Source organism: Thermoactinomyces intermedius, assembly GCF_013912365.1.
Taxonomy (GTDB): domain Bacteria; phylum Bacillota; class Bacilli; order Thermoactinomycetales; family Thermoactinomycetaceae; genus Thermoactinomyces; species Thermoactinomyces intermedius.
The window spans coordinates 1-85498 of the sequence record NZ_JACETT010000047.1; the positions used below are offsets into that span (position 1 = coordinate 1).

General features: G+C 45.6%; 82 protein-coding genes, 2 pseudogenes and 1 riboswitch. Of the genes and pseudogenes, 16 read left to right on the forward strand and 68 right to left on the reverse strand.

Annotated features, from left to right (window positions below):
* Positions 1–12 precede the first annotated feature (12 nt).
* Positions 13–1440, reverse strand: coding sequence for a sigma-54 interaction domain-containing protein (locus H1R82_RS10745; protein WP_181731881.1), 1428 nt, complete (start codon positions 1438–1440; stop codon positions 13–15).
* A gap of 265 nt (positions 1441–1705) precedes the next feature.
* Between H1R82_RS10745 and H1R82_RS10750 the strand changes: the two genes are divergently transcribed.
* Positions 1706–2908 carry an ornithine--oxo-acid transaminase gene (locus H1R82_RS10750; protein WP_181731882.1) on the forward strand — a complete coding sequence of 401 codons (1203 nt, stop codon included), beginning with the start codon at positions 1706–1708 and terminating at the stop codon, positions 2906–2908.
* Between the two features lie 58 nt (positions 2909–2966).
* On the opposite strand, the gene H1R82_RS10755 is transcribed toward H1R82_RS10750, so the two are convergent.
* The 22 genes and pseudogenes from H1R82_RS10755 to ybiA all read right to left on the reverse strand — a co-directional run bounded on the left by H1R82_RS10755 (position 2967) and on the right by ybiA (position 22487).
* Entirely contained in the window at positions 2967–4652 is a 1686-nt protein-coding gene (locus H1R82_RS10755; protein WP_181731883.1) for a sigma-54 interaction domain-containing protein, read from the reverse strand.
* Between the two features lie 115 nt (positions 4653–4767).
* Positions 4768–5910, reverse strand: a complete 1143-nt coding sequence (locus H1R82_RS10760) for an acyl-CoA dehydrogenase family protein (RefSeq protein ID WP_181732010.1) — start codon at positions 5908–5910, stop codon at positions 4768–4770.
* A gap of 18 nt (positions 5911–5928) precedes the next feature.
* On the reverse strand, positions 5929–7122 hold the full coding sequence (locus H1R82_RS10765; RefSeq protein ID WP_181732011.1) for an acyl-CoA dehydrogenase family protein: 1194 nt from the start codon (positions 7120–7122) through the stop codon (positions 5929–5931).
* Positions 7122–8747 carry a long-chain-fatty-acid--CoA ligase gene (locus tag H1R82_RS10770; RefSeq protein WP_181731884.1) on the reverse strand — a complete coding sequence of 542 codons (1626 nt, stop codon included), beginning with the start codon at positions 8745–8747 and terminating at the stop codon, positions 7122–7124. Before H1R82_RS10770 ends, H1R82_RS10765 begins: the two co-directional genes overlap by 1 nt.
* Before the next feature lie 22 nt (positions 8748–8769).
* Positions 8770–9249, reverse strand: coding sequence for a PaaI family thioesterase (locus tag H1R82_RS10775; protein ID WP_138615058.1), 480 nt, complete (start codon positions 9247–9249; stop codon positions 8770–8772).
* Entirely contained in the window at positions 9250–10002 is a 753-nt protein-coding gene (locus H1R82_RS10780) for an SDR family NAD(P)-dependent oxidoreductase (RefSeq protein WP_181731885.1), read from the reverse strand.
* Between the two features lie 26 nt (positions 10003–10028).
* Positions 10029–10448, reverse strand: a complete 420-nt coding sequence (locus tag H1R82_RS10785; RefSeq protein WP_181731886.1) for a MaoC family dehydratase — start codon at positions 10446–10448, stop codon at positions 10029–10031.
* Positions 10445–10891: a MaoC family dehydratase N-terminal domain-containing protein gene (locus H1R82_RS10790; RefSeq protein WP_181731887.1), complete on the reverse strand. Its 447-nt coding sequence runs from the start codon at positions 10889–10891 to the stop codon at positions 10445–10447. The genes H1R82_RS10785 and H1R82_RS10790 overlap by 4 nt, the downstream gene beginning before the upstream one ends.
* Before the next feature lie 21 nt (positions 10892–10912).
* Positions 10913–12091 carry an acyl-CoA dehydrogenase family protein gene (locus H1R82_RS10795; RefSeq protein ID WP_181732012.1) on the reverse strand — a complete coding sequence of 393 codons (1179 nt, stop codon included), beginning with the start codon at positions 12089–12091 and terminating at the stop codon, positions 10913–10915.
* A 28-nt stretch (positions 12092–12119) separates the two neighbouring features.
* Positions 12120–12863 carry an SDR family NAD(P)-dependent oxidoreductase gene (locus tag H1R82_RS10800; protein ID WP_138615216.1) on the reverse strand — a complete coding sequence of 248 codons (744 nt, stop codon included), beginning with the start codon at positions 12861–12863 and terminating at the stop codon, positions 12120–12122.
* Between the two features lie 247 nt (positions 12864–13110).
* Positions 13111–13536: a DUF2935 domain-containing protein gene (locus tag H1R82_RS10805; protein WP_181731888.1), complete on the reverse strand. Its 426-nt coding sequence runs from the start codon at positions 13534–13536 to the stop codon at positions 13111–13113.
* A gap of 145 nt (positions 13537–13681) precedes the next feature.
* On the reverse strand, positions 13682–14185 hold the full coding sequence (locus H1R82_RS10810; protein WP_181731889.1) for an Imm6 family immunity protein: 504 nt from the start codon (positions 14183–14185) through the stop codon (positions 13682–13684).
* Between the two features lie 216 nt (positions 14186–14401).
* Entirely contained in the window at positions 14402–15640 is a 1239-nt protein-coding gene (locus tag H1R82_RS10815) for an MFS transporter (RefSeq protein ID WP_232333878.1), read from the reverse strand.
* 215 nt (positions 15641–15855) lie between these two features.
* Positions 15856–16035: an Imm6 family immunity protein gene (locus H1R82_RS14700; protein ID WP_181731890.1), complete on the reverse strand. Its 180-nt coding sequence runs from the start codon at positions 16033–16035 to the stop codon at positions 15856–15858.
* 20 nt (positions 16036–16055) lie between these two features.
* Positions 16056–16181: pseudogene (locus H1R82_RS14970) on the reverse strand (Imm6 family immunity protein); the annotation flags it as partial.
* A 289-nt stretch (positions 16182–16470) separates the two neighbouring features.
* Positions 16471–17010, reverse strand: a complete 540-nt coding sequence (locus tag H1R82_RS10825) for an SUKH-4 family immunity protein (RefSeq protein ID WP_181731891.1) — start codon at positions 17008–17010, stop codon at positions 16471–16473.
* 867 nt (positions 17011–17877) lie between these two features.
* Positions 17878–18312, reverse strand: a complete 435-nt coding sequence (locus tag H1R82_RS10830; RefSeq protein WP_181731892.1) for a hypothetical protein — start codon at positions 18310–18312, stop codon at positions 17878–17880.
* Between the two features lie 404 nt (positions 18313–18716).
* The gene (locus tag H1R82_RS10835; RefSeq protein ID WP_181731893.1) at positions 18717–19496 is read right to left on the reverse strand and encodes a CoA-transferase subunit beta; all 780 of its coding nucleotides are present in this window, start codon (positions 19494–19496) and stop codon (positions 18717–18719) included.
* A 21-nt stretch (positions 19497–19517) separates the two neighbouring features.
* Positions 19518–20438 carry a CoA transferase subunit A gene (locus H1R82_RS10840; protein WP_181731894.1) on the reverse strand — a complete coding sequence of 307 codons (921 nt, stop codon included), beginning with the start codon at positions 20436–20438 and terminating at the stop codon, positions 19518–19520.
* Positions 20439–20648: 210 nt separating this feature from the next.
* Positions 20649–21302, reverse strand: coding sequence for a class I SAM-dependent methyltransferase (locus H1R82_RS10845; RefSeq protein WP_049719849.1), 654 nt, complete (start codon positions 21300–21302; stop codon positions 20649–20651).
* Between the two features lie 223 nt (positions 21303–21525).
* Complete coding sequence (locus H1R82_RS10850) at positions 21526–21960, reverse strand: DUF350 domain-containing protein (RefSeq protein ID WP_049719848.1); 435 nt, start codon at positions 21958–21960, stop codon at positions 21526–21528.
* A 65-nt stretch (positions 21961–22025) separates the two neighbouring features.
* Complete coding sequence (gene ybiA / locus H1R82_RS10855; RefSeq protein ID WP_280524680.1) at positions 22026–22487, reverse strand: riboflavin biosynthesis intermediates N-glycosidase; 462 nt, start codon at positions 22485–22487, stop codon at positions 22026–22028.
* Between the two features lie 190 nt (positions 22488–22677).
* Between ybiA and H1R82_RS10860 the strand changes: the two genes are divergently transcribed.
* Together H1R82_RS10860 and def are read left to right on the forward strand one after the other, a co-directional pair.
* Positions 22678–22869, forward strand: coding sequence for a helix-turn-helix transcriptional regulator (locus H1R82_RS10860; RefSeq protein WP_181731895.1), 192 nt, complete (start codon positions 22678–22680; stop codon positions 22867–22869).
* A complete protein-coding gene (gene def, locus H1R82_RS10865) occupies positions 22862–23437 on the forward strand; it encodes a peptide deformylase (RefSeq protein WP_049719846.1) in 576 nt (191 codons plus the stop codon). Before H1R82_RS10860 ends, def begins: the two co-directional genes overlap by 8 nt.
* 50 nt (positions 23438–23487) lie before the next feature.
* Here the strand turns inward: def and cmr6 are convergent, their stop codons facing one another.
* From cmr6 to H1R82_RS10900, 7 genes are all read right to left on the reverse strand, one after another.
* Positions 23488–24069 carry a type III-B CRISPR module RAMP protein Cmr6 gene (gene cmr6, locus H1R82_RS10870; protein ID WP_181731896.1) on the reverse strand — a complete coding sequence of 194 codons (582 nt, stop codon included), beginning with the start codon at positions 24067–24069 and terminating at the stop codon, positions 23488–23490.
* 259 nt (positions 24070–24328) lie between these two features.
* A complete protein-coding gene (gene cmr5 / locus H1R82_RS10875) occupies positions 24329–24754 on the reverse strand; it encodes a type III-B CRISPR module-associated protein Cmr5 (RefSeq protein ID WP_181731897.1) in 426 nt (141 codons plus the stop codon).
* Positions 24747–25598: a type III-B CRISPR module RAMP protein Cmr4 gene (gene cmr4 / locus H1R82_RS10880; protein ID WP_181731898.1), complete on the reverse strand. Its 852-nt coding sequence runs from the start codon at positions 25596–25598 to the stop codon at positions 24747–24749. The genes cmr5 and cmr4 overlap by 8 nt, the downstream gene beginning before the upstream one ends.
* The gene (locus tag H1R82_RS10885; protein ID WP_181731899.1) at positions 25595–26782 is read right to left on the reverse strand and encodes a type III-B CRISPR module-associated Cmr3 family protein; all 1188 of its coding nucleotides are present in this window, start codon (positions 26780–26782) and stop codon (positions 25595–25597) included. Before H1R82_RS10885 ends, cmr4 begins: the two co-directional genes overlap by 4 nt.
* Entirely contained in the window at positions 26775–28721 is a 1947-nt protein-coding gene (gene cas10 / locus H1R82_RS10890; protein ID WP_181731900.1) for a type III-B CRISPR-associated protein Cas10/Cmr2, read from the reverse strand. Before cas10 ends, H1R82_RS10885 begins: the two co-directional genes overlap by 8 nt.
* On the reverse strand, positions 28714–29745 hold the full coding sequence (gene cmr1 / locus H1R82_RS10895; RefSeq protein ID WP_181731901.1) for a type III-B CRISPR module RAMP protein Cmr1: 1032 nt from the start codon (positions 29743–29745) through the stop codon (positions 28714–28716). The genes cas10 and cmr1 overlap by 8 nt, the downstream gene beginning before the upstream one ends.
* A gap of 4 nt (positions 29746–29749) precedes the next feature.
* Positions 29750–30700: a hypothetical protein gene (locus tag H1R82_RS10900; protein ID WP_181731902.1), complete on the reverse strand. Its 951-nt coding sequence runs from the start codon at positions 30698–30700 to the stop codon at positions 29750–29752.
* Between the two features lie 252 nt (positions 30701–30952).
* Between H1R82_RS10900 and H1R82_RS10905 the strand changes: the two genes are divergently transcribed.
* The gene (locus H1R82_RS10905) at positions 30953–31279 is read left to right on the forward strand and encodes a hypothetical protein (RefSeq protein WP_181821664.1); all 327 of its coding nucleotides are present in this window, start codon (positions 30953–30955) and stop codon (positions 31277–31279) included.
* Positions 31280–31373: 94 nt separating this feature from the next.
* A complete protein-coding gene (locus H1R82_RS10910; protein WP_220215014.1) occupies positions 31374–31934 on the forward strand; it encodes a GNAT family N-acetyltransferase in 561 nt (186 codons plus the stop codon).
* 27 nt (positions 31935–31961) lie between these two features.
* On the opposite strand, the gene H1R82_RS10915 is transcribed toward H1R82_RS10910, so the two are convergent.
* The 7 genes from H1R82_RS10915 to H1R82_RS10945 form a co-directional block, all read right to left on the reverse strand.
* Positions 31962–32507, reverse strand: a complete 546-nt coding sequence (locus H1R82_RS10915) for an RNA 2'-phosphotransferase (RefSeq protein WP_374189129.1) — start codon at positions 32505–32507, stop codon at positions 31962–31964.
* 157 nt (positions 32508–32664) lie between these two features.
* Complete coding sequence (locus H1R82_RS10920) at positions 32665–33078, reverse strand: very short patch repair endonuclease (RefSeq protein ID WP_181731905.1); 414 nt, start codon at positions 33076–33078, stop codon at positions 32665–32667.
* A 141-nt stretch (positions 33079–33219) separates the two neighbouring features.
* Positions 33220–34704, reverse strand: a complete 1485-nt coding sequence (locus H1R82_RS10925) for a DNA cytosine methyltransferase (protein WP_232333879.1) — start codon at positions 34702–34704, stop codon at positions 33220–33222.
* The gene (gene drmB, locus H1R82_RS10930) at positions 34676–36523 is read right to left on the reverse strand and encodes an MrfA Zn-binding domain-containing protein (protein ID WP_181731906.1); all 1848 of its coding nucleotides are present in this window, start codon (positions 36521–36523) and stop codon (positions 34676–34678) included. The genes H1R82_RS10925 and drmB overlap by 29 nt, the downstream gene beginning before the upstream one ends.
* Positions 36520–39840 (reverse strand): helicase-related protein, encoded by a 3321-nt coding sequence (locus H1R82_RS10935; RefSeq protein WP_181821666.1) that lies wholly within the window; start codon positions 39838–39840, stop codon positions 36520–36522. Before H1R82_RS10935 ends, drmB begins: the two co-directional genes overlap by 4 nt.
* 86 nt (positions 39841–39926) lie before the next feature.
* Entirely contained in the window at positions 39927–41639 is a 1713-nt protein-coding gene (locus H1R82_RS10940; RefSeq protein ID WP_232333907.1) for a nuclease-related domain-containing DEAD/DEAH box helicase, read from the reverse strand.
* Positions 41636–43987 (reverse strand): DrmE family protein, encoded by a 2352-nt coding sequence (locus H1R82_RS10945; protein WP_181731909.1) that lies wholly within the window; start codon positions 43985–43987, stop codon positions 41636–41638. Before H1R82_RS10945 ends, H1R82_RS10940 begins: the two co-directional genes overlap by 4 nt.
* 474 nt (positions 43988–44461) lie before the next feature.
* Positions 44462–44603: riboswitch (cyclic di-AMP (ydaO/yuaA leader) on the forward strand.
* Positions 44604–44769: 166 nt separating this feature from the next.
* Here H1R82_RS10945 and H1R82_RS10950 point away from each other — a divergent pair.
* Positions 44770–47430, forward strand: a complete 2661-nt coding sequence (locus H1R82_RS10950) for a phosphoenolpyruvate synthase (RefSeq protein WP_181731910.1) — start codon at positions 44770–44772, stop codon at positions 47428–47430.
* 74 nt (positions 47431–47504) lie between these two features.
* On the opposite strand, the gene H1R82_RS10955 is transcribed toward H1R82_RS10950, so the two are convergent.
* The 22 genes and pseudogenes from H1R82_RS10955 to H1R82_RS11045 form a co-directional block, all read right to left on the reverse strand.
* Entirely contained in the window at positions 47505–48017 is a 513-nt protein-coding gene (locus H1R82_RS10955) for an Imm6 family immunity protein (RefSeq protein WP_181731911.1), read from the reverse strand.
* 133 nt (positions 48018–48150) lie between these two features.
* Positions 48151–48606, reverse strand: a complete 456-nt coding sequence (locus tag H1R82_RS10960; RefSeq protein WP_037993717.1) for a hypothetical protein — start codon at positions 48604–48606, stop codon at positions 48151–48153.
* Positions 48607–48618: 12 nt separating this feature from the next.
* A complete protein-coding gene (locus tag H1R82_RS10965; RefSeq protein ID WP_181731912.1) occupies positions 48619–49023 on the reverse strand; it encodes a hypothetical protein in 405 nt (134 codons plus the stop codon).
* Positions 49024–49130: 107 nt separating this feature from the next.
* Positions 49131–49655 (reverse strand): Imm6 family immunity protein, encoded by a 525-nt coding sequence (locus tag H1R82_RS10970; RefSeq protein WP_037993721.1) that lies wholly within the window; start codon positions 49653–49655, stop codon positions 49131–49133.
* 174 nt (positions 49656–49829) lie between these two features.
* A complete protein-coding gene (locus H1R82_RS10975) occupies positions 49830–50393 on the reverse strand; it encodes an Imm6 family immunity protein (protein WP_181731913.1) in 564 nt (187 codons plus the stop codon).
* 152 nt (positions 50394–50545) lie between these two features.
* Positions 50546–50860 carry a hypothetical protein gene (locus H1R82_RS10980; RefSeq protein WP_181731914.1) on the reverse strand — a complete coding sequence of 105 codons (315 nt, stop codon included), beginning with the start codon at positions 50858–50860 and terminating at the stop codon, positions 50546–50548.
* Positions 50861–51562: 702 nt separating this feature from the next.
* A complete protein-coding gene (locus H1R82_RS14705; protein ID WP_232333880.1) occupies positions 51563–51730 on the reverse strand; it encodes an Ish1 domain-containing protein in 168 nt (55 codons plus the stop codon).
* A gap of 47 nt (positions 51731–51777) precedes the next feature.
* A pseudogene (locus H1R82_RS14935) lies at positions 51778–51861 on the reverse strand (hypothetical protein); the annotation flags it as partial.
* 19 nt (positions 51862–51880) lie between these two features.
* The gene (locus tag H1R82_RS14975; RefSeq protein WP_508613969.1) at positions 51881–52024 is read right to left on the reverse strand and encodes an Imm6 family immunity protein; all 144 of its coding nucleotides are present in this window, start codon (positions 52022–52024) and stop codon (positions 51881–51883) included.
* A gap of 176 nt (positions 52025–52200) precedes the next feature.
* A complete protein-coding gene (locus H1R82_RS10990; RefSeq protein WP_181731916.1) occupies positions 52201–52731 on the reverse strand; it encodes an Imm6 family immunity protein in 531 nt (176 codons plus the stop codon).
* A 284-nt stretch (positions 52732–53015) separates the two neighbouring features.
* A complete protein-coding gene (locus tag H1R82_RS10995) occupies positions 53016–53426 on the reverse strand; it encodes a hypothetical protein (RefSeq protein ID WP_181731917.1) in 411 nt (136 codons plus the stop codon).
* A 335-nt stretch (positions 53427–53761) separates the two neighbouring features.
* The gene (locus tag H1R82_RS11000) at positions 53762–54280 is read right to left on the reverse strand and encodes an Imm6 family immunity protein (RefSeq protein ID WP_181731918.1); all 519 of its coding nucleotides are present in this window, start codon (positions 54278–54280) and stop codon (positions 53762–53764) included.
* A gap of 144 nt (positions 54281–54424) precedes the next feature.
* Complete coding sequence (locus H1R82_RS14710; protein ID WP_255517161.1) at positions 54425–54553, reverse strand: hypothetical protein; 129 nt, start codon at positions 54551–54553, stop codon at positions 54425–54427.
* Positions 54554–54738: 185 nt separating this feature from the next.
* Positions 54739–55254: an Imm6 family immunity protein gene (locus H1R82_RS11005; protein ID WP_181731919.1), complete on the reverse strand. Its 516-nt coding sequence runs from the start codon at positions 55252–55254 to the stop codon at positions 54739–54741.
* A 20-nt stretch (positions 55255–55274) separates the two neighbouring features.
* Complete coding sequence (locus H1R82_RS14485; protein ID WP_198058688.1) at positions 55275–56813, reverse strand: hypothetical protein; 1539 nt, start codon at positions 56811–56813, stop codon at positions 55275–55277.
* Between the two features lie 368 nt (positions 56814–57181).
* A complete protein-coding gene (locus H1R82_RS11015) occupies positions 57182–57691 on the reverse strand; it encodes an Imm6 family immunity protein (protein ID WP_181731920.1) in 510 nt (169 codons plus the stop codon).
* 74 nt (positions 57692–57765) lie between these two features.
* Complete coding sequence (locus H1R82_RS11020; protein ID WP_181731921.1) at positions 57766–58287, reverse strand: Imm6 family immunity protein; 522 nt, start codon at positions 58285–58287, stop codon at positions 57766–57768.
* Positions 58288–58315: 28 nt separating this feature from the next.
* A complete protein-coding gene (locus tag H1R82_RS11025) occupies positions 58316–59824 on the reverse strand; it encodes a cobyric acid synthase (protein WP_181731922.1) in 1509 nt (502 codons plus the stop codon).
* 253 nt (positions 59825–60077) lie between these two features.
* A complete protein-coding gene (locus H1R82_RS11030; protein ID WP_181731923.1) occupies positions 60078–61679 on the reverse strand; it encodes a xylulokinase in 1602 nt (533 codons plus the stop codon).
* Between the two features lie 5 nt (positions 61680–61684).
* The gene (locus H1R82_RS11035) at positions 61685–63070 is read right to left on the reverse strand and encodes a sugar porter family MFS transporter (protein ID WP_181731924.1); all 1386 of its coding nucleotides are present in this window, start codon (positions 63068–63070) and stop codon (positions 61685–61687) included.
* A gap of 183 nt (positions 63071–63253) precedes the next feature.
* On the reverse strand, positions 63254–64678 hold the full coding sequence (gene araA, locus H1R82_RS11040; RefSeq protein ID WP_181731925.1) for an L-arabinose isomerase: 1425 nt from the start codon (positions 64676–64678) through the stop codon (positions 63254–63256).
* A gap of 31 nt (positions 64679–64709) precedes the next feature.
* On the reverse strand, positions 64710–65405 hold the full coding sequence (locus tag H1R82_RS11045) for an L-ribulose-5-phosphate 4-epimerase (RefSeq protein WP_181731926.1): 696 nt from the start codon (positions 65403–65405) through the stop codon (positions 64710–64712).
* 322 nt (positions 65406–65727) lie between these two features.
* Between H1R82_RS11045 and H1R82_RS11050 the strand changes: the two genes are divergently transcribed.
* Positions 65728–66825 (forward strand): GntR family transcriptional regulator, encoded by a 1098-nt coding sequence (locus H1R82_RS11050; protein WP_181731927.1) that lies wholly within the window; start codon positions 65728–65730, stop codon positions 66823–66825.
* A 194-nt stretch (positions 66826–67019) separates the two neighbouring features.
* Here the strand turns inward: H1R82_RS11050 and H1R82_RS11055 are convergent, their stop codons facing one another.
* From H1R82_RS11055 to H1R82_RS14715, 5 genes are all read right to left on the reverse strand, one after another.
* Positions 67020–67946 carry a TauD/TfdA dioxygenase family protein gene (locus H1R82_RS11055; protein WP_181731928.1) on the reverse strand — a complete coding sequence of 309 codons (927 nt, stop codon included), beginning with the start codon at positions 67944–67946 and terminating at the stop codon, positions 67020–67022.
* Positions 67947–68173: 227 nt separating this feature from the next.
* A complete protein-coding gene (locus H1R82_RS11060) occupies positions 68174–69571 on the reverse strand; it encodes a cobyrinic acid a,c-diamide synthase CobB (RefSeq protein WP_181731929.1) in 1398 nt (465 codons plus the stop codon).
* Between the two features lie 74 nt (positions 69572–69645).
* Positions 69646–71079, reverse strand: coding sequence for a proline--tRNA ligase (gene proS / locus H1R82_RS11065; protein ID WP_037993756.1), 1434 nt, complete (start codon positions 71077–71079; stop codon positions 69646–69648).
* A 424-nt stretch (positions 71080–71503) separates the two neighbouring features.
* Complete coding sequence (locus tag H1R82_RS11070) at positions 71504–71680, reverse strand: hypothetical protein (protein ID WP_156473312.1); 177 nt, start codon at positions 71678–71680, stop codon at positions 71504–71506.
* Positions 71668–71799: a hypothetical protein gene (locus tag H1R82_RS14715; RefSeq protein WP_258873903.1), complete on the reverse strand. Its 132-nt coding sequence runs from the start codon at positions 71797–71799 to the stop codon at positions 71668–71670. Before H1R82_RS14715 ends, H1R82_RS11070 begins: the two co-directional genes overlap by 13 nt.
* 169 nt (positions 71800–71968) lie before the next feature.
* On the opposite strand from H1R82_RS14715, the gene nfi reads away from it, so the two are divergent.
* Entirely contained in the window at positions 71969–72652 is a 684-nt protein-coding gene (nfi, locus tag H1R82_RS11075; protein ID WP_232333881.1) for a deoxyribonuclease V, read from the forward strand.
* A gap of 226 nt (positions 72653–72878) precedes the next feature.
* On the opposite strand, the gene H1R82_RS11080 is transcribed toward nfi, so the two are convergent.
* Positions 72879–74303, reverse strand: coding sequence for a sigma-54 interaction domain-containing protein (locus tag H1R82_RS11080; protein WP_220215015.1), 1425 nt, complete (start codon positions 74301–74303; stop codon positions 72879–72881).
* A 221-nt stretch (positions 74304–74524) separates the two neighbouring features.
* On the opposite strand from H1R82_RS11080, the gene ahlS reads away from it, so the two are divergent.
* Both ahlS and H1R82_RS11090 read left to right on the forward strand, forming a co-directional pair.
* Positions 74525–75373 carry an AhlS family quorum-quenching N-acyl homoserine lactonase gene (ahlS, locus tag H1R82_RS11085; protein ID WP_037993759.1) on the forward strand — a complete coding sequence of 283 codons (849 nt, stop codon included), beginning with the start codon at positions 74525–74527 and terminating at the stop codon, positions 75371–75373.
* Between the two features lie 42 nt (positions 75374–75415).
* Positions 75416–76540: a zinc-dependent alcohol dehydrogenase family protein gene (locus H1R82_RS11090; RefSeq protein WP_181731930.1), complete on the forward strand. Its 1125-nt coding sequence runs from the start codon at positions 75416–75418 to the stop codon at positions 76538–76540.
* 231 nt (positions 76541–76771) lie between these two features.
* Here the strand turns inward: H1R82_RS11090 and H1R82_RS11095 are convergent, their stop codons facing one another.
* Both H1R82_RS11095 and H1R82_RS11100 read right to left on the reverse strand, forming a co-directional pair.
* The gene (locus tag H1R82_RS11095; protein ID WP_037993760.1) at positions 76772–76990 is read right to left on the reverse strand and encodes a helix-turn-helix domain-containing protein; all 219 of its coding nucleotides are present in this window, start codon (positions 76988–76990) and stop codon (positions 76772–76774) included.
* Positions 76991–77222: 232 nt separating this feature from the next.
* Positions 77223–78419 carry a M24 family metallopeptidase gene (locus tag H1R82_RS11100; protein ID WP_181731931.1) on the reverse strand — a complete coding sequence of 399 codons (1197 nt, stop codon included), beginning with the start codon at positions 78417–78419 and terminating at the stop codon, positions 77223–77225.
* A 155-nt stretch (positions 78420–78574) separates the two neighbouring features.
* On the opposite strand from H1R82_RS11100, the gene H1R82_RS11105 reads away from it, so the two are divergent.
* The 6 genes from H1R82_RS11105 to H1R82_RS11130 all read left to right on the forward strand — a co-directional run bounded on the left by H1R82_RS11105 (position 78575) and on the right by H1R82_RS11130 (position 84567).
* A complete protein-coding gene (locus H1R82_RS11105; RefSeq protein ID WP_181731932.1) occupies positions 78575–80164 on the forward strand; it encodes an alkaline phosphatase family protein in 1590 nt (529 codons plus the stop codon).
* Positions 80165–80237: 73 nt separating this feature from the next.
* Complete coding sequence (locus H1R82_RS11110) at positions 80238–80948, forward strand: hypothetical protein (RefSeq protein ID WP_181731933.1); 711 nt, start codon at positions 80238–80240, stop codon at positions 80946–80948.
* Between the two features lie 85 nt (positions 80949–81033).
* Complete coding sequence (locus H1R82_RS11115) at positions 81034–81351, forward strand: winged helix-turn-helix transcriptional regulator (protein ID WP_037993325.1); 318 nt, start codon at positions 81034–81036, stop codon at positions 81349–81351.
* A 46-nt stretch (positions 81352–81397) separates the two neighbouring features.
* The gene (locus H1R82_RS11120) at positions 81398–81649 is read left to right on the forward strand and encodes a DNA alkylation repair protein (RefSeq protein WP_181731934.1); all 252 of its coding nucleotides are present in this window, start codon (positions 81398–81400) and stop codon (positions 81647–81649) included.
* Positions 81650–81863: 214 nt separating this feature from the next.
* Positions 81864–83396, forward strand: a complete 1533-nt coding sequence (locus tag H1R82_RS11125; protein ID WP_181731935.1) for a fumarate hydratase — start codon at positions 81864–81866, stop codon at positions 83394–83396.
* 259 nt (positions 83397–83655) lie between these two features.
* Complete coding sequence (locus H1R82_RS11130; RefSeq protein WP_181731936.1) at positions 83656–84567, forward strand: DUF1002 domain-containing protein; 912 nt, start codon at positions 83656–83658, stop codon at positions 84565–84567.
* 45 nt (positions 84568–84612) lie between these two features.
* Here the strand turns inward: H1R82_RS11130 and sdhB are convergent, their stop codons facing one another.
* Positions 84613–85365 carry a succinate dehydrogenase iron-sulfur subunit gene (sdhB, locus tag H1R82_RS11135; RefSeq protein WP_181731937.1) on the reverse strand — a complete coding sequence of 251 codons (753 nt, stop codon included), beginning with the start codon at positions 85363–85365 and terminating at the stop codon, positions 84613–84615.
* Positions 85366–85498: the final 133 nt, after the last annotated feature.

Below are 85498 nucleotides of genomic sequence, written 5' to 3' on the forward strand. Positions count from 1 at the left end.
CCGTTTAACGCGTTAAACGGTTGTAAGATGGTACTTTTTCATCCGGTACTGCAAACTCTGCCGGGAGATGCCAAGAGATTTTGCAGTCCGGGTGATATTTCCGTCATTTTCTTTCAGGGCTTCTTGAATCAGCCTTTTTTCCGCCTCTTCCATTTTTTCCTGCAAGGTTTGGCCGCGGAACCACTCCGGAACCCAACCGTGGGAATGTTCCGGAACCGGTCGGTTCGCTTCGGGGACATGCTCGTATTTTTTTCTCAACCGCAACGGAAGATGGCAGACATCCATCACCGTTTCATCCACAATCCGGTTCATCGCTCCTTCAATCACATGTTCCAATTCCCGCACATTTCCCGGCCAGTCATGCTGAACAAAAATCTTCCAGGCTTCCGGGCTGACCGCCCGGACATTTAAATGGAACCATTTATTGTATTTGTCGATAAAATGATGTGCCAACGGTTCCAGGTCTTCTTTTCGTTCACGCAAGGGCGGAATGTACAGCGTCACCACACTGAGACGGTAATACAGGTCTTTTCGCAACCGGTTGTGGTGCACTGCATCGACCGGATCTTCATTGATGGTGGCAAGAATGCGCACATCCACCTTTTTATCCCGGGTATCCCCAACCCTGCGGATCGTTTTTTCCTGTATGGCCCGGAGCAATTTGGCCTGCACCAAAGGATCCAACGCATGGATCTCATCCAGCAGCAGGGTTCCGCCATCGGCCTGTTCAAACAAACCAGGCTGATCCACCGCCCCGGTAAACGCTCCTTTTTTGGTGCCAAACAGGATGCTTTCCGCCAGGCTGTGCGGGATCGCCGCGCAATTTTGTGCAATGAACGGCCCTTTCATGCGAGGACTGCCATTGTGGATGCTTTGCGCAAACAGTTCCTTTCCGGTTCCGGTTTCCCCCGCCAACAGCACCGAAGAAGAAGTGCGGGTCGCCCTTTTGGCTTCTTCGATGACAAAGCGGATAGCTTCGCTTTGGCCGATAATTTGGTCAAACGTGTAGGTGGTGTTTTTGTTTCGCCATGCATTGTCTTTCATGACATGTTCCAGTTTGGTGATGTCTTTGGCCATTTCCACCGCCGCGATGATTTCACCGTCAACCCGGATCGGATACGTATCATTGATAGTGGTGATCTCTTTTCCCTTGTTGTTGTAATATGTCTGTTTCACCCGCCGGGTTTCTTTGCCCGTCCGGACTGCTTCCAGCAAGGTGCTTCCCTGATCACGGGAAAAGGAAAACACCTCCAAAACATTTTTATGGAGAACGTCTCCGCGCTTCATCGATTCAATTTCCGCCATTTTTTGATTGTAAATGATGGTCTTTCCACTGCGGTCGATCACATGAATGCCAATCTCCACGTCATCGATCAATTGCTGAAAGATTGCATCCATCTGTCTGGGAGACAGACCTTTCTTTCCTTGCGAACCGTTCATCTTCCTTGCCTCCCGCATCCGTCGTACTGGAGTATGTACTTTGATTATAAACGGATTTTCGCCAATGCAAAATATCTTGGCGCACTTTGGGGTAAAATGCCTGTCACACGCAAACTTTGTTTGCACCCGATCTTACGGAAAACTGCGGCATCCGGCCGGCGAACTGACTGGCATGAAATTTGCTCTGTTCTCTTACCGAACGTTTTTATCCCATCAAACTTTCCTCACCCATGAAAAATCAAGTCAAAAAACTGGAGGGATCATCATGACCACGACAAACCGGTCCGGTCAAATCATTGACCAAACCAACCGCTATGGAGCACGCAACTATCATCCGCTTCCGGTCGTTGTCTCCGAAGCGGAAGGCGTTTGGGTAAAAGATCCGGATGGAAATAAATATTTGGATATGCTCAGTGCTTACTCCGCCGTCAATCAGGGACACCGGCATCCGAAAATCATTCAGGCTTTGATAGAACAGGCAGACCGGGTTACCCTGACTTCCCGTGCGTTTCACAATGACCAGCTGGGACCGTGGCTGGAAAAAATCTGCAAGCTGACGGGAAAAGACATGGCCCTGCCCATGAACACCGGAGCCGAAGCAGTGGAAACTGCCTTTAAAGCCGCCCGGAGATGGGCTTATGAGAAAAAAGGCGTGGAACCGGACAAAGCGGAAGTGATTGCCTGCACCGGAAACTTCCACGGGCGGACCATGCTCGCCGTTTCGTTGTCCTCCGAAGCGGATTATCAACGTGGTTTCGGCCCGATGTTGCCCGGAATCCGGCTCATCCCCTACGGCGACATCGATGCGTTAAAAGAAGCAATCCATGAAAACACGGCGGCCTTCCTGTTTGAACCGATCCAAGGAGAAGCCGGCATCAACATCCCGCCGGATGGATTTTTAAAGGAAGCGTATGAAGTTTGTAAAGCACATCGTGTTTTATTTATGGCCGATGAAATCCAAACCGGGCTCGGACGGACCGGCAAAATGTTCGCCTGCGATTGGGAAGACGTGGTTCCGGATGTTTACATCCTTGGGAAAGCCTTGGGCGGCGGCGTGATGCCCATTTCTTGCGTGGTTGCCAACGAGGAGATTCTGGGAGTCTTTGAACCGGGTTCGCATGGTTCCACATTTGGCGGAAACCCACTTGCCTGCGCCGTATCGATCGCTTCCCTCAATGTGATCACAGAGGAAAAATTGGCCGATCGTTCATTGGAACTCGGCGACTATTTCCAATCCAAATTAAAAGAAATTGACCATCCGGCGATCAAAGAAGTCCGGGGCAGAGGCCTTTTCATCGGTGTTGAACTGCATGAAGCGGCCCGTCCTTATTGTGAAAAATTAAAAGAAGAAGGATTGCTCTGCAAAGAAACCCATGAAAATGTGATTCGCTTCGCCCCACCGCTGGTGATCAAAAAAGAGGAGCTGGACTGGGCGATCGAAAAAATCAAATCGGTATTTGCCCGCTGATCATTTTTTCCAACACAAAAACTGCATGGAACCGGTTTTCTTCCATGCAGTTTTTTCATTATAAACGTTTCTTCCCGATGTTTTTGTTTTTGCTTCGGATCCCGTATTGGTACGCTTTGCGGATCGCGGTGGACTGGCTGATTTTCAGTGCTTTTGCCACTTCATAAGAACTGTTGTATTTCTGAAAGGCAGAAGAAATGATCTGCCGTTCCATCTGTTTCATGACCTTTTTCAATCCGCCGAGTTTTTCAGCATCCAAGCATTCCACAGCTTCCGCGAACTCGTTTTGGCCCGTCCGCTTGCCGCCGGATGAAAAAGGCAAATGTTCCGGAAGGATCACATCCGATGGTGTGGTCACCAGCAACCGCTCAATCAAATTGGCCAATTCCCGGATATTTCCCGGCCAATGATAATTTTGCAACACTTGCATGGTCTCCCCGGCCATTTGCTTATGGGTTTGGTATTTCCGGTTGTATTTCTCCATGTAAAAACGGATCATCGGCACAATATCCTGCAGCCGTTTCCTGAGCGGCGGAATCTCAATCGGCACCACGCACAAGCGGTAATACAAATCTTCCCGGAATTTCCCCTCTGCCACCATTTTTCTCAAATCACGATTGGTGGCGGCGATGATTCTTGTATTCACTTTGATCGTTTTCAACCCGCCCAGCCGGCGGTATTCCTGATCTTGCAAAACCCGGAGCAGTTTGACCTGCAACCGGACCGGCATTTCCCCGATCTCGTCCAAAAAAAGAGTTCCCTCATGGGCCAGTTCAAACAAACCGGCTTTCCCTTCTTTTTTCGCTCCCGTAAACGCACCGGATTCATAACCGAAAAGCTCCGATTCCAAAAGCTCTTCCGGGATAGCCCCGCAATTGACTTTAATAAACGCGCCTTTTTCATAGCGTTTGCTGTTTTTGTGAATCATGCGGGCGATCACTTCTTTCCCCACGCCGGATTCCCCGAGCAATAACACCGTCGTGTCGGTTTCGGCGACGCGTCCGGCCAGCTCCATCACTTGCTTCATCTCCGGGCTTTCGACGACCACCGGTTCATCGCCGGCGTGAAACTTGCGAAGTCGCGACAACTCTTCTTTCAACCGGTTTAATTCGGAGATATCGCGGAGATTGGTCACCACCCGGATCACTTCGCCTTCCTCATTAAACACCGGGCTTCCGGTCATCAACAACACTTTTCCCGTGGCCGTTTCCTGAACCATGGTGACCGGCTTTTTCTTTTTCATCACCTCAAAGGAAACCGATTTTTTCACAATCCCCCGTTTCTCCAGATAGCGCATATCCTTGCCGATGTAATACTCCTTCGGAATGCCGGTCAACCGTTCGATCGCATCGTTGGTTTTCCGGGTAATGCCGTTGGCATCCACAATATAAATGGCATCATAGGAATTTTGAATCGTGGCATCCAATTCATCCCGCACGGCTTTGGCTTCCTCCAATTGTTCCTCCATCTCTTTGAGCGCAGTCAGATTGACCACAACCAGGATGACCATCCCCCGGCAGGAATACAGATTCATTTGCAAATACCGGTCTTGGTGCTTGATGATCCGGCTGGCGGGCAAAGACGTGTTTTTCCCAAAAACCCATTGTTTCAGCTCCGTTTGTCCGGCCCCCTCCAACCACCGCAAAATCTTTTTGTCCGTATACAAAGCTTTTCCCTCACGGTCAAAGACGGCGATCCCCGTTTCCAACTTCTTCATTCCTTGAATCTCCCCGACTTTTTCCATCTTGACTCCCCTTCCCAAAAAAGGTCATCTATTAATAATTATTTGTTAAATTTGAATATTCCTCTGTAAAAAAGACTTACCGGCCCGAACATCCGGACGGTAAGCCCAAACGAATCTACTTCCCAAGCAGTTGGGAGGCAATAATATTCTTTTGGATTTCATTGGTCCCTTCATAAATTTTGGTGATTCTCGCATCCCGGTAATACCGTTCCACAGCGGTTTCCTTCATGTAACCGGCGCCGCCGAAAATTTGCAGGGCACGATCCGCCACCCGGTTATAGGTCTCGGTGGCATAATACTTGGTCATGGCTGCTTCCTTGATCGCTTTTTCCCCGTTTTCCAGCTTCTTTGCAACGTGGAAGTTGAATGCCCGCCCCACTTCGGTTTCCGTGGCCATTTCGGCCAGCATCCACTGCAGCCCCTGGTTTTCGGCGATGGGCCTGCCGAATTGCACCCTTTGTTTCATATACTCCGTGGCCAACTCAATCAATTTTTGGCAGGAGCCGTAAGCCCGTGCCGCCAAGGTGCACCGCCCTTCCGTCAAAATCTTCAAGGCGGAAACATACCCGGTTCCCACTTCGCCAATCACATTTTCCTCCGGCACCTCACAATCTTCAAAGAAGATTTGTGCCGTGTGCGAACCCCGGAGTCCCATTTTTTTGTCGACTGCTCCGATTTTCAAGCCGGGGAAACTTTTTTCCACCGCAAAAGCGGTAAAACCTCCCTTCACTCCTTTGCCGGGATCGGTCACCGCAATCACCGTGAAAAGATCGGCATCGGGCCCGTTGGTGATAAAATGTTTCATCCCGTTTAAGATCCACCGGTCTCCTTTTTTCTCCGCCCGGGTTTTGATGGCCGCGGCATCCGATCCGGCTTCCGGTTCAGTCAGGGCAAAGGCGGCCAACTTATTACCGGCGGCCAGATCCGGCAAATATTTTTCTTTTAAATACCGGCTGCCCAACCGGACAATGCCGGTACTGCCAATTCCGGTGTGGGCACCGATGATGGAAACAAATCCGTTATGGGTGCGCCCCAGATTTTCCAACACCAGGCATTTGCCAGTCACCCCGAGCCCCAACCCGCCGTACTCCTCGGGAATTCCCAGCCCGAACAGCCCCAACTGTTTGGCTTTTTCCAGCAAATGGCCGGGAACCTGATCCTCTTCTTCAATCCGGTTGGCATACGGCTCCACTTCATTTTCCACAAAATCCTTCACCGTTTTCGCAATCTGTTTCAATTCATCCGGAAAGGTGATCATGGGAACCATCTCTCCTCCTCAGTCTTCAAAAGGCCAAGCCGGCAAATTCCGGTTTAACGGCCGGTCCACCCGGTACCCAAGCGCATATTCCCCTTGCATGATGGTGTGGATTTCACGGGTTCCTTCATAAATCACCGGCGCTTTGGCATTGCGGAGATAACGTTCGACCGGATATTCATTGGAATAACCATATGCCCCGTGAATTTGGACCGCATCATTGGCCGCCTCAAAAGCGGCATCACAGGCGAACCACTTGGCCATTGAAGTTTCCCTTGTGTTCCGTTTTCCTTCGTTTTTCAGCCATCCGGCCCGGTAAACCAGCAAGCGGGAAATGTCCAGGTTCCGGGACATTTTGGCAATCATTTGCTGGACCAATTGATGGCGGCCGATTTCCTTGCCAAAGGTTTTACGTTCATGGCAGTACTTGACACTGGCTTCCAGGCACGCCCGGATCAACCCGCAGGCTCCGGCGGCCACCGTGAAACGTCCGTTGTCCAAGGCCGACATGGCAATCTTAAATCCTTCTCCCTCTTCCCCCACGCGATTTTCCACCGGAACCCGGACATCATCCAGAAACACTTCTCCGGTATTGCCGGCGCGAATTCCCAACTTCCCTTGAATGGCCCGGGTCGTGACGCCCTCAAAATCGCGTTCCACGATAAAACAACTGATGCCCTTGTGCTTTTTTGAAGGATCCGTTTTGGCAAAAATCAGAAAATGATCCGCCACATCGCATAAGGAAATCCAGGTCTTTTGCCCGTTCAACCGGTAAACATCCCCGTCTCTCACGGCCGTCGTGGAAATTGCCGCCACATCGGATCCGGCATCCGGCTCGGTGAGACCGAAAGCGCCGATCTTCCCGCCACGGGCTTGGGGCGTCAAATACTTTTCTTTTTGCTCCTCATTGCCCCATTGCAACAGCGTCAGGCTGTTTAAGCCGGTGTGAACCGAAACCGCGGTGCGAAAAGCAATGTCCCCCCGTTCCAACTCTTCACACACGATGGCCAGCGTATTGTAATCCATTCCGGCACCGCCGTACTTTTCCGGGATGCATACCCCCATGAGTTGCAATTCAGCCAGCCGTTGCAAAATCTTTGGCTCAAAATGCCCTTCGGCATCCCACTTCCGGATATACGGCCGGATTTCCCGGTCCACAAAGCGCCGGACCAAATCGGCAACCGCCTTTTGTTCCGCGGACAAAGCAAAGTTCATCACGGGTTGTCCCCTCCTTTTTTCGCTTCATCCCTCAACACCCGGCGTAATATTTTCCCGACGGCATTTTTGGGAAGGGAGGAACGGATTTCAAACTGTTTCGGCACTTTAAAAGGCGCCAGATGTTTGCGGCAAAACACTTCCAACTCTTGAATCGTTGCTTTGGCCCCCGGTTTGAACACCAAATACGCTTTAACCGTCTCGCCGCGGTACGGATCCGGCACCCCGACCACCGCCGCTTCCAGTACGGCCGGATGGGTGTACAACACTTCTTCCACTTCCCGCGGATAAATGTTGTATCCGCCGGCAATGATCAAATCTTTTTTCCGGTCCACGATGTAAAAATAGCCGTCTTCGTCCATGCGGGCGATATCCCCGGTATAAAGCCAGCCGTTCCGAAGGGTTTGTTTGGTTTCATCCGGCATGTTCCAATACCCTCTCATCACTTGCGGACCGCGGATCACAAGTTCCCCGGTTTCCCCGATCTTCACCGTCCGGGTTCCGGTTTCCAGATCCACAATTTTGGCTTCGGTTCCCGGAAGGGGAATGCCCACACTCCCCGGCTTTCTCTGCCCGGAACGCGGGTTGCTGTGCGTGGTGGGGGAGGCTTCCGACAAACCGTAACCTTCATACATCACGGCACCGGTCTTTTTCTCAAACGATTGAATCAATTCGACCGGCAGGGATGCCGATCCGCTGTTGATGATCCGGATGGCATCCACACCGTATTTTTCCGCTCCCGGATATGCATTTAACGCGACATACATCGTGGGCACCCCGGGAAAATAAGCGGGACGGTGTTTCTGAATGGTTTCCAGCACTTCCAGTGGTTCAAACCGGGGCAGCAAAATCAGGGAACTGCCGAGAAAAAAGCCGAAATTCATGGCGCAAGTCATACCGTACACATGAAAGAGCGGGATCACGGTCAAAATTTTGTCCTGCTCCGTCAAGGGGTTTTCGCTGGCATGCGCATGAATTTGCTGGACGTTTGCCACCAGATTTTGATGGGTCAGCATGGCGCCTTTCGAACGTCCCGTGGTTCCGCCGGTATATTGAAACACCGCCACGTCCCGCTCCGGTTCAACCGGTTCATCGGGAACCGGTGCCGACGCATGAAGAAACGCTGTCCAAGAAACTTCGTGGGACAGCGGATTTTCCAACCGGAACGAATCCGTTTCCACGATGATCACTTTTCTCAACCGGGAGAAAGAATTTATGTTTTGGACACGCGGATACAAATCCCCGGAAACAATCAACACGTCCGCTCCGGAATCGGTTAAAATGGCTTCCAACTCCCGCCGGGTATACATCGGGTTGATCTGAACCACGACCGCTCCCCGCCGCAAGACACCAAAAAAAGAAATCACATAAGGCGGACAGTTTGGCAACATGATCCCGACCCGGTCCCCTTTTTTCACCCCGCAGGCCCGCAAAGCTCCGGAAACCCGCTTGGACATGTCTTGTAACATTTTGTAGGAAATCTCCCGGTCATAAAAATAAACGGCGGTCCGGTCCGGGTGTCGTTCCACTGTGCGGTCAAACATTTGCGGCAGAGACAGCTTTTCGTATGCAAACGGTTGTCCTTTGGCATGACTCACCCCGCCCACCACGGTTACCTTGGCCACCAAAGTCTCCCCCTTTTTCGCATCAGATTTTCTGATCCAGGATGGCAAAAGAGGCGCTGGCGACGGCGACCAGCTGATCATCCCCGTCATAAATCCTGCACTCTGCCACCGCCGTCCGCTTGCCCAGATGCAACAACTCCGCCTGTGTTTTCAATCTCCCTTTGTGCACGGCACGGATGTAATTGATTTTCATTTCAGAAGTCACCGACATTTTCCCCGGCGGCAGCCGGGAGTAGACCAACGATCCCATCGTCGTATCCGCAATGTAGGCAATCACGCCGCCATGGACGGCTTGATTCAGGTTCCACAAAAACGGAGTCACTTCGGTTTCAAATTGAAGCGTTTTTTCGGATGTCCACTCCCCTTTGAACCCAATCATTTCATGAAGATGTGTCGAGACATTTTCCCGGACGTTTAAGATCGCCTGTTTCACCCGCTCAAGCAGCAGCTTTTCCATCCCGGTGCCGTTTTTTTGCACCTCTTCCCAAATGGACGGTTTCAATCAAACCCCACCCCGGACATAAAGCACTTGCCCTGTGATGAAACTGGCTTCATCCGACACCAGGAACAAGACCGCATTGGCCACGTCAATGGGTTTGCCTGTTCGCCCCAGAGGAATGGTTTGTGCTGCCGCTTTTTTAAAATCTTCAAAGGGAACCCCGATCCTTTCCGCCGTTTGCCGGGTCATGTCCGTTTCGATAAAACCGGGGGCCACGGCATTGACATTGATGTTAAATTTGCCGAGTTCAATGGCCAGCGTTTTGGTGAACCCTTGAATCCCCGCTTTTGCTGTCGAGTAATTCAATTGTCCCCGGTTGCCGAGCGCCGAAGTGGAACTGAAATTGACAATTTTCCCGTAGCGGTTTGGCACCATGAACCGTTGGGCCGCCCTGGATGCATAAAAGGTTCCTTTCAGATGCACATCCATGACGATATCCCAATCTTCGTCGGTCATTTTATGGACCAGATTATCGCGGATCACCCCGGCATTATTCACCAGGATGTCCAACCGGCCAAACGTGTCCACGGTTTTTTGCACCATATCTTCCACTTCTTGCCGTTTCGTGATGTCGCAAGGGACCGCGATGGCTTCTCCTCCGGCTTCGCGAATTTTTTGCGCCGTTTCTTCACAGGTTTCGGCATTCACATCCGTCACGGTGATCTTGGCTCCTTCTTCCGCCAGGCGTATCGCCGTTGCAGCACCAATTCCTCTTCCCGATCCGGTGACAATCCCCACACGGTCTTTCAATCTCATATTTCATCCACTCCTTATTGAAAAAATCACGCTGCCGGGACGGAAAATTCCGCCTTGCCGGTGACAACCCGGTCCCCATTTTGCGTCGATGCCCAAATGTCGCATAAAACCACTTGTTTTCCTTCTTCCCATCTCGTTTCTTTCACCCGTCCTTCACAGGTGATCTCATCGCCCGGACGAACCATTCCCGTAAACCGGACCCCGAATGTTCTCAAATCCCCGTCCGTCCCGATCAGGTTGGTCAGCATTTGCCCGACAAAGGCCATGGTCAGCATGCCGTGGGCAATCACTCCGCCCAATCCGGATTTTCGGGCATAATCGTCATCATAATGAATGGGGTTGAAATCTCCCGACGCTCCCGCATACATCACCAACTGGGTACGGGTGACCGGCGGTTTTTTGAACGGGCCGATCGGATCCCCCGGTTGAAATGTCCGCAACTTCATCCCTCCTGTCCCCGGTAAATCACATTGGACCGGGCAATAAAGACCGTCTCTCCCGCTTCATCCACGCCTTTTTGCTCATACAGCAAAAAGATCATCTTCCCCAATTTCCCTTGCTTTTCATAAACATCCGCCAATTTCGTCGAGCAGTAAATCACATCCCCTGCATAAACAGGACGGAAGTATTCAAACTGTTGTTCCCCGTGAATGAGACCGTCCGTCTTGAGAGAAAACCCCGGAATCGTGCCATAATCAAACGTCCGGCAAAACGTCGGCGGTGCGACGATCCGGCCGTGGCGTGTGGTTAGGGCATACGCCTCATCATGATACAGCGGGTTGGGATCCCCGATTGCTTCGGCAAATTTGCGGATGGCGCCTTTTTCCACTTCATTTTTGACCGGGGCGGATTCTTTGCCCACCCATTTCCGGAATGCATTCACATCCACTTTTCGTTTCCTCCCTTACCGTCATTTCCCGTGTTTGGCAATGGCCCGGGAGATCACGAGTCTTTGGATTTCGGCCGTTCCTTCCCAAATTTGATAGATCTTGGCGTCCCGGGCCCATTTTTCCACCGGATACTCCTTGATGTATCCATAGCCGCCGAGGATTTGAATGGCATCCATCGTGGTTTGCACGGCGACATCCCCGGCAAACAACTTCGCCATACTGCCTTCGCCCCGGTGAAAAGGAATCTTTCGATGCCGCATCCAACCGGCCCTCCAGGTCAAAAGCCGGGCGGCATCAATCCGGGTCGCCATGTCAGCCAGTTTAAAGGCAACGGCTTGATGCTCAATAATCGGTTTTTTAAATTGGATTCGCTCCTTGGCGTACTGCAGGGCATATTCATAGGCCGCCCGGGCAATGCCGATGGCGGAGGCAGCCACTCCCGGCCGGGTGTGCTCCAACATTTTCAAAGCCCCGACATACCCCGGGACATATTCCGGATCCCCCGGTTCCCCGCCCAGCCGGTTTTCAACCGGAACCCGCACATCTTCCAGGATGATCTGGGCGGTATGCGACGCCCGGACCCCCATCTTCTTTTCTTTGCGTCCCATGGAAAAACCCGGCGTGTTTTTGTCATCAATGAGAAACGCCGCGATGCCCTTCCAGCCTTTGCTCCGGTCCAAAGTGGCAAACACCACGTGGATGTCCGCGATGCCCCCGTTGGTGATAAACTGTTTGGTCCCGTTTAATACATACACATCGCCTTCCCGCCGGGCCGTGGTTTGAATGGAAGAAACATCCGAACCGGCTCCGGGTTCCGTCAGCCCCATGGCGCCGATCAAGCAACGATCGGGATCACACAGCATCGGGATCCATTTTTTCTTCTGTTCGGTGGTTCCCATGGCCATGATGGCGGCAGCGGGCAGATGCGACCCGTTGATGGCCACCGCGATGCCGGCGCATCCCCAAGCCAGTTCTTCGGAAACCAGCAGGCTGGTCACCGGATCATCGATGCCTCCGCCGCCGTATTCCTCGGGATACGAAAAGGTCGTCAATCCCAGCTTGTGTGCCTTTTTGACAATCTCCCAGGGAAACTCCTCGGTCTCATCATGGTAAGCCGCATGAGGACGGATTTCTTTTTCGGCAAAATCATGTGCCAGCCGTCGGATTTCCTTCTGCTCCGGGGTCAGCTCAAAATCGATCATGTTCCGCCTCCTTCAAATCAACCGCTTATTTAATCAGCCAGCCGCCGTCGACCACAATGTCCGCCCCGGTGATGTACGAAGCATCATCGGAAACCAAAAAGGCGACGGTCCCCGCCACTTCCTCCGGTTTCCCAACCCGTTTCAAAACAGTGTGGCGCTCAATGGTTTTGACAAAACCAGGGTTATTCAAACTGTCTTCGATCAGCGGGGTTTCAATAAATCCGGGGCTGACCGAGTTGACACGTATGCCGTATGAGGAAAGCTCATAAGCAAACGCACGGGTCAGATTGATCACTCCGGCTTTGGCCGCAGAGTAATGGGCAAACAGCGTCCCCGGTTTCATTCCCGAAATGGAGGCAATATTGACAATGGCCCGGTTTTGTCCGCCCTTCATCCGTTTGGACAATTCTTTGGTGACCAGAAACACACTGCGCAGGTTGGCTGCCTGCACTTCTTCCCATTCTTCAACCGAAATATTTTCCAACAAATTCAGTTTTGAACTGCCGGCGTTATTGACGAGTATATCGATCTGGCCAAACTTTTCTTCAATAAAATCCGAAAGCCGCTTCACTTCCTGTTCACTTGTCACATCAGCCGAGTACGTGGTCGCATGCGACTCCCCGATTTCGCCGGCAACCCTTTCCAACTTGCTCAATGTCCGGCCGACCAGAACCACGTATGCTTCTTCCTGTGCCAACCGTTTGGCAATCGCTTCGCCTATCCCGCTTCCTGCACCGGTGACAACCGCCACTTTTCCGGCAAAGCGCAAAAAAACCCCCTCCTTGTCCCATGTCTCGTTATTTTTTAAATTGCAAATTTTATGCCAAATATAAATGTACAATTCGCCGGCATGAAACCGCTTGTTGACAAGGGGTTTGGGAATCATGTGGATCCACCCGGTTCATGTCGTAAGTCGTTTTTGCATTGGTTCAGTCATTTATGCATGAGCAAAAATGACTTATTTTCCGCGACAAAAAAACCCCTGTTCCCCCACCGGGACAGGAGTCTTCAACCGTTTAACACCGCCAGAGGATCGTTTGCGCGATCCCGATAAAATATTCCGATTCCCGAATAATATGATTCATCACCACTTGCGCTGTCCTGTTCCCTTGAAAAGCCGCGCTTTGGTCGCGAATCATCCTGCACAATTTGATAAATTGCTCACTTTGGTGGAGGCAAAACCGGACCAAATGCTTCACCCGGTATTCCAACTCCGGATTTTTTTTGCAGGGCAACCGGATCTTCGTCTCAATCCAGCGAACAACGAGCTGATGGGTGTCCGTCAAAGCTTTTTCCCACTCATTCAATGCCTCCACATACCGGGATTCCAAATTTTTGACCAGTTCCTTGATCACAACGGTGTGTTCCGCCTCCTGCTGCTTCCAAAATTCGGCTTCATCCAGAATGCGAAGCGGCATTTTTTCCCCGTAATAAAATTGCACAAAACCTCCTCCTTTTTTCCTCCCCGTCGCAAGTAAATATATATGCCGAAAAAAGAAAGATATGCTTTGAAACCACTCACAAACCCGGACCCGTTCAAATCAATACAGCCTTCCCGTTATCCGGAAAGACTGTCCTGGTTCCGTTTTAAGCGATGCCCTTCATGATTTCATTTCTCTTGATCTTCTTCGCGCTTCCCGCCGGATGGTTGTGAAGCAGATATTGTTGCAAACGCTCAGTCCATTTCGCTTGGTATCCGTCGATTTGTCTGATCTGCTTCATAAATTCATCAATCGTGTCATGATCAACCATTTCAATGGGTTGGGGAATGTATTTTTCATTTGCGTGATCATATGCCCGCCATATGGTATAACAAATGGCGTACATTGCACACACCCAAATCTGCTCTTCTTGCGGATCATCGGTCAGCTCAAGATAGATCGACACCCCCGTGTCATTTTCATTGTCAAACTCGAAATAAATATCATCCGCACTGTGTTTTTTCTCCTCCACCCATTCCCAACACATGCCAATCGTCTTTTTCAACTGCGGATAACCCTTTGTTCCTTTCAACCGGTTGATCAGTTTTTCTGTTAAAGCCAATAAATAAGCCGGCCCGGCGTCATCATGAACGTTTGAAATCCATTTCATGGGTATCACCTGTTTATCTTTTCATTTCTGATTTATGCAAAAACCTGCGGGCAGGAATCAATATATCAAAAATCAATTCATCAACTTCACTCAGTGCTTCCCTTTTGATTCTTCCTGCTTCCCGCCGGATGGTTGTGAAGCAGATATTGTTGCAAACGATCCCTCTCCACTTATGGTCATAAAAAAGCCACTTTGATCTGAGTGGCATGCACCAAATTATCCTTCAAATGTCCTTTTCTTTAAAAGTAACAATCCATTACCGATCAGCAACAAATCCATGAGCAACCAAGCCACGGAATAAGATTGCATATCCACGATAAACCCGAAAACAGCCGGAGCCAGGATGATGGCCACTTGGTTGAGTGTGAGCGCATAGCTGACCATCAACCCGTCTGCTTGGGGCGGGGCGTGCTCAGCCACTGCGAGGAGAAAGGAACTGAACCAACCGATGCCAAAAAAGCCCAACCATGCCGACAAGAGAAAGAGAACCCACACAGGCAATGACGCGGGAAGGAAAATCAAAACAGAGACGCCCAACACGGATGCCCAGATGGAAAGATGAAGCGGGTATTCCCTGTTTCCGCCCCACCACTTGTCACTGATGTAAGCCAGCACGATCCTCCCTGCCATTCCGCTCAGCAAAGCCGCGGATAACAGCTGTCCCGCGTGAACCAGTTCCACATTGGTCTCATTGCTGAAGAAGATCATCAAATGTCCCACCAAAACCATCTGAAGAGAAACCATGATGATCCCGGTGCATAAAACCGGAAACGTTTTTTTATTTTTGGCAATCTCTTTGATCTTTTCTTTGAATTGTGCATTGCGGTTGTTTTGGCTTTGGCGCGGAAGAGGCGGATCCCGGTATAAAACCAGGAACAACAAACCACCGAAAATGGCAAGGGCCGCCTGGGTATATACCGCCGCTTTCCATCCGAAATGAAAAGACAAGTACGGAAGCAACATTCCGCCGATGGCCCCTCCGATGGGAATGCCGGCCTGCCGGATGCCCATGGCCAAGCCTCTTTCCCTTTCTGAGAACCAGCGCAAAATCACTTTGCTTCCCCCGGGTTGGGCCGTTCCATACCAAATCCCGACAATCCCGAGTAATCCCAACAACAAGAAGTAATTCTCCGTGAACGATACAAAGAAAAACGAAAGCCCCAACAAAACGGAACCCAAACTGATCAGCCAGCGTTCCCCGTATTGATCCAATGCATGGCCAATAAAGAGCATCGACAATAAAGGGCCGATTTGGACGGCAGAAACCAACAACCCCGCCTGGGAAGTGGTCCATCCCCATTGTTCCTGCCAAATCGCGGCCAGCGGCCCGACTCCGTAAGTGACCAACGTTGCAGAAGCTTGAGACCAAGTTGCAATCGTCAAAATCAACCACCGATAATAAGCCGGTTGTTGAGATCCCATCGTTTCCCGTTGCAAAGGCAAACGGGTGTTCATTTTGGTTCGCCCCCTTGTTTTTTGATGAGACAAAAATAAAAGATTCACATCGGACCCACCGCAAGAAAGAAAGTCCGGTACATCCCGAAAGTCCCGTTTTCCGCCTCAGATCTTCCTAGCTCCGTGTGTTTTTCATCAGGTCAGATCTGGCGCATAATTTCTTCCCGCCGGATCTTGTTGTTACTTCCGGACGGATAATTTTGCAAAAGATATTGTTACAAACGTTCCGCCCATTGCTCTTGGTATCCGTTAATTTTCGTCACTTTGTCCGTAAACTGATCAATCGTTTCATCACTTTCCAACTCCAATGTTTGGGGAAGACTCTTTTTCCGTTCATAAAGAAAAGCCCGCCAAGTCGTATAACAAATGGCATCCAAGAGACTAAACCAAACCAACCCGATTTGTGCATCATGGACGATTTCTTCATATATTGCTTCAAAAACAAACCATTTTCTCCATCTTCCCCATCCCGGTCCAATGTCTCATAAAGCCCGAGACCGGTATGCTTCTTCTCCTCCACCCATTCCCAACACCTGTCCATCGCTTCCCTTGCTTCTTGAAACCATTCACAGCCGGATATTTTGTACACATATCATTTCGGACAAAGCCAATAAATAAGCCGCTTTTGCATCGGTGTTTACTTTTTTATACCACTTCACTTTCTGCTTCCCTCCCTGTGTCATCCAACCGGCCGCCACCTTTAAAAACAAAAAATTTATATTTATATTTTAAATCAGATAAGTCGACAAATCATCCTCTCTCCGATTTTCACGCTCAACAAAAATCGAGAGCTGAATTTCTCAGCTCCCGGCTTTCCGATGATATGCATATCAGCAAATCAAACCATCTTCCACTTGCTCAAGAATCACCGACCAATAGGTTTCTTCCTCTTCCAAAGCTTTTGGATCGAATTGATGAAATTGTTGTTTGATCTCCCCGACGATTCCCCGAATCCTTTCTTCATCCCCCGTCTCCATCGAATCGATCAGTTGCGGCTGGTGACTCAGATAGATTTTGAGAAACATCAGGAATGTAGCAATATTTGCGTTCATCCACCTTTTTCCTTTGGCAAACCAGGAATCCAAATAATACAAACAATCCGTCTTACAATGGATCCCGATTTCATTTCCTTCGTTCTCACCAATCATCAGATAGCCCTCACCTTCATGATCCTGTTTCATTTTGAGCTGATCATAAAAATGAAGATAAAAAGGGCTTCCTTTCACCTTCTCAGAATCCAGCGGCAACCCGACCGATGATAAGAACGTCAGGGTCGCTTCGGACAAACCGGATGGAGGCAGCTGTTCATGATGGAACAAAACCAGTTGATCTTTCCAAAACTCTTTTAATTCTTTAGTCAACTCAGCCATGGATCCCGCCTCCCTGATGTCTCAGATTTGCATCCAATTTTATTTAAATGCCAAAGTTTTTCAGGCAATTCCAAACCTGTTTGCTTTCTTACCCCATCTTTCTATCCATTCACCACATATTTATCACAATAAAAATGGCAGGCCAAACAGCACTGCCAATGAATCCCTTTCTTTATAAATCAAAATGCATCGATCCACTGTTAGTTTCTTAAATCTTAAGCATCTGATTCCACATCGTCGTAAAAATAACACGGAAGTTTCAATGAATTGTTCTTTACCTGATCAAATGCTTCTGCAAGAAGAACTGCGAGTTTCTCTTTCGCAAATTGTTGTAATTTCATAGCCAACTCTTCATCATAATCGGGTTCTTCTTCATTCCATTGAATTGTTAATCCATTATAAGGAAAAAATTACTTCAATGTCATTCCCGTTTGCATCTTTTTCAATTCTTCCACCATGAGCATCCATTGCCATCACTTCGAAATGTTGAATCTCGGGAAATTCCACTTGATAATAAAACAAGAGATGATCCGTATCCTTTGCAAAGGGGGATATTCAACGTTTTTTGCATCGACAAAACATATTCCTCTTTATTTTTTTATATTACTTTTTATTTTGGTATAGTATTACTCAAGTTCTTCATTATGTCCCTCCTGATCACCTTTTGGATCCACCAGGTTTCTCCTTTACTAACTGTTTGAACTGTGAAATGAGCCGCGCTTTAACCAAATTAAAGAATCCCACAGCCAAAAATGGCCATGGGAAAGGGTTTGATGATTTCAGAATATCGGACGATTAAAGAAAAAATCCCCTTCATATATTACGCCAAATATAGCGGAAACGAACCCATAAGTATCCTGGTGTGTCCTACCACTCATCCCATTCCAATGTATCGTTAAGTTTTCCTGTTTCAAAGAAATGTTTAAAAGCTTGAATCATCGGGTCATATTCCACCAACCATTCCTTGTTGAAATCTATTCCCACTCCTTCGTTTGTGATCAGTTCATACTCTTCACCTCGTGTTTGAACCTCGGGATTGAGCAACATATATTGTTTTTCATAATCAAATTCTGCTGGGAAATAAATGATCGCGTAAAGTCGACGACCATCGATTTCATTTCCCCCGAAGACGTTCATTTCACCAATATCCGGGTTGATTAAACATAAAGCATCAAGGAAATTATGATCACGACGTCGATCTCCATCCACTTGATCCAAGTAACTTTTGATTTGTTTCCAATCCGGATTTTTAATCTTTTCTCTCCCATCTGGCTTGCAAAGCATCAGTTCCCATTTACTCATAAAAAAACCTTCCTCACCTTATATCATCCCAAGTAATTCTTCTTGCAGGGCTCATTATCGGCATTGTACCGCGGGTGTGATTGAGCAATAAGTTTTTTAGTGCTATTTGGGAGCAGAATTCAGTAAAACACTCCCAAAAGGCAGCCGCTTTCTCTTTGGTCCATTCCCATGCTCCTGAAATTTTGTCCCCCAACCAGTCCACGATCTCTGACATTGGTTCAGGTATCTTTTCCACAATTCATTGCTGTTCATCGACCAGAGGGGACGAAACAGGCTGTTTTTGCTGAACCAGTTCTTAGTCGTTATTGACAGTGGGAACTTGAATGCCGTCGCCAGCACCACACATTGATGCCAATAACCGATCCCAGCCACTGCCATCAAACCAAGTTAAAATTAATTTTGTCTCATGCTTCCTTCCTCTTCCGGCGTCCTGTCCAAAAACCTTCCGGATCGATCGAGCGGAGGGTTTTCAGTTCTTCTCCGGAAGGAGGCAGGGTTTCGGTAAGCGAGTCAAACCGCTTTAACGGCCAGTCGGTGTTTTCTTGCACTTGTTCAAAAGTGACGCCGGGATGAATGGTTGCAAGCATCAATTCTTTGGTTTCAGGATCCGGCTTTAAGACCCCCAAATTGGTGATTAAAGCGGACAATCCTCCCCGGGGCAATCCCACCGATTCCCGCCATCCGCTTCCATTGCCGAACCCGGGGGAAGTGATGTAGTCCACGCGGTCGGTAAGTCTCCGTTTTTCATGGTTCATGATAGCCAACAACCGGTTGGAAAGCGAGGCGATATCCGCCGCTCCCCCGCTTCCGGGCAGTTTCACCTTGGGAGTTGTGGTCCCTCCAAGATAGGAGGTGTTGATATTTCCGTAACGGTCGATTTGCGCCCCGCCGATGAACCCGACATCGACACATCCTTGTTGCATGAGAAACATCAAATGATTGGTGGAGGTACACCACTGGGCTCCTGTCACATTGGGAGGATCCCCCATCGTGTATAACAGTTCATCGGGAGGCTCGTCCCGGACGATACCGCATTCGAAAAATCCGATGGCGTCGGGAGCATGCAGTTTTTTGGCCACGGCAAAAGCCAGCATCGGGAGCCTCATCCCGACAAAGACGACATCTTTGTCCCGGATTTCCCTCGCTGCGGCAATCACCATCAGTTCTTCGGTGGTATAATCCATTTCCCCACTCCCTCTCCGGCATTATTCGTAAGCATAGTTCACTTCTGCCGCCAACGCTTTTTTCGTTATCTTCAGCCTCTCCCAACGGCTTCCGAGCAACCGGAGGTATTCCTCATGGGAAGAAACCGACAAGACCCATTGGTTCAACCACTTCCGAAAACCTTCTTCATCCCTGCTCTCTTGATGGTAATCGTGAAAGAAGGAATGATCCCGTTGATAATATCCCGGCATGGGGGAGGGATGGCAAAATCCCGGACAATACACCACGGCCGACACTTTGAAGCCGGGAACCAGCAATCGGTTGGGGTCGCTGGTAATCACGTCGCCCGGCACGATTTCTTCCGCCAGCAAAATCACTTTTTTGCTCGCCAGGGCGGCTTCTTGCGCCACGCCGAGATTTCCCCAGAGGTGCGCATTCCCAAATTCATCCGCGCGCTGCACGCCCAAAATGGCGACATCCGGCGTCAGGGCGGGAACATACACCAGTTTTTCCTCCCCGAGCGGAGAAGTGCCGACCTGAAGCTTCGGATTGGTTTTGAGAAGATCCGATCCCAGCAACGACCGGGTCGGCAAAAACGGAACTCCCATTGCTCCGGCCAACAGGGCCAAACCGATGGTAAAATTGCTGTGATCCTCCACTTTGAGGGGGCGGGGAATCCCTTTTTCCATCGCCCGGCGGTAATTGTAACCAAGGCCCGCACTCACATTGCCGGACCACGCGGCAATCAGGCGGTCCACCACACCGGCGCCAATCATCACATCAAACAAAATATCGGAGATGGGCGCAATTAACGTTAAATTTTCTTTTTTCTGACGAATCAACTCATAAGCGGCCGCAAACGGAATCATCGCCTCCAGACAGGCGCCCATCACAACCGATTCGCCATCTTTCACCAAGTCTGCCATGGCTTGTTCCAAACTCATGCGTTTGGTCTGACGCATTCATCTTTCACCACCCGTCACCTGAGTCATCCGTTTCAAACGTAAACTCTTGCCGTTTGCTTCACCACATCAACGGCTGAATCCGCGCATCCAACGGATCCCGCCCAACTTTAAGCATATCATCAGATTGTCCGTAAGACCAGAACACAAAAAAGCGATCAGGATTTCTCTCCCGATCGCTTGCAACCGTCTGAAAAACCGGTTTTCTCTTCAGGCTTTTTGCGCCGTCATCAGCCATACAAAACGGTTCAGCTGTTTGAAGGCCACGGTCAACCCCGCCTGTTGGAAAGCGTTTTCCAAACGGCTCACCACCGGATAAAACTCCCGTTTCAAATCCGATGCCAGCTCGTGGAAACCGCGTTCTTCCGCTTCTTGTTGCATGTTTCGCTTCGCCTCTTCATCCCGGAAAACAGTATCGGCAAACACGATTTTGCCTCCCGGATTCAACCGGCCGGCCAACTCGCGGAGTGCCCGGTCTTTCATTTCATCCGGCAAATGATGAAAGGCATAAGTGCTCACAATCGCGTCAACCGAGGGGATTTCCTCCGGGACATCCAAAAAGTGTCCTTCATACAGCTTTAAATCCGGCACTTTTTCTTTTGCCTTTTTCCGCATCGCTTCCGATGGCTCGATACCGATCACCCGGTAACCGGAATTTAAGAGCAAACGGGACAAATTTCCGGTGCCGACACCAAACTCCAACACCAGACTTTGTTCCGGAAGTTGAAGAGCATCCACTACCGCTTTCAAAATGTCGGAATATCCTTCAAACACCTCTTTATATTCCTCATGGCCGCCGAAAACGGTTTCATCATAATGGTCGGCCCATTCATCAAACAAATCATTAAATAATGCTTCTGTCATATCCATGCCTCCCGGGCAAACGCCAATAAATCTCATCAAAATAGTGTGTTTTTATTTGATATTAACAGAATATACCTTTGGATACAATCCCTTTCTTTGATGATATTCCTATGCATATTTGCCGGTCCCCGTGTCTTTCCGGACTCCCGCTATCTGCCCAAAAAAAGAGCCATTTCATCTTTGCGACAAAACGGCTCTGCTATGTATCAGGAGATCCTCCGGTTTAATAACTGATCAGTGCGGCCATCAAAATTCCGGCTGCAATATGGAGTCTGGATGAGAAAATCGCCACGGCCACATTGCCTTTGGGAATTTCCTTCAACACACTAAACGGCGCAAACCAGTGGAACAGGAAAAAGATCGCCAAATGAAACAAAATCCCCACGACTCCCCAGATGATCAGATCCACCAGGTTCACGGAATTAAAAATGGCAGAAGCCACCACAATGACCAACCCCAACACTTTTCCGCCCAAATCATGGGCCGCCGCTTTGGCCGCCCGCACTTTGGTGTCATCCTCCGTATCCGCTCCGGCGCGGATCAACCCGATTTCACGATAAGGCGTTGACCACAAAAACAACAAATAACCCAAAAGCACAAGCGGAATGGAAACGCCGAGATAATAAATAAAATTCAAAAAATATCCCCATTGAGCCACTGTTGTTCCTCCTCTCTTCAGGCTTCTTTCCATTATACAAATTTTTCGTTCCCGGGCCTGCCTGTTTAAGATTCGTTTCCGCTTTCCTTTTCCCCGCGCAGGATTCCCCGGACTTCCATCAAAATTTCCCCCAACCGGTTTTTTCCTTTTCCGTCGGGGCCACATCCCCAATAACGATCCACCGGTGTCTTTTCAACAATCCGTTCATCTCCGGTGGACAACAAGATTTCCCGGATCTCCTTGTGGGTTTGAAACTTTTTGAGAACGGCTTTTCGCATGATGTCATCTTTCACTTCTTCCCAATCATCCCGCAAAGGCAACCTTCGATCCCGTCCGGTATTGGCCGCTTCCATCGGGCTTTTGGCCAACCGGACTTTTTCTTCATAAGGCGTCCCGGCAAATTTTTGCGCCTGAAAATAATGTTCACTTGTCGGCCACCATTTCCCATCCAACCTGAAGCCGTGCGGAGAAAAATTGGAAAAACAGCCATAAGGTTCATTTACCCGGTAAAAATAAATCGTCATGATGCCACCTGCCCTTGAGCAAAAAATAGACCACTTAAATTATATCATGCCAGATACGAATAAGGATTAGCTTTATGATCTCTGATCATATCATTTGCCAGAAATATAAAACCGAAAATGTCCAAAGTTATTGACATCCTGTGATGAATTGTTAAACTGTAAATGTCCAATTCTTTTGACACGGGTGATACGGTTGAAAAACAAAATCAAAGAAATCCGCAAAAAGCTGGAGCTCACTCAAGAGCAACTTGCCAAAGCTTGCGGAGTGGCGAGACAAACAATCAATTGCATCGAAAACGATAAATACGACCCCACGCTGGAATTGGCTTTCAAATTATCCAAAGTTTTAAAGGTAAAGGTGGATGAGTTATTTATCTATGAGTAAATTTCACACAGGTTATACCATTACCATGAAAGACATTGTAAGGGAAGGCCATCCGATTTTGCGCAAACGGACCCGGGAAGTGAACGTACCTTTGTCCAAACAGGATCAGGAAACGTTAATCTGTATGATGAACTTCTTGAAAAACAGCCAAGACCCCGTGTTGTCCAAAAAGTATCAACTGCGGGCAGGTGTCGGCTTGTCCGCCAATCAAATCGGCTTGAACAAACGCATGTTTACGGCTTACTTCGCGGATGAGGAAGGGACGGAACACGAATATGCCCTCGTCAATCCAAAGATCATCAGCCATTCCATTATGATGGTGTATTTGCCGCAAGGGGAAGGCTGCCTCTCCGTCGACCGGGAAGTAAAGGGCTTTGTCCCCCGTTACGAATGGGTCAAGGTCAAAGCGTTTAATTTAGAGGGCAAAGAAGTCACCTTGAAATTGAAAGGTTATGCTTCCATTGTCATTCAACATGAGATCGATCACCTGAACGGAATCATGTTTTATGATCGCATCAATAAAGAAAACCCTTTTCAAGTGCCGGACGACTGCCGGAGCCTTTTTTAACATCTGTTCAAAAAGAAATTGCCGGTTGAAACACTTCAACCGGCAATTTTTTATCGGATTTCTTCAAAACGACCGTAACCCACAGCCGTCTTGGCCCCGGCCCCGGTCCAACTCATCGCTTCTTTCAACCAATGAACCACTTTGTCCACATCTTTTATGTTTTTTTCCTCACGGGGAGCAACCGCAAAGAGAAATGGCTGATTTTCGTCCACGGCCAAAAAAGGAATGGGAATGGGGTTCTCCCATTCTCTCGGAGAAATATTTCCCGGATCCGTGTAGTATTTTGAAAAGTGTGGGGTCATCACATCTTCCACCAACCGGATTGGAGTTGCCGGAATGGCATCAAAAAAGATGACACTTCCTGCTTGGCGGTTATTTTCGTTTTGTTCCGAATCAGTCCGGTCACTCCCAAAGATCTGTTGAATATCTTTTGGATCATTCTCCTCATAAAACTCCGCCCAAGTCCGGACAACTCCTTTGACCGAAGAACCCGGCAAATAGGGAACCCCCAGTGTCGGATGCCAGTTCACCCCGTTTTCAACCGGATTCGGTCGTCCCATACCCGGAACAAACCGGGAAACGGTTTTCATCCGGATCAGCTTCCCCTTTTTTTTATTTACCAATTGCTGCAAACGGTATTTCGCCCTCTCAATCTCTTCCGCGTCCCCAACTTTACCGATTTTAGCAATTTTATTATTCCACTGTTGTTTCCCGGTACCTTCCCAAGCCAATTTTCTGATGAATTTTCGATTTTTACTAAGTCTACAGTCCCATTGATCACAAAATTTTTCATACCATAATCCTGCATTTCCTTTTTCCTTCATTAATACACGAATATCAGGCTTCGACGAACCCAAATTATATAAAGGTATAAAAAATTGGTTTTCTTGTTTATTGCTTCTCATCTTTCTCCTCCCCGGGCTCTGACTTTTTCAGTTCGGCCACAGCGATCTTGCGATGCCACTCCAAAAACGCCAACGTCTCCATCAACGCCCACTGATAATCTGCCCGGGATTTCCGGCTTAATTGCAAAAGCAGATCTTTATCCTCTTCAAACTCGGAATGCGGATGCTTTTTACAAATCCACTTGTTAATATGCTGATACAACCATTCATGGGGATCATCCGCCTTATCTTTGGCTGCCGAACGCAACTGGGCCAAAGCCTGTCCCAATCCGTTGATCAGAATGGCTCCCGCCAAATTCACCACATAACCGGCGTACTCATCCCCCTGCTTTTCCGTTTTCGATTGTTTCACCTCGCTTACCACTTTCAATGAATAAGCAGCGCGCTGTTGCTCCAAAGTTCTGTCACTCATTCTGTCCGCCTCCCAACACTTGGGTCACCATCCAGCCTTGGCCGATCGTTTCATTCCCCCCGACTTGGAGGTAATGGCTATCTTTCAGATAATCAGTAAACTCCTTCAATTTTTCCTCGTTACCAAACCGGGCCACAAACATCGTATAAAAGAGCGTATCCGGCGGAATCACTTCTTCCTGCCACAAGTTATTGCTTTTTTTCGTTCCGGTCTCCAATACATTCCGGAAATTTACCGGCAAACCGTAGCGGGCAAAGTAAGCAAACTCTTCGTCATTGATTATTGAAAGCCTGTTTTTCAACTCTTTATGTAAAAAAGGATGACGGATCAATTTCTTTAAATACGGAACCAAGCGCTCAATCAGCTCCGTTTCTTCCCGAATCTTAAACGTCAACTCTTCCAGGAAGATTGGTTTATCTTTTTCATATACACCAGCAGCAATTATTTCCCCGTTATTTATTTCCGGAATTTCGAGCGGAAAAGAATCCTGTTTATCCAACACCCCGGCCATTTTCATATCCCGGTAAAACCGTTTCAGTAAATAAGGGCTTGTCACCCAACGGTAATGCCCGGTCAAGGAACGGACGGGAAGCAACAACAGACGTGCATCCGCCACCCCAAAGGCGCCCGCATGATCTTGTTTACCAAATAAATCTTCCAAACCTTTTTCCCCTTTTTCCTCCAACCATTTTTCTCTCAAAGCCCCTTTCAAGCCGGAGCCCGGAATGGTCGGACTGCCGGTGGTTTTCTCCCGGGCGACCGGTAAATCGATGACACTGTAAACTTGTCCTGCTCCCGGATGAACCGGTGTTTCTGCCAACATACCCAAGATGTATCCTTTCATTTCGCTTCCCCTCTCTTCTTCCAGGTTCCGATCACTATTTGTCCCATCCCGTATTCCTGGTATTCTCCCGTTGTCACTCCATGTAAATGCTTAAGTTTGACCAACTCCTCCGGATCCGCCTGATAAAACCAGGTGCTTCCGGACGGAAGAAAAGTCATCAGCGTCCGCGGCCATGTTCTGGCCACATTCCAACCGCCGATTTGCACCGCTTTGCCGATGCCGGCGGAAAGGCAAACAGCGGATGAAAGATGTTCCCTGATTTCCGGCGGTCCTTGGTTCACCGCTTTTTTCATATCCGGATACCGGCCGGGCGTCAGCAAAGTCACCGTAAAATAACCTTTTCCATCTTGGTAAAATTGCTTTTCTTCAGGGATGCATGGAAAACCGGAATCATCTTCCGCATCTTTTTCTTCCACCGTCACTTCCGCAAAACGGCCTTCCCCGCCCAACGGAATCATGAACTTCTCCGGCACGTGCCATTTCTCTTCCATCCCGGAGACTTCCACCACGACTTCCAAATCCCGGTCCGGACGAGTATGTGTGACGGCATACAGATGATGATCCTCAGCCGTCCGGTTGGGTCCCCGCTTGATCCCGACACGCCGCTCCGGTTTCCAATGATCTTCCGGACAGAGAAACGAGTCTGGTTCGGGAACGCCTCCCTCCAGAATGACCTCCATCCCCTCACGATCAATCCACCAGTTCTCGATCCATTTACCATCCGGCAGATGACGGTCCGGAGACAAAAAGAATTTCACTTGCAAAAAGTCGCTTTCATCACTTTTTTCTGTCGGGGAAAGCCGGGTCAACCGCTCTCTGGTGCCGTACAACACCAGCGGCACCGGGTCGTATCGTTTTCCATGCATTTGCAAATAAGGTCCGGACAACCTTAAATTTCCCAGTGAATCCGGCTGCGCCCAGACTTTCCGCTTTTCCTCCGGGGAAAGCCTGCGGGTGTCGATGTATTCGCCTCCCAGCTCTTTGGGCCACTCCTTTCCGGGAACCCACTGTTTGATAAAATGGGCCATTGCCGCCCGGATGGCACCTTGCAAAGTGAAGATCGAAGGAGGAAACACTCCTTGTGGTGCCACCCCCGTCTCCTCCATATTAAACGGGGTTCCATCCCGGAAAAACAAAGTGTCCAACGCACGAAAACGCCATATCCACTTTCGTTGGTTATGCATCTTTTTCGAATCCTTTCTGTGCCAAAAACTTCGCCAAGATCGCTCCATCTGCTTTGAATTCGTTGGTCTCTCTGAGATAAGCGGTATCCCCCTTCATTGATCGCTTCACGACAAAGCAGACTTGGAGCAACCGATCCATTTGTTTTTCGATCTTTTCTTTCTTCTCATCGGTCCATTTTCCGGAATCTCCCAAAATCCGGACATAATCTGAAAACAGCAACCGCTTGACCTGCTTTTGATCCAAAACCGCTTCCTCCTGATTTTCCAACAATGACTCATACATGGACAATTTATATAAAAAGCTGTTGGACAAAAGCGGATCGTCCTTCTTTTGCAGACCTTCCCGAATGTCATCAAAGACGGTCCGGTTCGTTTCCCAATCCAACACAAAATGCTCCCAAGGTGCCGACCACTGTGTGGCAATCCCCGAGCTTGTCCAAACCCCGACGGCCAAGCTGTCGCGTCCGGTCCCGCTTTTGGCCACATCATCCAGCAAGCGATGCCCTTCCTTCACCACTTCTTTCAATGGAACCTTGTAACGGGCAAAAAGGATCGCGGCAGAACCCGTCGCTGTTTTCGCTGCAATATGATCTTTGGAAAATACTTTTTCAAACGCCTTTTTGTACCGCTTGGAAAGATCGACAGCGGCCGGGATTGCCTGATCCAGCGGAAACATCGCCATCAAATCGTCCCCGCCGGCATAAATCGTCACGCCGTCATACCGGTCACGAATGTAATCAGCCAAGCCCGGCTCCTTTTCATCCCCCAGTGAAAAAACAGATAAAGCCTGGCTGACCTTCCATTCTTCACGAGTGTCCTTTAAAGCTTGCAACAAATCCCCCAACTTGTCCCCGTCCATGACAAGGAGTGCATAATAATTCGCAAACGGTTTTCCCAACTTTTTGTTCAATGCATCCAATTGCTTCTTCAGTTCCCGGACCTTTTCATCGTTTTCGATCAGTTTGTCCAACTCGTTGGGATAAAAAGCCATGGGATCCAGCGTCAAAAATGCATCGGCCCCCGCTTTTTCCGCTTCAGCCCGTAAATTGGGAAAATGATTTTTGGCGGCAAGACTTCTCAAAATCCCGTATTCCCTCGCTTTTTTCGCAAAATCAACGGCAAGGTCGGGACACTCATGAAGCGCCTGTTTCATCCCGGAATGAGCAGACAAATGATAAACCGACGGGAAAGAAACAGCATGATCCGTCCATTTCCAACCGATCGCCTCTTGGGTGACACGTGGGAAAAAGCGCTTGATGGTGCCAATCGCACTCAACCGTTCAGTTTCTTCCTTAATTTCCAAGGCATGGGTTTGTCCCAGATGATCCTTAAAGCACCTCCAAAAAACACTTTGTTTTTTTCTCTCTTTGGCCCGCACATACCCGGACAACTCCTGCAACCGGGAAATGAGCATGCATTTGTCTCCCGGTTCATCCGTGGGAATATAACTGCGCCAGTACTTCCGGTAATTTAACTGACTGGGGCTATCAGCCACCACCCATGTGATCTCCCACCAGTTTTTCACTTGGCGTTCCCAAATCTCCCTGGTGTTTTTACCCGCAGATGCCGGTCTCGCCACAAACCGCTTCCAGACAGCATCTGCGATCCTTTCCCATGCTTCAAGCACCGCCTTTTCACATGCTTCCGGCCGGAAATCTTCCGGGATGGAGGCGGTAAAGCGGTTGGGCAATGACCCGATCCACGGTCCGTCCACATGCGGTTCCTTCAAGCCGGATTTTCGAATCGCCTTTACCAGCGGATCTTCATGCACTCTGGGAAACACGATTTTTCCCTTGTGTTCCGTAATGTAAGCCATGGCACATCCTGACAAATAAGACAACAAAAAAGAGCCGGCCAGCAAATCCCGCGTCCGTCTGGCCTGGGCCACAAAATCCTGTACCGGACCGATGGAAAAATGAAGCAGTCGTTGATCATTCATAGCCACATACCCTCCGGTAATGTTTCTCTTTTAATTGATCTTTAAATGATTGAATGGCTCCGGCATAGTTTACGGGTGGATAATCCTCAAAATATGGTTTTCCATTTCTCTTTTTTCTCAAATGCAACTCTTCCGGAAATTGAGTGGTTAAAAACAAAAAGGCTGAGTAGTATCGCTGCTTGACTTGAAACACCCTTAACCAAACCGGCGAAGGAGTTCGATCATATTCTTTATCTTTCGGCTCCAATGTACCGCCTTGAGTACGTTTTGGAAGACCAAAGATGACTGCATTTCTTTTATTTTTGGAACAAAAATTTTTGATAATATCGCCTGCGGTCTCCCATACTTTATCGGCACATTTGTCATTGACAACTGATACAAATAGTGAAGAATGATGATCCAGGATGGTATGGCTTTGTTCATCGTTCGGATCATGGTTCACCACGAAATTATTCCAGCATCTTGTTAAATTCTCTTCCCAATCTTCAAGTGATTTGGCGTTATGTAAAATCGGGAAATCATTATCGATCATGGATTGAAGCTTTTCACAATTTTTCGCTTCCCATTTTTCCAAAGCAATCGTCCCGTATCCGCGACGGACTTTTGCTCCCACACCTCCAAAATGGCCGAGCAGCCAAATGCTGGCCAGAAGTCCCCGCCAATCCGGATCCGGTTTTTTACCTTGTTTTAAATGAGGTCGTAAAAGAAATTCGATTTCAAAACTTTTATCCTTATAAAAATCTGAGTTTCCTTTTCCCTTGGGTTTTTCTATAAACCGCATCAAAAAAGCCGATTGCCCGGCTTTTCCACTGGCACCGCCAAACAGATACTCTTCTTGCGTGATCCCGAGTCGTTTCACCTTTTTCTTATAATGCGGATTGGCAGCCCGGTACCAATACCGTAGCGCTCCTTTGATGGAAGGAATGCGAAGCTCGACTATCGGTTTTTTTCCTTTGTTATATGCACCATATAATTTTAATGGAGTCATCACACGAAACCTGGCTGTAATCCTGGGATGCTTCATGTGCTCATCCCTCCTTTTTTTCAGGGAGTGCATGGATATATGTAAAGATATGGCCTAATAAGGTCACTGAGGAGTTGGAAGGGGTAAACCATCCATATTTGTTAAGTGATTTTATATCATCATTTGAAATCTTTTTTTTCGGATCATCAGTATAAACAATAATCGGAATATCCGATTTCTCTTTAGTAAGTAATTGAGTTACTTCTCTGATTCTTAAATCATCACTTTGATTTTCATTGTTGTAATAGAAAACAAGTATATCAATATCTCTCAATCTATTTTTAATTTCCCCTTTAGGAAATTGTTCTGGATTTTCCCCTAATGAAATATATTCAGGTTTCCTTACCCCACGTTTAGTCATCGCAGGATCCAGATATTTTTTCATATTTTTCAAGTCTTCCTCTGAGCCGAGCACCATCACCTTCACTTCTTTATATCGCCGTTCGTTTTGTATTAACCGCTCTAAATCATCCACTCTTTGGTTTAATTTATTTTCTTGCACAAATTGATTCCACTTCTTATTGAGTTCTGTTTCTATTTCTAATCGTTGCTTCTCAAATTTTTTAATAGCAGTTTCCTTTAATTCTGCAAAAGCTTGTTCCATTTTCTGACGTAAATTTTTGGGAAATGTATAAATTTCAGTACCAATAGCAAAGCTTAAAACTCCTCCCATAAGAGATAAAAACATAAAAACCTTATCCCATTCTCTTTCTACAAACGCACGGTAATCGTCCATGTCCTTATCTGCTGATTTTTTAAATTCCTTGATCTGCTCTTTTAAAAAGTTGTACTCATCATTTTTGGTTTTCAGCTTTTCGACTTCAGAGCGAAGGCTTTCCACTTCTTTTTTTAACGCTTCCACATCCTGAGATTCTTGAGCTTGTCCTTCTGCCGGAATCAGGAAAACTCCGGAAAGCATCAGGACTGTCAGTAAAAACAGAAAGTATTTTCGCATCTTTCTCCTCCTCTCACATCGACAAAATTTTGTTTTAATATAATAAAACATAAACATTTAAAAATTATTCAACGTTTTTTGTAAAAAAACCTCTTTTCTTTACAAATTAGTCAAAATCAAAATGAATTTGATAAAATTAAATTCCGTCTCTTTGGCAAAAGAAGCCGGATTTCATCGTTGCTTGTTGCTGCTTTTACAACCACATAAATATTTCGCAACATCCGATTTGTCACTGTTTCAAACATGGAAGATTTGGCGGGGGCTTATGGTTTCACCAAATGGTACGATCACCGAACCCACAGTGATCAAACCATCCGCTCCTTTTTCAACACCGTCATGAACCGGTTGATCCAAACCATTGAATCTGAATTGCAAAAGCAAATTCCCAAAGAAAAAATGGAACAAGTCATTTTCAACCTGAACCGAAGCCAACTGAATATTGCCTCTGATCTTGCAACCATTCGTGCAGAAATGCGTGTGGATGATGACTTTAGAGATGAAGAGGAAGAAGATGCGGATAAAAAGGATGGAGAAATGGAAATCTCGACGAAAAAGCAGTTTGCAAACCATCTGCGTTAAATAACAGACCTCCGTCTTGTTCAGACGGAGGTTTTGCACTAAAATAAAGAAACAGTTTGTCAATTCATCATTTTTCCATAAAGGAGCAAAAATTATGCTTTCAACCAATCGAATTTATATCAGAAAGTTAGAACTTTCTGATGCCGAAGCGTTGTATGAATTGAGAACCCGCAATCTGAAATATTTCCAGCCGTTTGAACCCATCCGGCCCGACGCGTATCACACGTTGGAAGGTCAAAAAGAAAAAATCGAAAAAAACCTTTGGAAGTGGAAAAACGATTTGGGATACAGTTTCGGTATCTTCCTGGCCTCCACGGACCAATTGATCGGCCAGGTCAATTTAAGCCATATTGTTCGTGGAGCTTGGCAAAATGCCTCCATCGGTTATTTTATGGATCACTCGATGCAAAGAAAAGGATATACGACAGAAGCCGTCAACTTGGCATTGGACTTTGCTTTCAACCAAGCCGGGTTACATCGCGTTGAAGCCGCGATCATGCCGCGAAACACCGCTTCCATCCGGGTGGTCGAAAAAGTGGGCTTTCTTTATGTCGGTCTCTCCAAATACTATTTACAAATCAACGGTGTCTGGGAAGACCATCACATCTATGCCATCACGCAGGAAACGTGGCAGGAAAAATCATTGAATAACTAAATTCTGAAAACAATGACCGCAAATCGTTTATTTCCTTTCCTTTAAATAGCGGACCGGAACATGATCTGTCAACCAAACCCCATTGGCAGAACGAAAAAAGGCATATCCTTCCTTATGCATCTCCTTTGCCAGAACAACCAAGATGACAGGTTTTCCGTGTCTGCTTCCCACCTTACGGGCCACATCCGGATCCCCGGATAAATGCACATGATGCCGTTTTACTTTCACCAGTCCCTTTTGACGGATGGAATGAAGAAAACGTTCCGCCGTTCCATGATACAATCGATCCGGCGGTTGCACCGGCTTGAGATTTAAATCGACCGCGATGGAATGCCCTTGATTCGCGCGGATCTTTTGTCCATCTTCACTCAAAGCAAAACGCTGCTTCTCATTCGTCGCCACAATCCGCTCAAACACCGTCCGATCCATCGGAACCCCATGGTTGCGGCATGCCGTCAAAAGCTGCTCCACATCCACCCATCCATTTTGATCCAACTCAAGACCGACCATCTCCGGCTTATGACGTAAAACTTTGCTTAGAAACTTACTCAGACGGACATCTGATTTTAACAAAACCATCAAGCTCCTTTGAACGAAAAATGACAAGTTGAATATAAACAACGAATGCCAGCCTGCAAGAATATATCAGATACCGACTTGTCCAAGAACGTTCATAAATATTAACGCATGAAAAATTCCCCACAGAATATGTACAAACATCAATGCTCCATTAATTTTTGGCTTGGTTTATAAAGTCTGAAATTTTATTGATACTTCCATTAAAGTCCTCTTTGATCTCATGTTCCCAAACCCTTAAAATATTCCAACCTTTTCTGATGTAATAATCTGAAACCTCTTTATCACGTTGAATGTTCCTTTCTAACTTTTCAACCCAAAATTCTCTGTTTGTTTTGGGGATTTTGCCGTGAATTTTGCAACCATGCCAAAAACAAGAATCGATAAAAATCACGATTTTATATTTTTTTATCGCTATATCAGGTTTACCATACAAGCTTTTAACATTTCTCCGAAACCTTGCCCCTCTTTTCCACAATTCCTTGCACACTTTATCTTCCAGTTTGGATACCGGACCGATTGCTTTCATGTTTTTGGTTCTTTGCTCCTTTGAAAGGACATCTGTCATATCAAACTCTCCTCAAAGCCTTGGATTCGTGTAATAAAAGCAAGATAAAAATACTTCTGCCATAACTTATCTTACAGCAGAAGTATTTGATGCGTGAATATATTCGATCAATAAACAACTTAACTTGCGAAACAATAAAAATTATTCATCCAACATTTCCTTAATCGACCGGGCAATGATTTCCGACATTAAAGGAGGCACTGCATTACCCACTTGAACATACTGGTGAGTTCTGGGCCCTTCAAATATGTAATTATCAGGAAATGTTTGAATTCTTGCCGCTTCCCGCACAGTAAGACTCCGGCATTGTACCGGATCAGGATGAATATTGTAATGACCGTCCTTGGAAATATGTGCCACAACAGTATGGGGTAATTCATTTTCACGATGAACCCTGAACCGGTCAAGAAACGATTCTCTATTTTTATGAGTTTGAAGCCTTTCAGGTAATTCATCATAACGAAGTTGTAAGCCTTGAGCTGCTTTTTCTATTGCCATATTGTAAATTTCTCTGTCAAGTTTTCTTACCAAACGTGCTTTGTGATTCAAAACACCAATGCTGTCTTCCCTCATTTTTCTTTGAAAATCAGTTAAATGGGTTTCGGAATAATCACCATAAAAATAATCATTCCCTTCCCCTGGATTTAAAGCGGGCAGGTCATACAATACATTTTTTGTTGTAAGATCATCTTTCCACGCAAATTTATATTTTCCAAAATTCGGGTACTTAAAGTTTAATTTTTTTTGAAATCCAAAAAGAAGCACTCTTTTTCTCCTTTGCGGAATGCCGTAATCACTAAAATCCAATACATTTTTCAAATCATCTTCATTTTCTCCTGATAAGAGATAATAGCCGCTCCGGTCAAATTCTTCCTTAATGGTTTCAAACACCTTGCCTTTTTTGGCACTGATAATTCCCGGAACATTTTCAAAAACAAACACTTTTGGCTTAAAATGATTAACCACATTTAAATAATAATAAAACAAATAATTTCTGGGATCTTTGTCGGCAGATTTTTTCATCCTTCCCCGTCCCACCAAGGAATATGCTTGACACGGAGGTCCGCCGATAATTAAATCCACACTCGTCATATCCTGCTTTTTCAGTGAAGCGGTAATTTCCTCAATGATTTGTGTCGTAGAGGTGGCATCCTTATCGTTGTTGGGATTTCCAAACTTCCGGTTCAGAACGACCATCTCCAGCAATCCCTTTAAATCCGGATATTTTTTAAACACTTCTTCCCTGTTTTGATCAATATCTTTATGACTTTCAGATGAACGCAGGTATGAAAAATAAGTGTCCAAATCCTTCTGTTTCTTTAAAAAATGATACATCATTCTTGTTTTTAACGTTTCACAAGCCCACTTATCCTTTTCCACTTTTGCTGCAAACCGGAAACCCAACCGGTGAAATCCTTCACTCAAACCACCTGCTCCCGAAAATAAATCAATAACAACCATGACTGTCCCCTCTTCATCTGCTGTTCTAATATGATTATAAAACATATGTTCTATTAATAAAACGCTGAATCTTACAAAAAGAAGGCAGCCGGTTTTAAACCGGCTGCTTTTGAGTTTAGCATCTCTGTGGATGCTTTTAACATGAAAAGAATCCGACACTTTCATGTTCATCCGTTCCCACAATCAAGGCACGGTCCAAAATCCTGTTTCCAAACTCACAGGATGTCTCAGGCAACAAAGCACAGTTATGACAAGCAGCAAGATTGCATGAATCGGGGCCTTGCCCTTTGCTCTGAATGCAAACCGGATCTGAGGAACACCACTTGGCATTTTCAAGCAATTCATAAATGACATTCTCCAATCTCCCGGGAATCCCTTGTCTGACCAATCCTCCCATCGACCCTTCCGAATCGTTGGATGCCGTGTAAATCAGAACTCCGTTCATGGAGTCGTCAGCCGAATCCTTGCTGCAATAAATTCGTTCCCGTATGGATGAACTGCCATAGCCGCATTCAAAACTGAGTTGATTGATTAACAGATGCGCAAATGTATGAATCAACACAAACTTCGGATTTAATTTGAAATCATTAAAACGGCTTTTCGAAAGATTGTATTCCAGCTCCTCAATCCTTTTTTGCACCAACGGATTTTGAACCCATCGGTTCAACTGGTTGTTATCAAATTCAAAAAAAATCCCTTCTCCCTTTACTTGCACAGCCGGCAACCAGTCGACCGGTTTTTTGGACAATTGCCTTCTCCAAATCATCCGGTTCTGATAGTCCGGCGGCTCCAGACGGGTAAATCCCATAAAAACCCGTGTCTCCATCAATTTATGCACCAAGCCGATGTTTTTGAAGTATCTTGAAACAATATCCTTATATTCATTTGATTTCTTTACCTTGACATATAACTCCTGATTGTCTGCTCCGGCCCCCGACAGAATGGCTTTGTATTCCGGAAGACGGATTTCAGTATCGAAATTTTTTTTGAGCTTTATTTTCTTTTCTTTGTTCTCTTTTTCAAATATCCTGCTATATGCCAAGTCATACAATTTGTCAGGATCAATACCACGTTCAGTAGCAATAGCATATGAAAAACTTTTTAAAACTCCCCACTTTGAACCCTCCATCAAACTACCGCTTTGTTTATATACATTTAAAACCTGTTCAAGTGCCTTTTCAGTATTTTGATCTGTATTTTTAGGTAAATAAATGGCACCTTGGACAACGGGAAAGTAAACATTGGAGGCACCCCTTTGCACGACATGCAAATTTTTTCCGCATCCTTTGGCCTTTTCATTCACTTCTCCCAGCCAAGGACGGCTGCCGCTGCACTTCTTGAATTTTTCCAAAGATTTATTTCCAAAAGCACCGGCCATGGTGTTATATGCACCACATTCACAATGAATCGAGATCCCGGCCAAGCTGCTGCTTTTCCCCGTAATCATGCGTAATGCTTTTTCTCCAAATCCTTTTTTGCATTCTTGTCCTTTATGAGCCCATTCATAAAATGGAAAATCTTCTATGTGCCCCTCACTGCAAACCGTGATAAAACGAACCGGAATCAATTGAGGACGTTTTTTTTTCTCGAGATTACTGCATGACAGACCGTACTTATATTTCTTTCCCTTACACTGAAGGTTTTCATTATTTGAGTATAATGTTCGTTTAACCATCCAGCCGCACCGGGGGCAATAGTACCAAAGAGGAAAATTGACAAACGGAATTGTCAAGCTTGTATTTTTCTGTTTGTTTTTAACCTCTCGATATTCCGGAGGCAAGCGAAATTCTTTAACCCCCAATTGTTTTTCGAGTCTTTCCTCGTGAATGACAAATTCATCTAAACTGTTCTCAACCGAAGCCCAATTATACACATTGTTCCATTCATCCAAACCGGCCACCATCAGGGAAACATTATTTGGAAAGTTAACGATTTGCCCGATCCCCCATGGAGAAATCAACTGGCTTTGCCTGATCTTTTTCAATTTTCGTCCTCCTCTTCGGGGTAATTACTGATGACTGAAGCCATGCACTCAACATCAACATTTCTCATGGACGTTAATGTAGGCCAGGATTTATTTATTTGATCATCTTCTTTGTTATAGATTCCCGCCGGATACAATAACGGGGGATTGGAGTATTGACCGGAAGGGCTTCCATATACCAAAGGAGAAAATCTCTCCCACTCTTCGAACCTCATATTCAATTTTTTCAAAGTATCTTGTTCTTCTTCCGGATCTATATTTTTGACTCTTTCAGAAATAATTTCCGAAACAAGCTTTTTTATATTTTCATCAGGCACTTCAGGATCATCCAAATAACCTTCTCCCCCCAAATAACGAACCAGCCCGGTCATTACCGCATGAAGTGCCCTGTCCCTGACTGGTGAAGCAAAAGGTGTGACGCTGACCGGTTCAACATGACTGTAAATTTTATTGTGATAGGAATAAAAACGCTCATAGATCGAACGATCCCGTGGCTTGGAGGTGTTGTATAATACCACCACCAATCCCGGAGCACCGGCATTGCGTCCTACACGGCTGGTTGCTTGGATATACTCGGAAGTCGTTTTGGGCTGTCCGATCACCGTCATCAATCCCAACCGGGAGATATCCAGACCAACAGAGATCATATTGGTCGCCAAGCATACATCCACCGGATAGTCTTCATTCTTACCAGTATACTCATTTTCTAATTCCTGTAAATATCTTGGTATTTCACCGGAACCTATTCTCGAAGTGAGTTCAATAATCCTCTTCAGTTTTCTTTTACGTTCTTTTTGATCACTTGTTATATTTTTTCGCTTCCACATTGCCCGAATATATTCATCAATATCGGCGGAAACCAATGTAGCGGCATGTCCCAGTTCCCTGATACTGTTAAAATAATTAACGATAGTCCAATAAGGATCCCGTTCTTTCTCCTCTTGCACGTCAATCATTTTCACTGCCTGACTGAGTGCAGAAATCACACGGACTTGAGCCGTTGCATGGGACGGAAGAGCTGAGGCATGCACACCAATATAAATCCTTCCTGGCATTTGTTCGGATTTTCGATCAACATAGGCAAAAAAAGATTCACCTGCATCCATGCACTGCGGGGGAAATTGGACGACCTCGCTGGTTTTCCGGTTGTATAAAGCCCGCACCTGTTCTTTCGCCCTGCTAATCGTCGCCGTGGAGGCAATTATTTTCGGACCACGGCCGGTTACAGGATCTTTACATAATGCCTCCACTAATGTTTCATAATGCCCTGCAAGCGATCCCAACGGTCCTGAGATCAAATGCAACTCATCTTGGATGATTAATTCGGGGCCTGAAACTCTCTCTCCGTTATTTCTGAAGCCAAACAAGGCTCTTGATTCTTTTTTCCATGGAATGATCGCAAATTTATCTACCGTGGAAACAACCAATGTCGGAGGTGTTTCAAAAATATCTTCATCAATAACCAAAAGCGGCAATTTCCTGTTATTCTTCTTATTAAACTTGCATTTTTCATCATCACACTGAAAAATAACAGTACCGTCTTCCGGATGATAACCTTTTATTTCGAATTTATGCTCTCCTTTGTTTTTTCTTTTTACAGGACCCATTTGCGCTCCACACCACGGGCACTTGGTCACAACAAAAGGATTATCATCGGTTTTGTACTTTTTTAAACCACCTAATTTGCTTTTGGCAATGCTTCGGGTATTGGGAGTTAGATTGCTCCCCACCCACAATCCGATGGTAATTGGCTCTTCTCCCAAATCTTTTTGTTCCAGTTGTCGTAAATATTCGCAAGCGGTTATCAGCGCGGCAGCCCTCTGAAACTGTTGTGCGGTCAACAGCCTGAGTGTATAACGCATCAGTACGGTGGTCCCAGAATCCTTTGGATTTCTTAATCTCCGCAAAAAAATAGTAAACGCCGTCAGACCGAGGTATGCTTCCGTTTTTCCTCCCCCGGTCGGAAACCAGATGATATCCACCAGCTCCCGGTCTTTGGAATGCGGATCCGCCACAGCCTTTAAATTCATTAAAATGAACGCAATCTGAAAAGGCCTCCAATTACCCAATTTACCATTGGGCCAGGTTGTCTTGTCTTCAGGTTTTATTTCGCGGTATTCCTTAATTTTATCCGTATCTTCTTCCGGCCATCTTCTCAAAGGAAGAGAATAATGCAGCTGTTGCAGCAGCATCGCTTCATTCATCAGCTTGAATGCATGTTGCACCACTTCATCTTCTTCAAGCAGTCTGAGTCCCTCTCTCATTCTTTCCAAGCACATTTTGCAGTTTTTGACTTGTTTTTTTGCAACCTGTTTTAATCTTTCCGTTTCTTCGAAATCATCTGTTTCCAATAAAGATATTTTTTCTTCTTGTTTCTTTATCCATTCCTCATATTTGGAACATAAATGTTTTAAGTTTTTTATCGCATGTTCTAGATCACGGCCAAAATCATACATTTTTAATTCAATCTCTTTAAATTCCGCCGGCAAAATCGGTTTCATCTCAAATTGCGGGATAATCTCGGTACGTACACTCTTGGCCTTGCCAACAGACACCTCTTCCCAACCGGCCGCACATCCGTGTCCTATGGCATAACTGTGATAATCCCGGTATAACAATGCATTAATCTCGTCATCTTCATTTCTTAGATATTTTCTTTCCGGATAAGGAAAAAAGCTTGCTTCCCCATTGGTTGAAGACACGTGCATTTCCACTTGAAAAAAACAATGTTCACTGTGGTATAAACTTTTCTTGTTTTTCGTTTTAATTTCGTTGACCAATGTAAATGTGAGTAAATTTTTATTCCCCTCGGTTTTACGGTTAACGACTTTCACGACCAAACCGGTTTCTTTTTCATTTACCTCTACTTTGAATTCTCCTTTTTTCTTTAGTAGATCAGGAATTTCATCCTTCTTTATATCTTTTTTCCAATATATATTCTCCCGTAAATATGCTCTTTCTCTTTCCTTCACCTTCCCGTTTTCCTTCCAAGTGAATTTGTCCATACGGTACCTTCCGGCTTTTACTTCAATGGTCAATCCGTTTTCGGGAATTTCCACAAAACAACTTAATCCGATGGCGGATGGCAAATATTCGTTTGCCAAATTAATTATATCCCCTTCATACAATTCTTCCCCGCTGTTATTATATTTGTGTTTATACTCCTCCCTTTCCACTGCTTCATCCGTTACAACTTTTTCTTCATCATCTTCTTGTGAAGATTGCTCTTCTTCCGATACTTCCACAGCTTGATCCTTCGAAACCTGTTTGGGAAACAAAATTCCGGCTCCATATCTTTGTCTGGGTAACTCAAACAACACTTCTTCTCCATTGTCCTGAATAAACGGATATACCGGATCCGGTCCAATCAGTTCTCTTTTCAAAAAGTCAATGATTTTCTCTCTCATTGTTGAATCCCCCTGATCATTTTCTGATTCCACGCATCTTTCAAATCATGATGAATAAACATAAACAATTTCACTTTGGCCCGTGTCATCCCGACATAAAGGAGCTCTTGAATCCAATCGGATTCCAAATCATCGATATCGGTGATGATGATATGATTGTTTTCAAGCCCTTTGTAAGAATGAATAGTGCAAAAAGAAATTTCTCCAGGAGATTTGCTGCTGCTCACAGTCAAATCATGAAGTCTGAATTTTGGATGCGAAAAAGAAGACAAGGCTGAATTTTGGAGCTTTTTGGGAGAAAGCAAAGTGATTGAATTTTTATCCGTTCCTTGCTTGACAAGGTCTTTCAAAAGCTCGGCCACTTTTTCCGTCAATTCTTTTTCATCATTATAGAACCAATAATCCACACGAAAACCTTCAATGTCATTAACTGTGTAAGCATCCCGCCTGGCTTCGGAAAGAATCAATGCATGTTCAGCTATAAATTTGGTGTTGCGGCAATTTTTCTGCAATCTGAAACTTGTAAATTTGGATTCCTTTTCTAACAGACTCAACATTTCCTCTCTGTCCTGTTCACTGTATATGGCTTGATGCTCCAAATCACAAAATATTTGCCATCTTCCCCCGGACAAACCGTTTTTCACAAGCAAGTCCATTACATCCAAATAATTTTTTCTTATCAAATCCTGTCCTTCATCAATAATCAACCGGTCATACGCGTCAAAACCGTTTTCAACCAATATTTCAAACGCTTTTTCAGGCAACTCTGTCTCATAAAAATACTTGCCGCTGTGCCGAAATGGCACTCCTTTGCATATTCTTCTCAAAAACCGGTGAAATGAAGACACTTCAACCAAAGGATACTCTTCCAATCTCTTCTTCAAAGTGTCAGCAAGCAAATTGTTAAAACATAAGAATAATACTCTTTCTCTTTTTAAAGCGCTTCTGCGGGCCGACTCCACAGCCAGCATTGTCTTTCCTGTGCCAGGTCCACCTTCAAACAACACCCGGTCATTAAACTGTATATAATCAAGGCATATGTATTGCTCTTCAGTCAGCCGAATAATATCCTTTTCAACAAGCTCCTCTTTATACCAAAAAGGGACAACAAAATCAAAATCCTTCCGCAAATAGGAAACCAGTTGTTCAATATCTTTTTTATCGGGAAGTTCTATTTTCACTCCACTTTGCTCCAACTTTTTCTTCTTTTCTTGATGCAACCGAATGATATACTCAGTAACCGGATTCTTTTTGTCGCGTACATCATAAACCTTCCATTGATCTATATCAGGAGCGGATATTTTAAACTCTATATCGGTGAACATCACTCCGTATTCAAACAACAAATTCCCAATTCTTCCGTAATTCCCGAAACGTTTCCTGATCGAATCCCTCAGACTGTACATTCCATCCCGCGCCTGCTCAAAAGGACCGACAGCCTTCTTAAATTCTCTTCCCTTCAGATTTTTGTAAATCCAAACCCCGTTTTCTCTTCTCACCTCTCCGGCTTTCACTTCCAAGCAGAAAATTCCCAATCGGGGTGCCAGTACAACAAAGTCGATTTCCCCTTCCACTCTTTTCACATGACGTGAAATTCCCAATGAATGAAGGACCACCCAGTCCTCCGTTCCGGGAGCGTTCTTGAAAAGTTCAAATACTTCCTTTTCTCCCCTGCTTCTCAATTCTTTCTCATAGTAATCGGGTATCATTCTGGCCACTCAGACACACCTTCTTTGCTGAAGAATATTTTGTTCACATAAGACTTCTTAATGTTGTCTGTTTTTTTGCCCACACCTTTGACAACAAGACATTGATACATTTTGTCACTTTCTGTTTCCAAAGTTGCGGATATTTCCTCATAATTTCTCTGAATCTGTTGCAACACTTCATTCACCAATGAATGTGATGCTTCATGATGGGCCGACCGGAGAAGACTGACGGCATTTTTCACTTCTTCAACTCTTTTTTTCAACGGTTCATATCCGGTGGCTTCTGCAATAATATCAATATCATTAATGTCAGCCGGTCCAATCATATCCTTCTTCAGCCAATTATTGACAGTGACCTTATTACGTTTGAGTCCGTGTGATTTCAATATTTTGAACAACTGTTCAAAGTTGTTTCTCTTCTCCTTGAACTTGACTCTTAACGCCGTTTGCCACAACTTGGCAGTTTCTCTGATATAAAGGTCATTCTGCAAAATTTCCTCATCCACGTATTTCCTGATTCTGTCAGAACGCGATTTAATGTAAATAATTCTGTCACCCTTTGCCAACTGTTCAGGCTTCATTTCCTTTACCTTGCCCGTGGTAAAATCCCCTTCTTCTCCAAGGATCTTGTACAGGGGATATGTGGGTGTGAAAAACGCATGGTAACCTCCTTCAAATTCAACCGGTATCACTGTTCGGGCCAGTTTCTCATTCTTCGTTTCATATCCTTTCAATAAATCTTTATCAAAGTCATCATGATTAATCTGTAAAGATTTTTGATCCATCCCCGATGAATCTTCCTGACTCCCTGTCGTTTCTCTTTGATTGCTTTGTTTCATTTTTTGAATAAACTTTTCATAATAAAACTTGTAATAATACAACTCATGCTCCCAAAGCAGCATATAAATCTCCCGGCAGGTATAAGCGCTGATGATGAGATCAAGTTTCTTTTTTCCCAAATATCCTGAGATCAGCATCTTATCAAATGGTTCATAAAATCTCCCGAAATTATCGGGAGTTTCGACTCTGAAATTCAACCATTCATTGCATCCGGCTGCTTCTTCCCAAACCTCTTTTTCATGCTTGTTTTGAACTACCAAAAGAATCTTTTGACCCAAGTGATTTTCAACAAACTGCATGATATATTCAGCTTTTTCATTCCGGTTTATTCTTTCTTTTTTTTCTTCATCCAACAGTTCCAGCAATGTTATCAACCGTTTCACTTGCTGATTACCTGAAAAAAATTTTTTCAGTCTGTCTATCTTTGGATCCCGGAAATATTCCTCTGTTACAACAGACCTGGAAAGCCTTAGTAATTCCATATTCGCTTCATTAAAATACTCATTAATTTTTTCAAAAGCGTTGTATTGATTTTTTTTCAAGATCCTGTGACATTCACTTAATCTGTCATTTCTGAAATGAACCTGATTCAAACAAATATTTTTTGATACTTCAAACAAATGATTAATGTGATGATAAACTGTTGTCTTTGGAAAACGAACCCTGTCTGTCCATTCCTTTTCTTCAATGATTTTGAATCCTTCATGTTGTAATTCTCTTATTTCTTTTTTTTCTCTGTGGTCTGTAAAGACGGTTACAGGAATCTCCCGCTTCAGTATAAATCTTTCAAATTGAGTCCGGCTTTCCAATACATGACTGCTCCCGTCAATCAATATGGGACCGGAAAAATCTTCACAGAACTGAATAAACTTAAAAAGCTGGTGGATATTCGATGTGACCAGACAATTTGGAGCTTGTCCAACTGCATTAGCTTCCAAAGGAACAATTCTTCCCTCGTTGTCAAGCTTTGCACAATTAACCAAGTTTAACTTTTTAATATATCCAAATGCATTTTTAAATTTATTCAGCCCGGTAACAACAACACTGTGAAGTGAATTTAGTGTTCCAAATATGACTGAATCGCCGTCATGACTCTTGTTAATTAAAGATGTTGCAACCGTAAGTGGTGTATTTTGCGCAACCGGATACAATCTGAAAATCCTGTGGAACGGAACGGTGTGAAAAGCTGTCCCGTTGCGATACTTCATCAGCAGTTTAATCTCTTCTTTTCCGGCATCGAGCGACTCAAACTTACATACCACATTATTTACCGACAATTTTCTCCCTTTTCTGAACGACAACTTTTTCAATTCGGTGCCTTTGCCCATATTGATATTTTTTAATAATGCATGCCAAAGACACACCAACGCAGGCAATTCAAGTCTTCTCGGCAAAACAAGGACATGTTTCCCCGACTTTTTATTTGCAAGCAAATCCATCAATATATCGAATAATGGATGAAACAAATCGGATCTATTGTATTGCAACAGTTCATCTACCTTGTTCACCCTCTGCCTCCCTCAATCTTCTGTTTCATCGTCTTAAAATTCGACAATCAGCCAAAATTTATGACCGATAAATATAGAAATTGGAAAATAAATGGTAATTAAAAAAATAATAACTTTAAAAATTAACATATTACATCCGAAATTATACATCAAACATAACGGTTAATACAAAATTCATTCTAAATAAAAAGCATCTATCCTCTGGATAAATCACTAAGAATTTGTATTTTTCGCGGTATAATTATCCTTTTTTCGAAGAAAGTCACCAGTTGTAAAAAATAAAAATTTTATACCTCAATTCACAAGCAAAGATTGATATCAACCGTTTTTCAAATCCTTCACGATAATGAGAAAACAAAACAAAAACAGCATGAGAAGGATCAAACCGCCGGAAATGAAAACCAACCGCCTGTGATTCCGTTTTACAACCCTTATACCGGGGAGTAAGATGATCTCAATCTGAATAAAATCTCTTCATAAAAATCGCTGAATCCCATGATGGGAGCGGGGGAACCACCTGTTCCGGGGTGAATCCCGGGCAAACCGTTTGTCCGGGTAGGGTGACTCTCAACACCCGAATCCGTCAGCTAACCTCGCAAGCGTTCTGAGAGGAGGAGTGACATCGTGCTGAAGCCACGGTTTCTTTTGTGGTGCAAAAAAAGCCGCAGGAAGTCTTCCTTCTTGCGGCTTATTGTATAAGGCAAGGTGGTTATCAATATATTTCCTTACGTGATTCCAAGATCCCATAAGACCCGTTGAATCATCTTAATAAAAGGAAGTGAATGGCTTTGAATTATGTTTTGCGTTTTGAGGAAATGGATCGCCACAGCTTGCCGATGGCCGGGGGAAAAGGGGCCAATCTGGGAGAATTGGCCAACGCCGGATTTCCGGTACCCCCCGGGTTTTGCATCACCACCGGCGCTTACCGCCGGATCATTGACGAACGGGATGAACTCAAAGATTGGTTGGATCACTTGAATGAGCTGCAACCCGATCAGTTGGACACCATTCGTTCAATCGGACAAAAAGTGCGGGAATTTTTTGAGTCCCTGGAATTTCCCGCTGCGATAAAATCTGAAATTATCAAGGCTTGGGAGGAATCGGGAACGGAGCATGCCTATGCCGTCCGCTCCAGCGCAACGGCGGAAGACTTGCCCCATGCCTCTTTTGCCGGCCAGCAGGAATCCTACTTAAACATCAAGGGGGAAGAACCGCTTTTAAAGGCCGTCAAAAAATGCTGGGCCTCCCTTTTTACCGACCGGGCCATTGTCTACCGCCTCAAAAACGGTTTTGATCATCACTCCGTTTCCTTGGCCATTGTCGTCCAACGGATGGTCTTTCCGGACGTTTCAGGCATCCTGTTCACCGCCGACCCGGTCACGGGACACCGGCGCACGGTCTCCATCGATGCCGGTTTCGGGTTGGGGGAAGCACTGGTTTCCGGGATTGTAACCGCCGATTTGTACAAAGTGCGGGACAATGAAATCATCCAAAAACAAATTGCCAAGAAAGAAAAAGGGGTTTTTCCTCTCCCGGAAGGCGGTACCGAAGTCCGGGAACTTTCTCCGGAACTTCGCCAAAAACAGGTGCTCCCGGATGAAAAAATTCTTGCCTTGGCAGCGTTGGGGAAAAAAGTGGAAAAACATTTCGGCTCGGAACAAGATATAGAATGGTGTTTGGAAGGCGATAACCTTTACCTGCTTCAGAGCCGGCCGGTCACTTCCCTTTATCCCGTCCCTGCCGCCGGAAAAAATGAAAACTACCGGGTTTATCTGTCCATCGGCCATTCGCAAATGATGACCGATTACATGAAACCGCTCGGGATCTCGGTTTTTCAGTCACTCATTCCCTTGGATAACGAAACGACGCTTATGGAAGCCGGAGGGCGCCTTTTCTGGGATTGTTCCGGTTATCTGTTCTTAAAGCCCGTGCAGCGGAAGATCCTGCAAAGCACCCTTGCCGATGACAACATCCTGGTGCTGAAAAAAGTGATCCAAAGCAAAGATTTCAAGCGGCTCGCGCCCAAACGGGGAATCTTAAAGCACGCTTTGCGTCCGACCAAAGCGATTATGGGGATCTACAGAAACGCCATCCCCAGAATCATCCGGACCTGGTATTTTGAAGATCCAAACCGGATTGTGAAGCGGGCCTACTCCACTTTTGAACAAGATCTGGCCCGCTTCAAAAAAGAATTGTCCAAATACACCGGGGCCGTACGCATCCGGTTGATCCGGGATCATACCTTGTTCCAAACCATTCCCGATCCGTTGGCCTATACCTACACCGGAATGATCGCTCTTGCGGTAATCAAAAGCAAAATCAAAAAATGGCTGGGCGAAGAGGCTTGGGATCACGCCATCGAAAAGTCTCCCCCCGGCAATATCACCAGCGAAATGGGGCTGATGATCGGGGATTTGGCGGATGCAGCCAGACGTTATCCCGACGTGGTCCGCTATCTGGAGCAAGCAGAAGACCACAACTTTTATGAAGGGCTAAACCAAGTGGAAGGCGGTAAAGCTTTCCAAGCCGAACTGGACCGGTTCATGAAAAAGTTCGGGATGCGGGCACCCGGTGAGATCGACATCACCCGGGTCCGCTACAAAGAAGCGCCCGCCATGCTCATTCCATCCATTCTCAGCCATATGAAAAACAATGCCCCCGGGGAGCACCGCGAAAAATTTAAACAAGGGGAAAAAGAAGCACAGGAAGCCATCCGGTCTTTGCTGGAAAAAATCAAAGCAACACGCGGCGGAGCCCGGAAAGCCAGGAAACTTTCCCGGTGGATCGCCATCTTCCGGAACACGGTGGGCATCCGTGAATTGCCCAAATATATTATGATCCGCTATTTTGAGCTGTACCGGGAAGCGATTTTGGAAGAAGCGCAAAAACTGAGTGAAAAAGGTATCCTGAAACAAAAAGAGGATGTCTTTTACCTCACACTTGACGAACTGATCCAACTGTTGGAAAACCGGTTGGCCGGGGACGAAGCTATCAGACGTATCGACAGGAGCAAAGAAGAGGAAAAAGTATACCGGAATTTCACGCCTCCCCGGATCATCACCAGCGAAGGGGAAACCTTCAATGGAGGTGTGGAAAACAAAGATGCCCCGCCGGGCGCTCTGGTGGGCATTCCGGCATCAGCCGGGGTGGTGGAAGGGTATGTCAAAGTCATCCGCCGGTTGGAAGAAGGAACATTAAACAAAGGAGAGATCCTGGTCGCTCCCTACACCGATCCTGGTTGGACCCCCTTGTTCCATTCCGCCAAAGCGCTCATCACCGAAGTCGGGGGATTAATGACCCACGGATCCGTCGTTGCCCGGGAATACGGCATCCCCGCGGTCGTCAGCGTGGAAAACGCAACCCAAATCTTAAAAGATGGCCAATACATCCGTGTTGACGGAACCAACGGCTATGTCGAATTTCTGGAGGATATAAAGGAATAAAAATAAGGTTTCAACCAAGCCAAAGCCCGCTCCGGTGAAAAAGGAGCGGGCTTCTTTACAACATCCATGGACGATTATTCAATCAAGTTCAACAATTGTTCTCTGTTGATCTTCTTTTCACTTCCTGCCGGATAATGTTTCAGCAGGTATTCCTTTAAACACTTGGCCCACTCTTTTTGGTAGCCTTCTGTTTTTGCTATTTCTTTTGTAAATTCATCAATCATTTCATCATCAACGATTTCAATGGATTGTGGGACATAATTATCGTGACCATATTCAAATTTATACGCCTGCCAGATGGTATACTCCAATGCATAATTGATGCATAACCATATACTTGCCTGCTGAGAATTTTCCTCATCCACTGCATCTTCATAAAACATGGAGACTCCGCCATCTTCTTCATTGTCAAATACAGAGTAAAGATCACCGCCATCATATTTCTTCTCTTCGACCCATACCCAGCACATATCAATAGTTTTTCGGGCATCAGCGGGACCTTTGGTTACTTGATCCAAGATTTTCTCTGTTAAACTCAATAAATAAGCCACCCGAGCCTCTTCATTGATTTGGGTGTACCAACTCATGGCACCTCCTTCACCCTTTCCCGGGGGTATGAATCTGCAAATATGCAGCTTCGGCCTCTTCATTTACCTTTTCATGCCACTTCACCCTTGATGGATCGTTGACATGACTTTTAAACACATCGGAACGATTTTTTCATTTTTTAAGGACTCTGTGTGCTAAATCTTCCCAAATTAGTGCATCGTCAAGTTTTCCTGTTTCAAAGAAATGTTTAAAAGCTTGAATCATCGGATCATATTCCACCAACCATTCCTTGTTATAATCCGCTCCCACTCCTTGGGTTGTGATCATTTCAAATTCTTCATCTCGTGTTTGAACCTCAGGATTTGCCAAACAATATTGTATGCGATAATCAAATTCTATCGGGAAAAATGATACTGCGTACAGTCGGCGACCATCGATTTCATTTCCCCCGGTGACGGTCATGTCGCCAAAATCCGGGTTGGTTAAATATAAAGTATCAAAGTAATCACAACCCACTTGGTCCCCATCCACTTGATCCAAGTAACTTTTGATTTGTTTCCAATCCGGATTTTTAATCTTTTCTTTCCCGCCACCTGGCTTGAAAATAGTTAGTTCCCATTTACTCATTCGATCACCTGTTCAATCATACTTTACCGATAAGGCGATTTTTACGGCCTCTTCAAGTTTATTTTCAGCTACAAATTCCTCAATTCGCTTCGATTCTTCATCCCAATCCGGGCCATACGCATAAATGAAACGGGCAAATGAGATGATTACATCTTTGTCCAGAGATCCCAGCATGAATGCTTGGTGAAATAAGTCAAATGCCAAATCAACTCGCAATAAATACACAATTGCTGGATATGATTTAATAATGTCTTCGATTTCATCCTTGGATGCCGATGTTTCCAAATACCCCCTGATTTCGCCAATCAATGCCTCACATTTTTTCTCCAACAGTGGATATTTTCTCAAATCAATGTCATATTCTTCAGATTCAGTGATTTCCAGCAGTCTTTTTAATCGGGTGTACAGACAGTTCATCTATTATTTTCCCCCATTTACAAATCCGCTTGCATTTTTAACCAAGCCAAAGGCCTGCTTCGGTGAAAAAGAACAAGCCTCACTTATACTTCTATTCAATCATACATTTATACAATCAAAGCCAACAATTCTTCTCTTTTGATTTGCTCGTCACTTCCGGCTGGGTAATTTTTAAGCAAGTGCTCTTTTAAACGCCGGGACCACTCTTCTTGGTAGCCTTCTGTTTTTTTGATTTCTTCCATAAACTGAATATAGGTGGAATCGTCATTGACGGATTCGAGTTCTTGCGGACCATGATGTTCCTTGTTTTCAAATATTAATGCTTGCTTTAAGGTATAAGATACGGCAAAGAACAAACACCAATACGCCGATTCCGCTTGCAAATCATCTTGGAAGACACCGTCCAAAGTTGAAAGAACATAAAAACCCTCGTCTTCATCCGTCAGTCCATCATACATGGCATAAGAATCATGCATCTTCGCCTCAACCCATTCCCAACAAAGATTGATGGATTTTCTGATAACCGCATCCCAATCATCACCAAAATCCAATGGTTCCGATATTTTTTCTGACAACGTTAAATAATAAGCGGCTTTTGCATCCATGTTTACTTTCTGATACCATTTCCCCATCAAGATCCCCCGTCACATTGATAATTTTCAAAATCCACATTCTCCAGAAAGCCAATCTGATTTTAAAGGATTCGGTCAAATCCATCCATGATTTCCAAAAATTCATAAACGGTTTCCCAAGTTGGATTGGAAAAAACTTTGAATTTATCTTGAATGCTTAATCCTCCATCGTCTTTATGAAATTAACTTCAACAATTCTTCTCTTTTGATTTGCTTATCACTTCTGGCAGGGTAATTTTTTAGCAAGTATTCTTTTAAGCGTTCAGACCATTCTTCTTGATAACCATGAATTCGCTTTATTTTTGCCATAAAATCCATTTCAATCGATTCATCACTCACCAAGTCAAGGATTTGCGGAAGATAATCTTTCTTTTCATACTTATAAGCTTGCCACATTATGTAACAAATTGCTTCCAGAATCGTATGGAGAATGAGCATGAATTGCGGGCTTTCCGCCACTTCCTTCTCTCCTTCAATAAAAATGAGTCCGTCTTCTTCGTCATCAAACTGATAATACAGATCATCTGCACCATACTTTTTCCCTTCAACCCATTCCCAACACATATCCATCATGTTCCGAATCAATTGATGCCACGGGTAACTTCTTGTCAAAACCAATATCTTTTCCGATAAGCACAGTACATAAGCTGCTTTTGCATCCTCACTGAGATGTTCATACCAAGCGATGGCAAGTCCCGCCTTTCCAACTTTTAGAATTCCAAACATGATACCGGTCAAGCGGTCATCGGAGGGACGATGAGAGCTGGTGGAATCATGGGAAGAGAAGTTGTTCGGAGAGTGATCCGAAAAGGATAACCACCCTTCCCTTCCAAATTTTCCGATGGGCATGCGCTAAGAAAAATCAATGAAAGAGATGAGCCAACCTTTTTTCATCGCATAGGACCTGAAAAAGTGTATGGATTTTTTCTATAAGTTTTCGCCAAATTCGGATCATACAAAAAAGTGTTCATGATGGTCAACGCGTTATGAAAATTTACTTTCCCTTTTTCCATGATGAACTTTAAATCAACACCTTCAACATTAAAATTAGATATGCTCCGATCCTTCATCCACTGATCCATCGTTTCCTGAAGCAGATCGTCCAATTTTTTCAGGTTTTCTATGATAAAGGATGTTTTCGATTCCTCAATTCCTTCTTCTTCAATCAAAACAGATTTAAGTTGATTTTCATCAAAACTCAGCAAAAGTTCTCCCTCCTAAGCTAACTTTCAAGATAATAAAATAAAAAATCATCCAAAATATAAGTATAATTAATTATAGTTTAAAAAATCAGGAGGTAAACAAATGCTTGAATTCAATGAGAGAAAATTAATCAGAGTTTTAAAGAGAAGGATGGCATAATCATGAAATTAAAGCGATGATATCTCTTTTAGACAAGGTGACGGATCGGCTTCAAAAGCCTTTTGATGAATGGCTGGATCATCAAGCCGTCTCTGATGAACCACTGGTTGAAGGGTTGAGTATACGAACCATCATGAAGTTGCGGAAGTGCCATTTTTTGAATACTTTGACGATCCCCTTGGCAAAGCAATATAAAAACCTTTTTCAAAGCGTGGAGATAAATGAATAAAGCGAACAAAGAATTGGTTTCATGATTGAACTGAAGATTGAGTAAACTCAACGCCAAAAAGAAATCCGCCTGCGACTATTCAATTAAAAGAAGAGGCGGAAAAGCGGAAGTAAATAGGGATGTTTATGAAAGACTTTCTGGTCTTCGACAAGTGCTAATCAAATCGAGATAAGTAGGAGCAGAAGGATTTGGAAAATCAACCGGACCTCATGATGAACATTGTGTTTGCCCAAAGAAGGAATTTAAGAGCAAGGTGGAACAACCCAGGCAGCACAATCGATACAGATTCTTCCAAATTAGAAATATCAAATTTTTTTCAGATCAGTTTCAACAACTCTTCTCTTTTAATCTTCTTGCCGCTTCCGACTGGGTGGTTTTTAAGCAAATATTCCTTTAAACGTTCGGACCATTCTTCCTGGCAGCCATCCACTTCTCTGATTTTTTCCATAAAGAGCTCGATGGATTGATCACTTTCGCTTTCCATATCACATAACAAATGCCGTCAAATATGCAGAAAAACAGAGATTTTAGTGCAGGATTATCAACCACTCCCGGATAGTGCTCAATGAAAACCAGTGCATCATCTTCATCAGCAAACACGTCATAAATCTCCACCGCACTGTATTTACGATGTTCAACCCATTTCCCAGCACATATCCATCACGTTCCGAATCAGGCGATGCCATGAGTATTTTCTTGTCAAAACCAACATCTTTTCCGATAAGCACAATACATAAGCCGCTTTTGCATCCTCACTGAGATGTTTATACCATGCGATGGCAAATCCCGCCTTTCCAACTTTTTAAATTCTCGAAGAAAAGTCTCACATCACTCTGATTATTTCCTTATTGGATATATAACTTATGACAGGATTCCCCTTCAAGGTGATCAAGCCAAAACGAAAAAACGCCTCTTTTTAACCGGTGCAGGCCTCTTTTTATGATCAAAAAAGAATTATGAAATCAACTTCAACAATTCTTCTTTCTTGATCTTCTTGTCACTGCCTGCCGGGTGGTTTTTAAGCAGGTACTCTTTTAAACGCTCCGACCAATCTACTTGATAGCCGTTTAGCTTTTTTATATTCCGGTTAAACTCTTCATCCATAAATTCATCATCATTGATTCCAACGGGTTGTGGAAATGCTTCCCCTTTCATTTCATACGCCTGGCGGGCAGTATATAACACAGCATCAACCGCACATGACCAAATCAGTTCTGCTTGAGGACCGTATGCATTATCACCTGCAAAAGACATTCCTTCAATATAAATCAATCCATCTTCCTCCTCATTATCTGCTGTTTCATAAAGATCATCGCCACTGTACTGTTTTTCTTCCACCCACTTCCAACACATATCAATTGCCTCTCTGACCATCATAAACCAATCATAGTTTTCAATCTCACTCATATGTTTTTCCACCAAAGCCAAAGCATAAGCTGCCTTTGCATCTGACCTGACATTATTCACCCATTCTATCCATTTCATTAAATATCCCTCCATTGCATTTGCATTATAAACAGAGTATGTCATTCAAGCTATTTAAAAGGTGATATGCAGTATCATTCCTCAAACCGTTGATTCATGGCAGATATCATGCTTTCTCGATGAACTTCCTTGTGATTCTCTTTCGGGGAATGTGCCAAACTCTGCTTATAAAAATTCCGGTTGATCATTCTTCCCAGATATCTTCTCCCAAGATAAAATCTGCAACGGAATGAGTTTTTAAATTCTTTCAAAATATAAAGTTCTTTATTTCGTCGCAATATTTACTAGTCAACCCACTTCAATTTATCCGTTAGATTTCCGGAATTATAAAATTCTTCAAATGCAATAATAGCCGTGTTTAAAGGAACAAGCAAACGCCGTGGAAAATCAATGCCTGTTTGTTGGCAGCTAATATATTCATACTTATCTATATTTTTCACCCTCATATTTTCCACTACCAAATGAATGGAATTGTTCTCCGAACTGTATTGAACAGCATAAAGGCGTAGGCCTTTTATCTCATTTCCTCCCATTAAAGTTAACTCCCCTTTGCCAACCACCTTTAATCCAATTAAATCAATGTTTATTCCATCAACTTGTTTCATCACTTTTTTTACTTGATCCCAAGATGGATTTTCCATTAATGTTGAGCCTGTTTCGTTATAAATATGGAGTTGAATATTGTTCATTTTCATCACCAAGACTTTCTTAATTTTTCTTTATCTACTTTTAAGATTTCAGACCCGCTCGGGATGATAACTTCCAGTTCTTCCAAACCAACTTCGACCATCATTTGACGTACATTTCTTTTGCATGATATTTAGCAGCCCAGTTGGTTCCTTTTTGTTTAGGCAGCCTTGAATCAATTCATTCCTAATCCCTTTCTTGATATTTTTTTGGATTATCATCTCCCCAACCATTTCGCCGCCAAATTCGTTTCCCATCCACTTCCAATACCGCTGATCAATTCAAAAACGAAAACCCGCTCCATTTTAACGGTGCGGGTCTTTTTATGATCACCAAAACAGAATTATGAAATCAATTTCAACAATTCTTCTTTCTTGATCTTCTTTCCACTGTCTGCCGGGTGGTTTTTAAGCAGGTACTCTTTTAAACGCTCCGACCATTTTTCTTGGTAGCCGTCTACTTTCACTATTTTTTCCATGAACCAATCGATCCCTTCCTCATCAACCAATTCTACAGTCTGTGGAACATATTCTTCCCCTTCGTATTCATAAGCCTGAGATGTAACATAAGCCAAAGCCGTCGTTACACAAAACCACATTGCTTCTTCTTGAGGATCAGGTTGATCATCTACAAAATCTACCCCTTCGATATGAATTAACCCATCACCATCTTCATTATCCAATCTCAAATAAAGCTCATCTGCATGATGCTTTTTCTCTTCCAGCCATTCCCAACACATATCCATGGCTCTTCTTGCCAAACCATACCAATGGTATTTTTCGGTTTGATGCATCATTTTCTCTGTCAAGGTCAAGAGATAAGCCACTTTTGCGTCTGAACTGACATTTTCAAGCCATTCCATCCTGAAAAAACTCCTTTTGTGATTTTATGTCTTGATAGATAATTTATAATTTCCTCAACTTCTTACGCACAAAATCTTTAGTGGAATCCTCAATAATTATCCAAGCATAGTCAAACAGATGAATTTCTTCTTTTCTCTCTTGGCTCAAATCAAGTCATTGCCTAATTCAAATAAGGGGAACCGGTATGGTTGCTCCGCAATTTCATCCACCAAATCATAATCTTCCCAGATATCTTCTCCCAAGATCAAATCTGCGATGGAATGAGGATCCATGATCCGATTTCATAAAACTAACCTAGTTAATACACAAAAAGCCATATCCAATTTGTAAGTAAAATTCCCTTAACACTTTTGGAAATATAATTCATTAGAAACAAAGCCCAACTGTTATCTTTAACAAAACTAATAACCCGCTCCCTTTTCTTTTTTCTGGAGCGGGTCTTTTTACCTCCACGGAATTATGCAATCAAGTTCAACAATTCTTCTCTTTTGATCTTCTTGTCACTGCCTGCCGGGTGGTTTTTAAGCAGGTACTCTCTTAAGCGTTCCGCCCATTCTTCCTGATAGCCGTCTACTTTCACTATTTTTTCCATGAACCAATCAATTACTTCATCATCTGTCATTTCTATCGCCTGTGGAACATATTCTTCCTCTTCATATTCATAAGCCTGCCATGTAACATAAAACGCCGCCTGTGTTACACAAAACCACAGCGCCTTTTCTTGAGGGTCCGGTTGATCATCGACAAACGCCACCCCTTTGATATGTGCTAATCCATCCACATCATTGTCTATTTTCAAATAAAGTTCATCTCCACTATGCTTTTTCTCTTCCAGCCATTCCCAACACATATCCATGGTTCTTCTGGCCAAGCCATACCATTTATAATTTTCTATTTTATGCATGATTTTCTCTGTTAATGTCAGCAGAAAAGCCACTTTTGCTTCTGAACTCACATTCTCAATCCATTCCATCCCAGGAAACCTCCTGATTTTCATTCAATATATTTACCATTTTTCAATCTAAAGAATTGTCTTCCAACAGCTTTTTTTCCTTCTACTATTTCCGATGTAACTACTATTTCAAGCTTAGGATACATCTTGCTAAATTCCAAGAATATACCGCTCTTTGCATCAGGGTTTGTAATTCCCGCAATACATGCCGGACATGCTCCTCTAGGGTTTGATTGATGGATATATAGCTTTCCAGATACTTCTTTTGGATTTAATTTAGCCTCTTTTACTGCAGCTTCAAATTCAGCCATGACATATTCTTCAGCATGTCTAGACATTTGCGGACTATCAAACGGTGACTTAATTGATCTGTTTGGATATTTTTCATCCAAAGGAACTAACCCGGCTTCTTTTGATGCTTTTTTTATGGCACCAGGCGAAGCACCTTTAAACAATCGATCTTCCAATCCTTTAACATCTGTTCTGGCAACAGCAAGGGTATGTTTATTATGACCTACTTTTCCTCTCAAATTTTTCAAGTCTTCTTTCAGAATGTCTGTTATGCCTGAATAATCACATTTAATATTTGTCGCCAAGAACAAAGCATGGTACCCTCTGGTTGGCTGTACAGCAAAACAATCGTCAACTTTGTTGAAAATATTTTTGACAATCGGGGTTTTGGCCAGAACCGGTTCCAATTGCTGAACAGCTTTATTGATCGCTGGTTGGGCAAAGTGAACCACGGCGACGGAGCCGGCTCCAAAAACTCCTGCCAAAATGGCATTTTTCCAATTGATCTTCCGCCCATGCAGGATATCGTCTGTCACACTGGTTCCGGCACCCTCGACCGATCCGAGGAATCCGCCTTTGCCAAACACTTTTTGCAGAGGTGCCGGCAATTTGGAGACCAGTTTCTGTCCTCCTTGCAGAACAGACCCCAAGACTTTGGAATTCTTGGCACCCATGATCAGCTTTTGCCCGATGCCGCTCGTCAATGCCCGGGAAGCTCCTGCCGTGATACCTCCTCCAACCAATCCCAAAATGCCGCCAATGGCCGCCTCCAAGAAAGTGTTCTTATTAATCCCGCCATTTAAAACGGCACTGACCAAGAAGGATATACCCATTCCCCACAAAATGGCCGCACCCAATCCAGACGTGAGCGGAAAAAGACATAATACAACACCAACCACTAAAACGACGGCAAAAGCAATATATTCTTTATATTTTTTCACCCATTCCCAAGCCGATGACAGCGTATCAATCACAACTTCTGCCATTTTGGAGCAAATCTCGGTGAACCAATCCCAAAAGGCAGCCGCTTTCTCTTTGGTCCATTCCCATGCTCCTGAAATTTTGTCCCCGAACCAATCTCCAACCTTTGACAATGATTCGGTAAACTTATCCACAATTCCTTTCTTTTTTTCAACCGGAGGGGATGAGACCGGTTGTTCCTTCTGAACCGGGTCTTTTTGTTCGAATTGATCGAAATCTTCGTTAATTTCAGGAATATTAATTCCCCCGTCAGCATGTACAAGGTCATGAACCCAGAAGGCTGTTCCCACCGAGACGATCAGCAACAAAAGGAGAAACCGTACAAAATATTTTCCCATATCTTCGACGGGTACGAAAATCCGTAACCCCGTTTCCTCCTTTCTTATTTCTCTAAATATATTGTACAGGAAACAATTAATAATTTTAAAAAGTATTATTCTCCTTGGCAATTATATTTATATATAAATTTTTATAAATAGTGCATGAATTTGTTGATGACAATTGCGATAAAAAATAAGCCGAAATAAACCTGCTTATTGCAGGAAGGTTCAATCATTGGACTAAATTGCTGTTGCACGGTTTAAAGGTCACTTCTGTATAGCAAAGATCCGTCAATTAAAAACCATGGAAAAAAATAAATCCCACTCTGTTGAAGAAGGAGCGGGATTCTTTTCATTTATGCAATCAACTTCAACAACTCTTCTCTTTGGATCTTCTTGTCACTGCCCGCCGGGTGATTTTTCAGCAGGTATTCCTTTAAACGCTCTGCCCATTCTGCTTGGCAGCCGTCTATTTTTGTTATCTTTTCTGTAAACTCCTGAATCGACAAATCACTTTCGCTTTCAAAATACTGTGGCACTGATTTCTCCCCTTCGTATTGATACGCTTTCCAAATGGCATAACAAAAACCGTCAAATATACAGAAACAAAGATATTTTAATTGTGGATTGGATTTAACTTCCGGGTAACACTCTATGTAAACCATCGCATCATCTTCATCGTCAAATTCATAATAGATATCATCGGCACTATGTTTTTTCTCCTCCACCCATTCCCAACACATCTTCAATAATCTCCGAATAAGTCTGTACCATTCATAATCTTTTGTTTGTTCCGCAATCTCTTCTGTCAAAGACAATACATAAGCCACTTTGGCATCGTCAGTTATGTTTTCATACCAAATCATCATGAGCCCCTCCTCAACCAGGATTATAAAAACAAATTCCGCTCCATTGAAGAGAGCGGAATTTTTTTATTATTTTATGCAATCAACTTCAACAATTCTTCTCTTTGGTTCTCTTTGTCACTTCCGGCCGGGTGATTTTTCAGCAGGTACTCTTTTAAGCGTTTGAACCATTCTTCTTGGCAGCCGTTTACTTTTCGGATATTTTGCATAAACGCTTTCTCCATATATTCATCATCGATGGGTTGTATTTCCTGAGGGGCTTCATGTTCTCTTTTTTCAAAGAGGAGTGCTTGCTTTACGGTATAAGAAACAGCCAAAAAAAGGCACCAATAGATAAATTCTTCCTGCGAGCCTTCTTCGAAATCGTCATATTCCAGTCCAATAATATAAAATCCCTTATCTTCATCAGCCAATTCCAAGTACATGAGATAGGAATCACCCTTTTTATTCTCTGTCCACTCCCAACACATATCCATGGATTTTCTCACAGTGGAAAACCAGTCATATCCGGCTAATTTATCGAGGACCTTCTCAGATAAGACCAAATAATAAGCCGCTTTCGCATCCATATTTACTTTCTTATACCATTTCTCCATCTTAATCCTCCGATTTATTAAAATCCCGTCACTCCCTGTCGTCTTTGTCCCTGCAAAGTCCCATGATCTTTTTCACTTGTTCCATGTCCATGTGTTCACGGATCCATTGCGCCAGCAAAGAGTAAATCTTTTCCCTTTCTTCCCTTCTTCGTTTCATCGTTTGTTTCCGTTTTGGCAACCCTTTTTTCAAGTGGAGATGGCAGATCCAATGCACGGTAAAGGAAGGATTGTCAAAAACGCCGTGAAGTCCGGTTCCCCACACTTCTCCGTCTTCGGAAACCGCGCCGTCGAACCGGCCGTCGGACAGCTCAAACAGTGGAGAAACTCCCGCGGCTTTCCGGGGGCGGGCGGAATGAATCTCATATCCTTCCACCGGGTCCGGTCCTCCCCAAGCGGCCAAAGGTTTTGCTTGGCTCCGGCTGGTTGGTGTGTTGAAATTCCATTGTATTTCCATGGGAAGAAGCCCCAAACCGGCCTCTTCGCGTTCGGACTCACAATCAGGATAAACCCATTTCGTCCCCAACATGGGAAAGCCTCCGCCGATCCCGATAACCGAACTTCCTTGTATTTTTAACACCCGGATTTTTTCTTCCAGTCCGGTCTTTTTCAGCCAGGCAAAATCTTCTTTCGGATTTTCCGTCCCGGGCAGAATGATGACATCTGGTCTTCCCAGTTCCCGGGCCGCTTTTACAAACCGGACAGACAAATCCGGATGATCCATGAGCGGGGAAAAATCCGTGAAGTTGGCAATACGGGGAAAACGGATCACGGCCACATCCAGATCGGCCGTTTCTTTTTGGTTTCCTTTTAACGCCAGTTCGGTGAGCGACAGGGAATCTTCCGGATCGATACCAACCTCCACATAAGGAAGGACACCCAAAACCGGGATCCCGGTTCGCTGTTCCAGCCATCGGATTCCCGGTTCCAATAATGATTTGTCTCCACGGAATTTATTGATGATGATGCCTTTCACCCGCCGCCGCTCGTCCGGCTCCAGCAATTCCAAGGTGCCCACAACCGAAGCGAACATGCCCCCGCGGTCAATGTCGGCGATCAGCAAAACCGGCGCATCCGCCATCCGGGCCGTCCACATGTTCGCGATATCCCGCTCTTTCAAATTAATCTCCGCCGGACTCCCTGCTCCTTCCATCACCAGAACGTCATAATCCCGGGATAACCGGTTCAACGACTGTTGAACGGAAGCCAGAATCGAATCCAGTGCATGATGGAACGAACCGGCACGGAGTTCGGCAAAACGGCGCCCGTGCAAAATCACTTCCGACACCATTTCTCCTGTGGGCTTCAGAAGTACCGGGTTCATATCGACCGTGGGTTCAATTCCCGCCGCCTCCGCCTGAATGCCCTGTGCCCGGCCGATTTCCCCTCCATCCCGTGTCACATACGAATTTAAAGCCATGTTTTGCGACTTAAACGGAGCCACCCGAAAACCTTCTTCAAAAAAATAACGGCAAAAAGCCGTGCATATCACACTTTTTCCGACATCGGAAGCCGTTCCTTGCAGCATGATGGCCTTCATCTTGTTACACCTCTCTTTTGCGATCATGTTTCGTTTCATTATTGCACATTTTCATTCTTTTTCCCTTTTATAAAACGATGCTCTCTTCGCTCCCGCCAATGAAAACTGTGACGGCACTGAATGTGCAAAGAAAAAAAGTCCCCCAACGCAAGCCGGCATATTGATCCGAAAATCCGTAATCGGCCGAGAAAACCGGCTGCAGAAAAAAAGCATTTCCTCAACCCTGTTGAAGAAATGCTTTTCATTGTTATTGCTATGGAAGGCATTTGATTGCCATCGATTCAACGGGCAAACCCTTTTGATATCGTTCGATAAAAGCTTCATATCCGGAAACTCCTTCAGGCTCCGGAGATAAGATGGTGCTTTCAAGGTTTGCAAAAACTTCCCGGTCCAAAAAGTCCTCCAAATTTTGATACCGATCTTTTCGTTTGGCGAAAATCGCGAGCAAAGCCATCCCCCAAGCTCCGCCTTCCCCCGCTGTACTCATTACTGCAATTGGGGTATTCAAAGCGTTGGCCAGAACTTGCTGGGCAATGCCCGGCGTTTTAAACAGACCTCCTTGGGCGATAAAGAATTTTGTTTCGATTTGCTCTTCCTTTTTCAGAATATCCATCCCGATTTTTAACGGGGCCAAGGCTGCATACAACTGTGCCAGAACAAAATTTGGCAAGGTAAACGTGCTGTCGGGATTCCTGACAAAAAGCGGGCGTCCGGCAGGCATTCTGGTAATATTTTCCCCCGACAAATAACTGTAATTGACCAATCCCCCCGCATCGCAATCCGCCTTGGCTGCAGCCTGAAACAATGTTTCATATAATTTATTCGTATTTATATCCACACCCAGGCATTCTGCAAACTCTTTAAACAGATTGGCCCAAGCATCAATATCCGATGAGCAATTGTTGGTATGGATCATTGCCACAGGGGTGCCATCAGGTGTCATGACGATGTCGACATCTCTGTAAACTTTTTTCAATGGTTTATCCAAAACAATCATGGAAAAAGCGGAGGTTCCGACTGATATATTTCCTGTCCGTTTACGAACACTGTTGGTGCTGACCATCCCGGTTCCGGCATCCCCCTCCGGAGGAACCATCAAACTGCCCTCTTGGAGCTTGCCGCCGGCATCCAGCAACCGTGCCCCTTCCTTGGTCAATCTCCCTGCGTACTCACCTGCTTTTAAAACTTCCGGCAAAATCTCTTTGATTTTCCATGGGTAAGACGTCACATTTTCCAAACTCTCAAATCGTTTTAAAAAATCGGCAGAATAAGTTCCGGTAACTTCGTCTACGGGGAAAACCCCCGAAGCATCCCCGATTCCCAACACCTTTTTTCCGGACAGTTTCCAGTGAACATAACCAGCCAAGGTTGTAATAAAATGAATGTCTTTTACATGAGGCTCTTTGTTTAAGATGGCTTGATACAGATGGGCAATACTCCATCGTTCCGGAATATTAAATTGAAACAAGTCGGTTAATTGGTTTGCGGCTTGTTCCGTGATGTTATTACGCCAAGTTCGAAACGGGGTTAACAATTCTCCGTTTTTCGAAAAAGCCAAATATCCGTGCATCATGGCACTGACACCGATGGCGCCGATCTTGGTGAGCGTGACCTGGTACTTGCTCCGGACTTCTTCGGCAAGCTGCGCATAACTGCTTCGAATTCCTTCCCATACTTCATCCAATGCATACGTCCAAATTCCATTTTCAAATTTATTCTCCCAGACATAACTACCCGTCGCAATAGTATGAAAATCATCCGTCACCAGTACGGCTTTGATACGCGTCGATCCCAATTCAATGCCTAACGTGACATCCCCTTGTCGAATGGCCTCAGAAACTTTAACCAAGTTCACTTCACTCACCCCAATCTTTTGGTGCCTTTCTCAAATTTCTCAATCTCCTCCAAAGTATGGCCGCGTGTTTCCGGAACGCGTGTGCGGATAAATAAAACGCCGAGTAAACAAATCAACCCGAAGATTGCAAATACAGCTTCTTGAGACATCGAAGCCGTCATGATCGGGAACAACAGTCCCACCAAAAAAGAACCGATCCAGTTAAAAGATGAAGCCAATCCGGATGCCCGCCCGCGGATTAACAGCGGGAAAATTTCCCCTACGATCACCCAGGTCAACGGAGCCCAAGTAAATGAATAAAAGGCTACATATATACTCAAAAAAACAACGATCATCATCGGATTTGCATTTGGAACCAACACATTCATCACAACCGGGAAAATAAAAGACAATCCCATGATGGTTCCGCCGGTCATCAATAAAGCTCGACGGTTAAATTTATCCGCAATCAACAGGAATACAAGGGAACCCAATACAAGAATGATCCCTTGAATAATCGGCCACATTAATGCGGATTTTGCCGCATGCCCTGTTGCTTTTTCCACAATCAAGGGAATGTAATAGAAAATGGCGTTCGCGCCCTGAAATTGTTGAAACGCGGCAATCCCGACACCGGCAATGACCAAATAACGATATTTACTCTGAAAAAGCGTGCTCCATGATGCTTTTTGATTTGCCTTTTTTTCCTCGATCACGGTTTCTTGAATTTGTTTTATTTCGGATTCGATTTGTTCCGGGTCCTGACGAATATATCCCAATACTTTGCGGGCTTCATTCAGTTTGTTGTTTTTTATCAGAAAACGGGGGGACTCCGGCAGCCGCAAAACACCGATAAACAGAATCAAAGCGGGCAGGGCGGCCATCCCCAACATCAGACGCCAAGCCATGGTTACGGATAAATCTTTCAATAAATAATCAACAATATATGATAGCAACATCCCGGAAACGATCATTGTTTGGTTAATTCCGGACAAACGGCCGCGCAATTTCGCCGGTGCCATTTCCGACATATAAGCCGGGACCAGCGCTGAAGCGGCTCCGACAGCCAGTCCCAATAAAATCCGGACACCGGCCAAAAAATAGATTCCATTGTGCGGGGCAATCCCTGACAAAACAGAACCAACGACAAAAACCAGGGAAGCAATTAAAATCATTTTTCGTCGTCCCAAACGGTCTGAAAGTTGTCCGGCCAAAGCCCCTCCAAAAATCGCCCCAAACATCAGAGAAGAAGTGATCCAACCAATTGCACCGGCATTGTTTTGCAGGTTCCAATCATGTTCCAAAAAAGGCAAAGCCCCCGTCATCACACCGATATCGTAACCAAAGAGGATGCCACCGAAAGCCCCGAAAAAATAGATAAAGCCACCGGGAATTTTCTTGTCATTTGCCATGCCTGTTCCTCCTCATGTTGACCACTTATTGACTTCCCTTTCCTTCATGCATCAATCATGGGTAAAACGTTTTCAAAAATGTGTTTGGCCTTGTTTTCCCTGAAACATGAACGGGAAAGTGACCAAGATCCCCTTTTTCAAGAAGGATCCCTTCCGGGGAATCCGATTCCCCGGAAGCTGTGATTACTTGATCACCACGTATTCTGCACCCACAAGTTTTGCATAAGTGACGATTTGATCCGTTGTTAAATCCAGCGAAACCACGGTATGGTGCCCGCCTCCGTTCTCAATCCAAGCCTGAACCCCGTCACGAAAATTCGGCTTGACGCGCCAAAGCACACGGGCCACCGGAAGTTTTGGCGCAGGAACGGTTGGCTCAAATGCAGAAACTTCATTGATCAACAATTTGAAATGCGTACCGAAGTCCGCCATTGAAACAACAACACCATCCCCCGCCTTGCCGTCAAACACCAAACGGGCCGGATCCTCACGATTGCCTATTCCCAAGGGAGCTACAACAATTTTCGGTTTGTTTTTTGCCAGCGCAGGATCCACTTCCAACATATGGGATTGAAGCACATACTCTTGACCGCTCGCCAATTCATACGTGTAATCTTCCATGAAACCGGTTGAACCGTTGCGGCTCATGATTTTGAGCAACCGGTTGAGTGCCGCCGTCTTCCAATCCCCTTCGGCGGCAAAGCCGTATCCTTGGGCCGTCAGACGCTGTACGGCAAGCCCCGGAAGTTGTTTCATGCCGTGCAAATCTTCGAAATTTGTTGTGAAAGCATTGTAACCCCGCTCATCCAAAAAGCGCTTGATGGCTATTTCATACCGCGCCTGAACTTTCACGCTTTTCTCCCAATCTTCCTTGCTGTACGTCCCGTAATCAAATTCATAAAGGTTTGCATACTCTTCAAATAAGGCATCAACTTCCTCATCTTTGACGGCATTCACCTCTTGAACAAGATCGCCGATGCCATAGTAATCAACAGTCCACCCAAATTGAATCTGCGCTTCGATTTTATCCCCTTCGGTTACCGCAACATTGCGCATGTTGTCGCCAAAACGGGCTACTTTAATCTGGAAGCTTTCGTTATAAGCAACTGCCACATCCATCCATTCCGCGATTTGCTTCTGTACTTCCTCACGTTTCCAGTATCCGACAACCACTTTATTTTGTTTTTTCAAGCGGGCATTAATGAAACCATATTCACGGTCGCCATGCGCCGCCTGATTCAGGTTCATAAAATCCATGTCAATCGTTTCCCAAGGAATGCTTTCATTGAATTGTGTTGCTAAATGAAGCAATGGTTTTTGCAATAATTTTGTCCCGCGAATCCACATTTTTGCGGGTGAAAACGTATGCATCCATGTGATCACTCCGCAAACTTCATCCCGATAATTGACTTCTTTCATGATGTTCGTGATTTTGTCGGCACTCACGGCCAGGTCTTGCAACACAATCGGGTACGGCAATAAACCGCTTTCATTCAATTCATCCGTAATGGTTTGTGCATGCGCTTTCACCCGGGCCAGCGTTTCTTCCCCATAGAGATGTTGCGAACCCACGACAAACCAAAATTCCCGTCTTTTTGGCGTTGACATCGTACCCCTCTTTTCTTTATTTTCTTTTCTTTTAATTTTGTCCGTAATAGGCATTTTTTCCGTGTTTTCTATAATAGTGCTTATCTAAAATATGTTTCGGCAATTCTTTCGCAAAGTGATTTAATTCTTGTGTAAAGAAATTCATTTTTGAAATTTCTTCAAGCACGACACTATGCATGACCGCCGATCTTACATCTTTCCCCCATGTAAACGGACCATGTCCTTTTAACAAAACCCCGGGAACGGCCAAGATATCCAATCCCCGTTCTTCAAATGTTTCAATAATCACGTTTCCCGTTTCTGTTTCATACCCGCGTTCAATTTCTTTTGGCGTCAGAAAACGGGCGCATGGAATGGAACCGTGGAATGTATCTGCATGCGTGGTTCCCATCGCGGGAACATCCAAACCTGCCTGAGCCCAGATGGTTGCCCATGTCGAATGCGTATGCACAATCCCGCCAATTTTCTCATAATGCTTATAGAGCACCGCGTGAGTGGGTGTGTCCGATGAAGGCTTCAGCTTACCTTCAACCACATTGCCTTCCAAATCAACCACCACCATGTCACCGGGCTTCATCGTTGCATAATCAACACCACTGGGTTTGATCACAAATAAACCGCTTTCACGATCAATCGCACTTGCATTCCCCCAAGTATATTTCACCAGCCCGTGTTCAACCAATTGCAAATTGGCTTGAAGCACTTCTTCTTTCAGCTGTTCCAACAATTTCATCCCTCCGGTTTCCGACTTAAAATCAATGGTTAAAAACAATCACCGGGGAGCGCTTTTAAGGTAAGTATATTTTTTATACGTACATATGTCAATCTTAAACAAAATATGTGCATACATCTTCTACAAAATAAATGATATTCTCATTTATATTTATGTATTAACAAACGAAATGAATGACGCCGATTACGATTATTGGAAATTTGTTCGCACCAATTGTTTAACTGCTTTCGATTCATTTCACATCATGTTAAGATATGTCCATACAAATTTTTAAAACGGAAGCAAAGCACAAACAACTTTCAGGAGCAGTGGTAATATGAAACCAAAGTATCAAGCAATCATCGATGACATCAAAAGTAAAATTCTTTCCGGGGAATACAGTGTTGGAGAACAAATCCCCACGGAGTCAGCCTTGCAGGAAATATACAAAGTCAGCCGGCACACTGTGCGAAAAGCCATTTTGGAACTGTCAAAGGAAGGCTTTTTAAGAAGCAGCAAGGGGTCCGGAACCTATGTCAGCAATCAGTTCCAAATAAAGTCGGGGGCCCACTCAAATCAAAAAACCATCGGGGTGATCACAACCTATATTTCGGATTACATTTTTCCTTCCATCATTCGGGGCATCGAAAGAAGACTGAATGAGGATAACTATTCATTGCTGCTGGCCAGCACCAATAATGAGATCGAACAAGAAAAAAAAGCCTTGGAAATGATGTTGTCTTCGGGCATCGACGGATTGATCGTCGAACCCACCAAAAGCAACTTGTACAATCCCAATATTTCATACTACTTGTCATTAAAGAAACAAAACGTTCCGTTTATTATGATCAATGCTTATTACAATGAATTGGATGTCCCTTTTCTTTGTCTGGATGATGTACAGTCCAGTTATCTTGCAACCAACGAATTGATTTCCAAAGGACACACGCAAATCGGACTCATTGCAAAAATGGATGATTTACAGGGTAAGCACAGAATGAAGGGGTATATCAAAGCGCTCGAGGAAGCCCGACTCCCTTTTCAGCCGGAGTTGGTCTTATCATTCAATACAGAGACAAAGCCGGCTTTGGGCATGAACTTAAAAGATTTCCTGAACAAACATCTGAATGAATTGACGGCCATTGTCTGCTACAATGACGAGGTCGCATTTGAATTGGTAAATGTATGCAGACAACTTGACATCCCGGTTCCGGACAAATTGTCAATTATTGGTCAGGACAATTCTTTTCTCGCCAAAACCTCTTTTATTAAGCTGACGACATTGACACACCCGCAAGAACAAATGGGTTATGATGCTGCCAATTGGATTATTAAGAAATTACAGGGTAAAAAGGATTTACCTTACCAAACCTATTATCAACCCAGATTAATCGAAGGTGAAACAGTGAAAGAATTGAATAAAGAGAACCCCTGATAATTTCCATAAACATAAAACAACCCCGCTCGAAACTTCACTGAGTCCAGTGACTTAAGCGGGGATGTTTTGTTTTAGTGCCTGTTATTTTCCATATCCGGCAACAATCCACCGATTTCACGTTACAGTTCACGACCAACAGATTATCTCCAATCGTTACATGGACAAATAAAAAAGAGGGAAAGTTCCCTCTTTTAATACGGCTGGTCGCCAACGATGGCCACCCGTTCGGCTTGGCGGGGATTGGGATAATAGTCGGAAACCGCGTAATGTTGAGTGGCCCGGTTATCCCAGAAAGCGATCGTGTTTTCTTCCCAGCGAAAACGGACTTGGTACTCGGGAATCTGCGCCTGCCGAAACAAATATTGCAGCAATGCCTCGCTCTCTTCTGGTTTCATCCCGACGATCCGGGTTGTAAAGGACGGATTCACAAACAAAGTTTTGCGCTCGGTTTCCGGATGGGTCCGGACCACCGGGTGTTCCACAGGAGGGAATTCGGCTTGTTTTTCCGCCAATTCTTCTTTTGTCATGAAATCGCTGAAAGCCGGGGTAAAGTCGTGAATGGCGGTCAGCCCGTCGATGCTCTCCTTGATCTTGTCGGGTAAATTGTCATAGGCGGCTCCCATGTCTGCCCACAGTGTATCGCCCCCAACCGGCGGAACCTTGATCATTTTCAACAGGCAAGCTTTTGCCGGACGGGGCCGGAAAGTCACATCGGTATGCCAGATATTTTCGTATCCGGCTTGCTTTTGATCCCTGGCAAACCGGACAAATTCCTTGGACTCGCCTTGCGGCAAAAAAGGGTGAACCTCCAGTTCTCCCCATAACCGTGCAAAAACTTTCAGTTGTTCACTGGTGACGTTTTGATTTCGGAAGAAAAGCACCTTCCACTCAAGCAGCGCCCGGTTCAATTCGGCTTGCAGCTCCGGTGTGACAGGCCCGCTCAAGTTGACCCCGGCAATTTCAGCACCGATTACCGGCGTGAGCGGCTTCACTTTGAACAGGGTATAAGGGCGCTCCTTTGTTCCTTCCGGCAAACGGCGTAAATGGCGCGGACCGACATGATCTTCCCGGTTTTCAAACTTGAGCGGACGGGAATCTCCGGAAATGAATCCAGACATGGCACCTGCTCCTTTCAACGGGATTTCCAAACAAAAAAGGAGGTCCCAATCCGGCCGTAAAAGCCGGGATACAGGAACCTCCAGTGATCTGGTCGGATAATTATATATTTCACATCTGTTTACTCGGAAATAATGATACCAAAAATTACTTATGATGTCAATCAGTGATGGTTCTTCAGGGTTCACCCTGGAAAAGAAGACGGGGCAAGCAACACACCATGATGCGCTTACCCCTTCTTGCTGTCCCGGTAGTTTCGGCAAGCCACAATGAAACGTTTGGCCACAGAAGGGTTGGAAGCAAAATGGAGATGGGTATACCCGGCCAAAAGATTTCCCCGTGCATATCCTTCCCGCTTGTTGCCGGCATGCCCGCGGATTTTATAAGCCCAAGCATCCTGCTCTTTCTGCATCGCCAGCGTGGAATAGTGAAATTCATGTCCACGCGCTTTCTCCCCTTGCTTGAGCAACAGGTTGTCTGTCACGGCTTCCACTTCCCGGTACCCCAGCGCCGTCAATCGGTCATTCATCCGGACCACGGCCGGGATCACGCCCGTCATCGGATGTTTCTTCCCTTCCCGATCCACGATCGCCTCGGTCAAGTACATGTATCCGCCACACTCGGCATATGTCGGCATGCCTCTAGTGATGTTTTCCCGGAAAGAACGTTTCACTTCCTCATTTGCGGATAATTCCCGCACAAACTCTTCCGGGAACCCGCCACCCACGATCAATCCATCGGCTTCTTCCGGCACCGGTTCGCCTTTGAGCGGGCTGAAAAACTGCAGCCGGGCTCCGTACTGCTTCAGCAACTCCAGATTTTCCGGGTAATAAAAATGAAAAGCCGCATCTTTTGCCACTGCGATGATGACGGAATGTGGTTCCATCCATTTTTGCGAAAAAAGCCGACGCCCGGGCCCGGCAAGCAAAGGGGCATTCCCGGCAACCTTCTTTAAACCGTCCAAATCCACTCCTTTTTCCATGAGCTCTGCCAACCGGTCAAACAGGGGAACCATTTCCCCCCGTTCAAGGGCGGGGATTAAACCCAAATGGCGTTCCGGGATGTCAACGGACGGATCCGGGGGAAGCCAACCGAAAACCGGAATGCCGCACTCTTTTTCAATTGCAGATTTGACAAGCTGAAAATGTCCTTCCCCTCCGGCCCGGTTGGCAATCACTCCGGCCACGGGCACAGACGGATTCAACCCCTGATAACCCTTCACCACCGCCGCCGCACTGCGCGCCAAACTGTAGACATCCACCACCAAGATCACCGGGCTTTGCAACAAAATGGCAATCTCCGCCGTGCTCCCCTTGTCGCTCAAAGGATCTTTGCCGTCATACAGTCCCATGACCCCTTCTACGATGGAAAGATCAGCATCCCGGCTGCCATTGAGAAAAATCTCCACCATGTTCTCCGGCGGCACCATCCAGGTATCCAGATTGCGGGAAGGGCGCCCGGTGATCGCCGTATGGTAACCCGGATCAATATAATCCGGCCCGGCCTTAAATCCCTGCACCTTGAGCCCCCGCTTTTGAAACGCCGCCATCAAACCAAGGGTCACCGTCGTTTTGCCCACTCCGCTCCCCGTTCCGGCAATGACGAGCCTCGGTCTTTTTTCGTTCATGGCACATCTCCCCCCGTTCCTTCCCATTTCATAAGAAATCCCCTGCCACTTTATTTGCAGCAGGGTGCCGGCAATTAATAAGACTTGGCAAACCAGACGGTGTATTTGGCTTTCTCTCCGCATGCGACACATGTTTTCATGGTTTCCGGGGGATCAAAAGGAATGTTGCGGCTGACGGCACCGCTTTCTTCCTTCACTTTGGCTTCACAACGGTCATCGCCGCACCAGCCGGACAAGACAAAACCGCGCTTGGTTTGGATAATATCCGTCAATGCTTCAAGGGTTTCTGCCATGTGGGTGTTCCGGTCAAAATTGGCTTTCGCTTGTTGATACAAGTTTTCCTGAATCTCATTGAACAGACGATCGACCGTCTCCAAAACTTCCGCGGTCGGAACCGTGATTTTTTCCAACGTGTCCCTTCGTGCGAGCACGACCTGATCCTGATTGACATCCCGGGGCCCGATTTCCATGCGAAGCGGGATGCCTTTCGCTTCATATTCGTTAAATTTCCATCCGGGACTGTAGTTATCCCGGTCGTCCAGTTTCACCCGGATTCCCTTCGCTTTGAATCGATCCAGGATTTGTGCGGCATAAGACAGCACACGCTCCCGTTCGCCTTTCGCACCGATCGGGATGATGATGACCTGTGTCGGGGCAATGCGCGGCGGCAGCACCAATCCTTGATCGTCGCCGTGAACCATGATCAATGCCCCGATCAAGCGGGTGCTCACTCCCCAGGAAGTGGTGTATGCATACGCCAATTGGTTGTTTGCATCCGTAAATTGGATATCGAAACTTTTCGCAAAGCGTTGCCCCATATAATGGGAAGTTCCGGCCTGGAGCGCCTTTCCGTCTTTCATCATAGCTTCCACGGAATAGGTGTGAACCGCCCCGGCAAACTTTTCCGAAGGTGTTTTCTCTCCGCGGACAACGGGAATCGCCAAACCGCTTTCAATAAACTCCGCGTACAAATCCAAAATTTTAAACGTTTCTTCTTTGGCTTCCTGTTCGGTGGCATGAGCGGTATGCCCTTCCTGCCACAAAAACTCGCTCGTCCTCAAAAACGGCAACGTACGTTTTTCCCAACGGACCACGTTGCACCACTGATTCATGAGCAAAGGCAAGTCCCGGTACGATTTCACCCATTTGGAAAACATGTGTCCGATCATGGTTTCCGAGGTCGGGCGGATCGCCAACTTTTCCTCCAGCGGATCACCCCCGGCTTCCGTCACCCAAGGCAATTCCGGATTAAACCCTTCCACATGCTCCTTTTCTTTCTCGAAAAAACTTTGCGGGATAAACAAGGGGAAGTAGGCATTTTCATGGCCCGTTTCTTTCAGCCGGGCATCCAGTTCTTTTTGAATCGCTTCCCAAAGCGCATATCCGGCCGGTTTAAAAACAATGCACCCCCGGACCGGCGAATAATCCATTAAATCCGCTTTTTTGATCGTCTCTATGTACCATACTGAAAAATCTTCGCTCTGCGACACAGTCTTCTTGGAACTCATCCGACATCATCCCCTTCCGGCTTCAATTCATAATTTTCTGCCCGAGTGGATTCATGTTACTATATTTCATTTCTTTCTTCAACGCGTTTGTTTTATTTCCATTCTTTCATTCATGAGAATTAAAAATTCCACGCATCCTGCAAGAAAGAACCCTGCCACTTCCTGTGCAGCAAGGGTCTTTCTTTATCTGCTCAAGATTGAACTTCTGCTTTCTCAACGCTTCCTTCAGCTTCCAAACCGGCTTCATCCTTTGCCAAACTCTCTTTCTTGCGAACAGGGAACCGCCAAGCAAACTGATCCAGTAAAGTTTTTGATCATTTCTGAAATCGGCATTGTATCTTCCTCATTCGATATCGTTTTCTCATTACAGGGAATGGGTTCGCGCCGGCCCCCGTTCTTGCGGGCATAACACGTTAAAGACCCATTAATCCACTGCACGAATCCCTTTTATGACAGCGATAATCAGCCCTTGAAAGAGCGCAATGCAACTTCCGCAAATAATCAGCATCAAGGAAACAGGCAATCCCTCATTCAAAAAAATGGTAAACACGCCGTGGGATACCGGTGTCAAACCGATCGAAAACGTGGTCATAAACCCCATTTCCGCCCCCCCAAGATCTGCCCGGCACCGGTTTCCTTCACCACATACCAGCTGACGGTCAAGGTATAAATGGAACCGGCCAAACTGGTACTTCCGTGGCCATTTTGCCAACTGTTCACTTGCTTATTTTCTCCTCGACCATTCAACCACGATATATATCACATATGTACCGGATTACACGCACATGGCAGGTTCTTTCGTTTCTTCATATGGATCGCCGGTCTGTACTTTTTGTCACAAAACTATTAAAATTTATGGTCTATACCACAAACACAAAGGGTGAAAAGATTGGAACCCCGCATGATCCATTCCTGGGATTTAGACGAATCCGAAGCATTACGAATTCAAAAGCATTTGGCCTCCAAGGTGATAAATAAAGACCAACTGGATGCCGTCCGGTATGTTGCCGGTGTGGATGTCGCATATGATGAAAAATCCGGGAAGCTGGTTGCCGCTGCCGTGGTGATGGATGCCGGATCCCTGGATGTCGTGGAAACAGCGATTGCCGAAGACATTGCCCGCTTCCCTTATATTCCGGGTTTATTTTCATTCAGGGAAATCCCTCCCCTTGCCAAAGCATTAAAAAAATTAACCATCGCACCGGATTTAATTGTTTGTGACGGGCAAGGGATTGCCCATCCGAGACGATTTGGGATCGCAAGCCACTTAGGCGTTTTATTTGATGTCCCCACCATCGGCTGTGCCAAAACAAGATTGACGGGTGAAGCCGGACAGCCGGGAACCCGACGGGGCAGCCATGCTCCCCTGACCGATCACGGTGAGGTGATTGGCAACGTATTGCGGACTCAGGACAATGTAAAACCGATCTATGTTTCCATTGGTCACCGAATCTACTTATCGACAGCCTGCGACTGGATTTTAAAGCTTTCTCCGCATTACCGCCTGCCGGAAACAACACGGAAAGCTGACCAAACCGTCCGCAGGGCCTTAAAAGACCGCCTTTCCTTCTGAAATTATTCAAACAAAAACAAACCCCTGCCACGTGCATGCAGGCAGGGATCATTCCATTAAATTTTTAATTCGCCCAACCGGACCAACTCGACGACATACTCTGTAAGAAACAACACATGGTTGTAATTTGTTAACCTGTTTCCACTATGAGTGTGTGATTCAAATCAGATTTCCTCCTGATTCTCCTGACAATAGTTCCCCGTTTCCGTTCTTCAACCGTATTTTATCAGTTTATATTTTGGACCGAACCATTTCGGTTCCATCTTTGTAGTTTTTTGATTAATGTTGAATGGTCAATCCCGAGAACCTTTGCGGCTTGACGAAGGGACGGTTGCGACTTTATCGTCGCTAAAACCAACTGCTGTTCATACCTCTCCACTCTCTTCTTTAATGTGAGTGGATGATTCACTTGTGCATTTTGAATATGAGCAGGAAGGTGATGAAGCTCGATGACAAGGGATGGAACGGAGACAATCAGATTCTCCATCAGATTTTTAATTTCCCTTACATTCCCCGGCCAATGATAACGGCACAACTGTTCCTTGGCGTCGAGACTGAGACGTTTTTGAACGCGGAATTTTTTTGAGTAATGCATAAAATAAAAATCAATAAGAGCAGGAACATCTTCAGGCCTCTCCGACAAAGGGGGGATATGAATCTCAACAACCTGCAGACGATAAAACAAATCCTGACGAAAGCGTCGTTCTTTTACCAGACTACGCAAATCCCGGTTGGTTGAGGAAATCACACGGACGTTCACAGGTCGGGCTTTTATACCACCGATCCGATAAACCAAGGGATCTTGCAGCACCCGTAACAGCTTCGTCTGCAAAGCAAGCGGCATTTCACCAATTTCATCAAGCAAGATCGTTCCACCATCCGCCAATTCAAATAATCCTTTTTTTCCCCCTTTGCGAGCTCCTGTAAAAGCACCGGGTTCATATCCAAACAGCTCCGACTTAAGCAGTGCCTCCGGTATCGCAGCACAATTCACTTTGATAAATGGTTTATTCCTGCGATCACTCAAATGATGGATGAGGTTCGCGATCACTTCTTTGCCAACGCCGGATGGGCCAAGCAACAGTACGTTAGTTGGATACGGAGCCACCTGTTTCACTTTTCCGATAATCTCTTTCATACATTTGCTTTCGGAAACAAAAGTGTTGTCTCCATCCGTCATCAGGTGATACTGATGTCGGTTCAGTTCGGAAAGTCCGACCACTTTCTCCAACTCTTCCGTCAGCCGGTTCAAACGCGTAATATCACGAACACTCGTGACAACCAGTTGGATTTCTCCAGCTTCATCGAAAACGGGATTCCCGGTAACAATTACCTCCTTACCATTCCTCAAGTTTTGCATCAGCGACATAGAACGCTTATGTTCGATCACGAGAAGGGAAACCGAATGATTGATGTAGCCTTCTTTAATCAAATCATTCATGTGACGGCCAATAAGCTCTTCCCGCCGGGTGTCCGACAGCTTCTCATATGCGGAATTCACAAGGAGTGTAACTCCGGAACCATTGGTAACATATACGCCATCCGGAATCCACTCGATAATTTCTGCAATTTGTTCCAACTGTTCCGGGTCAAAGCACTTTGCTTTCGGTATAATAACCACCCCATGCGAAAAAATAATCAATTTCTTCAATGGTGAAATTTATCATTGAACGGTGAATTTCGTCACCACTTTATTATAACAACGATAATCTAAATAATCAAAAAAATCAATCTATAATCAGTGAAAAAATTCACCAATCACTGTTCGCTTTGTACCATTTCATGATATATGTTGTGTGTTTTTTATGTTGGCCCAATTCTTGCTTTTGAAATATATACGAAAATCATATTTGTGATAAAGGAGGTATGAGCATGGCCAACATTGTGAAAGCACGCCCGAAGCTGTACGTCTTGGACAACGGACGGATGAGAATGGACAAAAACTGGATGATCGCCATGCACAATCCTGCTACTGTTGACAATCCCAACGCACCTGCGGAAATGATCGAATTCCCAATTTATTCTGTCTTGATTGATCACCCGGAAGGAAAAATTCTTTTTGACACCTCATGTAACCCTGATTCCATGGGGCCTCAAGGTCGCTGGTCAGAATCCACCCAGTCGATGTTCCCCTGGATCGCTAGCGAGGAGTGTTATCTGCACAATCGCTTGGAACAGCTAAAAGTGCGTCCGGAAGACATTAAATTCGTAATTGCTTCTCATCTCCATCTCGATCACGCTGGCTGCCTCGAAATGTTTACCAATGCAACTGTGATCGTCCATGAAGACGAATTCAACGGGACCCTGCAAGTTTACGCTCGTAACCGCTCTGAAGGAGCGTACGTTTGGGCCGACATTGACGCTTGGATCAAGAACAACTTGCAGTGGCGCACCATTAAGCGCGACGAAGATAACGTCCCGCTGGCTGAAGGAGTACGAATCCTCAACTTTGGCAGCGGACACGCATGGGGGATGCTTGGACTGCACGTTAAACTCCCGGAAAAGGGCAACATCATCTTGGCTTCCGATGCGATTTACAGCTCTGAAAACTTTGGGCCTCCCGTAAAACCACCGGGGATTATCTACGATTCACTTGGATATGTAAAAACGGTGGAGCGCATCCGCCGGATTGCGCAAGAAACCCAGTCGGAAATCTGGTTTGGTCATGATTCAGAGCAATTTAAGTCGTTCCGAAAGTCCACGGAAGGATATTACGAATAAGATCCCAATCGCCATGTTTTCGTATAAAGGAGGCATTGTCAGATGAAAATACGCGCCGCCGTTTTGTATGAAATGAACCTGCCGGCTCCTTACAAGGACAGCCGGCCACTTCGAATAGAAACTCTCGACCTTGACCCGCCCCAAATGGGCGAAGTACTTATTCGCATTCGTGCCACTGGTTTGTGCCACTCCGACCTTTCTGTCATTAACGGCAGCCGGCCCCGTCCCATCCCGATGGTCCTTGGTCACGAGGCGGCAGGGGAGGTCGTTGAAGTCGGACCTGGTGTAAACGACATCCGGCCCGGCGATCATGTTGTCTGCGCCTTTGTACCCAGTTGCGGACACTGCCTTCCCTGCCAAGAAGGTCGGCCAGCACTCTGTGAACCGGGCGCCAATGCTAACAGTGTGGGAACTCTCCTGTCCGGGGAGAGAAGGTTACACAAAGACGGAACGGACATTCATCACCATCTGGGCATATCGGGGTTTGCGGAGTATGCGGTCGTATCGAGGAACTCCTTGATTAAGGTCGATCCCGAAATACCATTTGATGAAGTCGCACTCTTCGGGTGTGCAGTGATGACCGGAGTTGGAGCTGTGGTGAATTCTGCCCGCGTCCCAGCGGGTAGCAGTGTAGCTGTTGTTGGCTTGGGTGGAGTCGGCCTGTGCGCCATACTGGGAGCCCTTGTAGCAGGAGCAAGAACCATTATAGCTGTGGATATAAATCCCGCAAAGCTCAAGACGGCACTGGAACTGGGGGCTACCGCAGCATTTGACGCACGTGATCCGGAAGTGGCCGAACAAATACGTGCGGCAACCGACGGCGGTGTGGAATTTGCATTTGAAACCGCTGGTGCAGTTCTCGCTATGCAGACTGCAATCAACATCACGCGTCGCGGTGGCACAACCGTCACGGCGGGACTCCCCCATCCGAAACACCATCTCTCTTTCCCGCAAGTCTTGCTCGCAGCTGAAGAACGAACCATTAAGGGGTCTTACGTTGGAAGTTGCGTTCCGGCACGCGACATTCCTCGTTTTATCGAGCTTTATAAAAAAGGGCGCTTACCGGTCAATCGGTTGCTGACTGACCGCTTGCGTCTCGAAGACATTAATGAAGGATTTGACCGCTTGGATCGCGGTAACGTTTCGCGTCTGGTTGTCACGATGTGAGTATGCAAGGTTGAAGAAGAGATGATAATTGAATTCAGTACCAGGTCGGTACTCACTCTTTATACTTAGACATTAAGTATCAGTCTCTCGGGATTTCATGAAATTACCAAAGATGCGTTCCGGCAAAAGTCTGACGTTGGGAAACAGTGGAAGAAGCTCGTTTTCCCTTTTTCCATAATGATTTATATAATAAAAACCCCTGCCACATGCATAAAGGCAGGGATCATCCCATTAAATTTTCAATTCGCCCAACCGGACCAACTCGACGACAGCTTGGGAACGCCCTTTTACATTTAATTTCTGCATCACATTGCTGATATGGTTACGAACGGTTTTTTCGCTGATAAACAGTTGTTGGGCGATTTCTTTGGTTGTCTTGTCTTGCACCAAAAGCTCAAACACTTCCCTCTCCCGGTTGGTCAACAAGGAGTTGCCTCTTCGGTTACTCAAATGATGCCACCCTTCCTTGCTCGAGCACTTGATTTACAAGGGTCAGGGACCAGTCAAGTTATATTATGTCGGGGCTCCGCTAATGGTGAGTTTTTATCCGCTATTTAGGCGCATATCCTGTTATTTTCGAATCGCTGCGTCACTTTTCTCCATCATCATATTCAACATCCCCTGTAACGGTTCCGGAAACTTCGGAAGGAAGGGTGAAAAACGGGATAGAAAAGAAAAAATTTTATTCCGGGATTCGGATGATGTCTTCCGGAGCGGTGGTCAACGATTCCAGTCCGTTTTTAGTCACCAAGTATGTGTTTTCAATGCCGACGACCCCGCGTCCCGGGAAGGTAAACTTCGGTTCAATGGCGATCACCATTCCTTCTTGCAGCGGCTGGTCAAATCCCCTTGCCAAAACGGGAAGCTCGTCCATCTCCAAACCGACGCCATGCCCCAGGAACTTGGCCTGATCGGGCCCGAATCCCATGAAATGCTCCGCCAAACCGGCTTCCTTTGCCATTTCCAGCGAACGGAGATACAATGACTTCCAGGAAACGCCGGGTTTTCCCATCTCTTCGGCTTCTCTGATGATGGAAACGGCCACCTTATAAGCCTGCTTTAAATCATCATCCAAATCCCCGATCACTGCCAGCCGTGTTTGGTCAATCAGATAACCTTCCACTGTCGTGGCAATGTCCACCAGAATCGGTTCATTGGCTTTGATTGGTTTGGCACTCGCTCCTTGCGGACTGGCCAGTTGCGTACCCAATCCGCCGGCAGGCCCGTCAAAATAAGTGGGAGTGGCCGCAGCCGCGCCGGAAGCCACCATTCCCAGGCAAAGTTCTTGGTTATATCCCCGCATCCGGAACAATCCGATGCTTCCTTTTAACCGCAAAGTGTATTCAATTTCTGCCGACAGTTCCAATTCGGTTTTGCCTTCCCGGATCAAACGGGGAAGGGATTCCACGATTTCTTTGACATGGGAGGCCGCTTGGCGCATTTGCCGGAGTTCATATTCGGACTTGACTGCTCTTTGGAGTCTTAAATCAAAGGAGATGTCCACCGGTTCGGCCCCGGAAAACAAACGGATGTATCTTTGGGCGAGACCGTAAGGAAGCACATCCCATTCCAGCCCCAACCGTTTGACCGGCCCGAAGGCGGATTCGATTTTCCCGCCCAATTCGCGTAATCTTCCCAAAGGTTGCACAGGAAGAACCGTTTCAAATTCCGCACGGGTCACACTTTTTTTTACATAAAAACAGGGTTCTCCTTTTTGCGGCACATACAAGACCCCGTTTTGCATCGTCCCGGTCAAGTAATAAAGATCGATGTTCTGGGTGATCAAAGCACCATCTGTTTCCTTCTCTTGAAGCATGGATTGAAAACGGGCAATCCGTTCCCTGATTTCCGTTTCCGGCACTTTTGAAAGCGTATGCATTTTTGCACGATCCCCTTTCTGATTTACGCCTGAAATGTTAAAATCCTCACTCTTTTAAGGTACAATGTTTTTTTCCCCACCGTCAAACCCGGGCATATTTGCCCCGACTCCGAGCCAAACTACTTGCAAACAACCAAGAGAAAGGAAACCACAGAATGATCCTCACGGGAATAATCCTTATTGCACTTTTCATTGTCATCCTGGCTGTCGGATCGGAGCTTTCGGGTTTCAAAGAGCGTCGTAAGCAACAGCAGGAAATGCAATCCTTGAACTATTCCCCGGTGCAAAAGCCGGTGGTTTTGATCATCATTGATTCATTGATGCACATTCCATTGAAAGAAGTGCTGGATTTTGGCAAAGCACCGGCAATGAAATATTTGGTGGAAAACGGGCAATATCATCCCAAGGTGGTGACCAGCTTTCCGACCATGTCCGTGAGCATCGATACAACCTTGCTCACGGGAGCAACCCCCAATGAACATCATATTTACGGCTTGGTTTATTTTCACAAAAAAGAAAACCGCATCGTCAACTTTGGCACGGGTTTCAAAGAAACGTTTATTTTCGGCTTGAAAACCGTGTTGCAAGACAGCCTCTTGAATCTGAACCAAAAATACATCAGCCCAAAGGTGAAAACCATTCATGAAGAAACGGACTTGCCCACCGCATCCATCAACGGATTGATTTACCGGGGAAATTATCAAAGAACGTTGTTTCCTCCTTTGTTGGCACGATGGACCGCCCTTTTGCCCAAGCGCATTCAGACCAAAGCACCGTTTCTTTTTTCTTTTGGTGCCATGTCCAAAATCTCGAAGTCTGACAAATATGATTCACTTTGGAGACGTTTCGGGTTTAATGACTCCTTTTCGCAAAAGGAACTGGCTTCGCTTATCAAAAAGGGCAATTTGCCGGCGTTTACCATTGCCTATTTCCCCACCAATGACGATGCGGTTCATCGGGAAGGCCCGTCGCAAATCAAGGGGATTGAAAAAGCGGACAAAGAACTGCAAAAGGTTTTGGATGCCTTCGGTTCCTGGGAAGAAGCCATCCGGCAGGTCACTTGGATAGTCATGGGCGACAGCGGACAAACTCCCATTCTTCCCAATCATCAAGCCGCTTACATCGATTTGCGAAAACTTCTCAGGGACTACAAAATCATGCCCATCCGGCAAAAAACGCCGCGAAAAGAAGATCAACTGGTGTTATGCGTCAATGAACGGATGGCTTACATTTATTTAACAGACCCCGACCTTAAGATGAACGAAGTGGTTCAGGCACTGAAAAAGGAACCCAAACTGGACCTGATTGCCTGGCAAGAAAAAGATTGGATTCACGTCATCAGCGGCAATGTCCCGGAAGCCCGTTGCCGGTTTCAAAAAGGAGGCCTGTATGCGGACGAATACGGCCAAACCTGGAAGCTGGAGGGAGACCTGTCCGTCCTGGATCTGAAAACGGATGATGCAAACCGGATCCGCTACGGTATTTTTCCTGATGTGTTATTCCGTTTATGCGGTGTCATGAATACGTGGGACCGGGTGATCATTGTCACCGCTTCACCGGGATATGAATTGACGGGGGAAGGCTCTCCGACACATAAAGGCGGATCTCACGGTTCCCTGCATTATCTGGATTCAGAAGTGCCGATGATTATTTGCGGCACAAACTCCAGGCCGAAAACGCTGCGTTTGATCGATATCAAAGACTGGATTCTTCAATTAATCTCTTCAGACGAAACAAATCTCTGATTGGTTGGAATGAGTCAAGCCCGGTATCGCATAAAAGTAACTGTAAAAATAAAAATATCAGGGAGAAACCAATATGAGCCGCGTGGCGAATCCGGACAAAACCTTGATGAAGTTGGATGAGCGGTGTCCGACACTGCCTCCGAAATGTCTGTTTGTTTTGGAACTGGAACAAGATGAGTATTTTCCCCATCTGACTCCATCCGAAGTTCCTTTGTTGATTGAACAGGCCATTCAAAAAGGAATCCATGCATCCGGCAAATGGGCGGAACAAAAACAATCGCTCAAGGACATGATCAATCTTCTCATCAGGCAAGGAATCACCGTGCGCTTTTTGGAGCGGCATCCGGAAAAACCCTCCATTCGTGCCGAATATAACAAGAAAACCAAAACCATCCGCATTTACCGCAAATCCATGCATCAAATCCAGCGGTTCTTTGAAGAACTCAACATCCCGGTAACGGAAGAAGATCTTTTCTTGCTGCATTTATACCATGAATGGTTTCATCACCTGGAAGAAACCAAAATCGGGCGAACCGATGATGAATTGCCCCGTGTCACCATCAAGCAAAAAGGCCCTTTCGCCATTCGCAAACGATTGAGCCGGTTGCGGGAAATTGCTGCCCATGCTTTTGTCCAACAAGTATTTGACCTCAACTGGTCCCCTCTGTTACTGGATTATTTGCTTTATTTCAAAGAAAAGGGATGGAACTTTGGGCAAATCCGCGAATCCTTCCAAAAAGAAAAGGAAAGAATTCAATCGGTTTATCATTTGGGCGGCACATAGATTGGTCGGCAAGACCAATCTATTTTCTTGAGAAAGGTGCCAACATCCGGATCATTTGCTAAGATAATAAGAGAGGTGAAAAGCTATGGACCGCTGTATTTGTCCGAAATTTGAAATGGCTGTTGAAATCATTTCCAAAAAATGGACAGGCCTTATCATTCGTGTTTTGATTGAAAAAACAAGCCGCTTTCGGGATATTCGCGAGCAAATTCCTTTGATGAGCGAGCGGATGCTTGCTGAACGATTGAAAGAACTTGAGGCCAAAGGATTGGTGGAGCGGAGAGTTTATGCGGAAACGCCGGTGCGGATCGAGTATGCTTTGACCGAAAAAGGAAAAGCACTCACCCCTGTCATTGACGCCATTCAAAAATGGGCGGACGAATGGATCGACTGTGACGAATAATTTTTAAAAAAGCAGGGGACATTAATGGCACCGGAGGTGTCCAACGATGTCATTTCCATATCGATGTCCGGCTTGCGGCACAAACCGGAGTCGTTTTAATATCATTGAACAAGTGGTGCATTCCGTCAAAAAGGATCGGCTGACCGGTGAAATCATTGAGACCGTGCCGGAAGACGATCCTTTTCAAATTCGGTACCGCGGCGAAAAATACCGTGTCCAATGCGGTGTCTGCGGAATGATTGACAAAGAAGAACGGTTTGTCAAATTCGCGCAAAACGCATTGGACCCGGCAAACTGAATTTGCTGTTTACAAATGCCGAAGGGACTTCCCTTCGGCATTTTTTATGGAAAAAACCCTCTCTTTTATCATGCTGAGAAATGTTTTAAATATCGTTATAATAGATATTGAATAGAAGATTCTGTTCTTATGCCTTATTTCTGCGCTTTGTTCTCACAGCGCTTTCATCATTCAGATCATGCGTTACCAATTCATGAAAGAAGAAGGGGTTTACATGCAAGCGTTCAAAGAGTCCATATTACAACTGATCACCGAAACATCCACCAATCTGCCGGCAGATGTGCGCAAAGCCATCAAAAAATCCAGAGAACTGGAAAATGCGGGAACCCGTTCCGCTTTGGCTCTATCCACCATTTGCGACAACATTCAAATGGCCGAAGAAAACGTTTCACCGATTTGCCAGGACACCGGCATGCCGACTTTTAAAATCAAAGTTCCCGTCGGCGCCAATCAGATTGAAATGAGCAAAGCCATCCGGGAAGCGATTGTCGAAGCCACGCAAAAAGGAATTTTGCGCCCGAACTCCGTGGATTCCCTCACCGGGGAAAACAGCGGAAACAACCTGGGAGAAGGCGTTCCGGTCATTCACTATGAGCAATGGGAAAAAGACGAGGTGGAAGTACGCCTGATATTAAAAGGCGGCGGCTGTGAAAACAAGAATATTCAATATAGTTTGCCTTGTGAATTGGAAGGTTTGGGACGGGCCGGACGCGATTTGGACGGAATCCGCAAATGCATTTTGCATTCGGTTTACCAAGCCCAAGGGCAAGGATGCAGTGCCGGCTTTATCGGCGTCGGAATCGGCGGCGACCGGACCACCGGCTATGAGTTGGCCAAAAAACAATTGTTCCGTCATTTGGATGACACCAACCCGAATCCAAAACTGGCCGAATTGGAAGAATATATTCTCGAAAAAGCCAACACGTTGTCCATCGGAACCATGGGCTTCGGCGGCGAGGTGACTTTGTTGGGCTGTAAAATCGGTGCCATGCACCGGATTCCGGCCAGCTTTTATGTATCGGTCGCATATAACTGCTGGGCTTTCCGCCGCCAGGGTGTCACCATCGATCCGAAAACCGGAAAAATCACCCGCTGGCTTTACCAATCCGATGAAAAAGTGGATCTCCAAGTAAAAGAAGAAAACGATGCCGGTTCTGCTGAGAACACCCGCACCGTGGAACTTCACACCCCGATCACCGAAGAACAAGTCCGTCAGCTGAAAGTGGGGGACATCGTCATCATCAACGGTCCGATTTACACCGGCCGTGACGCAATCCACAAGCATTTGATGGATCACGACGCTCCGGTCGATTTAAACGGGGGTGTCATCTACCACTGCGGTCCGGTCATGCTCAAAGATCAGGACGGCAACTGGCATGTCAAAGCCGCCGGCCCCACCACCAGCATCCGCGAAGAACCGTATCAAGGGGATATCATCAAGAAATTCGGCATTCGTGCCATCATCGGAAAAGGCGGCATGGGCAAGAAAACCTTGCAAGCCTTAAAAGAACACGGGGCGGTTTACCTCAACGCCATCGGCGGAGCAGCCCAATATTATGCCGACTGCATCACCAGTGTGGACGGCGTCGACTTCATGGAATTTGGCGTTCCGGAAGCAATGTGGCATCTCCAAGTGAAAGGCTTTGCCGCCATCGTCACCATGGATGCCCATGGCAACAGTTTGCATGAAGACGTGGATAAAACTTCTCTGGAAAAACTGGCTGAACTGAAAGATCCGGTCTTTTAACGGATGGTTGCCACGGGGAAGCGTTTGCCGCCTGAAAAAATGCCCGTCCTTTTGGCAAACGCTTCCTCCCATCCCGCACCATTTTCTGATTTTTCAGTAAAATAAATGATAAATTTTGGTTGCCTGCCTGCTTTTTACTGTTCACAGAATCCACGGAACAAGTTACAATAAGCTTGAGCCACTTTACCTCAATGGAAAATGAAGGAAACGTTTGGATTGTCACATGTTTCTTTTCATGAAAAGGGGGATTTCATTACGGATGAAAAATATTAAATTGTGGAGCATCCTTGCTCTTGTGGCAATGACGGCTTTCTCCTTGATTGGGCCGCAACCGGCTTCCGCCGATGCCATTAAAGGAGAAACCGTGGTCACCTTGGGGAAAGATTTGACCGGAACCCAACGGGATCAAATTTTGAAAGAAATGGGTGTCAGCGAAAACGCGGATAATGTCACCATCATCGATGTAACCAACCAAGAAGAACATCAATACCTTGGAAAATATTTGGGGGCGGATGTCATCGGACGCCGGGCCATCTCCTCCGCAAAAATTGTACTTACTTCTTCCGGTGAAGGAATCTCGGTGAAAACCAACAAAATTACCACCATTACACCCAGCATGTATGCCAATGCTGCCATCACAGCCGGAATCAAAGATGCGGACATTTATGTCACCGCTCCGTTTGAAGTATCCGGCACCGCAGGTTTGACCGGGATTATCAAAGCTTTTGAAACAGCAACCGGAGAAAAAATTGATGAAAATAAAAAACAAGTGGCTAACGAAGAAATTGTCCGGACGCAAGAACTCTCCCAAGAGATCGGCGATCCCAACAAAGCTGTTCAATTCATCAACGAAGTGAAAAAGCAAGTCTCTGAAGAAAAACCGAAAACTCCGGAAGAATTCCGGGACATCATCATCAACGTTTCCAATGACTTTGATATCAACTTGAATCAGGAAACCATCAACAATCTGGTTCAATACGCCCAAAACTTTGACAAATTGGGCATCGACTGGGATCAATTGAGCCAGCAATTTGAAAGCTTGCGTGGAGATATCAAAGATATTTTAAATTCGGAAACCACGCAAGGAATCATCGACACCATTTTTGAATGGTTGGGCGATCTCTTTAAAGCAATCGGTGAATTATTCACCTCTGCCTCTTCACGGCAATAATTTAAAAAAAGAACCGCTGGAATCTTTCCAGCGGTTCTTTTTTGTTTAAACGGACAACCACTTTTTAAACAGATGTTTTGTCGCATCCCGGTTGGATTTGGCAATCGCCGTTGTCAGCGGAATGCCTTTCGGACAAGCTTGCACACAGTTTTGCGAGTTTCCGCACTCTTGCAAGCCGCCTTTGTCCAAGAGAGCTTCGAGACGTTCTTCTTTGTTCATGGCCCCGGTCGGATGTGAGTTAAATAATTGAACTTGTCCCACCACAAAGGGTCCCATGAAATTCGAATGGCTGTTGACATTCGGGCAGGCTTCCAGACAAACCCCGCAGGTCATGCATTTTGACAATTCATAACGCCATTGCTGTTCATTTTCACTCATCCGCGGTCCCGGGCCGAGATCGTGAGTTCCGTCAATCGGGATCCATGCTTTCACTTTTTTCAAGGCATTAAACATCCGGCTGCGGTCCACAATCAAGTCCCGAATCACTGGGAATGTTTTCATCGGTTGAACCCGGATGGGTTGCTCCAATTTGTCAATGAGTGCGGTACAAGCTTGGCGCGGCTTTCCGTTAATCACCATCGAACAAGCTCCGCACACTTCTTCCAGACAGTTGGACTCCCATTGGACCGGAGCAACGGTTTTTCCTTCGCTGTTTACGGGATTTCGTTGGATTTCCATCAATGCGGAAATGATATTCATGTTTTTGCGATAAGGAATTTTAAACTCTTCTTCATAAGGTTTATCATCAGGTCCGTCTTGGCGTGTTATGATGAGGTGCACCGTTTTTTGTTCACTCATTGTTTCGCACCTCCTTTATCCACATCATAACGACGCGGGCGAGGCTTAATCAAAGAAACATCAACCGGTTCGTATTCAAATACAGGGCCTTCCGGTGTGAATTTCGCTTTGGTGGTTTTCAACCATTCTTCAT

Coding starts and splice junctions, on each gene's coding strand:
- H1R82_RS10745 (WP_181731881.1), bottom strand. CDS start 1,440: ATGAACGGTTCGCAAGGAAAGAAAGGTCTGTCTCCCAGACAGATGGAT.
- H1R82_RS10750 (WP_181731882.1), top strand. CDS start 1,706: ATGACCACGACAAACCGGTCCGGTCAAATCATTGACCAAACCAACCGC.
- H1R82_RS10755 (WP_181731883.1), bottom strand. CDS start 4,652: ATGGAAAAAGTCGGGGAGATTCAAGGAATGAAGAAGTTGGAAACGGGG.
- H1R82_RS10760 (WP_181732010.1), bottom strand. CDS start 5,910: ATGATCACCTTTCCGGATGAATTGAAACAGATTGCGAAAACGGTGAAG.
- H1R82_RS10765 (WP_181732011.1), bottom strand. CDS start 7,122: ATGAACTTTGCTTTGTCCGCGGAACAAAAGGCGGTTGCCGATTTGGTC.
- H1R82_RS10780 (WP_181731885.1), bottom strand. CDS start 10,002: ATGAGATTGAAAGACCGTGTGGGGATTGTCACCGGATCGGGAAGAGGA.
- H1R82_RS10785 (WP_181731886.1), bottom strand. CDS start 10,448: ATGAAGTTGCGGACATTTCAACCGGGGGATCCGATCGGCCCGTTCAAA.
- H1R82_RS10810 (WP_181731889.1), bottom strand. CDS start 14,185: ATGAAATGGATTTCAAACGTTCATGATGACGCCGGGCCGGCTTATTTA.
- H1R82_RS10815 (WP_232333878.1), bottom strand. CDS start 15,640: ATGAACACCCGTTTGCCTTTGCAACGGGAAACGATGGGATCTCAACAA.
- H1R82_RS10825 (WP_181731891.1), bottom strand. CDS start 17,010: ATGGCTGAGTTGACTAAAGAATTAAAAGAGTTTTGGAAAGATCAACTG.
- H1R82_RS10830 (WP_181731892.1), bottom strand. CDS start 18,312: ATGAGTAAATGGGAACTGATGCTTTGCAAGCCAGATGGGAGAGAAAAG.
- H1R82_RS10835 (WP_181731893.1), bottom strand. CDS start 19,496: ATGGATTATACCACCGAAGAACTGATGGTGATTGCCGCAGCGAGGGAA.
- H1R82_RS10840 (WP_181731894.1), bottom strand. CDS start 20,438: ATGCGTCAGACCAAACGCATGAGTTTGGAACAAGCCATGGCAGACTTG.
- H1R82_RS10845 (WP_049719849.1), bottom strand. CDS start 21,302: ATGACAGAAGCATTATTTAATGATTTGTTTGATGAATGGGCCGACCAT.
- def (WP_049719846.1), top strand. CDS start 22,862: ATGAGTAAATTTCACACAGGTTATACCATTACCATGAAAGACATTGTA.
- cmr5 (WP_181731897.1), bottom strand. CDS start 24,754: ATGAGTGACAGAACTTTGGAGCAACAGCGCGCTGCTTATTCATTGAAA.
- cmr4 (WP_181731898.1), bottom strand. CDS start 25,598: ATGAAAGGATACATCTTGGGTATGTTGGCAGAAACACCGGTTCATCCG.
- H1R82_RS10885 (WP_181731899.1), bottom strand. CDS start 26,782: ATGCATAACCAACGAAAGTGGATATGGCGTTTTCGTGCGTTGGACACT.
- cas10 (WP_181731900.1), bottom strand. CDS start 28,721: ATGAATGATCAACGACTGCTTCATTTTTCCATCGGTCCGGTACAGGAT.
- cmr1 (WP_181731901.1), bottom strand. CDS start 29,745: ATGAAGCATCCCAGGATTACAGCCAGGTTTCGTGTGATGACTCCATTA.
- H1R82_RS10900 (WP_181731902.1), bottom strand. CDS start 30,700: ATGCGAAAATACTTTCTGTTTTTACTGACAGTCCTGATGCTTTCCGGA.
- H1R82_RS10910 (WP_220215014.1), top strand. CDS start 31,374: ATGCTTTCAACCAATCGAATTTATATCAGAAAGTTAGAACTTTCTGAT.
- H1R82_RS10920 (WP_181731905.1), bottom strand. CDS start 33,078: ATGACAGATGTCCTTTCAAAGGAGCAAAGAACCAAAAACATGAAAGCA.
- H1R82_RS10925 (WP_232333879.1), bottom strand. CDS start 34,704: ATGAAAGTGTCGGATTCTTTTCATGTTAAAAGCATCCACAGAGATGCT.
- H1R82_RS10940 (WP_232333907.1), bottom strand. CDS start 41,639: ATGATACCCGATTACTATGAGAAAGAATTGAGAAGCAGGGGAGAAAAG.
- H1R82_RS10950 (WP_181731910.1), top strand. CDS start 44,770: ATGGCTTTGAATTATGTTTTGCGTTTTGAGGAAATGGATCGCCACAGC.
- H1R82_RS10955 (WP_181731911.1), bottom strand. CDS start 48,017: ATGAGTTGGTACACCCAAATCAATGAAGAGGCTCGGGTGGCTTATTTA.
- H1R82_RS10960 (WP_037993717.1), bottom strand. CDS start 48,606: ATGAGTAAATGGGAACTAACTATTTTCAAGCCAGGTGGCGGGAAAGAA.
- H1R82_RS10965 (WP_181731912.1), bottom strand. CDS start 49,023: ATGAACTGTCTGTACACCCGATTAAAAAGACTGCTGGAAATCACTGAA.
- H1R82_RS10970 (WP_037993721.1), bottom strand. CDS start 49,655: ATGGGGAAATGGTATCAGAAAGTAAACATGGATGCAAAAGCCGCTTAT.
- H1R82_RS14705 (WP_232333880.1), bottom strand. CDS start 51,730: ATGGAAAGCGAAAGTGATCAATCCATCGAGCTCTTTATGGAAAAAATC.
- H1R82_RS10990 (WP_181731916.1), bottom strand. CDS start 52,731: ATGAAATGGATAGAATGGGTGAATAATGTCAGGTCAGATGCAAAGGCA.
- H1R82_RS10995 (WP_181731917.1), bottom strand. CDS start 53,426: ATGAAAATGAACAATATTCAACTCCATATTTATAACGAAACAGGCTCA.
- H1R82_RS11000 (WP_181731918.1), bottom strand. CDS start 54,280: ATGGAATGGCTTGAAAATGTCAGTTCAGACGCAAAAGTGGCTTATCTC.
- H1R82_RS14710 (WP_255517161.1), bottom strand. CDS start 54,553: ATGGATCCTCATTCCATCGCAGATTTGATCTTGGGAGAAGATATCTGG.
- H1R82_RS11005 (WP_181731919.1), bottom strand. CDS start 55,254: ATGGAATGGATTGAGAATGTGAGTTCAGAAGCAAAAGTGGCTTTTCTG.
- H1R82_RS11015 (WP_181731920.1), bottom strand. CDS start 57,691: ATGATTTGGTATGAAAACATAACTGACGATGCCAAAGTGGCTTATGTA.
- H1R82_RS11020 (WP_181731921.1), bottom strand. CDS start 58,287: ATGGAGAAATGGTATAAGAAAGTAAATATGGATGCGAAAGCGGCTTAT.
- H1R82_RS11025 (WP_181731922.1), bottom strand. CDS start 59,824: ATGAAGGCCATCATGCTGCAAGGAACGGCTTCCGATGTCGGAAAAAGT.
- H1R82_RS11035 (WP_181731924.1), bottom strand. CDS start 63,070: ATGGCAAATGACAAGAAAATTCCCGGTGGCTTTATCTATTTTTTCGGG.
- araA (WP_181731925.1), bottom strand. CDS start 64,678: ATGTCAACGCCAAAAAGACGGGAATTTTGGTTTGTCGTGGGTTCGCAA.
- H1R82_RS11050 (WP_181731927.1), top strand. CDS start 65,728: ATGAAACCAAAGTATCAAGCAATCATCGATGACATCAAAAGTAAAATT.
- H1R82_RS11055 (WP_181731928.1), bottom strand. CDS start 67,946: ATGTCTGGATTCATTTCCGGAGATTCCCGTCCGCTCAAGTTTGAAAAC.
- H1R82_RS11060 (WP_181731929.1), bottom strand. CDS start 69,571: ATGAACGAAAAAAGACCGAGGCTCGTCATTGCCGGAACGGGGAGCGGA.
- proS (WP_037993756.1), bottom strand. CDS start 71,079: ATGAGTTCCAAGAAGACTGTGTCGCAGAGCGAAGATTTTTCAGTATGG.
- H1R82_RS11070 (WP_156473312.1), bottom strand. CDS start 71,680: ATGGGGTTTATGACCACGTTTTCGATCGGTTTGACACCGGTATCCCAC.
- ahlS (WP_037993759.1), top strand. CDS start 74,525: ATGGCCAACATTGTGAAAGCACGCCCGAAGCTGTACGTCTTGGACAAC.
- H1R82_RS11090 (WP_181731930.1), top strand. CDS start 75,416: ATGAAAATACGCGCCGCCGTTTTGTATGAAATGAACCTGCCGGCTCCT.
- H1R82_RS11100 (WP_181731931.1), bottom strand. CDS start 78,419: ATGCATACGCTTTCAAAAGTGCCGGAAACGGAAATCAGGGAACGGATT.
- H1R82_RS11105 (WP_181731932.1), top strand. CDS start 78,575: ATGATCCTCACGGGAATAATCCTTATTGCACTTTTCATTGTCATCCTG.
- H1R82_RS11110 (WP_181731933.1), top strand. CDS start 80,238: ATGAGCCGCGTGGCGAATCCGGACAAAACCTTGATGAAGTTGGATGAG.
- H1R82_RS11115 (WP_037993325.1), top strand. CDS start 81,034: ATGGACCGCTGTATTTGTCCGAAATTTGAAATGGCTGTTGAAATCATT.
- H1R82_RS11120 (WP_181731934.1), top strand. CDS start 81,398: ATGTCATTTCCATATCGATGTCCGGCTTGCGGCACAAACCGGAGTCGT.
- H1R82_RS11125 (WP_181731935.1), top strand. CDS start 81,864: ATGCAAGCGTTCAAAGAGTCCATATTACAACTGATCACCGAAACATCC.
- H1R82_RS11130 (WP_181731936.1), top strand. CDS start 83,656: ATGAAAAATATTAAATTGTGGAGCATCCTTGCTCTTGTGGCAATGACG.
- sdhB (WP_181731937.1), bottom strand. CDS start 85,365: ATGAGTGAACAAAAAACGGTGCACCTCATCATAACACGCCAAGACGGA.